Here is an 84,906-nt window from a genome sequence, read left to right on the forward strand (position 1 = left end):
CTGGGACCAGGACCGGTGGCTCAGCGAGGCGCAGGACTTCGTCAACCCGGTGATCGAGGGCCTCTGGGACGCGGAGCGGATGCGCGGGGCCGGGGATCCGGGCAAGACCGTCGCGACACAGGACGCCTCCGCCGAACGGGGTGTCAGCGACCCGGCCCCGGCGCCGGTCGAGGCCACGGCGGAGAAGACGCCGTACCACGAGCACGCCGGCCCGGTCGGGAAGATCTTCTTCGACTCCCCCGAGGGCGCGATGGTCTGTTCGGGGACGGTCGTCTCGGATGTGAACCATCCGGGCGAGTCCAACCTCGTGTGGACCGCAGGTCACTGTGTGCACGCCGGAAGCGGGGGCGGCTGGTACCGGAACATCGTCTTCGTCCCGGCCTACAACGACCTCGGCAGGTCCGAGGAAGAGCTGGCCGGGGGCGCTACCGCCGCCGAGGAGATCGCCCCGTTCGGCCAGTGGTGGGCGGACTGGGCCGCGACCTCGGACCAGTGGATCGCGGGCGGGTCGGAGGAGGGCGGTGCGGGCGCCCCGTACGACTACGCGGTGCTGCATGTACGGCCCGAGTCGGGCGCGATGTCCTTGGAGGAGACGGTCGGAGCGGCCCTGGACGTGGACTTCTCCGCGCCGTCCGTGTCCGAGGCCGCGACGATGGGTGCCTGGGGCTACCCGGCGGCGCCGCCGTACAACGGGCTCACCATGTTCCGGTGCATCGACAGGCCGGGGCGGTTGTCCCTCGACGCGTCGCTGCCGACGATGTACCGCATCGGCTGCACCATGACGGGCGGTTCGTCCGGCGGTGGTTGGTTCCGCATGGTCGGAGGCGAGCCCCGGCTCGTGTCGAACACGTCGATCGGCCCGGCCGACAACACCTGGCTCGCGGGACCGCAGCTGGGCGAGGCGGCCAGGGCGTTGTACGACGAGATGAGCAGCGCGTCCGGCGGTCGGTGAGCCCGTACGGCTGTGGATGAGCCCGTACGGCTGTGGATGAGCCCGTACGGCTGTGGATGAGCCCATACGGCGGTGGATGAGCCCATACGGCGGTGGGTGAGCCCGTACGCCGGTCGGTCGGGGCGCGTCCGGGGTGGCGGTCACGCTGCCGCGGTGTTCCGGCCGGCGGTCGGATCCCGCAGTCGGTCCGCATGGCCGACCAGTCGGTCGAGTGCCCGGGGCAGGTGTTCCTCGGCTCCGGGGCGGAGCATGGCCGTGTGCGGGATGATCACGGAGGCCTCGTGCAGCCGGGTGCTGTGCGGTAACCGGGCCCGGCGGGTGTCGATGGCCTCCCAGTACTCCTGGGAGAGGCGGTGCCGGGGTTTGCTGTGCGGCAGATACACGGGCGAGGAGTCGAGGGGGCGACAGCAGGCCTCGACGGGAACGCGTAGTTCGCCCGCGAGTACGCCACCGACCCGGACTTCTGGACCGACTTCGGGACCGTGTCCGGCCTCGACGGGGACCGACGCCCGCTGGATCTCACCGATCCGGACGACGCGAAGGTGTGGGAGGCACGGCGCAAGGAGTTCGTCCGCTTCTACACCGTGCGGGCGGGCGGCTCGTACAGCCTCGGCTGCCACGACGAGTGGAACATCTTCGTCCGGCTCAACCGGGCACGGGCCGACCATCCCGCCTACGGCCCCGGTGAACTGATCGCCGCCTACTACGGCGGACGCGCCCGCTCGATGGCCGAGAGCGAGCTGGAGACCTCCCCCGGCTACGAGGTCAAGGAGAAGACCGCGTAGCGCGGGGGACGGACGGGGGTGTGCGGGGGCACCAAGCGGCCGGTGCCCCCGCACATACCGAAGGCCCGCCCCTCGGCGGAAGGGGCGGGCCTTCGGGTACATCTACGCGAACCGGCGGTGGCCGGACAGTCAGCTCGACCACCGGACCGCCCGACCAGGCCCGACCGATCGCCGGCCTCTCGACCGTCCGACCAAACAGCGTCCCGACCGTTCGTCCCGGCCCGACCGTCAGGCCGTAGTCGTCGACGGCACGTACGGTGCCAGGTCGGCCGCCAGTTCCTCGTGCACCCGGGCCTTGAGCAGGGTGCCCTCCGGGGTGTGCTCCTCGGAGATCACCTCGCCCTCGGTGTGGGCACGGGCGACGAGCTTGCCGTGGGTGTACGGCACGAGCGCCTCGATCTCGACCGAGGGGCGCGGCAGTTCGTCGTCGATGAGGGCGAGCAGTTCCTCGATGCCCTGGCCGGAGCGGGCCGAGACCGCGATGGAGCGCTTCTCGATCCGCAGCAGCCGCTGGAGCGTCAGCGGGTCGGCCGCGTCCGCCTTGTTGATCACCACGATCTCGGGCACCTTCGTGGCGCCCACGTCACGGATGACCTCGCGCACGGCGGCCAGCTGCTCCTCCGGGTCGGGGTGCGAACCGTCGACCACGTGCAGGATCAGGTCGGAGTCGCCGACCTCCTCCATCGTGGAGCGGAACGCCTCGACCAGGTGGTGCGGCAGGTGGCGTACGAAGCCGACGGTGTCCGCCAGCGTGTACAGCCGCCCGCTCGGGGTCTCGGCCCGGCGCACGGTCGGGTCGAGGGTCGCGAACAGGGCGTTCTCGACCAGGACGCCCGCGCCCGTGAGCCGGTTGAGCAGGGAGGACTTGCCGGCGTTGGTGTATCCCGCGATGGCGACCGAGGGCACCTTGTTCCGGCGGCGCTCCTGGCGCTTGATCTCGCGGCCGGTCTTCATCTCCGCGATCTCCCGGCGCATCTTCGCCATCTTCTCGCGGATCCGGCGCCGGTCCGTCTCGATCTTGGTCTCACCGGGACCACGGGTGGCGAGGCCGCCGCCCTTGCCGCCGCCCATCTGACGGGACAGCGACTGACCCCAGCCTCGCAGCCTCGGCAACATGTACTGCATCTGCGCGAGCGCCACCTGCGCCTTGCCCTCCCGGGACTTGGCGTGCTGGGCGAAGATGTCGAGGATCAGGGCTGTACGGTCGATGACCTTGACCTTGACGACGTCTTCGAGATGGATGAGCTGGCCCGGGCTCAGCTCACCGTCGCAGATGACGGTGTCCGCACCCGACTCGATGACGATGTCCCGCAGCTCGTTGGCCTTGCCGGAGCCGATGTAGGTGGCCGCGTCCGGCTTGTCGCGGCGCTGGATCACGCCGTCGAGCACGAGCGCGCCCGCGGTCTCCGCGAGGGCGGCCAGCTCGGCCAGCGAGTTCTCCGCGTCCCGCGAGGTTCCCGTGGTCCAGACACCGACGAGCACGACGCGCTCCAGGCGGAGCTGTCGGTACTCGACCTCGGTGACGTCCTCGAGCTCGGTGGAGAGGCCCGCTACGCGGCGCAGGGCCGCGCGGTCGGAGCGGTCGAACTGGTCGCCGTCCCGCTCTCCGTCGATCTCGAAGCTCCAGGCGACGTCCTCTTCCATCAGGGCATCGGCCCGAAGACCTTCGGGGTTGTTCTGCGCGAAGGCGCGCTGCGCGGCCTGGGAAGGGGAAGAAGAGGAGGTCATTGGGTCCTTACGTCGATGGGGGATACCGAGGGCGACGGATCGTCACGGATCTCGAGCTGTTCGTCACAGATCCCGATCCGTCACCGGTGACAACGCCCGGGGCCGCCCGGGGATTCCCGGGGCCCGCCGTCGTCGACCCGATGATGGTCGCACGGTACGCCCCGTCTCGTCACCCGGGTTATTTCCATTCCGCACGGGGGGGCACACCCGTGCGGATTCCGGTCATCGCCGGGCCTGGACCTCCACCGGGGCCGACGTCCAGTCGGGGTGCCCCGGCATGGGCGGTGTCCGCACCTCGTAGAGCCAGGCGTGGAAGAAATCGCCCAGGTCGCGTCCGGCGATCCGGGAGGCGAGGTCCTGGAAGTCGGCGGTGGACGCGACGCCGTCCCGGTGGACGGTCACCCAGGCCCGCTGCAGCAGGGCGAAGGCGGGGGCGCCGATCTCCTGGCGCAGGGCGTAGAGGAAGAGGGCGGCGCCGTCGTAGACGTTCGCGCGGAAGATGCCGATCTTCTGACCGTTCTTGGGCTTCTTGGGCGCGGCCGGGGGGCCTCCGGCGGCGCGCCAGCGGTCGGAGGCCGCGTACGCGGCCTTCATGCGCGCCGCCATGGGACGGCCGGCGGTCTCCTCGGCGTACAGGGCCTCGTACCAGGTGGCGTGTCCCTCGTTCAGCCACAGGTCGGACCAGGTGCGGGGGCTGACGCTGTTGCCGAACCACTGGTGGGCCAGCTCATGGACCATGATCGACTCGACGTACCACCGGGGGTACTCGGGCCGGACGAACAGCGCCCGCTCGAAGAGCGACAGTGTCTGTGTCTCCAACTCGAACCCGGTCTGCGCCTCGGCGATCAGCACCCCGTACGTCTCGAACGGGTAGCGGCCGACCTTGCCCTCCATCCACTCGATCTGGGCGGGGGTCTTCGCGAGCCACGGTTCGAGCTTCTCGCGGTCCTTGGCGGGGACCACGTCGCGCACCGGCAGGCGGTGGGGTCCGGTCCGGCGCAGGACGGCGGAGCGGCCGATGGAGACCTGGGCCAGCTCGGTGGCCATGGGGTGCTGGGTGCGGTATGTCCAGGTGGTGGTGCCGGCGGCGCGGTCGGTGCCGGTGGCGAGGCCGTTGGCGACGGCCGTGTAGCCGTCGGGGACGGTGACGCGGACGGTGAACATGGCCTTGTCGGAGGGGTGGTCGTTGCAGGGGAAGACGACGTGCGCCGCGTCCGCCTGGTTGGCCATCGCCAGTCCGTCGGCGGTCCGTACCCAGCCGCCCTCCGTGTCGCCGGTGTAGACCGGGTCGCTGGTGTGCCGCACGGTGATGCGTGTCCGGCTCCCCTCGGGCAGCGGCTCCCGGGGCGTGATCACCAGGTCCTCGCCCGCGCCGGTGAAGGCGGCGGGCGCCCCGTCGACCTCGACGGAGTCGACCTTGCCGTGGGCGAAGTCGAGGTTGATCCGCTCCAGCGGGGAGGTCGTCAGGGCGTCGATGGTGGTGACGGCGGTGAGCGGCCGGCTGTTGCTGCCGGGGTAGGTGAGGTCGAGGTCGTACGACCGCACGTCGTACCCCGGGTTGCCGAGGTGCGGGAAGAGCCGGTCGCCGACGCCCAGGGGGACGGCGGGGGACGGGGCGCTCGCGGCGATCAGGCAGACGGAGACGGCGGAGGCGAGCAGCGCGGCCTGGACGCGGCGGCTCCGGGGGCGTGAGGTGAGCGGCATGGACCACCGCTACCAGCGCGCTCCCGCTCCGCGCGGCCGACGCGCAGCGGGCCCACCCGAACGAGCGGCTCACGGTCCTCCGAGCCGCCCGTCGAGCCGCCCGTCCGCCCAGCCGCCCCCGCCCCGTTGAGCGGCCCCCGTCCGTTGAGCCGCCCCCCGTGCGCCGAGCCGTCCCCGCCCGTCCAGCTCGGCTCAGTGGGCGGCCACCGTCTGGTGCTGGGCCCGGCCCACGTCGTACACGCCGGCCACGTTCCGCATGGCGCGCATCAGCGCGGGGAGGTGGGCGGCGTCCGGGAGTTGCAGCGTGTAGGTGTGGCGGACGCGCTGCTGGGTCGGGGGTTCGACGGTGGCGGTGACGATGTCGACGCCTTCGAGGGCGATGGCCTCGGTGAGGTCGGCGAGCAGATGGGGGCGCTGGAAGGACTCGGCGACGAGGGTGACCCGGAACTCGGTGGTGTCGCCCCAGCGCACGGCGATCTCGGGGCGCCCGAGCCCCTTCATCCGTGTCACGGCGGCGCATTCGACGCGGTGCACGGTCACCACTCCCCCGCGCACGGCGAACCCGGTGACCTCGTCGGGCGGTACGGGGGTGCAGCAGCCGGCGAGCCGGACGGTCGCCTCGGGCCGGTCGACGACGACCACGGCGCCGACGGAGTCGGAGTCGGAGGTGGCGGGCTCGTCGAGGGCGGGGCGCAGGGCGGGCGTCTCTTCCTTGCGGGCGCTCTCGCGCTCCTCGTGCTCGTCGGCGGCGGATGACGGGTGAGTGGCGAGCCAGCGCTGGATGGCGATGCGCGCGGCGGGCGTGTGGGCGTGCTCCAGCCACTCTCTGGAGGGCTCGGAGGCCGGGTCCTGGCCCATCAGGAGCTGGACGGTGTCGCCGTCCTTCAGGACCGTGCTGAGCGTCGCCAGACGGCCGTTGACGCGGGCGCCGATACAGGCGTGGGCGTCCTCGCCGTACTGCGCGTACGCCGCGTCCACGCAACTGGCGCCCTCGGGGAGCCCCAACGTGCCCCCGTCGGGCCGGAACACGGTGATCTCCCGGTCCTGGGCGAGGTCCTCGCGCAGGGTCGACCAGAACATGTCGGCGTCCGGGGCCGCCTCCTGCCAGTCGAGGAGCCGGGAGAGCCAGCCGGGGCGGGTGGGGTCGATGCGCTCCCCCTCGCCGTCGGTCCGCCGTCCCTCGGGCTGTTCCTCCGCGGGAGCGGCGTACGGATTGCCGAGCGCGACCACACCGGCCTCGGCGGCCTGGTGCATCCGATGGGTGCGGATGAGGACCTCGGCGACCTGGCCGTCGCCGCGTGCGACGGCGGTGTGCAGCGACTGGTACAGGTTGAACTTCGGTACGGCGATGAAGTCCTTGAACTCCGAGACCACGGGCGTGAGGCAGGTGTGCAGTTCGCCGAGGACGGCGTAGCAGTCGGCGTCCTCGCCGACGAGGACCAGGATCCGGCCGAAGTCGGTGCCGCGCAGCCGTCCGCGTTTCCGGGAGACGCGGTGCAGGGAGACGAAGTGGCGCGGCCTGATGAGGACTTCGGCCTGGATGCCCGCCTCGCGCAGGACGCCGCGGACCTCGTCGGCGATCTCGGCGAGCGGGTCGGTGTCCTGTGCGGCGTTGTCCGCGATGAGTTCGCGGGTGTGGGCGTACTCCTCGGGGTGCAGGATCGCGAAGACGAGGTCCTCCAGCTCCGTCTTGAGCGCCTGCACGCCGAGTCGTTCGGCGAGCGGGATCAGGACGTCCCGGGTGACCTTGGCGATGCGTTCCTGCTTCTCGGGGCGCATCACGCCGAGGGTGCGCATGTTGTGCAGCCGGTCGGCGAGTTTGATCGACATCACGCGGACGTCGTTGCCCGTGGCGACGAGCATCTTGCGGAAGGTCTCGGGCTCGGCGGCGGCGCCGTAGTCGACCTTCTCCAGCTTGGTGACGCCGTCGACGATGAAGCACACCTCCTCGCCGAACTCCTCGCGCACCTGATCGAGGGTCACATCGGTGTCCTCGACGGTGTCGTGGAGCAGAGAGGCCGTCAGGGTCGTGGTCTCCGCGCCCAGTTCGGCGAGGATCAGCGTCACGGCGAGCGGGTGGGTGATGTACGGCTCACCGCTCTTGCGCATCTGGCCGCGGTGCGAGGACTCGGCGAGGACGTACGCCCGGCGCAACGGCTCCAGGTCGGCGTCGGGATGGTGGGCGCGGTGCGCCTCGGCGACATGGCTGATCGCGTCGGGCAACCGGTCGCGGGTCGTCGGGCCCAGGAGTGCGGCGCGGCCCAGACGGCGCAGGTCGATTCGAGGTCGGCCCTTCCTGCGGTGCGCTGGTGGCGGCGCAGGGGCGGGCGATACGGCGGGGTTCGTGGCCTCCGCGCTCATGGGCACCTCCGGCTGCGTGGACCGGCGGACGGGTGCCCCAGGGCGTGCGGCGGCTCAGGGATCGTGTCGTTCCCCCGTCCGTGCCGGTGCTTGATGCTACCGAGCCCATCACGCCCGTCCGACCGCCTCTCGCCGAGCGTGAAACGGATCACCCATTCGAGCGAAGGTCCTGAGGTTTACGGTTTCGAGCCACCCCACTTGGGTGCGCCATGGATTCGCATCTCTGCACACATGGTGGGCTTGGATCCCTACGGCGCCAGCGCCCCAGACACCTCGATCTGAAGCCCTATCACATCTCAACGCACCGCGTTTTCCAGCCACTTGGCGTCGATCTCGCCCTCGGCGACGATCACCGCGGGGCCGGTCATCTCGATCTCGCCGTCGGGCCGTTCGGTGATCACCAGCGTGCCGCCGGGCACGTCGACGGTGTAGGTGGCCGGGGTTCCCGTGACCGCCGGGTCGGCGCCGTCGCGCCGGGCGGTGGCCACGGCGACGGCGCACGCGCCGGTGCCGCAGGAGCGGGTCTCGCCGGAGCCGCGCTCATGGACGCGCATCGCCACGTGACGGGGGCCCCGGTCGACCACGAACTCGACGTTGACGCCGTTCGGGTAGGCGGAGGCGGGGCTGAAGGGGGGCGCGGCGAGGAGATCGCCGGCGTCCGCGAGGTCGTCGACGAACGCCACCGCGTGCGGGTTGCCCATGTTGACGTTACGCGCGGGCCAGCTCTGCTCGCCGACGCTCACCGTCACGTCGCCCTCGGGGAGGCGGGCGCTGCCCATGCCGACGGTGACGTCGCCGTCCTTGTCGATGTGGACCTTCTTCAGGCCCCCGCGCGTGGCGACGGTGAGGTCGCCCTCGCTGATGTGCCCGGCGTGCAGGAGGTAGCGCGCGAAGACCCGGACGCCGTTGCCGCACATCTCCGCGATCGAGCCGTCGCCGTTGCGGTAGTCCATGAACCACTCCGCCTCGGCGGCCAGCGTCCGCGCCTCGGGGTGGGCGGCGGACCGGACGACGTGCAGCACGCCGTCGGCACCGATGCCCGCGCGGCGGTCGCACAGGGCGGCGACGGCGGCCGGGGAGAGGTCGATGGCGTTCTCGGGGTCCGGGACGATCACGAAGTCGTTCTCGGTCCCGTGCCCCTTGAGGAAGGCGATCCGCGTGCTCATGCCCCGATCGTACGGGAGCGCTCCGCTCGGAAGGCTGCGGGCCAGCTTGCGGTTGGGGGGTCCGCGCGGGTGGGTCGTGGCTGGTCGCGCCCACGCGGCGGAGCCGCATGTCGACACAGCCCCGCGCCCCTTGCGGGGCGCTCCGTACGCGGCGCTCTAGCGGAGTCGCGCCACTCGCCAGACGGCCAGGAAGGCGACCGCGGCGACGACCAGGGCGTAGGCGAGGACGAGGCGCCAGTCGGGGCGGCGGCCGGAGCCGCGGGCGGGCAGCCCGGGCCACGTGTAACCGACGCGACGGGCGGCCATCATGCCCCAGCCGGCCGCGGTGGCGCAGATCAGCAGGCCGAGCATGGCGACCACGGCGCCGCCGTCCCCGAACTCGAAGGCGAGCGGGAAGGCGAACATCAGGGAGCCGACCGCGCCGAGGCCCACGATCGGGGCGAGCTGCCAGAGCCGCAGCCTGCGCTGGGGGCGCAGCTCGACCTCGACCTCCGGCCCGGTCATCTCGTCCGGTTCCGGTCCGTCGTCGCTTACGCCGTCGGGACTCTCGTCCTCCGGCCCGTCAGGGCTCAGCGGATCACCTTCGGAATCCAGTGCGTACCCCTCGGTAACCAGCTGGTCCGCGTCCTGCGCGGCGCCCTGCTCCGTGCTTTGTGCGGTGTCGCGAGGGCCGGCCTCCATCGCCACGCGCCCTCCCAACTCGGACTCCACTTGGTCGATCGAAGCTCGATGATGGCACGCTCCCGCGAGCCCGGATGACCGCCGGGGCGACCCGATGCCATGACGTGATCAGGCTGTGACCGGTCGTTCGACCAACGCCAGTGCGAGCTGCGGGAGTTCCGTCAGGTCGGCGAGCCCCCCCTTGAGCCAATGCACCCGCGGGTCACGCCTGAACCATGAATCCTGGCGGCGCGCGAAGCGCTTGGTGGCACGCACGGTCTCGGCACGCGCCTCGTCCATGGTGCACTGTCCGGCGAGTGCCGCGAGGACCTGCTGGTAGCCGAGCGCGCGCGACGCCGTACGCCCCTCACGCAACCCCTGCGCCTCCAGCGCGCGCACTTCTTCGACCAGTCCGGCGTCCCACATGCGGTCGACGCGGCGGGCGATCCGCTCGTCGAGTTCGGGCCGTGCCACGTCGACGCCGATCTGGACGGTGTCGTAGACCGCGTCATGGCCCGGCAGGTTCGCCGTGAACGGCTTTCCGGTGATCTCGATCACTTCGAGAGCGCGGACGATGCGGCGGCCGTTGCTGGGCAGGATGGCGTGGGCGGCCTCGGGGTCGGCGGCGGCGAGCCGGGCGTGCAGCGCGCCGGAGCCGCGCAGGGTCAGCTCCTCCTCCAGCCGGGCGCGGATCTCGGGATCGGTCCCGGGGAACTCCAGGTTGTCGACGGCGCCCCGGACGTACAGCCCGGAGCCGCCCACCAGGATCGGCCAGCGGCCGTCGGCGAGCAGGGCGTCGATGCGGGCGCGGGCGAGCCGCTGGTACTCGGCGACGCTGGCGGCGGCCGTGACGTCCCAGATGTCCAGCAGATGGTGCGGGACTCCGCGACGCTCCTCGGGGGTCAGCTTGGCGGTGCCGATGTCCATCCCCCGGTAGAGCTGCATGGAGTCGGCGTTGACGACCTCGCCGCCGAGGCGCTGCGCCAGAAAGACGCCCAGATCGGACTTTCCGGCCGCGGTGGGTCCGACGACGGCGATGACCCGCGAAGGGGGAACTGCGTTGCTCACCGCCCCAGTCTCGCAAATCCCGGGGCCGGTTCTCGAACGAGCTACGTGACGCGGGAGGGCCGGAGTCGTTGCGTGTTGCGTGTTCGCAGCGCCGGTTTCGAGTACCGGCGACCCGGATGACGCAATCGGACGCTCCGGGAGAGGGCGGGAATTAGCCCGCATGATTAGCATTGAGGTTGATATGGGCGTTTTCTCACTGTTCCGTCGTAAGGCGAAGGACACGGACGAGGCCGCCGTGACGGCGCCCGAGCCGGACGCCGGGACGGAGGCGAAGGAGCCGGAGGAGGCGAAGGGAGCCACCGAGGCCGCCCGCCCGGAGGCCGGGAGCACGTCCGAGGCCGAGCCGAAGGACGACGCGGCCGAGCCGGCGGCGGAGACCGTCGACGCGGCGGACGACGTGGAGATCCCGAAGCAGCAGACGGCCGAGCAGGCGGCGGACAACGAGTCCAGTGAGAACGCCCGCAAGTGACTGCCCGCGCGGGAAGGTGAATCATGCACCTGCTGGATAACCTGAAGACCAAACTCTCCCCGGCCAGGGACAGGGTCGCGCACCTCGCACAGAAACACGAGGGCAAGATCCAGCACGGTCTCGACAAGGCCGCGCACACGGTCGACCGGAAGACCAAGGGCAAGTACAGCGACAGGATCCAGTCGGGCACGGGCAGGGCGAAGCACGCCATGGACCGACTCGCGCACCACGACGGCGATCACACCCCGCCGTCCCCGGGTGGCAGCACCACACCCCCGGCCCCGGGCGGCGGCACCGCACCCCCGCCGCCGCCCGCTTCTTGAACACACGTATCGTCGGACGGCCGCGGAGCCTCTCGCTCCCGGCCGTCCGCCCTGCGCGGCCCGCACCGACCGGTCCGCCGTTCCCCGGCTACGACCAGGCGGCCACCAGATAGCCCACGCCGTACGGCGCGTCGTCGTAGAGCAGGCTGCCGGCCAGGTCCGCGCCCGCCGCGGCGCCCGCGAGGATCTGCCAGGGGGCGCGACCGGAGGCCTGCAGTTCGCGGGCGAGCCCGGTGTCCAGCGCCCGCAGAGCCTCGATGTCGGCGTCGGCGAGCGCGCGAGCCACCTCCGCGTCGAAACCGGCCGCGCGGTCGTCCAGGTACCCCGGTGCCTTCAGCGTGCGGCACGCGCTCGCGTCGCCCATCACCAGCAGAGCCACCCGCCCGGCCGACGCGGCGATGTCCCCTCCGACTTGGACACACCGCTCGGCACTGATCGGTTCCGCCACCCCGAGCCCCTCCATGGGGGCGTCGGCCCAGCCCGTGCGGTCCAGCAGCCAGGCGGCGACGGCGAGGGAGGCCGGCAGCCGGACCCCCGTCCCGCCCCCGTGTCCCAGGCGGACGTCGAGGTCCACACCGAAGCCCCGGAACGAGCCCCCCGAACCTTCCGGACACGACGCGTCCTCCGCTGCGGGGCCGACCACCACCAGCCGGTCCGGCCGGGCGGCGGCGAGCACCCCGAGGGCGTCCGCGCACGCGTCCCGCGCGGCATCCAGCTCGGGCGCGGCCCCGGCGGCGACCTCGGGCACGAGCAGCGGCGGACAGGGGCAGACGGCGGCGGCGACAAGCATGGAGCGCAGGGTAACTTCCGCAGCCCGGGGGTGCCCCGTCAGGGGCGCGGGGAACTGTGCGAACAACCCCCACACACCGGCAGCCCGCGAACAACCGGACGGACCGAGCTCAACCCGCTACTCGCTACTGAGAAACCCCACACCCACCGGTGGTCGCCGGCAGCGGCTCCGGAGCCCCGATCTTCGGCAACCCCAGCATCACCCCGCCCGCCCTCTCCGCCGGAAGGGCCTGACGCTTCTCCCAGGCGTCGCCCGCCCGCGTCCGCCGTACGTCCAGGACCGCGCCCTCCGCCAGCAGGTGGTGCGGCGCGGCGTAGGTGATCTCGACGGTCACCACGTCGCCGGGGCGGACCTCCTGGTCCGGCTTGGTGAAGTGGACGAGGCGGTTGTCGGGGGCACGGCCGGAGAGGCGGTGGGTGGCGCCGTCCTTGCGGCCCTCGCCCTCGGCGACCATCAGCTCCAGGGTGCGGCCGACCTGCTTCTTGTTCTCCTCCCAGGAGATCTCCTCCTGGAGGGCTACGAGGCGCTCGTAGCGGGCCTGCACGACCGCCTTGGGGATCTGGTCCTCCATGGTGGCGGCGGGGGTGCCGGGGCGCTTGGAGTACTGGAAGGTGAACGCCTGCGTGAAGCGGGCCTCGCGGACCACGTGCATGGTCTGCTCGAAGTCCTCCTCGGTCTCGCCGGGGAAGCCCACGATGATGTCGGTGGTGATGGCCGCGTGCGGGATGGACGCGCGGACCTTCTCGATGATCCCGAGGTAGCGCTCCTGGCGGTACGAGCGGCGCATCGCCTTGAGGACCGTGTCCGAGCCGGACTGGAGCGGCATGTGCAGCTGCGGCATCACGTTCGGCGTCTCGGCCATGGCGGCGATCACGTCGTCGGTGAAGTCGCGCGGGTGGGGCGAGGTGAAGCGGACGCGCTCCAGGCCCTCGATCTGCCCGCAGGCCCGCAGCAGTTTGCTGAACGCCTCGCGGTCGCCGATGTCGGAGCCGTACGCGTTCACGTTCTGGCCGAGCAGGGTGATCTCGGAGACGCCCTCGCCGACCAGGGCCTCGATCTCGGCGAGGATGTCGCCGGTGCGGCGGTCCTTCTCCTTGCCGCGCAGGGCCGGGACGATGCAGAACGTGCAGGTGTTGTTGCAGCCGACGGAGATGGAGACCCAGGCGGCGTAGGCGCTCTCGCGGCGGGTCGGCAGTGTGGAGGGGAAGGCCTCCAGGGACTCGGCGATCTCGACCTGGGCCTCGTCCTGGACGCGGGCGCGCTCCAGCAGGACGGGCAGCTTGCCGATGTTGTGCGTGCCGAAGACGACGTCGACCCAGGGCGCCTTCTTGACGATGGTGTCCCGGTCCTTCTGGGCCAGGCAGCCGCCGACGGCGATCTGCATGCCGGGGCGGGCGGTCTTCATCGGGGCGAGGCGGCCGAGGTTGCCGTAGAGGCGGTTGTCGGCGTTCTCCCGTACGGCGCAGGTGTTGAAGACCACGACGTCCGCGTTGCCCTCGCCCGCGTCCTCGGGGGCGCGGACGTATCCGGCGTCCTCCAGGAGACCGGACAGACGTTCGGAGTCATGGACGTTCATCTGACATCCATACGTACGCACTTCGTATGTCTTGACGTCCACTGCCTGACTCCGGTCGCTGCTGTTGGTCACTCCGTAAGCCTAAGGCAGCGCCCGGGGGGCCCTCGTCCCCCGGGCGCCGCGGTCTCAGTGGTCCGTGTCGAGCACGGTCTCCGGGATCTGCACGTTGATCAGCTCGCCGGTGCGCTGGTCGACGGTGAGACCCCGGCCGGGCTTGCGGCCGCGCAGGTGGGCGTGGGCGAGGCGGGCGCCGACGAAATCGCCCTCCAGGATGCTCTGCGGGCCGAGGAGGACGCCCTTGCGGTGCCGTTTCAGGGCGCTGAGCCAGCCCATCGCGCCCGTCATGGTCTCGGCGGTGGCCGCGATGACGATGCCGATGCCTTGGTCCCGGCCGGACTGGGCCAGGGAGCGCAGGTTCTGGTCGATGTCCGGCAGGACGAACAGGTCGGCGTCATCCACCATGACCACCCGGGGCCCGCCGCCGGCCTCCAGGGCCTCGGTGAACTCCTCGACCGTGGGTTCCGTCGCGGTGATCAGCCGTACGCCGGGGTGGCTCCCCAGGGTGCGCAGCGGCGACTCGCGCGGGGCGAGGATCACCAGGCGGGTGCCGGCGGCCAGCAGGGAGACGGCGAGGGCGGCCAGGGTCGTGCTGCGGCCGGAGCCGGGCGGGCCGACCACCGAGAAGGTGGGCGAGGTGTCCGCGAAGTCGACGCCGACCGGGGAGACGTCGTCGCCGCCGAGGCCCAGCAGGCCCCACATCGGCCGGCGGAGCTCCTCCCCCACCTTCTCGTAGGCGTCGGTGAACGTGACCTTGACCGGCAGGGTGCCGATGCGGGCGGGGCGGCGGTCGGCCGGGAGTCCGGCGTCGCGCCGGGTGGCCTCGGCGCCGATCCGGCGCAGTGCCTCCGCCTGCTCCTGTCCGGAGGCGCCGGGGGCGAGCAGGGCGACCTGGATCTCGGTGCCGCCGTCGGAGGTGAAGCCGCGGCCGGGCAGGACGAGGTCGGGGATGTCGCGGGCCCGCTTGCCGACGGCGTGGTAGTCGGTGCGGTCGTTCAGGCGCAGCAGCAGTTTGTTGTCGTTGAGGGCGGTGGCCCGGCCGGACAGCAGGGCGCGCTCGGAGGTGGCGACGAGGTGGATGCCCGCCGCGGCGCCTTCCCTCAGGAGGCGGTTGAGCTGTTCGACCAGGCGTCCGCCGTTGTGGTCGGCGACGGCCTCGATCAGGGCGTCCCAGCCGTCGATGAACAGCATGACGTGGGCCGGGCGGTCCCCGGCGGCGACCAGTTCGCGCAGTTCGGTGAGGTTGCCGGCGTGGTGGCGGGTGAGCAGTTCCTGACGGCGCTCCAGATCCGTGTCGAGCCTGGCGAACAGCCGCTCCAGGCGCTCGATGTCACCGCGGGGGACCACGGCCCCGGTGTTCGGGAGCACGCCCAGCGCGGTGAGCGCGCCGCCGGCGTAGTCGACGCCGTAGAGGTGGACGTCGGCGCCGGAGTGGGCGCGGGCCAGTGCTCCGGCCATGGTGCGCAGCACCTGGGAGCGGCCCGAGCGCGGGACCCCGACGACGTACAGGTGTCCGAACTCGGCGAGGTCGAGCCGGACCGGCAGCTGTGCCTGGGCCTCGGGGATGTCCGAGAGCGCCCAGGAGACGGGGGCGGGCCGGGCGCCGCCGGACGTGTCCGGCTGGGGCAGGTCGTCGATCAGGACCTGCTGGCCGAGCGCGGGCAGCCAGGGGCTGGGCTGCGGGACGCAGTCGGCGAGCCGTGCGGCCTCGGACAGGGCCTCCACCAGGGCGTTGAGGTCGGTGGGCGCCTCCTCGGCCGTCAGGTCCACCGGGTCCGGGCCGTGCTCCCCCTCGGGGCCTCCGGGCCGGGAGACGGCTCGGCCGAGGCGCTGCCAGTGGAGCGCCGTGCCCCAGATCCGGGCCTCCTCGGCCGCCTGCCGTTCCTGGCGGGCCCGGGTCTCGGCGGACGGTTCGGCGACGGGCCTGGGGGTGCCGGCGTACGCGGTCTGGAAGGGGACGACGGTGCCGTGACCGAGCCGGGCCAGGGCGCGGCCGGGGGTCGCCGGGGAGATGCTGACGGCGTCCTTGGTGTCGATGACGTCCATGCTCTCCGAGGCGTCGGTGACCCGGAGCGCGATGCGCAGGTTGGTGTTGGCTCGGATGTCGGAGTTGACGACTCCGGCGGGGCGCTGGGTGGCCAGGATCAGATGGATGCCGAGGGAGCGGCCGCGCTGCGCGATGCCGACCAGGCCGGGGATGAAGTCGGGGATCTCCCGGTAGAGCGTGGCGAACTCGTCGATGACGATCACCAGTCGGGGCACGGGCGCCAGTTCGGGGGTCCGGCGGCGCATGCCCTGGTACTCGGGCAGGTCCTTGGCGCCGGCCTCGGCCAGGAGGTGCTCGCGGCGGGTGAGTTCGGCGGACAGCGAGGTGAGCGCGCGCTGCACGAGGTGGCTGTCGAGGTCGGTGACCATGCCGAGGGTGTGGGGCAGGTCGACGCAGTCCTTGAAGGCGCTGCCGCCCTTGTAGTCGACGAGCACGAAGGTGAGCTCGTCGGGGCGGTTCATCGCGGCGAGGGAGGCCACGAAGGTCTGCAGCAGTTCGGACTTGCCGGAGCCGGTGGTGCCGGCGACGAGTCCGTGCGGTCCGTCCTTGACCAGGTCGAAGGCGACCGGTCCGTCGTAGCCGGCGCCCAGCAGGACGCCGGTGGAGGCCGGGCGGTGCGCCCAGCGGGCGGTGATCAGCGCGGCGTCCGGCTGCGGCAGTCCGAGCAGGTCCAGCAGCCCCACCTCGCCGGGCAGGCCCTCGGAGGCGTCCGGGGTGACGTCACGGATCGGGGCGATGCCGCGGGCGGCGCGCTCGCACCAGTCGGGCTCGACCAGGTCGGGGCGGATGTCGGGGATGTCGGGCAGCCCGGTGCGGCGCAGGGTCAGCCGGTGGTCCTCGTGGCGGACGACGGCGGTGCACTCCTCCGGCAGGAGCCGTTCCTCCTGGTCCAGGCAGAGCGGGAAGATCCGCACGCCGGGGCCCTCCTTGAGGATCGACACCACGCCCGGCACATCGCGCAGTCGCCGGGCGCCGTCCATGACCACGAGGACGTCCGGCTCGCTCAGCAGCGCCTTGCTCATGGTGGACTCGGCGGCCCGCTGGCGGGTGCGCAGGGTGGAGACCAGCTCGGCGACACGGTTGGCGACCGTCTCGGGGTCGTTGCCGATGAGGGTGACGGCGCCGCCGCGGGTGCCGGGCAGGCCGTCGCGGGAGTGCGGCAGCCAGCGGGCCCAGTTCCAGGAGTCCTCGGAGCCCTTGTCGGTGAGGACGACGATCCGCAGGTCGCGCGGGGTGTGCAGGACGGCGGCCTGAGCCGTCATCCAGCGGGCCAGCGCCTGCACGGGTCCGGGCGCTCCGGCCAGTCCGACCACGCCGCTGTCGACCAGGCCGACGCTGACGGGGGCGTCCGGGATCGTCCAGTGGACGGCGGTGTGGTTGTCCTCGCGGGCCGTGTCGTCGATGCCGAGCAGCGACGGCTGGGGCGCGGTGCCGATGCGCAGGGCGAGGTGGTCCGGGTCGCCGCGCCGGCGCTCCCAGAGCCGTCGGCCGGGGCCGACCGCCCACAGTCCGGCGACCGCCGGGTCGGGCGCGCTCTCGGTGCGCAGCCGCCGTTCGGTGGCGACCTTCTCGCGGATGTCCTCCTCCAGGGAGGCCCGGCGCTGCCGGTAGACGCGGGACCGCTCCTCGTAGTCCCTGCGGGCCTGGCGCCGTCCGCTGAGGTAGTTCGCCGCCATCAGCATCGGCGAGAGGAACATGAAGATCAGATAGAAGTACGAGTTCCAGAACAGCATCATGGCCACGCCGAAGACCATCGGGGCGAGCGAGACCATCAGCGGGATCGGCCTGCGGGCCGGCGGGTCCGGCGGGCCGGGCAGCCGGAACCGCTCGGGTGCCAGGTGGGGCAGGATGCGCGGCGGCCGGTTGTAGTCGAGGCCGCCGCCGCCCTCGGAGGGCACCACGGCGGCGTCCCTGGGGGTCGGCTCGGTCAGCCGCAGCAGATACTCACCGACCGCCAGCTCGGCCCCGACGGCCCACGGCTGCCAGCCGTCGGGGAGCGCCGGGTTCTCGGTGTCCTCCTCGGGCCGGGCGTCCTCGCCCTCGTCCTCCTCGTCCTGTTCCGCCAGGGGCAGCAGCGGGGTGTCGGGCCGCCCCCGGTGCTCCGGCGGTTCCGGCAGGGACAGCCGGGCGGGCCCGCCCTCGCGGAGTTCCACGACGGCCGAACCGTCCGGGCGTACGGTCACCCGGATGCCCTCGGCGGGCAGGCCGCGGCCTTCGAGGGGCACGGCGGCGTCCTCCAGGGGGCCGATGCCGTGGGTGCCGAGGCCGAGGGCGTACACGCGCCCGGCGTCGGGGCCGCCCACCACCTGGAGTTCGACCACGGCCGCGTGGTCCGGCCGGTGCGGCTGCGGCATCGCGTCGCGCTCGGGGCCGTACGCGGTGACGGCCGGGGCCCGCGGGTGCCCCAGGGCGACGACGCTGCCGTCCATGAGCCGGGTGTCGGCGAGCCGGGTGCCCGGTGCGAGGGGCTCGTCGCCCAGGAAGCAGGCGGGGGCGGGGCCGGGCGCGGGGGACGGGCCGTCGGTCGCGTCCGTGTCCCCGGCGCGCAGCCTTGCCAGGTGGGCGGCGACGTCCTCGACGGGGGTGCTGCCGGACGCGGTGAGCAGAACGTCCTGGCTGCCGCGGGAATCGCCGCCGTCGACTGTGGTGATGAGGAGTTTCACTTCTCCCCTTGCGGGTGGTTCGGGGGGCGGGGGGACGGTGCGGGAGCGGGCCGGTCGGTCAGTCGTCCCTGGTGGTGGAGGAGGCCGCCGTGGGGCGTTCGCGGGCGGTGGCCGGTTCCGCGAGCAGGTCGGTGCCGGTGGCGGTGGGGACGACGGGTTCCGTCGGCTGTTCGCGGAGGGGCGTGGTCTCGTCAAGGAGGTGCGGACGGGGCTCCTCGGGGCGGCTCGGGCGTGGGCGGGCCGACGGCGGCTCCCGGCGCAGGCGGCGCCGGTCGGCGCGCACGGCGGCCACGACGGCGCGGCCCAGGGGGCCCGAGTCGGCGTCCAGGTCCAGCTCCGGCGCGGTCACCCGGCCCCGGCCGTCCACGCGGAGGGCCCAGGTGTGCCCCGCGACCCGGCCGTCGACCAGGCAGACGACGGCACCGGAGGCGGCCAGGGCGCCGAGCCTGCGGGCCTGGTCCGGGGTGGGGGCGGCGCAGACGACCACGGTGGTGGCGGTGCGTCCCGGCTCCCCGATGCCGTCGGGCTCCCGGGCTCCGGCTTCCTCGGCGGCGCTCCGACCGCCGGGGGCGGCGGCCGTCTCCAGCTCCGTCAGCAGCGCGTCGAGCCGTCGGCCCCGGTGCTGCGGATGGACCCCGTCGGCGACGACCGCCGAGGCTCCGCTGCCGGGCCGGTCCAGCTGGGCCGCGAGTGCCTGGAACAGCAGGCCGCGGGCGGCGGTGTCGCCCTCGACGGTGATCAGCCGCGGTCCGGCGGCCAGATCGACGTGGACACAGGAGTCGTCCGCCATGCCGACGGCGACCGGCAGCGGCCGCACCGCACCGGCGCGGGTGCGGCCCGGCGGCAACGCGTCCGCCTCGTCCAACGGCAGCTCCCAGCGCTGCGGGCCGGGTTCGACGGCGGTCTCCCACGGCGCGGGCGGTTCCGGCAGCCGGCGGGCGGCGATCTGTACGGAGGCCCAGCCGGGTTCGAGCCGCACGGTGTGCGCCACGGCGCCGGGGACGTCCGCGAGGGCGGCCGCCGCCGCGTCGAACAGCCGTCGTACGAGCAGTCCGCCCCGGGGGTCGGAGAGCTGGCGGGCGAGGGCCCGGACGCCTCGGCGGTGGCGGCGGTAGGCGCGCAGCGGCTCGCCGAAGGCCCGCCGGGTGAGGGTCAGCTCCCGGCCGACGCTCCGCCGGAACCGGCGCCAGCCGCCCCGCTTGCGGATCAGGTGCCGCAGCAGCAGCACGAGCAGGATCAGGACGACAACGGCGACGATGACGACGGTGAGGACCGAGTCGTCGGGCTTGCCGATCGCGACCAGCCGGCCGCCGTGTGCCGTCACGTCGGCGCCGGTCGCGACGGGCCCTCTCACGCCGCCGCCAGGGCGTGTTCGGGGTGCCGGCGGCGCAGTTCCCGTATCGCGTGGTGGGTGCGGGACTTGACGGTGCCCGGGGGGATGCCGAGGGCGTGGGCGGCGTCGGTCCCGGTGCAGCCGAGGACGTAGACGTAGAAGAGGACCTCGCGGTGGGGGTGCGAGAGCCGGGAGAGGGCGTGGACCATGAAGCGGCGCTGGACGGCCTGGCTCATCGGGTCCACCGGTTCGAGGTGCTTGTCCAGGGTGTGTTCGTGCGGGATGTCGGTGTGCACGCGCTCGCGGCGGGACCAGTCGATGACCAGGTTGTGCGCCACCCTCATCAGCCAGGCCCGGGACGGTGACCAGCCGGGGGGTTGGGTCGCGGTGCTCAACCAGGCGCGGACCAGGGTCTCCTGGACGAAGTCCTCGGCCCGCTGGCGGTCACCCCGGATGAGACCCGACACATAGCGCAGCAGGGGGCCGTGGTGCTCTTCGTAGAGTTTGCGGACGGAACCGTCGTGGGAGGAGGGCGTGGCCTCGCCGGTATCCGGCGTGCTCGCGGACATGGCGGTACTGGGTCTGGGCGTTCTCATGGATTCCCCCAGGGCCGGCGTGGATCTCTGGGCCGGTCCGGTCGGGCGCCGCGGCGGCGGCGTTGGCTGGCTAAGGAGCTGAGCACGGGTACCCGGGTGACCTCACGGTTCATGGGTGGAAGGTGAGGTTCCGCTGGGAGTCTATGAGCGCTTCCGGATGTTTCAAGGGTTCCTGAGAAGAACCTGAGGTTACTGACGGGAAGGAAACGTTCCTGGCGGATGGTCCGGAGAACCGGCGGCGGCCGAGGGGTTCGATTCGTCGAACAACGGGGTGAAAAGCGACAAGGGCGCCGGTCCGGGGGAAGGACCGGCGCCCCTGCCCAACGGGTGCCGACGGAGGGGGAGTTGAGGGGCCGGCACCCTGTCTCGGGGGTGGATCAGGCGGGGATGCCGCCCGCGATCTGCGAGTCGAGATTGTTCACCGCGTTGCAGATGTCACGGAACTGCTTGGAGAACTGCGTGATGTTGTTCACTGCCTCCGTCAACGACTTGTTGAAGTTGGCGTAGGAGGCCTGCATCTTCGGGCTGGTGGCCGTCAGCAGCAGGCCGCCCTGGAGCAGGCTCTCGACGTCGGCCTGCAGCGAGGACAGCTGGGGGACCAGGGTGTCGCTGACGGCGGAGTCGAGCTTCTTGGCGGTCCGCTCGACTTCCTCGTCGTCGATGACGTTCTTCGGCATGGTGCACCTCGTTCTCTGTTGATGGACCCGGCAGCGCGGGAAGAGCGCGCGGGGAGCTTCGGGGCGGGCGCCGCGGCGCCCGCGGGGGTCAGCGCCAGTTCTCGCCGAGCGTCCCCAGGGGAGGTTCGTCGCCGTAGCGCTCGTGCTGGGTGACGGATTCCTTCAGGTACCAGGTCCCGTCCTCGCGCCGCTGCCAGATCTCCTGGATCTCGTCGTTCGCGCCGGCCACGAAGCGCTGTCCCGTGTTCTCGTTGGTGACGACCTTCAGGACGGAGCCGTCCGGTTCCGTGTAGTTCGTCCGCGTGACCCCGTCCTGCACCTGGGTCGTCGTCCCCGGGGCGGACGAGTTCTGGGACGGGCGGCCGTCGGCGTCGACCACCGGGTTCTCCACCGTCAGGTAGGCGGGAGGGCGGTCCAGGAACTGCTGGTCGTCCTCCTTGCCGGCCTCGGAGTCGAGGTATGTCTCCTTGTCCATCCGCAGCACCCAGTCGCCGTCGGCCGTCTTGCTCCAGATCTGCTGGGTGTCCCGGCCGGTCGCGTCGGTGACGTAACGCGTCGCGGACCCGTCGGCGTCGACGTCCGTGTAGACCTTGGTGACGGTGCCGTCGGAGCTGCGGATCGTCGTCACGGAGTCGCCCTCGCCGGAGAGCGGGTGGTAGGTCTCCGAGTACGACAGGCCCGTGTTCTTGTTGGTGACGGTGGTGGTCGTCTCCACGGGGTCACCGTTCGCGTCGACCTTGATCTCGCCGTTCTCGTCGAGCTGGAACGACACCGTGGTGGTGCTGTTCTCGTCCTCCATCGTGTAGCCCTTGGGCACGAAGGCCTCGGGCGGCAGATCGTCCAGCTCGCCGCGCATGCCCCGGAGCTGGCCGAGGTCCTCGTCCTTGTCGAAGTCCCGGTCGCGGATCTCGTCGTACGCCTTGCCGAAGCCCTCCTCGAGGTCCTGCTGCCGCTGCTGGAGGGGCTTCTCCTCCTCGGTCAGCCGGGTCTGCTCGTCCTCGGTGTCGGCCTGGTCGTCCCACAGCTCCTTCTGGCGGGTCTGGAGGTCGGCGGCCTCCTGGTCCAGGGGAGCCAGTCGCGACTGGAGGTCGGCGCGGTCGGCGTCGAGGGCGTCCTGCTTGCCCTTCATGGCGTCCTCGACCTCCTGCTGGGTGGACCGCTCCAGGGCCCAGAGGTCCTTCTGCTTGCGCTGCAACTCGTCCTGGCGCTCGGCGAGGGGCTTCTGGTCGGCGGCCAGCGCGTCGCGCTCGGCGTCGATCTCCTTCTGCCGCTCGTTCAGCGGGTCGAACGCCTTCTGCTGGTCGCGCTGCTCCTGCTCCAGCGCGTCCCAGCGCGCCTCCAGGCCCTTGCCCTGCGACTCCCACAGGGCCTCGCGCTCCTTGTCGAGGGCGTCCTGCTCGCGCTGCCAGGCGTCGAGGTCGGCCCGGGTGACGCCGTCCTCGGACAGCAGCGCCTCCCGCTTGCGCCAGAGGGCCTCCTGCCGCTCCTGGAGGGCGTCCTGCTTGGCGTCGTAGGCCTTCTGCTCCTGTTCGAGGGCGGTGACCTTCTTCTCCATCGCCGCCTCCTGCTCGGCGCGGAGGGCCTTCTCGTCCTCCCAGAGCTGCTGCTGCTTGCGCTGGAGCTCCTCCTGCCGCTTGACCAGGGGTTCCTGTTCCGCACGAAGGGCGTCGGACTCTTTCTGCAGTTCATCGCGCTTCGCCTGGAGCTTCTCCTCGCGCTGCCTGAGGAGTTCCTTCTCCTCCTGCCACAGCTGCCGCTGCCTGGCCTCGAGTTCGTCCTGCCGCTTGAGCAGGGGCTCCCGCTTCGCGGCGAGTTCCTCCTGCTCCCGGTTGAGCTCCTGCTGCCGCTTGTCCTGGGCCGCGATCCGCTCGTCGAGCTTGTTCCGCTTCTCGACGAGGGCCTCCTGCTCCTTCTTCAGACGGGCCCGCTCCCTCTGGTAGCCGGCCTCCAGTCGGCGGGCCAGCGACGCGCGCCGCTTGCTGTCCAGCGTCTGCTTGCGCACCTCGTTCTGCCGGGTCGCCTCGTCACGGACCTGGGAGGTGACCTGCTGGGCGGCGCCGGCGGCGTGGGCGGCGTCCTGGTCGTAGAAGGCCTTGCCCGCCCGGTCGAGGAGGTTGCCGAGGTCGGTCATGGCCTGCCAGCCCTCCTGGAACGACTTCTTCCAGGCCCCGTAGAAGTCCTCCAGCGCCTCGGCCGTCTCCCGGCGGGGGCCGATGTCCCCGGGGGCGAACGTCTTGTCCGTCTGCGAGGTGACGTCCAGCTCGTCACGGAGGTGCCACAGATGCCGCGCGAGGAGGGTCATCAGGTCGTAGTCGTAGGAGACGCGCACCATGTCCGCCGTCCTTTCCTCGAAGCGGTCGTGTGGCAGGGCGACCGGGCGCCGGGAACGATTCCGCGGCCCGTGCCGGGGTTCGGTGCCGAGCCGCCCTGTAGACGAGGCGCCGGGCCCGGATGGTTCAAAGAATTTTCGGCCGCACCGCTCTGACCGGGGGAAATGTGGCGTGCGCCACTTCATTGAACTCTCAAGCCACCCAGGTACGTCTGCTTTCGGTACGCCAGTCCCGGACCGCGTGGAGGATTCGTTGGCCACCTCCGACGAGTGGAGCAGAGTCGGTTTCACCGGCAATCCGGTGACCGGGAACCCGGGCGTCCTCGAAAACATCACCAAGGAGCTGCGCGACCTCGGCGATCTGGCCGGACGGGTCAGCGGCGGCCTCGACACCCTGTTGACCAAGGCCGAGGACGGCGGCTTCGAGGGGCGGACCGCGGACGCGCTGCGGACGTACGTCAAGGACGAGCTGAAGACGTACATGGCGAACATCAACCGCTCGTTCGAGATGGCCGCCGACGCCACCGCCCGCTACGCCCGTGCCCTCGGGGACGCGCAGGACCGGGCCGAGAACGCGGCGGACACCGTGGCCGCCCTGGAGCGGGTCGGCGGCTCGCCGCTGGCCGACAACGATCCGGAGATGTCCCGCGCCCGCGGCGAGGTCGACGCGGAGCAGGACGCCGTCCAGGCCGAGGCGAAGATCCTGGAGGACGCCCTGCACGAGGCGTCCCGGCTGGTGTCGAAGCCCGTGAAGAAGCCGAAGAAGAGCTTCTGGAAGCGGTTCGTGTCGACGTTCTTCAAGGTGCTGGAGATCGTCGCGCTGGTCATCACCCTCGTCGCGGCCGTCATCGGCGGCCCGCTGGGGCTGGTGGCCTTCGGACTGGGCGCGGTGCTCTTCGCCAAGGCCCTCGTCGACTACGCCACGGGCAACGGCAACGCCCTGAGCCTCGGCCTCGCGTTCCTGGGCATCCTGTTCCCCTCGACGAAGGGCCTGACGACGCTCGGCGGACTGCTCCGGCTGGGTTCCTCGGGCGGAAAGGCCCTCGGCGGCGCCCTTTCGGCGAGCGGACGGCTGCTGTTCCGCGGCGGCAGGGCGCTGATGTCCTCCCCCGGCCGCATGCTGTCACTGGCGGGGCAGGGGCTGGTCCGGTTCGGCGGAGCGCTGGCGGGTCGCGCGGGCAGCGGGCTGATGGCGCTGCCCCGGCTGCTGTCGAAGACGCCCGCGATGCTGGGGTCGGCCCTGCGATTCATGGGCGGCTTCGCGCGCGGCGCCGTCCGGCAGGGCTGGTCCGCGCTGAGCCGCGACTTCTACCAGTCGACCGCGTTCGTCACCGGCGGCCTGGGAAGCAAGCTGGGCGTCTTCACGGTCATGGGCCTCGGCCGGCTCACGACCTCGGCGCTGCTGCCGATGCGGTACTCCGAGATCGCCCGGTTCGGCTACCGGGGCGCGGCCCGGATGGGATTCGTCGACCGGGGTCTGCACTTCTCCGCCCGCGGCCCCGGCCTCCTCACCAGGGCGGGTTCCCTGACCGGCGACCTGCTGGACCTGCCGGGCCGCAACCTCGACCGGGGCGGCGCCCTGCGCCCGTTCGACCGCACCGGCTCCGACAGACTCGCCGTCCCCGGCACACCCGAGTTCAACGACACCCTCGACGAGCTGGCCGACATCTCGGTGACCCCGGTGACCGCGCCCCGCACCCCGGGCTTCAGCTCGCTGCCGGGCCCGGGCCCCGTCCGGATGCCGGGCCGCCTCGACGACATGGGCGTACGGCTCGGCGTCCTCGACAACCTCGACACGGTGGGCCTGCCGGTCGGCACGGTCCCCGGTGGGCAGCGCCTCGGCCTGCTCAGCCCCGTGAACGAGCGCCTCCGGCTCCTCGACCCGGTGACCGGCCGCGTCGGCGACGGCCTGCTGCCGCCGCCGACCGTGCTCGACGAACTGCGGGACCTCGACGCCCTCACCGGCATGGAGCGCACCCCGGCCGGTCTGCTGCGCCCCCTCGACGACCTGGCCGGACTGAGCCTCGACAGCCGGCTGGGCGGACTGACCGAGACGCAGGTGCGCCAGATCCTGGACGGCGAGATCGATCTGGTGCGAGTCACCCCCGACGGGGTGGTCCTGCGCATCGGGAAGACCGATCCGATCGACGTCCGCGTGGGGCTGAAGGACGGGGTGACGATCGAGGCCCTCGGACCGGCCGACCCCCGCGTCCCCACCTGGAACGCCACGAAGGGTGCCGAAGGCCTCGACGACCTCGGCATCAAGCTCGACGACCTCACCCGGCTGCTGCCCGACACCGGCGACGGCTCCCGCACCGCCCGCGACCTGCTCGGCCTGGGCCCGGTCCGCAACGACGTCACCGCTCCCCCGGCCACCAGGCCCTTCACCGCGCTGACCCTGCGGGACATCGTCACCGGCGGCGCCACCGGCAGACTCGCCACGGAACGCTTCCAGACCTGGCTGCGCGCCCAGGACGCCCAACTGCAGCTGGACACCGCCGGGCGCAGGCTCGGCGACCTCGACGGGCTGACCGACGTCCCGCCGCTCAGCCGCGCGCGGGCCGAGCTGGACCTGAGCGCCGCGCGACTCGGCCTCGACCGGGCCCGGATCGCGTTCGACCGGCTCGGGATGAACCTGGACACGGTCCGCCGGGACGTCGTGGTGATGACGGCCCGGACCGACGGCCTGGTCGCCGCCCTGCCCACCGGTGAACTGCGGCTCCTGGACGACCTCGGGACGCCCACCGGCAGCTGGATCACCATGGAACCGGGCCAGAACGTCACCTGGGTGCTCAGGACGGACGCCGGGATCGTCCCCGACGTCGAGGTGCGCATGGTCGACGGGGGCTTCACCGTCACCGGGCCCGAGGGTGCCGTCACCCGGTTCGGCGCCGACGGGCTCCCGGACCGGCTGGCCTTCGCCGCCGACCGGTCCGTCGACATCCGGGCCATCACCCCGGCCCCGGTCTGGCGTGCGACCGACGAGACACTGTGGCGCATCGGCGGCAGACGGCCCCTCGACCAGATCTTCCGCGAGGGGTTCACCGTCCGCGATCCGCTGGAGACCAACCTCGACGTCATGGTCAGGACCGGCCAGCCGTCCGCGTTCGTCAGCACGACGACCGACCGGAACCTCGTCTGGGACGGGATCTACAAGTTCGAGATCGAGGCGTCCGGCGGTATCGACGTCGGGCGGACCTTCGAGCGCTCCCTGGGCCCCGATGCCTGGCGCGCCTCGGGCTGGGCGTCGGAGAACGAGATCGCCTTCCCCGGAGGTATCGCCTCGGAGTTCATCCGGGGCGCGTACCGGATGGACGCCCAGCAGAACCTGCTGGAGTGGATCCCCAACCCCAACTTCCGAGGCAGCGATCCCCTGCCGACGCTGGCGGCGGATCTGCGCGTGCCCGGCGAGGGCACCCCGGGCATCACCGGCGGAGCGACGTCGGGCCCCAGCGCGCTCGACTTCCAGGGGCTGTCCCTCGACGACCAGCTCCGGCTGCTGGACCAGCTGGACCTGGGCGGGACCGGCGCCCTCGACGACCTCGGCTCACCGAACGGGCTCGGCTCGCCGAACGGCCTGGACTCCCCGACCGGGCTCGACTCGCTGAGCAGGGGCGACTCGCTGAACGACCTGGGCAGCCAACTGGATGACCTCGGACACCTCTCCGACGACTTCCGGTTCGACCGCTTCGACGCGCCCGCGCCCCGGACGGACACCGTGCTGGTGGACCCGGCCGACGTCACGGGCGTGACCGGCTTCCGGGCGGAGTGGCAGCGGACCCCGCTGGAGGACGGCGGCTTCCGCTTCACCGACCCGACCGGTGACCTCCGGCTGGTGTTCGACGCGAGCGAGGTACAGCGGTTCACCGACATCCGGCTGCCGGGCGCCGACGGCTTCGTACGCTTCGACGCCGACCCCGGGCCGGGATCGCTGCCCCGGATCGTCGGCGAGGACGGGGTGGCGCTGCCCGGCGGTGCGACCGTGGAACCGGTCAGGGGCGCGCTGGGCGTGGTCACCGGGGTGCGGGTGCAGTCGGTCGACGGCGCCTGGATCGGCCGCTTCGACCTCGACGGCACGCGGCTGTCGGAACAGCTGACCCTGTCCGGCCCCACCGGCGGCCCGCTGCCCGGGTCCCGGCTGACCACGACGTTCTCCCGGCTGCCGGACGGCACACCGTCGGCGACGTACCGGCTGGCGGTGCCGGGCGCGGGCGACGGCGCCTTCACCGTCGTACGGCTCGACGGCGATCCGGCGCGGCGGCTGCCGGGCGGCTTCGCGGTGACCGACACGGCGAACGGGACGCGGTTCGTGTTCGACCGGGGCGGCCGGTTCGTGGATCTTCCCGCGGACGGGGTGCCGACGACCGGGCTGGACACGTTCGGCACGACGGTGCCGGACACGGCGGCGCGTCCGGTGACGGCCCTCGACGATCTCGGCGGGCTCGACGGGCTCGACGACCTCGGCGGTCTCGGCGGCAACCCGCCCGGGCAGCTTCCTCGGCTGTCCGTCTCCGGAACCGGAGTCCTGGACGACGCGGCGAGCGAGGTCACGGGACCGCTCCCTACCGGCGAACGCCTGTCCCTGGAGGACCTGGCTGTTCCGGCGCCGCCCCACGTGGCTCCACCCCACGCCGCTCCGCCCCCGCCCGCCCCGCCCCGTGTCGCTCCGCCACCGGTTCCCGCCGCCGCTCCCCCGGCGCACCTGCCCGGGGCGCCGGGGGCGACCAGGGCCCCGCGAGCCGTGGCGCCGGGATTCGACACGTCCTTCCCCGCCCCCTCCATCGGCACCGAGAGCGAACTCAGCGGGTTCGTCGTCGCCCTCCCGGACAGCGCGGACCGGACCTTCGCCTTCGTGTCGAAGGCCGACACCGACGAGCCGCTGCTCATGGTCACCAAGGACATGAGCAAGGGCGGGTACGCCAACCCCGCGGACCTCTCGATGGCACAGCGCGGCAACTGGCAGACGCACACCGTGGAGCTGATCACCTACCCCTCCCGCCTGGGTGACCAGGGGGCGATCGGCGCCCGCGACGGCGCGACCCAGTGGCTGCTCGACGTCTTCAAGGAGCGGCTCGGCATCCACAACCACCGGCCGCTGGAGTCGATGGTCAGCCCCGACGGGCTCTACCGGTTGCAGGTGACGAGCGACCGCCATGTCATCGCGGCGGGCACGGGCCTGGAACTCGAGGGCATCCCCTCCGTCTCCATGCCGACCACCCAGCAGCAGGCCACGATCGGCATCAGGGCCGTGGACTTCGGCTCCCGCGCCACGCCCGAGCTGAGACTGCTGGCGGACCACGCCCACTGGTACAAGCCCGCCTTCCGCGACGACGACGCCCTGCGGACGGCGCTGACCCGGGAGACGCTCGACGCGCCCGAGCAGGTCGAGAACGCGTACACCTATGTGAAGTCCGTCATCGACTTCACCGCCGACCTGGTCCGCAGGCACGGCATCCCCATGGAGGACTGGGCCGGCGCACCGCCGTACCTCGGTCTGACCCACCCGGCGGTGAAGAACGAGTGGTCCGTACTGCCCAGGACCAGACCGAGCCTGGTCCTGGACTCCCTGTCGCCCGGTGACCGCGCCGTGACGCTGAGACTCCTGCGCGAGGCCCCCGCCCTCGGGCACGAGCCGGTGTGGAAGGCCGCGCGGCAGTACATCCTGAACGGCAACGAGGTGGCCGGACGTGGCATCAACAACGCCACGGTCGGCGGGGAACGAGCCCTGTTGTTCGAGTTCCGCTCCCTCCCCGACGAGCTGAAGGGCGCCGTACCGCACGAGAAGGCACCTGTCGCCGTGGTGACCGACCCGTTGGCGGAGCTGGGCGGGAACCGGGCCGTCGGCGTCCAGAGGATCAACGACTTCGTCTCGGGGCCGGAGAACAGGGACGCCTTCGCGGACTGGTACCGCACGGAGTTCCCGAGGGATCCGGACGCCGGGCGGATCCATCAGAACAAGAGCACCGACGCGATCCTGAGGATGGCGGCGGCCCGTCACAAGGCCGAGTGGATCAACCTGCGGCACCCGCAGGCCTGGCAGGACATCACCACCAGGCCGGTGGCACCCGTCAGGCCGCCGGTCTCGGCCGTCCCCTCCGTCCCGCCGGTGCCCCCACGTGCCGACGGGGTGCCGCTGCCGGGCGGGACGAACCGTCCGCCGACCAACCTCGACGAGCCGCACATCCCCGCAGCCGACGTGCCCCGGCCCGCACAGCCGACGGGGGTCGACCTGCCCCGGATCACCCGGACGCCGCACGTCGACCTGCCCCTGACCACGCGCACCCCGCACGTCGACCTGCAACGGATCGCCCAGGCCCCGGAGCCGGACCTGCCGCGCATCACCGACGGGCCGGACGTCACCCTCCGCCCCACGGCCGCCCCCGAGCTGAGCGGCTCCCCCCTGGTGGGGCAGTCGCTCGACTCCACGCTCCCGCCCGTGCCCTCGGTGCGCGAGGTTCCGCTGTCCGGGCTGGACGACGTGGCCGGGCTGCGGCTGCGCGTCACGGAGGTGCCCGCGACCGACGCCGCCCCGGCGTCCGTCCGCGTCGAGGTGCTGGACCTCACCGCCCAGGGCGGGCCGGCGCGGCTGCCGGACGCCTCGGTCACCGTGCGGGAGGGCGGTGGATTCACGGCCACCGGCCCGCAGGGCGGCGTGCGCTGGCAGTTCGACGCCGCGGGGCGCCTGGAGCACCGGGAACTGCCGCTGACCGGCACCGACTTCTCGCTGCGCTTCACCGACGACGCGCTCCGCCCGATCCAGGTGACCGGCCCGGACGGAGTCCCCGTCCCCGGCGCCACGGTCAGGCCGGTGCGGGACGCGTCCGGCACGCCGAGCGAGCTCACCGTGCGCGTGCCGATGCCGGGCCCCGACGGCCCCGCCGCGGTCTGGCGCTTCGAACCCGGCGGCCTGACGCACTCGCGGGAGCTGCCGCTCACGTTGCCCGGCCCGAACGGCCCCTCCGGTCTGGGGCTCCGGACGACGACCGCACCCGGCGCGGGCGGCACCACGACGAGGGTGCTGGAGCTGACCGGTCCGCCGGCCCTCACCGCTTCCTTCCGGCTCGACCCGGTGGGCGGAACGCTCGCCGGACGGCTGCCGCACGGCTTCACGGTCACCGACACGAGTACGGGTGCCCGCTTCCACTTCGACGCCGACGGCCGCCTGGCGCTGCGCGACGGGCCCGCCCAGGACGGCTCCGCCTTCCTCCGCATCACGGAGGGGGCCGGGCCGGACACCCCACCCGTACGCCTCGACGACCTCGGAGACCTCCACGGCCTCGGGGACGACCTGAGCCCGCGGGAACGAGCGCTCACGGACGACCTCTGGAACGACCTGTCCCAGGACGTACGGCCCCTCTCCCTCGACGAACTCAACCGCGTCCTGGGCCCCGACTCACCGCGCATCGACGCGTTGTCCGACGTCAGCGACCTCTCGGACACCGAGTGGGCGAACCTCCAGGCACGCCTGGACGGCGTTCTACGGATGGACGACGGCCCGTCCGGCACCGACGAGCCGTTCCACATCCCGCTGACCGGCGTGGACGACCTGGCGGACTTCGACCTACGGGTGTCGCGCCTCCCGGCGACCGACGAGGCGCCCCAGGGCACGTACCGTCTCGAACTCACCGACCGCACCCCCGGCGGGACCGGACCGGTGCGCGCGTCGGACTTCACGGTCGAACGGCTGGACGACAGCGGCCGGTTCGCGGTCGTCGATCCGACCGGCGGCACCCGCTTCGAGTTCGCGCCGGACGGCACCTTCCTCGGGCGGCAGGCCGCGCTCCCCCACGACGGGTTGCCGCAGGGCCTGCGACTCCATGTGACACACACCCCCTTGGGCGACGGCACCAAGAGGCTCTGGGTCGATGTGACCGGCGCCACCGGTTCGATCCGGTTCACCGAGCTCGACGCCACGCTGTCCGCACGGCTGCCCGGCGGCTTCACCCTCACCGACACCGTCACCGGCTCGCGCTTCCACTTCGACAACACCGGCGGACTCGCCTTCCGCGACCTGCCCGACCCGGAGGGCCCCGGCTTCCTCCGCTTCACCGAGGGGGCCGGCCCGGACACCCCACCCGTACAGCTGGACGAACTCGGCGCGCTCGACGACGTCGGCGCCCTCGGCGACACCCTGGGCGAACGCTTCCCGCTCGGCTCCCTCCCGGAGCACGAGACCCTGGACGACGCGCTGGGCAACGCCGAACTCGCCCGCGTCTTCGAGCGCACGCTCGACGAGGCCTCCGGCCTGCGCACGGTCCCGGAGGGCGATCCGGTCGACCTGTCCGGCGTCGCCGGCGCCCTGGACTTCCTGCACACCGCCCCCGACGGACACGCGTTCCAGGCGCTGGACCTGCCCGGCGTACAGCGGCTGGCGGACGATGCGGCGGCCTCGCTCGACCGGCTCGGGCTGCGCCCCGACCTGCTCGGCGAGCACCTGCGGGAGCTGACCGAACGGGCCCGGCTGGGCCTGCGGCGCGGTGCCGTGGGCGCCCTGGACGAGTACCTCGACCTGCCGCTCGCGACCCGCCTCGAAGACCTGCGGGCCACCACCCCGACGGGCCGCGCCCTCGGCGACTTCACGGTCACGCCGACCCCGCACGGCGGCCCCGGCGGCACCCGCTACACCGTGCGCCACCACCCGTCCGACCTGACCCTGGGCTTCGACGCGAACCGCTCGCTGGTCCACCAGGAGGTCTTCCTGCGGGGCGGCCCGGCCGAACTCGACGGGCTGAAGGTGGGGATCACCGGCCGCTCGGTCGACGGCGGGCCCTGGACCCCGACGGCGGCCGACTTCGCCGGCGCCCGCCCCGCCGACGACCTCTTCACCCTCTCCCCCGGCACCGAGCCGCGCGGCGGCCTCGTCCTCACCGACGCGGCCGGCACCACCCGCTGGCACTACGGCCCCGAGGGTGTGCACGCCTTCCGTGACGTCGACCTGCCCGGCGACCGGGGTGTCCTGCGCTTCGAGGCCGGCGGCGCACCCCAGGTGCTGGACGTGTCGGGACATCCCCGGCCCGGTTTCCGTGCGGAGGCGCTCGACCACGGCAAGGTCGCCCTCGTCCCCACCGCCAAGGGCACCCAGCCGCTGGAGCGGGCGGTGTTCGACCCGGCCGGCACGCTGCTGGAGGAGACCGTCGCCGTACGGGTCAAGGGCGGCAGGGTCAACGGTCAGCTGTGGAAGATCGACCACGCGGGCGGCACGGCCGTACGGCTCGACGACACGGGGACCCCGCTCACCGGACGCTTCGACACCGCGAAGCTGGAGAAGTCCGCCACCGGTCAGTACAAGCTGATCGGCGAGGGCAAGGTGACACTGTTCGAGCGCGAGGTGCTCGGCAACGGACATGTCCTCCACCTCGATCTGGACCGGTTCGGGCGGGCCCGCTGGACCGAGTTCGACGAGGCCGGCAACCGCTTGCGGGCCGGGGAGCGGATCTTCGACGGCGACCGCCGCACGTACCACGACACGCTTCCCTACCGCTGGGCCCCGGTGGACGTCCTCGACGTGCGCACCTACACCAAGGCCCTGGACGGGGGTCTGATCCGGGCGGAGAAGAACACCGAGGGCAGCTGGGCCTGGACGCGGTTCGACAAGGAGGGCGCCGAGGTGCTGCACGGCACCCGCGACTGGTCCTGGACGCGGATCGGCTACAAGGACACCTATCTCGACCCGGCCACCGGGGAACGGGCCGTGGCCCAGCGGCGGGGCGACTTCTGGCCGTTGAACGGCTACCACGGCTCCCGCCAGTACCTGGAGCATCCGCTGCTGTCCGGCCCCGCGCCCGGCGGCATGCGGACCAACCCGGTGCTGCACACCGCCGTCGGCCCCAACAACAAGCCGATCGACTTCATCGACGAACTCACCGAGGAAATGGCCCAGTTGGCGGACGGCGGCACCCTGCACGTCGCCCGGATCTCCGACCAGCGCCTGCCGGCCGCCGTCTGGTACCCGCGCGCCGGCCACGGCCGGTTCGACGGGTTCTTCCGCAACTTCGTCACCGGCGACTCCATGTTCCAGGTGTCCACCTGGACGGAGACCGCCGCCGACGGCGCCAAGCTGCGGGGGGTCCGGCTGACCGCGCACGCCGGCCGCGGCTGGCAGGACATCGACCAGTTCGGCCGGGTCGTCCGCGAGACCCGCACCCTGGAGAACGGCAGTGTCGTCGAGGTGGGCCGCAGCGCCACCGACCCCAAGCAGTGGGCCCCGGCCCCGAAGTGGAACGGCTCGGCGGACGCCTACGAGCTGCCCTGGCTGGACACGAAGAGCGGCAGGACCGGCACCCGGTACGTCTCCGCCGACGGCGGCTTCGTGGACGTCTTCAAGAACGCGGCCGGCGACGAACTGCTGTCCCTGCGTTCCCAGGGCACCGGGGTCCGCGAGTACCTCGCCGAGAACCCGGCGCGCGGCATCGGCGCCGACGACGTGTCCGGGGTGTGGGTGGACAAGAACACCCAGCTGCAGATCACGGGGCGCCGCGACCACTGGGGCGATCTGTTCGTCGAGGCCCATGGCGACCCCCGCAAGGACCACTGGACCTGGACGGCCACCGGGCCTGACGGGGAGGTCACGGAAGGCGTCCGCATCCAGAACCGCGGCTCCCTGGTGCACACCCGTACCTGGGACGACTCCTTCGTCGACTTCGAGCGGTTGCCCGGCGGCCGACGGGGCGACGCCGTCCGCGAGCGCGACGCCACCGGCGACGGCTCCCTCTGGGTCGACGCCACCCGTGATCCCGACGGCACCTGGTCCTGGCGGAAGATCAACGCGGACGGGACGGTCGAGTCCCGGGGCATCCGCACCTACCAGGACCTCGCGGGGGGCCGCTGGACCGACCACATCGGCACCGACGCCGTACGGTTCCGCAACGGCGGCCGGGTCCGCGAGTACGCGTACACGGTGAACGAGCGGCTCGCTCCGCCGCCCGTGGCGTCCGGGCGGATCTCCCTGTCGGACCTCCTCTCGCGCTCCGCGCGGCACTTCGAGACGGATGTGTCGGCCACCGTGAACCGGGAGGTCTGGCAGGAGTTCGACATGGGCAAGGTGATCCGCCGCCGGGATCCGGTGGAGGGGTTCGAGGGCCGCTTCCGGGAGTCGGAGTCGCTGTGGAACCAGTGGCGCGAGTACCAGGACGGGCGGCTGGTGGCCCAGCGCACCATCACCGGACGGGTCTGGGTCACCGACGCCTTCGGCCGCTGGTCGAACTTCGACATCGCCAAGCTGCCCGAGATCAGCAGCCTGCCCAGGGTCGGCGGCGAGGTGGGCCTCGACGGACACCGCAGCTGGCGGCTGGTCGGACGCGAGGTCGACTTCCGCGGCTACACCACCGAACTGCGCGGCTACAACCGGGAGTTCCGCGATGTGTTCCACGAGATCTGGACCGGGGCCGAGGACGGTTCCTCGGCCGCCATGCCGATGTGGCGGCACCAGCTCCGCAAGGCCGTCACCGACTTCACCATGGGCTATCTCATCGAGTTCGGCACCAGCTTCGCCGTGTCCGCGATCGTCGCCGACCTCGACAACAAGAAGTTCGACCTGACCACGGCCCTGCAGCGGGCGGCGCTCAACGGCGCGATCGGCGGCGGCATCCGCGTCGGCGTCAACGTCGCCTACGACACCACCCGCCTCGGCTACCTCAAGTACGGCCTGACCAACCTCGACCAGGGACAGGACTGGCACCGCCACCCGCTCGCCTCCAACGACGACTGGGACGGCGAGTGGACCGTGTTCGAGAACCCCGTCCGCTGGCGCTCCGGCACCTACGACTTCTTCAACAACCTGGGCGTCGGTGTCCTCACCGGTTTCGTCAACGGCGCCGTCAACGCGGCCGTGTTCGGGGTCGACGGCCACAAGCGCACCGGCGTCGACGCGCTCGAAGCGGGCGCGTGGGGCGCGGCGGCGAGCGCCTTCGCGGGGGTCACCAGCGGTCTGCTGCGCTACGGCGTGCACGCCGTAGCGGGCTCCCGGCTCTTCCACCGCGGCGGCCCCGGCGAGCTGATCTGGCAGATCGCCGAGGCACTGGGCGCGGGCACCCTCAACTACGGGCTCAACAACAAGAACGCCGACATCCAGCCGTCGCGCGCCTTCCCGCCCCCGGCGAGCACCACAACCTCGGCAACCACCCCGGCCGCCCTCACCGCGCCGATACGGCCACCCACACCCCCGCAGCCGCCGCTCACCATCGACCCGGCCGCCCTGCCCGACGGAACGGAGCTCCTGTGACCCCCACCGCCACCGTGCACCGGGTCGCCCCGAAGGGACGCGGCGCCCATCGCAGTATCGCCTCCGCCCTGCGCGCCGCCCGCGACGGCGACGAGATCCATGTCTCCCCCGGCGAGTACGTCGAACACCTGCTGATCGACCGTGCGGTGCTCCTGGTGCCGGAGGAGGGCGCGCGGCACGCCGTACGTCTGCTGGCGGCCTCCCCCGGCCGCCCGGTGCTGGAGGTCGCCGCGCGGGACGTACGCGTCGAGGACCTCGTCCTGGTCGGCCAGGACCCGGGGCTGCCGGCCGTGCTGGTGGCCGCCGGGGAACTGGAGCTGGACTGCTGCGACGTGTCCGGCGGCCGGGTGGAGGCGGGCGGGGAGGCGTCGCTCGTCCTGACGGACTGCCGTGTCGCGGGGGCCGAGCTGGCGGCCGTGCACCTGAACACCACCGGATCGGCGCGGCTGACCCGGGTCGTCGTCGAGGACGTCGAGGGGACCGGTGTCGTCGTCGGCTCCCGGGCCACCGCCGAGGCCGAGGAGCTGACGGTACGACGAGTCACCGGGTCCGGTGTCCGGGTCCGGGGCGGCGCCCGTGTGACCCTGCGGGAGTGCCGGATCTCCGGCCCCGGCCGCAGCGGGCTGCTGGTGGAGGACGGCGCCTCCCTCACCGCCCGGGACTGCCGGGTGGAGGAGACGGCCGCCGAGGGCGTCCGCGTGCTGGGCAGCGCGGCACGGTCCGCCCCGCCCGCCGGGGACGGGGAGCCCGGCGAGGGCGGGGTGGTCCTCACCCGCTGCGAGGTGCTGCGCGCCGACGGGGACGGGGTCGCCGTCTCCGGCGACGGCGACGTGCTGATGCTCAACTGCCGGCTGCGGGACGGTGCGGGGCCCGGGGTGAGCGTGGAGGACGAGGGCCGCGCCGAACTGGTCGACTGCCAGGTGGACGGGGCGCAGGGCTCGGGCCTGGTGGCCCGGGGCACCGCCCGGCTGTCGGCCGAGGGCACCTCGGTGACGGGCAGCCGGGCCAACGGGCTGCTGGCGGGCGGCCGCTCCGAGGTACGGATGGACAACGGCGACCTGACGGCGTGCTCGTTCAGCGCGGTGCACGCCTGCGACGACTCCCGGGTGACGCTCACCGCCTGCCGGATCGGCTCCTCCGCCGAGCACGGCGTCCGGGCCACCGACCGGGCCGGACTCACCGTGGAGGGCGGCCGGATCTCGGACTGCGGGCTGTCCGGGGTGCGGATCGACGGGGCCGCCGAGGCGCGGATGCGCGGGCTGTCCGTGGTGCGCGGCCGGGCCGGGATCACCACCGAGTCGTCCGGGACCGTGGTCCTGGAGGAGTGCGATGTCGTCGGCGCCGAACGGTCCGGGATCTCCTGCGGCACTCGGACCGCGCCGGTGCTGCGGGACTGCCGGATCAGCGGGACCGGCACGGCCGGCCTGGTCATCGGCGAGGGCGCCACGCCGAGCGTCGAGGGCTGCACGGTCCGGGACGCGGCCGGCTCCGGCGTCGTGGTGGGGCCGCGCGCCGAGCCCCGGCTCCGGGCCGTGACGGTGGCCAGGACCGGCAAGAACAGCCTGTTCGTGGGCGAGAAGGCCCGCGGCACCGTCGAGGACTGCGTCTTCGGCGGCGCGGGCACCGAGGGCTCGGCCTTCCCCGCCCTGCACGTCGCGACGGGCGCGGCGCCCGTCCTGCGCGGCTGTCTGGTCCGGGACTGCGAGGAGGACGTGGCGCTGGAGAAGGGCGCTCGCCCGGTGTTCGACGACTGCGTCTCGCGGGACGTGAAGAACCCGTCCCTGCCGACCGGCGCCGAACAGGCCCTGTCGGCGGCCGGCGGTCCGGAGGCGGCGGGTGCCGGGACCACCGCGCGGGAGACCGAGGCCCCCGCCGAGGACACCCTGGACGACCTGCTCGCCGAGCTCCAGGGCCTCGCTGGTCTGGAGCGCGTCAAGAACGACGTCTCGTCCCTGGTCAAGCTGATGCAGATGGTCCGCCGCCGCGAGGAGATGGGCCTGGTCCCGCCCCCGCTCAGCCGCCACCTCGTCTTCACCGGCAACCCGGGCACCGGCAAGACCACCATCGCCCGCCTCTACGGCCGTATCCTCGCCGCCGTCGGACTGCTGGAGCGCGGCCACCTGGTCGAGGCCGACCGCTCCGCCCTGGTCGGCGAGTACGTCGGCCACACCGGGCCGAAGACCGCGCGGGTCTTCCAACAGGCCCGGGGCGGCGTGCTGTTCATCGACGAGGCGTACTCCCTCACGCAGTACGCCGGGTCCAACGACTTCGGCCAGGAGGCCATCGCCACGCTGCTGAAGCTGATGGAGGACCACCGCGACGACGTGGTGGTCATCGTCGCCGGATACCTCAAGGAGATGGAGGCCTTCGTCCGCTCCAACCCCGGCCTCGCCTCCCGCTTCAACCGCACCCTGCTCTTCGACGACTACAGCGGTGCCGAACTGGTGAGCATCGTCGAGCACCAGGCCGCCCAGCACCAGTACGAACTGACCCAGGACGCCCTCGCGGCGCTCACCACGCGCTTCGACGCCATGCCCCGCGACCGGGGCTTCGGCAACGGCCGCACGGCCCGCCAGTTGTTCCAGGCCATGACGGAACGCCAGGCCTACCGGGTCGCCGAGCTGCCGGAGGCCTCGGAGGCGGACGTGATGACCCTCAGACCGGAGGACATCCCCCAGACCCTGTGAGCCGGGCCGCCCGGCACACGCCCGAGGCCGGCCCACCGACCGTCACCGGCCCCCGGAACGTTCCGGCGCCCCGACCGTTCCGGTGCCCTGAGCGCCCACCGTCCGCCCCCCTCCCACCCCGCCGTCCCCGCGCCCACCGCGCGGACCCACCCACCTAAGGACCACCCCCATGCCGCACACACCCGACCGAAGCGACCGCAGGGACGGCGAGTTCGCCGATCTCTTCGCCCGCAGGACCCGCATCCCGCTCCGCGGCTTCCTGCCCGGCCGCCGGGTATGGAAGGCGATCGGCGGCTCCGCCGCCGCGGTCCTGGTGATCGCCGGCACCGTCACGGCCGTGGCCGCCGTCGACTGGGGCGGCGGCGCGTCCGGGAAGGTGACCACGGCGGCCGACAAACCGGCCGACGAGCAGTCCGTCCCCGGCGACACCAAGAAGGCGGCGGTCGACCCGTCGCCGACGGACCGGGCGGGGCACGGGGCCAAGGACAAGGGCAAGGACGACCCCGATGTCGTCTACGTGCCGGTCAGCGGCGGAGCCGGAGCGGGCACCGGCGGCACGGAGAAGTCGGCGTCGGACACCGACGACCGGTCCGACTCGGGCGGCACCACGGGCGGCACCTCCGGTTCGACCGGCTCGACCGGCACCGAGGAGAAGAAGTCCACGACCACCCAGAGCACCGATTCCGGGTCGACGTCCGGCTACCTGTGGGCCGACGGGAGCGTGGAGGCCGACACGAACGACTTCTGGGACGAGAGCACGGTCACCGTCAAGTCCACCGAGCCGATCACCTCGCTCAAGGTCGTCGTCCGGATCATCCAGACCGGCGGCGTGAAGAGCACCGGGACCTGGACCTCCCTCGGTGACAAGGCAGCCGTCGGTCAGAACGCCAGCAGCGACCAGATCGGGTACGTCATCACCCTGAAGTCGGGTGTCACCCTCGCCCCCGGCACCTATGTCTTCAAGGTCCAGTACGACCACGCCCAGGGCCGGCGCGACGCGGGCCGCGACCTCTACACGGTCACCGCCGTCGCGAACGGTTCGGACGACGAGTCCCTGTCCGGCCGCTTCTGAGCGCTCAGCCCGCCCAGCCCTGCTTCCGCAGCACCGAGGACACGTCGGGCGCCTCGTAGTGGTCCCCCTTGAGCACCTTGCCGTCGGCCCGGCGGGCGACCCGCCCGCCGGGGCCCAGCTTGGTCATGTTCGAGCGGTGGATCTCGGCGATCACCGCGTCCAGGTCGATGCCGTGGACGAGAGCGGTGCCGTACGCCACGTACACCACGTCGGCCAGTTCGTGGGCCAGCCGGTCGAGCGGCCCGTCGACCGCCACCTCGGCGACCTCGGCGGCCTCCTCGGCCAGCAGCTCCCCCCGGTGGGCGGCCAGCTCGGGCGAGACCTCGGTGGGGATGGTTCGGGCGTCGAGGCCGAAGGCCCGGTGGAACTCGCGGACCAGGCGAGCGGGAGAAGAACTCATCCGCCGACCCTACCGACCGGCCGCGCCGCCCCGGCCGCCCTGCTCCGCCCAGCCGCCTTGCCGCGCCCCGCGCCGACAGTTCTGTCCTCCTAGTACGGTCATGACGACCAAGTCCCGTGATGTCACTGCCCCTTGACGCCATGTCAGCACAAGGGGGGCGATGCCGGAACCGCTGCCTCCACTCCGTACGCTCCGTTGTGTCTTCACGTACCACCCCGAGCATTGAGGACCCAACGTGAGCGTTCCCCCCACCTCCCCCAGCCATCGGGCCACGTCCCGGGTGACCCGCCGTACGGTGATCGGCGCGGCCGGCGCGGTCGCCGCCGGCGCCGTGATCACGCCCACCGTGATGGCCACGACCGGCGACTCCGGCACCACGACCTCCTCGGACCCCGGCGCCGGGGGTTCGACGGCCGGCACGACGACCGAGACCTTCCCGAAGACCCGCAGCGAGGCCGCCACCGGCGAGGCACCCGTCGAGGCGGCCTTCCCCATCGGCTACGTGGGCGTGCGCTGGGGCGGCACCGACGAGACCACCGGCGGCGGCATCCGGCTGCGGGACGCCGACGGAGCGCAGGGCGAATGGCGCTCCCTCGGCGACGGCGGCTGTTCGGTGGCCAACGGCGGCGGTGTACTGATCGCCGCCGACCAGGCCGCCGCCTACGAGCTGAAGGCGCCCGACGGCGCCACCGGGCTGCGTTCGCTGGCGCTCGACTGCAAGCACGGGCCGGACCGGAAGGTGAAGGTTCCGAGCGACCCCACGCGCGTCAGAGGTGTCCAGTACCTGACCCGGGCCGCCTGGGGCGCCGACGAGTCGCTGCGGTTCAAGGCGGACGGCACCGAGAACACCCCGACCGCGTTCTACCCGTTCCAGACGATCACCGTGCACCACACGGCCATGGCCAACGACGACCCGGACCCGGCCGCCACGGTCCGCGCGATCTACCAGCTGCACGCCGTCACCAACGACTGGGGCGACATCGGCTACCACTTCCTCATCGACGAGGAGGGCCGCATCTACGAGGGCCGCTACTCCGGCGACGACGGCCTGCCCGCGCACGACGCCGACGGCAAGGTGGTCACCGCCTTCCACGTCGGCGGGTTCAACTCCGGCAACCTCGGCATCGCCCTGCTGGGCACCTTCACCGAGCAGGGCCCCAAGGAGGCCGCCCGCGCCTCCCTGACCCGGCTCGTGAAGGTCCTGGTCCGCCAGCACGGCGTCGACCCGCAGGCCCGCGTGACCTACACCAACCCGGTCAACGGCACCCAGAAGGAGGTCGCGGAGATCAGCGGCCACCGGGACTGGATGGCGACGGAGTGCCCGGGCGAGGCCATGTACGGGGAGCTGGAGCGCCTGCGCACGGCGGTGGCCACCGGCCGCTGACCACGCTCTCCGCCCTCGGCCGCCGGACCCCGCCCCCGCAGGGGTCCGGCGCCGCCGAGGTCACGAGCTCGCACCGGATGGGGCCGACCCTGGCCGCCCGCCCGGTGACCTGGCAGGATCTCGTCGCATGGTCCAGGTACTCCCCCGCATCGGCAGGCGGCACGCGCTGCTGGGCTCGGTGGCTTCGTTGGTGGTCCTCGGGCTGCTCGCGTGGTGGCTGTGGCCGAGCGAGGAGCCCCCGAGCGGGACGATCACGGTGACCACGGGAGCCGAGCGGGGCGTCTACCAGGAGTACGGCAGCCGGCTGCGGAACGCGATCGCCGGGGACATGCCGAAGCTGCGGGTCCAGCTCATGCCGAGCAACGGCTCCCAGACGAACGTCCGCCGGGTGGCCACCGGGCAGGCCGACTTCGCCATCGCCGCCGCCGACGCCGTCCAGACCTATATCGACGAGGACCAGCCCGGCGCCGACAAGCTGCGGGGCGTGGCCCGGCTCTACGACGACTACGTGCAGCTGGTGGTCCCGGCCGACTCCACCATCCAGAACGTGGCGGAGCTGAAGGGCAAGCGGGTCGCCGTCGGCCCCGAGGGCTCCGGTGTACGGCTGATCGCCGAACGCCTGCTGGCGGCGGACGGGCTCGACATCGACAAGGACATAGACGCGCGGCGCGACACCATCGGCACCAGCCCCGAGGCCCTGCGCACCGGCAGGATCGACGCCTTCTTCTGGTCGGGCGGCCTGCCCACGAAGGGGCTGACGGACCTCGCGGAGAAGGAGAAGTACGCCTTCCGGTTCGTCCCGATCCGCAGCGACCTGGTGGCTGCGCTGCACGACCAGGGCGGCGTCTTCAGCCACTACCGGGCGTCCGTGATGCCCGCCGACGCCTACCCGACCATCCTCACGGCCCCGGTGCCCACCCTCACCGTGGCGAACCTGCTCATCACCCGCGCGGACATGGACCCCCGGCTCACCGAGTGGCTCACCCGCGTCGTCCTCAAGAGCCGGGACAACATCGGCCAGCACGTCCACGCGGCCCAGGTGGTGGATCTGCGCACCGCGATCTACACGGACCCGCTACGACTGCACCAGGGCGCGAGGGCGTACTACCGCTCGGTGAAGCCCTAGCCCGCGGCGGGCCTTCGCGCCGCCCCGGGCAGCCGCCTGCCGCGGCTCCCAGCCACCCACCGAACGCCCCCGCGGGGCCATCTCAGACCGGCGGCCTCGACCGCGGCACCGTCACCGTGACCCGCAGCCCGTGCGGCTCGTGGTGCGCGTACGCGATGGAGCCGCCGCCCGCCGCGATGAGCGCCCTGGAGATGGAGAGCCCGAGGCCCGAGCCCTTGATGTTCTGGTGGGCGGTGCTGCGCCAGAAGCGGTCGCCGACCCGTTCCAGCTCCTCGTCGCTGAGGCCGGGCCCCCCGTCGATGACGACGACCCGCGAGGTCTCGCCGTTCGAGGTGACCCGGACCTCCACGCGCTCCCCGGCGGGCGTGAACTTCAGCGCGTTGTCGATCACCGCGTCCAGGGCGCTGGACAGGGCGATGGGGTCGGCCCAGGCGGTGGTGGCCGGACAGGTGCCGACCAGCGACACGCCCTTGTCGTCGGCCAGCGGCGACCAGGACGCGACGCGCTCGGCCGTCAGCTCCCCCACGTCGATGAGCCGCAGATCGGACTCCGCGTGCTCGGCGAGCGCCAGGTCGAGCAGATCGTCGAGGACCGAGGCGAGCCGTTTGCCCTCCGTGCGCACGGAGGCGATCTCCTCGTTGCCCTCGGGCAGTTCGAGGGCGAGCAGGTCGATGCGGAGCAGCAACGCGGCCAGCGGGTTGCGGAGTTGGTGCGAGGCGTCGGCGACGAAGGCGCGCTGCTGCTCCAGCACGTCCTCGACGTTGTCGGCCATCTCGTTGAACGACCGTGCCAGCCGCCGGAGTTCGGGCGGACCGCTGGCCACCGCGACCCGTGACTTCAGTCGCCCGGAGGCGATGGCGTGGGTGGTGACGTCGAGGACGCGTACGGGCTTGAGGACCCAGCCCGTCAGCCGCAGCGCGGCGCCGACGGCGAGGAGCATCGCGGCGATCTCGCCCGCGCCGATGATCAGCCAGCCGCGCAGGATCTTGGAGCGCATCTGGTCGGTGGGCGAGTCGGTGACGACGGCCGCGACGACGTCACCGTCGTGGATGACGGGGGACGCGACGACGAGCCGGCCCTCCTGCCAGGGCCACACCTGCTTCGGATCGTGCGGGCGCCGCCCCAGCAGCGCCTCCTCGAAGGCGGCGAGCCCCTCCCCCTCGGTGGGCCGGCCCCACTCCACGGGGGCGTTGGCCATGGAGGGCTGGCTCTTCTCGCGGTAGAAGACGCCGGCCTTGATGCCGTACACCCGGTAGTACTGCTCCAGCTCCCGCTGGAGGGTCTCGCCGCGGCCGTCCGTGGTGTCCACGCGGGATCCGCTCGGGCGTTCGGTGACGAACTGGGCGAGGGCCGCGAAGCGTGCCGTGTCGTCGATGCGGTCGACGACCACCTCCTGCTGCCGCGCCGCCGCGAGGCTCACCGCCAGCGGGACGCCGAGGGCCAACAGCACGGCGGCCATCAGGACGATGAGCAGCGGAAGAAGACGAGTGCGCACGCGGGCACGCTACGGCGTCGGGGCGACCAGCCGGTAGCCGACCCCGCGCACCGTCTCGATCAGGGCAGGCATCCGCAGCTTCGACCGCAGGGAGGCGACATGCACTTCCAGGGTGCGTCCGGTCCCCTCCCAACTGGTCCGCCACACCTCGCTGATGATCTGTTCCCGGCGGAAGACGACCCCGGGCCGCTGGGCCAGCAGCGCGAGCAGATCGAACTCCTTACGGGTCAGCTGGACGACCGAGCCGTCCACGCTGACCTGCCGGGTGGGCAGCTCGATGAGCACGGACCCGAGCCGCAGCCCGCTGTCGGCGGAGGCCGCGGCATCGTCGGGGGCCCGGCGGCGGGCGACGGCATGGATACGGGCGAGCAGCTCGCCGGTGTCGTAGGGCTTGACCACGTAGTCGTCGGCGCCGAGGTTGAGGCCGTGGATCCGGGACCGTACGTCCGAGCGGGCCGTCACCATGATCACCGGGGTGCTGGTGCGCTTGCGGATCTTGCCGCAGACCTCGTAGCCGTCCTGGTCGGGCAGGCCGAGGTCGAGCAGGACGACTCCGAAGCCGTTGCCCTCGGGGACGAGCGCCTGGAGCGCCTCCTCGCCGCTGCGGGCGTGGGTGACGTCGAAGCCGTGCCGGGCCAGGACCGCGGACAGGGCGGCGGCGACGTGGTTGTCGTCCTCGACGAGGAGCAGCCTCATTCCGGCCCCTTCCTGCTCGGTGGGTCATGCGTTTCGGTCATTTGTGCGTCTCGGCTGGCACACATTACGCGGATTCGCATCCCGGGCACGCGCGTATCGGCCCCTTCGCAGTCACACTGATGAGTGAGGACGCCGTCAAGGCCGGACGGGTTCCGAACGAGTTCCGTTATCCAGCCGAAACACCCCGCCCGGGCCCGTCACGTGCAGTGTCCGTCCGGCTACCAGATCGTTATGCTCAATTCTCGCTCAGATGTAATGACGCTGGTCGTCGCCGGTCACTACTGTCCTCCGAAACCGAGGAAGACGGAGCCCAAAGCGATGACCGAAGTTTCGGTGGTCAAGGACGCGGTGCCCGCGGCCGACGACCTGGTCGTCCTGAAGAGCGTCAACAAGCACTTCGGCGCGTTGCACGTACTCCAGGACATCGATCTGACGATCACCAGGGGCGAGGTCGTCGTGGTGATCGGACCCTCCGGGTCCGGTAAGTCCACCCTGTGCCGCACCATCAACCGGCTGGAGTCGATCGACTCCGGCGACATCTCGATCGACGGCAAGCCGCTGCCCGCGGAGGGCAAGGCGCTCGCACGACTGCGGGCGGACGTCGGCATGGTGTTCCAGTCGTTCAATCTCTTCGCGCACAAGACCGTGCTCGAGAACGTGATGCTGGGGCAGCTCAAGGTCCGCAAGACCGACAAGAAGCAGGCCGAGGAGAAGGCACGGAACCTGCTCGACCGGGTCGGCGTGGGCACCCAGGCGGACAAGTACCCCGCGCAGCTCTCCGGCGGTCAGCAGCAGCGTGTCGCGATCGCGCGGGCGCTGGCCATGGACCCCAAGGTCATGCTCTTCGACGAGCCGACCTCGGCGCTGGACCCCGAGATGATCAACGAGGTCCTGGAAGTCATGCAGCAGCTGGCCCGGGACGGCATGACGATGGTCGTGGTCACCCATGAGATGGGCTTCGCCCGTTCGGCCGCCAATCGGGTGGTGTTCATGGCGGACGGCCGCATCGTCGAAGAGGCTGTGCCGGACCAGTTCTTCAGCAACCCCCGCAGCGACCGGGCCAAGGACTTCCTGTCGAAGATCCTGCACCACTGACGGCCCTGCCGAGGCCTCTTCCGGCCCCTGGCACCCGCACCATGACGGTCCGCATCTCTTCACCACTCAAAGGATGTTCACCATGAAGCTCCGCAAGGCCTCCGCCGCAGCCGCCGCCGCCCTCGTCCTCGCCCTGACCGCCACCGCGTGCGGCGGCGACGACAGCAACGGCAACGACGGCGGCTCCGACTCCGGTTCCAGCGGCGGCGGCAAGATCAAGATCGGCATCAAGTACGACCAGCCCGGTCTCGGCCTGAAGAACCCCGACGGTTCCTTCTCCGGCTTCGACGTCGACGTGGCGACGTATGTGGCCAAGGAGCTCGGCTACGACGCCAAGCAGATCGAGTTCGTCGAGACCAAGAGCGCCGACCGTGAGAACGCGCTGGCCCGCGGCGACGTCAAGTTCATCGCGGCCACGTACTCGATCAACGACGAGCGCAAGAAGCTCGTCGACTTCGCCGGCCCCTACCTGCTGGCCCACCAGGACCTGCTGGTCAAGGCCGACTCGGACATCGCCAAGGGCACGGACCTCAACGGCAAGACCCTCTGCTCGGTGACCGGCTCCACCTCGGCGGAGAACGTCAAGAAGGACATCGCCCCGAAGGCCCAGCTGAAGGAGTACGGCGGCTACTCGGAGTGCATCGCCGGCCTGCAGAGCGGTGCCGTGGACGCCGTCACGACCGACGACTCGATCCTCGCGGGCTTCGCCGCGCAGGAGAACTACAAGGGTCAGTTCAAGCTCGCGGGCCTGAAGCTCAGCAACGAGAACTACGGCATCGGCGTCAAGAAGGGCGACACCGCGACCGTGGACAAGATCAACGCCGCCCTCGAGAAGATGGTCAGTGACGGCGCTTGGGAGACCGCGGTCAAGGAGAACTTCGGCCCGGCCGACTACAAGAACGAGCCCGCCCCGAAGATCGGCGTCATCGCCTAGTCAGCGGATATCCGCCACCAGCGCGGTTCTCGTTGTCGCGCCGCCGCCCGCCGCAAGGCGCGGTAAGGGCGGCGGCGCTCTGCGCCTGCCACGTATGCCACACACCCGGAAGCGCGGGAGACAGTGTTCGACTTCCTTTCAACTTACAACGACCCAACCTTCTTGGGTGCGTTCTGGATGACGGTCAAGCTCACCGTCTTCTCAGCCATCGGCTCCCTGATCTGGGGAACCCTGCTGGCCGCCATGCGCGTCAGCCCCGTGCCCCTCATGCGCGGCTTCGGCACCGTCTATGTGAACGTCGTGCGGAACATCCCGCTGACCGTCATCATCGTCTTCACCTCGCTCGGCCTCGCCGACATCTTCCGGGTGACGATGGGCGCGGGCAACGACGTCAAAACCACGGCGTTCCGACTCGCCGTTCTCGGTTTCGTGGCCTACACCGCGGCATTCGTCTGCGAGGCGCTGCGCTCCGGCATCAACACCGTGCCCGTCGGCCAGGCGGAGGCGGCGCGCGCCATCGGACTGAGCTTCACCCAGGTCCTCGGCCTCATCGTGCTGCCGCAGGCGTTCCGCGCCGTCATCGGACCGCTGGCCAACGTGCTGATCGCGCTGACCAAGAACACGACCGTGGCCGCGGCGATCGGTGTGTGGGAGGCCGCCTACCTCATGAAGGGCATGATCGAGAAGGAGGCGCAGACCCTGCTCATCGGCGCGATCTTCGCCTTCGGATTCGTTGTTCTGACCCTTCCCACCGGCCTGATCCTGGGCTGGCTGAGCAAGCGACTGGCGGTGAAGCGATGAGTTCCGTTCTCTACGACGCCCCCGGCCCCCGGGCCAAACGGCGCAACGTGATCCTCACGGTGGTCTTCGTCGTCCTGCTGGCCCTCCTCGCGTGGTGGCTCTGGGGAGCGCTGGACAGCAGGAACCAGCTGGAGTGGAAGCTCTGGAAGCCGTTCTTCACCTCCGAGGCCTGGACGACGTATCTGCTGCCCGGTCTCGTCAACACGCTCAAGGCCATGGCGCTCTCCATCGTGATCGCCCTGCCACTCGGTGCGCTCTTCGGCATCGCGCGCCTCTCCGACCACCTGTGGGTGCGCATCCCGGCCGGTGCGGTGGTCGAGTTCTTCCGGGCCATCCCGGTCCTGCTGCTGATGCTGTTCGCCAACGAGGTCATCGCCCGCTCGATGAACGTCACCACCGAGCAACGGCAGCTCTGGGCGGTCGTCACCGGTCTGGTGCTGTACAACGCCTCGGTCCTCGCCGAGGTCGTGCGCGCCGGTATCCTCGCCCTCCCCAAGGGCCAGACGGAGGCCGCCCAGGCGATCGGTCTGCGCAAGGGCCAGACGATGTCCTCCATCCTGCTGCCGCAGGCCGTCACCGTGATGCTGCCGGCCATCGTCAGCCAGCTCGTGGTCATCGTGAAGGACACCGCGCTCGGCGGCGTGATGATCGGGTTCACCGAACTGCTCAGCGGACGCGCGACGCTGGCGGCGGTGTACGCCAACGTCGTGCCCAGCTTCGTCGTCGTCGCGATCATCTACATCGTCCTGAACTTCATCATCACCAGCTTCGCGAGCTGGCTGGAGCAGCGGCTGCGGCGTGGCAAGAAGTCGACCGGAGCGGTCATCCCGGCTGCGGCGGTCGGGGGCACGACGGCCACCGGCGGGGAGGGCGGCGGTCTGCCCGGCCTCGGCACCTACGTCGACAAGAAAGACACCTGACGATCGATCAGGTGACATCCGCCCAGGATGTCCCCCGATTCGGTCCCCGGAGGGCAGTGGCATGATCGCCACTGCCCTCCGTCACTTGACGCAAGCACCGGCAATGGGTTGCATACGTTCTGTGATCGTGCACCCTGCTCCAACGTCCTGTTCACCCACGTCCGCCGGGACGTCACGTCGGGCAGGGGGCGCCGCGCCGTGGATCCGGTGATCATCGTGGGTGCGGGGCCCGTGGGGCTCACGCTCGCCCTCGCGCTGGCGCGCCAGGACGTGCCGTCCGTGGTCCTCGACGAGGGACCGGGCAAGGACGAACAGCGGCTCGCGCGCACGGTCGTCCTGAACGAGGACACGACCGCACTGCTGGAACGGTTGTCCGGCACCCCCCTCTCCCGGCTCGGCTTCCGCTGGGCCGGATGGCGGTCGATGCGGCGCAAGCAGGTGATGCGTCAGGTCCGTTTCGGCGAAGCCGACCTCGAGGACACGGGTCTCCCTCCCCGGGAGGGCGCGAAGGGCGCACGCGGTGACCACGACGCCGTCGTGGAGGGATCCGCCGACCTCCCTCCGCTGCACATCGCCCAGCACGTCCTGACCGCCGCCCTGCGCGACGCCATCGCCGGTGAGCGGCTCGTCAAGATCGCCGTGGAGAGCCGGCTCGACGCGCTCGAACAGGAGAAGTCCGGCGTCACGGCCCACACACGTGGCCCCAAGAGCACCTGGTGGCGCGGCAGTTACCTGGTGGGGTGCGACGGCCCCCGCTCGACGGTCCGCAAGCTCCAGGACATCCGGTTCCCCGGCCGTACGGCGGTGGAACGGCACGCGGTGGCGGCTCTGCGCGCCGAACTCCCCTGGCCGGGCGAAGCGTTGCTGCACCGCATGCCACCCTGGCGGACGGCGGGCCCGTCCGGCGGCGAGATCACCGCGCGGCCCCTCGACGACGGCCTGTGGCGCCTCGACTGGCTCCTGCCACCGGGCAAGGACCTCGTGACGCCCGACCTCCTCGTGGCTCACGTCCGCGAGACCCTCGCCGGCTGGACGGGCGGCTCCACACCGCCGTACGACCTGCTGGACACCGGCGTCCACACCGTGCACCACCGCCTCGCCCGGCGGTGGCGGGTCGGCCGGGTCTTCCTCGCCGGGGACGCCGCCCACCTGCTCGGGGCGCTCGGCACCCAGGGCCTGGACGAGGGACTGCGCGACGCGGACAACCTCGCCTGGAAACTGGCCCTGGCCTGGCACCACGACCCGCACGAGACCCTGCTCGACAGCTACCAGACGGAGCGGCGCGCGGTCGTCGCCGCCCGGCTGCGCGCCGCCGACCAGGTGCTGCCCCTGCTGCGCGGCGGCAAGGGGCTGCGGTCGTACGTCCCCGGCTCGGCCCGGGGCCATGACGCGCTGCTGGCCGACGGCCACCTGGGGCGCGGAGCACTGGGCGCGCCGGGGGCGTACACCGACTCGCCGCTCATGCCCCCGCACGCCGCCGCGGAGACCCCCGTCGACACCCTTCCGGGCACCCAGGTCGTGGATGTGGAGGTGACGGCGGAGGACGGCTCGTTCGTACCCCTGCGGGACCGGCTCGGGCGCGGGGCGCTGCTGGTCGTGCTGATCGCGCCGGGCACCGGGGTGTGGGAGCGCAAGCACTGGATGAGCGCCGGCATCATGCCCCGTCTGGCCGCGGCCGTCTCCGCCCTGCCGCGGCCCGCCGAGTTGCTGGTGGCCGAGGCCTACCCGGGCGCGGCCGCCCACACCGTCCTCCTCGTCCGCCCCGACGGCTATCTCGTCACCGCGCTGAGCGGCGTACGCCCCGCCGACCTGTACGCGGCCGCGGAAGCCACGCTGGGCGGGGCGAGGCAGCAGCCCGCCACCAGCGACGCGGCCCCGAGCGCGCCTTGAAAGGCTCTCGGTAGCGCCCCTGTTCGCCGACGGCCGTCACTGTGTGTCCACATAGTGACGGTGAGTTGACCGTCCTGCCCGGTCATGGTCTACTCCGGTCCGTGACCGACACCTCGACGCGCCTGTGGCGGAGGGTCCATATGGACCTCGTCCGCTACGCGGGCTGCGTGTGTCGTCCGTCCTGCTGACTTCGCATCCCTCTTCTTTCGCGCGCGCCACCCCTGGTGCGGCCGCGCGCTCCCGCGAACGCATTCAGGACGGTACCCGTGTCTGTGTCCCCCGTTGTTCCCCCTACCTCCGCTCCGGCCGTCTCCGCCCCCACACAGGCGGAACTGCTCGACTTCGCCCGCCGGACCGCCGCCGACGCCGAGCTGATCGCATCCCTCCCGCTCGACCCCGAGGGCCGCACCTGGGTGCGCCTCGAAGGTCCCGGCGGCAGCGAGGCCTGGCTGATCGGCTGGCCGCCCGGCACCGGGACCGGCTGGCACGACCACGCCGACTCGGTGGGCGCCTTCGTCACCGCGGCCGGCGAACTCAAGGAGTACTCGCTCGCCGCCCGGCTGCCCACCGACGGCTGGAAGACCCTCGAACTCACCGACGGCGTCGACCGCGAACGGCGGTTGCCCGCCGGCAAGGGCCGCTCCTTCGGACGCCACCATGTCCACGAGGTGCTCAACGAGTCCCCCGAGGAGCACGCGATCTCCGTCCACGCCTACTACCCGCCGCTCCCCCGCATCCGTCGCTTCAGCCGCACGGGACAGGTACTGCGCCTGGAGCACGTCGAACGCCCGTCCGACTGGCAGTAAGCCCCCTGGGGGGTGGCCGAGCAGCCTCGGCTACTCCCCCTCGCTCCGCCCCCTCCGCTCAGTACCCCGTCAGTACCCCTCGTCCTCCAACCCGTCCGTCTCCTCCCCTTCCTCCTCCAAGGCCTGCCGGACCACACGCAGGGCCAGGCCCTCGGGGTAACCCTTGCGGGCGAGCATTCCGGCCAAGCGGCGAAGGCGCTTGTCGCGCTCGAGGCCACGGGTGGAGCGCAGCTTGCGGGCGACGAGTTCGCGCGCGGTGCTCTCCTCCTGCTCCGAATCGAGCTGGGAGACGGCCTCATCGATCAGCGCCGAGTCGACCCCCTTGGTGCGCAGCTCCCTGGCGAGGGCCCGTCGTGCCAGGCCCCGGCCGTGGTGCCGGGACTCCACCCAGGCGTCGGCGAACGCGCTGTCGTTGATCAGTCCGACCTCCTCGAACCTCGACAGCACCTCCTCCGCCACGTCCTCGGGGATCTCGCGTTTGTGCAGGGCGTCCGCGAGTTGCTTACGGGTGCGCGGGGTCCCGGTGAGCAGGCGCAGACAGATCGCGCGCGCCCGCTCAGCCGGGTCCCCTGAGGACTCGCCTTTCTCGGCCCTCGACGAGAAAGACGAACCCCCGTCCTGTGCTCCCCCGTCGTCCGGGCCGTCGCCCGTTTCCCCGAAGCCGCGCCGCCGACCGCTTCGACCGCCGCGCCTCCCCCGCGCTTCGCCGCCGGTGCCGGGCGAGGAGCCGCCACCACGCCGACGGCCGCCCACGGCCGGGCCCACGCCGGAGCGCGAGCCGTCCTCCCGCTGTGCGACGTCGCCGTCACCGCCGTCGTCGTACGGTCGGAACCCCTCGTCCCCCTGCCCGTCCGCGCCGAATCCCCCGGTCTCCCAGCCGGTACCCCCGCGCCCCCGCTCCTCGGAAGCACTGGGATACCCGTACTCGCCCCAGTCCGTTCTGCGCGTCACGGACTAGCTCTTCGCCGCCGCGGCCTTGGTCTTGGTGGCCTTGGCAGCCGGAGCGGGCACCGACTTCGCGGCGTCGTCCCCGGTGGCCGGGTCCGAGACCGCCGCGTCCGTACCCGGTTCGGCGGTGGGCTCCTCGGGCCGGACGCCGACGCCCAGCTTCTCCTTGATCTTCTTCTCGATCTCGTTGGCGAGGTCGGGGTTGTCCTTCAGGAAGTTACGGGCGTTCTCCTTGCCCTGACCGAGCTGGTCGCCCTCGTACGTGTACCAGGCGCCGGCCTTGCGGACGAAGCCGTGCTCCACGCCCATGTCGATCAGACCGCCCTCACGGCTGATGCCCTGGCCGTAGAGGATGTCGAACTCGGCCTGCTTGAAGGGCGGCGCGACCTTGTTCTTGACGACCTTGCAGCGGGTACGGTTTCCGACCGCCTCCGTGCCGTCCTTCAGGGTCTCGATGCGACGGATGTCGATACGCACCGAGGCGTAGAACTTCAGCGCCCGGCCACCGGTCGTGGTCTCCGGGGAGCCGAACATCACGCCGATCTTCTCGCGGAGCTGGTTGATGAAGATGGCGGTGGTCTTGGACTGGTTGAGCGCGCTGGTGATCTTCCGCAGGGCCTGGCTCATCAGACGGGCCTGCAGACCCACGTGGCTGTCGCCCATCTCGCCCTCGATCTCCGCACGCGGGACGAGCGCGGCGACGGAGTCGATGACGATGAGGTCGAGGGCGCCGGAGCGGACCAGCATGTCCACGATCTCCAGGGCCTGCTCGCCGTTGTCCGGCTGCGACAGGATCAGGTTGTCGATGTCGACACCGAGCTTCTTCGCGTACTCGGGGTCGAGGGCGTGCTCGGCGTCCACGAAGGCCACCTGGCCGCCGGCCTTCTGCGCGTTCGCCACCGCGTGCAGGGTCAGGGTCGTCTTTCCGGAGGACTCCGGGCCGTACACCTCCACCACGCGGCCGCGCGGCAGGCCACCGACGCCGAGGGCGACGTCCAGTGCGGTCGACCCGGTGGGGATGACCTCGATGGGCTCGTTCGGCCGCTCGCCGAGGCGCATCACCGCACCCTTGCCGAACTGCCGTTCAATTTGTGCGAGCGCGGCGTCGAGCGCCTTCTCGCGGTCGGTTCCTGCCATGGGTTCCACCCGGTTTGCTTGAGTCGATCGCTTCACGTGAAAGACGCTAACGCCTGCCACTGACAATGGGCCCCGACGCCCGCCCGGCCTGTGGATAACTCGGGCACTTCTCCACGAAAACCCTGCCGAACTCCCGTCGACAGCCGCGCCGGAGCCTCCATAAGAATGGATGTTCGATTTTAGTGTCAAGCGACACCCCGAGCCATCCGGAGGACTTCCCCATGACGTTCGCGACGTGCCACCGCGCGCGGGCGCGACGGCCCGGCGACACCTGGTGACGAGCGGGAACAGCGCGAGAGGGCCGGAAGGCCGCGCCCCTACGGAGTGCGGCCTTCCGGCCCGGCGCCGCCCCCGGCGCCGTCCGCCCGTCGGCCCGTCGACCGCCGGCGGTCCGCGTTCTCCATCAGCCGCCTGCGCAGACGGTCGAGGAGGTTGCGGGAGCCACGTCTGCGGTGGCCGTGCACCCGGGGGTCGTCCGTGACGTCGTACCGCTTCACGTACGCCCCGAGGAAGGCCTGCAGGGTGGCGATGGCGGGAATGGCGATGAGCGCGCCGACCGCACCGAGGAGGGCGGTGCCCGCGATGACCGACCCGAAGGCGACGGCCGGGTGGATGTCCACGGTCTTGGCGGTCAGCTTGGGCTGCAGCACGTAGTTCTCGAACTGCTGGTAGATGACCACGAAGACGAGGACCCACAGCGCGTACCACGGGTTGACCGTGAAGGCGATCAGCATCGGCAGGGCACCCGCGAGATAGGTGCCGATGGTGGGGATGAACTGCGAGACCAGGCCGACCCAGACCGCGAGCGCGGGCGCGTAGGGCACGTCGAGGTACTCCAGCAGGACGTAGTGCGCCGCGCCGGAGATCAGCGCCATCAGCCCGCGCGAGTAGAGATAACCGCCGGTCTTGTCCACGGCGATCTCCCACGCGCGGAGCACCTCGGCCTGCTTCGCGGGCGGCAGCACGGAGCACAGCGCCCTCCGCAGCCGCGGCCCGTCGGCGGCGAAGTAGAACGAGAACAGCGCGATCGTCAGCAGCTGGAAGAGGCCGCCCAGGACCTGCGCGGAGACGTCGAGGACGCCCGTGGCGCTGTTCTGCACGTACTTCTGCAGCCAGTCGGAGCGGAGCAGCCCCTCCTGGATGTCGACGCGCTTGAGCTCCGTGTGGAAGGTGGTGTTGATCCAGCTGATGACGGAGTCGAGGTACGCCGGGAAGTCCTCGACCATCTTGATGATCTGTCCGGCGAGCATCGAGCCGAGCAGGGTGACGAACCCCGCGACCCCGATCAGTGTGATCAGGAAGACCAGGAAGGTGGCGAAACCCCTGCGCAGCCCCTTCGAGGCCATCCAGCTCACCGCGGGCTCGATCGCGAGCGCCAGGAAGAACGCGATGAGGATGTTGACCAGCAGCCCGATCAGCTGGTGGAACGCCCAGCTGCCCAGCTGGAAGACGGCGACGAGGGAGAGCGCGAGCACCATCGCCCGCGGCAGCCAGCGCGGCATACGGCCGCTCGGCGCGGCACCGGGTCCCGGGCCGGCCGGAGGGCCGGTGGGGGGTGTCGTGCCGGACGGAGGTACCTGCTGCTGCGACCTCGCGGTCTCGTCTGTGGGGGCCACGCACCAAGTCTCGCCCACACCACCGACAATCGGTCGCCGCCCCCGGATCCTCCGGGGCAACGAGTGACGTCCGTGGGGTGAAGTCCTGGGCTTTTCAGCGGTTTTCGGCCGGAACGCCCATGGTCGCGCACACCACGCGCCACACGTCCTTGGCCTCCCAGCCCGCGTCCAGCGCCTCGTGGACCGTGCGTCCGCCGAGGTCTGACATCACATGATCGCGCGCGAAGGTTTCGGCGTACCCCGCACCGAAGTGCTCCGCCATCCGCTGCCAGAAGACCGTCAACCGCATGAGTCCAGTATCCCGCCCCAGGGGGTGGGCCTTCGCGGGACGGCCTTCCGATACCGCTTTCCGCCCTACGGTCGGATCCATGGCCGAAACCGGAGCATCCCCACTCCCCTCGTCGTCCCCGGCGCGCACCCCGCTGGCCCGAGCCGAGCAGTTCGTCTGGCTGACCGCGCGCGTGCTGGAGCAGCGCCGCTTCGCCTACCACTTCCTGGAGGGGAGCGCCGACGCGGTCGAGACCGCGCTGGCCGCCTATCGCAATGCCGACGAGGGGTACGGGCACGCGCTCGAACCCGATCTGCGCGGACCCGTGAGCCAGCCGCTGCACACCGGGCACGCGCTGCGTGTCCTGGACTCGATCGGGCGCTGCGGCGGACAGCGGGTGGAGCGCGTGTGCCGCTATCTGACCTCGGTGTCGACCCCGGACGGCGCGCTCCCCGCGGTGCACCCCAGCCAGCGCGGCTATCCGGCGGCCCCGTTCGTGCCGATCGTCGACGACCCGCCCAGTGATCTGCTGGCCACCGGGCCCGTGGTGGGCCTGCTGCACCGCAACCAGGTGTGGCACGCGTGGTTGTTCCGGGCCACCGACTTCTGCTGGCAGGCGGTCGAGTCCCTGGAGAAGTCGCACCCCTACGAGATCCATGCCGCCGTGGCGTTCCTGGAGTCCGTGCCGGACCGCTCGCGCGCCCGCGCGGCAGCCGACCGGCTCGGCCGCTTGGTGCGCGAGCACCGGCTCGCCGCGCTGGATCCGGAGCGGCCGCACGACTTCCCGGTGCCGGCCGGTTACGCACCGGGCGAGCACCACTACCCGCACGACTTCGCGCGCACCCCGGAGTCCCTCGCGCGCGCGTGGTTCACCGACGAGGAGATGTCCCGGTCCCTCGACTTCCTGGCGGGCGAGCAGGAGGAGGACGGCGGCTGGCCGATCCGCTGGCGTCAGTGGGCCCCGAGCACGGCCATGGAGAGCCGCCCGATCGTGACGATCGAGGCCCTGCGCACGCTGCGCGCGTACGGGCGTCCGCTCGGCTGAGGCGCGTACGGCTGGGGGCGGTCGGAACGGCGACCGGCACGCACGCGTGCCGTACGACAGCCCCCGGGCCCGTCAGCCCGTGATCGCCCGCGCCCCCGCCGTGACGAGCACCGCCGCGGCCACGACGACCAGGAAGGGCGCCCTCAGGAGGAGTGCCACGGCGGCCGCGGCGAGCCCCGCGGCTCTCGCGTCCACCACCAGGTCGTGGCCGTCGGCGAAGGTCTGCTGGGCCGTGAGCGCGGCGAGAAGGGCCACGGGCAGCAGCGCGGCGAGGCGCTGCACGAGTGGGCGTTCCAGGACGCCCTCCGGCACCAGCAGGCCGATCAGCTTGACCGCGTAGCAGCCGACGGCGGTGGCGACGACCGCGATCCAGATGTTCACCGGGCGTCCCCCTGCCTGTCGTCGCGCCGGCCGTCCTCGGCCCGTGCGCGCTGCTCATCGCCGCCCTCGCCCCGTGCCTCGCCCCTGGGGACGTCGGACTTGGGGACATCGGACTTGGGGACATCGGTCCTGCGGCGGCGCCCCTCCGCCCAGAGGACGATCGGGGCGGCCGTGGCGGCGACCAGGACCGGGACTCCGGCGGGCAGTACCGGCAGCAGCCCCAGCCCGAGGACGACGGCGATACCCGCGACGGCGCGCTCCCCGGTGGCCTTCAGCATCGGCGCGAGGAGGGCCAGGAAGACGGCCGGGCCGGCCGCGTCGAGCCCCCAGGCATCCGTGTCGCCGAGGGCCTCGGCGCCGAGCGCGCCGAGCAGCGTGGTGAGGTTCCACAGCACATAGAGGCTGAGCCCGGTGACGGTGAAGCCGATGCGGGCGGCGCGGCGCGTGGGCTGGGCGAGGGCCACGGCCGTGGTCTCGTCGATGACCCACTGGGCGGCGAACGGCCGCACCGCGCGCGGGAGGGCGAGCACCTGGGACAGACGCAGCCCGTAGAACGCGTTGCGCACGCCCAGGAAGAACGCCCCGGCGGCTGCCGTGAAGGGGTTGCCGCCGGCCGCGAGCGCGCCCACCAGCGCGAACTGGGAGGCCCCGGTGAACACCAGGAGGCTCAGCGCGCAGGTCTGCAGCAGGCTGAGTCCGCTGCCCGCCGAGGTCACCCCGAAGGCGAACCCGGACAGCCCGACGGCCACTCCCACTCCCAGGGCGTCCCGGACGACCGCCCTGTCGGTTTTCGTGCCGCCACCGTCGTCCTGTGTCTCCGCGAGACCTGTCTGTTCCGTCACCACGCACCGGACGGTACGAGCCGCCGGCGCTATCGGTCTTGTACGTTCTTGCGCCCCCGCGCTCCGTCCGTGTGTCCGGGCGTGCGCTCCGCCCGCTCCGGCCCGCCACCGGGAACACCGATGCGTTCGCGTTGGTAGGCCCCCGGAGGAACGCCCACGATCCGGCTGAAGTGACGGTTGAGGTGCGGCTGGTCCGTGAAGCCGACGGCGACGGCGGCGTCGACCGGAGCCGTGCCCGCGTCGAGCAGGTTCCGCGCCCGCCGCACGCGTGCGTCGGTCAGCCAGGCGTGCGGCGGCATGCCGTAGGCCGCGCGGAAGGCCCGCAGCAGCGCGAAGGGGCTGGTGCCCAGGTCGGAGGCGAGTCGCTCCAGGGTCGGCGGGTCGGCCATCCGCTCCGACAGCACGGCACGCGCGCGTGCCGCGACGGAGGTGCCCGCGGTACGGACGGGGCGTTGGGGCAGTGGCCCGCCGTTCAGGCGCAGCAGCCTCGTCACGGCGACCCGCAGCAGGGTGTCCGCGGCCAGCGCGTTGCCCTCGTCGACGGCCCGCAGCACCTGATGGACGAGCCCGGCGGCGTACGGATCGTCGAGCACCGGCTGTACGAAGGCGGGGGTACCGCGGATCGTGGTGGTCTCGGCGGCGATCTCGGCCACCACGTCGGGCGGCGGGTAGACGGCGCCGTACCGCCAGCCCTCGGGCACGCCGGCGCGACCGGTGTGCGGGGTGTCCGGGTTGACGAGGGCCAGGGTGCCCGGGCCCGCGTACTGATCGGCGCCACCGTGGTGGAACACCTCGAGGCCGTCGGCGATGGCCGCGATCACGAAGTTCTCGTGGGTGTGCCGCACGAACTTCTTCTCGACGTAGCTCGCCCGCAGGAGGTCGACCCCGGGCAGCTCCGCGTACCGCCAGTGCCTCGCCCGCTCCACCGAACCCGCCATACCTCCATTCTGCGGCCGCCCCGATCGGCGAACCCCACGGCCCCCGCCCGCCCCACGCAATCTCCGCCCAGCCCAGCCCCGCGGCACCCGAGCCCCGCCCGGCCGCATCCACCCTCATCCCGCCCCACTCCGAGCCGTTTGCCCAGGTCCGGGCCGTTGTCAGTGGTCGGGTGCAGGATGGGGGCATGGTCAGCTCCGCAGATCGAGCCCTCGACGGCTTCTCCCCCGCCACCCGTGGCTGGTTCACGGGGGCCTTCTCCGCGCCCACCGCGGCCCAGGCCGGGGCGTGGCGGGCGATCGGCGAGGGCTCGGACGTGCTGGTGGTCGCCCCGACCGGCTCCGGCAAGACGCTGGCCGCGTTCCTCGCCGCGCTGGACCAGCTGACGTCGAGCCCGCCCCCGGCCGACCCGAAGAAGCGCTGCCGGGTGCTGTACGTGTCACCGCTGAAGGCACTCGCGGTGGACGTGGAGCGGAACCTGCGCAGTCCGCTGACCGGCATCCGCCAGGAATCGGTGCGCCTCGGACTGCCCGAGCCGGAGGTCAAGGTGGGCATCCGCTCCGGGGACACCCCGGCCGCCGAGCGCCGGGCCCTGGCGACCCGCCCGCCGGACATCCTGATCACCACCCCCGAGTCGCTGTTCCTGATGCTGACATCGGCCACACGCGACGCGCTGACGGGCGTGGAGACGGTGATCCTGGACGAGGTGCACGCGGTCGCGGGCACCAAACGCGGCGCCCACCTGGCCCTCACCCTGGAGCGCCTCGACGAGCTGCTGCCCCGGCCGGCCCGCCGCATCGGCCTGTCCGCCACCGTGCGTCCCGTCGACGAGGTCGCGCGCTATCTGTCCCCCCGCCGCAGGGTGGAGATCGTCCAGCCACCGTCCGGCAAGGAGTTCGACCTGTCGGTGGTCGTGCCGGTGGAGGATCTGGGCGAGCTGGGCGGCTCCCCGGCCACCGACGCCAACGACGGCGCGGAGCGGCCGTCGATCTGGCCGCACGTGGAGGAGCGGATCGCCGACCTCGTCCAGGCGCACCGCTCCACGATCGTCTTCGCCAACTCCCGTCGCCTCGCGGAGCGCCTGTGCAACCGGCTCAACGAGATCGCGTACGAGCGGGCCACCGGCGAACCGCTGGACGAACACCATGCCCCGGCGGAGCTGATGGGCGGCTCGGGCGCGGCCCAGGGAGCGCCCCCGGTCCTCGCCCGCGCCCACCACGGCTCGGTCTCCAAGGAGCAGCGGGCCCTGGTCGAGGAGGATCTGAAGGCGGGCCGGCTGCCGGCGGTGGTCGCGACCTCCAGCCTCGAACTGGGCATCGACATGGGCGCGGTGGACCTCGTCGTCCAGGTGGAGTCACCCCCGTCGGTCGCCTCGGGCCTCCAGCGGGTGGGCCGCGCCGGGCACCAGGTCGGCGCGGTCTCCACGGGCGTGGTCTTCCCCAAGTACCGGGGCGACCTGGTCCAGTCGGCCGTGGTCACCGAGCGGATGCGCAGCGGCTCGATCGAGTCCATGAGGATCCCGGGCAACCCCCTGGACGTCCTGGCGCAGCAGATCGTCGCCATGACCTCGATGGACACCTGGCAGTTCGACGACCTCCTCGCCACCGTCCGCCGGGCGGCCCCCTTCGCCGCGCTCCCGGAATCCGCGTTCACGGCCGTCCTCGACATGCTCGCGGGCCGCTATCCGTCCGACGCCTTCGCGGAGTTGCGCCCGCGTGTGGTGTGGGACCGGGTCGCCGGCACGATCACGGGCCGCCCGGGCGCCCAGCGGCTCGCCGTCACCTCCGGGGGCACGATCCCGGACCGGGGCCTCTTCGGGGTCTTCCTCGCGGGCTCCGACCCCAAGAAGGGCGGCGGCCGGGTCGGTGAGCTGGACGAGGAGATGGTGTACGAGTCCCGGGTCGGGGACGTCTTCACCCTCGGCACCAGTTCCTGGCGGATCGAGGACATCACGCGCGACCGGGTGCTGGTCTCCCCCGCGCCGGGTGTCCCGGGCCGTCTGCCGTTCTGGAAGGGCGACCAGCTCGGCCGCCCGCTCGAACTGGGCCGCGCGGTCGGCGCGTTCCTGCGCGAGGTGGGGTCCCTGTCCGAGGAGGACGCCCGGCTGCGCCTGTTGACCGCCGGTCTCGACGCCTGGGCCGCGGACAACGTGCTCTCCTACCTGGCAGAGCAGCGCGAGGCCTGCGGCCACGTACCGGACGACCGCACCATCGTCGTCGAACGCTTCCGCGACGAGCTGGGCGACTGGCGGGTCGTCGTCCACTCCCCCTTCGGCGCCCAGGTCCACGCCCCCTGGGCCCTCGCCCTGGGCGCCAAGCTCTCCGAGCGGTACGGCATGGACGCCCAGGTGATGCACGCCGACGACGGCATCGTGCTGCGCCTGCCCGACGCCGACCTCATGGGCCTGGACCTGCTCGACATGGAGCCGGCGAGGGCGGGCACGGAGTACGACTCGGAGCAGGCCCCGCTCGGCGCGGCGGATGTCGCCTTCGACAAGGGCGAGGTCGACCAGATCGTCACCGACCAGGTCGGCGGTTCGGCCCTGTTCGCGTCCCGCTTCCGGGAGTGCGCCGCCCGCGCGCTCCTGCTGCCCCGCCGCAGTCCCGGCCGGCGCACACCCCTGTGGCAGCAGCGCCAGCGCGCGGCCCAACTGCTCCAGGTGGCAAGCGAGTTCGGTTCGTTCCCGATCGTCCTGGAGGCGGTCCGCGAATGCCTCCAGGACGTCTTCGACGTCCCCGGCCTCACCGAGCTGATGGGCGACATCGAGTCCCGCAAGGTCCGCCTCGTCGAGGTCACCACCCCGGAGCCCTCCCCCTTCGCCCGCTCCCTCCTCTTCGGCTACGTCGCCCAGTTCCTGTACGAGGGCGACTCCCCGCTCGCCGAGCGCCGCGCGGCCGCCCTGTCGCTGGACTCCCGGCTGCTCGCCGAGCTGTTGGGCCAGGCGGAGCTGCGGGAGCTGCTCGACGCCGAGGTGCTGACCGAGCTGGAGCGGGAGCTGCGGTGGCTCACCGAGGACCGACGGGTCAAGGACGCCGAGGGCGTCGCGGACCTGCTGCGCCTCCTCGGCCCCCTCACTGACGCCGAGCTGGCCGAGCGCGGCGCCGAGCCGCAGTGGGCGCAGGAGCTGGCCCGGTCCCGGCGCGCCATCCGGGTCCGTGTCGCAGGCACCGACCACTGGGCGGCGATCGAGGACGCGGGCCGCCTGCGGGACGCACTCGGCACAGCCCTGCCGGTCGGTGTCCCGGAGGCCTTCACCGAGCCGGTCAAGGACCCCCTCGGCGACCTCCTCGCCCGGTACGCGCGCACACACGGCCCGTTCACCTCGGCCATGGCAGCGGCCCGCTTCGGCCTGGGTGTGGCCGTCACGGACGGCGCGCTGCACCGCCTGGCGGCGAACGGCCGTGTCGTACAGGGCGAGTTCCACCCGGCGGGCATCGGCCAGGAGTGGTGCGACGCGGCCGTGCTGCGCCGCCTGCGCCGCCGCTCGCTGGCGGCCCTGCGCCATGAGGTGGAGCCCGTGCCGCCCGCCGCGCTCGCCCAGTTCCTGCCCCAGTGGCAGCATGTGGGCGGCGGCCACGGACTGCGCGGCGTCGACGGCCTGGTCCGCGCGATCGAACAGCTCCAGGGCGCCTCCGTGCCCGCCTCGGCGCTGGAGAAGCTGGTCCTGCCCTCCCGGGTGGCCAACTACAACCCGGCGATGCTCGACGAACTCACCGCGGCCGGAGAGGTCGTCTGGGCCGGTGCCGGAGCCCTCCCCGGCAAGGACGGCTGGGTCTCGCTGTACCTGGCGGACGCGGCCCCGCTCCTCCTCCCACCGCCCCACCCGCTGGAGCCGACCGCCCTCCACGACTCGATCCTGAGCGCCCTCTCCGGCGGCTACGGCCTCTTCTTCCGCCAGATCGCCGACCAGGTCCGCGCGACCACCCACCCCGACGCCACCGATCCCCAACTGGCGGACGCCGTCTGGGACCTGGCCTGGTCCGGCCGCCTCACCAACGACACGCTCACCCCCATGCGCTCTCTCCTGGGCTCGGGCCGCACCGCGGGCTCCACCGCCCACCGCGCCAAGCGCACGGTCCCGCGCGGCCGGTACGGCTCCCTGACGGCCGCAGCGCGCCCCCAGTCGCGTACAGGGCCGCCCACGGTCGCCGGCCGCTGGTCCCTCATCCCCGCCCATGAGCCCGACACCACCGTCCGCGCCCACGCTCTGGCCCGCACCCTCCTCGACCGCCACGGCGTCGTGACCCGGGGCGCGGTCGGCGCCGAGGGGGTCGAGGGCGGCTTCTCCGCGGTCTACCGCGTCCTCTCCGTCTTCGAGGAGAGCGGCCAGGCCCGCCGCGGTTATGTCGTCGAGGGCCTGGGCGCCGCTCAGTTCGCGATGGACGGCGCCGTGGACCGCCTCCGCGCCGTCTCCAACGCCCGCGAACGGAACGAGCCCGTCCCGAGCCCCGCCCCGTACACGGCCGCCGGCACCGCCGCCCACCTCACGGCACCCACGGCAGAGTCCCCGTCCCCGTGGGACACCTTCTCCGACGCATCCGGCACCCCGTTCCCCCCTGTCGACCCCAGCTCTCCCGACCTCCATCCCGGCGTCGACCCCCCGTACGCTCCGGACGGCACCCCGGACCAGGACGGACACCACGCGCCCGCCCGGACCAGCCCGTACAACCGCTCCGGCCGCCCCCCTCACCACCCCCGCACCACGCCCTCCCCGCGCGCCGTCGTCCTGGCCGCCGCCGACCCCGCGAACGCCTACGGCGCCGCCCTCCCCTGGCCCGAGCCACCCACCGAGGCCGGACACAAGCCGGGCCGCAAGGCGGGCTCCCTGGTCGTCCTGGTCGACGGCGAGCTGACCCTCTACATGGAGCGCGGCGGCAAGACCCTCCTGGCCTGGCCCGCCGACCCCGATGCCAGACCCCTGGACGACCCCCGTCTGCGCCCGGCCGCCGAAGCCCTCTCCGCGGCAGCACGCGCGGGCTCCCTGGGCACGGTCACGGTGGAACGCGTGAACGGCACCTCCGCCCTCACCTCCCCCCACGGCCCCCTCCTGGAAGGAGCCGGCTTCATCGCGACCCCCCGCGGCCTGCGCATCCGAGCGTGAGCGAAGAGCACCACCGTGAAGCACCCACGTCAGCAGAGCACCCACGTCAAAGGGACGAACCCGTGCGCCATGCGCCTGGCTGTCACGAAGGGGGCCGTCCAGCCACCGAGCACCCGCTCCCCCCGACATGCCACTCTTGACCCATGCCCGAAGGTGACACCGTCTGGCAGACGGCGAGACGGCTGCACACCGCCCTCGCCGGCAAGGTCCTGTCCCGCTCCGACCTGCGGGTACCGAGGTTCGCCACGGCCGATCTCACCGGCCGTACCGTCCTGGACGTCACCCCCCGGGGCAAGCACCTCCTCACCCGTATCGAAGGCGGCCTCACCCTCCACTCCCATCTGCGGATGGACGGCTCCTGGAAGGTGTACGCCCACGACGAGCGCTGGCGCGGCGGCCCGGCGCACCAGATCCGCGCCATCCTGGGCACCCTTGACCGCACGGCCGTCGGCTACCGCCTCCCCGTGCTGGAGCTGATCCTCACCGTCGACGAGTCCCGCGCCGTCGGCCACCTCGGCCCCGACCTGCTCGGCCCGGACTGGGACCCAGACCTGGCCCTCACCAACCTCCTGAGCGACCCCGCGCGCCCCCTCGGCGAGGCCCTGCTCGACCAGCGCAATCTCGCCGGCATCGGCAACGTCTACAAGAGCGAGCTGTGCTTCCTGCTCCGGGTCACCCCCTGGCTCCCCGTGGGCGCCTTCCCGGAGGACCTCGCCGCCCGGCTGCCGGGCCTCGCCAAGAAGCTCCTCGAAGCCAACCGCGAGCGTCCGATCCGCAGTACGACGGGCCTCCGCCGGCACGACCTGTTCGTGTACGGCCGGGCCCCCCGCCCATGCCTGCGCTGCCAGACCCCCGTCCGCGTGGCCGACCAGGGCGACGGCTCCCGGGAGCGCCCCACCTACTGGTGCCCCACCTGCCAGACCGGCCCCGTGCCGCCCGCCCGCGCCACCGGAGCACGCCGCCCGAGCCCCCGCACCTCCGGCGGAACCCGAGGCCGTACGACTAATTGACGGACCGTCAGAAACGCTCGTACCGTCGCTTCATGCCCATCCCGGCGTACGACCTCACCGGCCGCACCGCGTTCGTCACCGGCGCCGGCAGCGGTATCGGCCGCGCGTCGGCGGTCCTGCTCGCCGAGGCGGGCGCCGCCGTGCACTGCGCGGACCTGGACGCGCAGGGCCTGCACGAGACGGCGACCCTGATCAAGGCCGGGAACGGCACCGCCCATGTCCACCGGCTCGACGTCACCGACCGCGGCGGGCTCGCGCGGGCGGTGGCCGCCTGCGAGCGGCTCGATGTGATGGCGGCGATCGCCGGGATCATGCACCGCAGCCCCGTGCTGGAGACCCGTGACGAGGATCTGGAGCGGGTGTGGAGCGTCAACTTCAAGGGGGTGCTGTACGCCTGCCAGGAAGCGGCCCGCCGGATGATCGCCGACGAGACGTGGGGCAGCATCGTCACCATGGCCTCCGGCGCCGTCGACACCGGCGGTCCGGGACTCCTCTGCTACGGCGTGACCAAGGCGGCGGTGGTCCAGCTGACGAAGACCCTGGCGACCGAGGTCGGCCCGCACGGCATCCGCGTCAACGCCGTGGCGCCGGGGTGGATCCGCACCCCCATGACCGACCGCCACGACCGCGAGGCCCAGGCGCGGACCGAGTCGCTCATGGCCCGGCTGTCACCGCTGAACCGGGTCGGCGAGCCCGACGACATCGCCCACGCCGTGCTGCACCTCGCCTCCGACGCCTCGGCGTTCACGACGGGTCAGATCCTCCGCCCGAACGGCGGGGTGGCCATGCCCTGGTGACCGCGGCCCCCACCGCGCCCCCCGGAACAGGACCACCCCTCGCGCCCCCTGACGCGCCCCCCGACCGTTCCCTTGCCCGACCCTTCGGCACACAGTGGACAGGGAGGAGACTCAGCCCCCACCCCCCGGCCGCGACCGCCCCCTCCACCGCGCCGGCGTCCGGCACCAGCGCGAGTCGCAGCACACCCCACCACCACAGCGCACCGAGCCCCAGAGACGCCCCCCAGCGAGCTATTCGCATGGCCGCCACCTCCAAGGCCTTCGGGCCCCCAGAACGACGCTAGACGGCCCTCGTCACGGCCGGAGAGGGCGCACCACCGGCACAGGGACGCACGGCCCCCTCATGGGGACCGCGCCCCCACGACCCGATGCGCCCCGCAGCACCTCACCGCCGTCCTCACGCCCCCACCGGCCTCCCGCGCCGCGCTACCCGTTCTCCGCCTGGAACATCCAGTGGTGCTTCTCGAGATCGGCCGTGATCGTGATGAAGATGTCCTGGCTCACCGGATCCGCCTCCGCGGTGCTCTCGACCCGCGCCCGCATCCGGGTGATCACCGCGCCGAGCGCGTCCACCAAGGTCCCGACCGCGTCCGCGTCCTTGACCCAGCCGTTCGGCACCCGGCCGATACCGCTGCTCCCGGCCACCGTCCCGGCCCGCCCGTCCGGCGAGACCCCGAGGGTGGAGGCGCGTTCGGCGACGGTGTCGGAGTGCAGCCGGGCGGTGTCCACGACCTCGTCGAGCTGGAGATGGACCGAGCGGAATCGCGGTCCGACGACGTTCCAGTGGATCTGCTTGGCCACCAGGGAGAGGTCGACAAGATCGACGAGGGCGCCTTGCAGTGCCTCGGAGACGGTCTTGAGATCGGCCTCGGACAGCGGGCTTTTCACCACGTACATCAGCACGCTCCGGATTCTTGAGACGACCGTACGACCACCATGACCGCACACCGCCACCCCGGCAAACGGGAGCCCCAGGCAACACAAAAGCCCCGGTCGGCCACCCCCAGGTTTTCCCTGGCGGCCCCCGACCGGGGCTTCCGCTTCGTTCTACCGCTTCACCGGCGCGCGCCGGTGCTCATGCACCCGGTCGCGACAGGTCACGCCGCGACGACGTCCACCGCTTCGGCGGGCGCCTTGATCGTGACCCGCTCCGGCGGCACACCGGCCACCGAGACGGAGTTGAGCATCGGTCGACGCACTGGTGCTGGCACCGGCTCGGTGGCCGCTGCGGACTGGGCCAGCTCGGCTAGGGCGAGCTCGTCGCTCACTTCCCGCATGAGCTCGGACATCCGTACGTCCAGCGCGTCGCAAATGGCGGAGAGCAGCTCGGAGGAAGCCTCCTTCTGCCCCCGCTCCACCTCGGAGAGATAGCCGAGTGAGACTCGGGCGGACGAGGAGACTTCGCGCAGAGTACGGCCCTGGCGCTGGCGCTGCCGACGCAGCACGTCACCCAGCAGGCGACGGAGCAGAATCATCGGTGGCTCCCTCCTCGGACCGCGTAGCCGCATCCTTCACGCCCCACCGTACCGCCTTGCGCTGCGGCCGTGCGGGGAGCGCTGTTGTGTTCACTCAGGGCTGCAAACATCAAGTCCCCCCGTTCTGTTCCGTATCCTGTGCCCGCTCATTCCCGGTCTGTTCGCCCGCAAGCTCCTGAAGGAGCAGTGCGAGTACGCTCCGTACACTCTCCATACGGATTTCCGCCCGGCCGCCGTTCAACCGCAACGACGACACTTTCCCGCCACCTGATACGCCGGATCCGGCTGCGGACGGTCCGGCGACGGCCACATAGACCGTGCCGACGGGTCGGCCGTCCTGTGGTTCCGGGCCCGCGACTCCGGTGGTCGAAATCCCCCAGTCGGCGCCGAGCGCCGAGCGCACACCCTGCGCCATCTCCACCGCGACCTGCGGATCCACCGCTCCCCGCTGGTCCAGCAGGGTGGCGTCGACATCGAGCAACCGGTGCTTCAACTCGGTGGCGTACGCGGTGACCGAGCCCCGGAAGGCCTGGGAGGACCCGGGGGCCGCGGTGAGCGCGGCAGCGACCAGACCACCGGTCAGCGACTCCGCGACGGCGAGCGTCTCACCCCTCACGGTCAGTAGTCGCAGCACTTCGGCGGCCGTGGAAGTCACCGTTCCGCTCCCTCCGCCGCGGCTTCGCGCTCGGCGGTTCCGTGTCTGCGCAGCACAATGGCCTGTCTCACATAGTCGAGTCCGGTCACCACGGTCAGGATGACCGCCGCGGCCATCACCCACCACCTCAGGGTGGCCAGGGGACCCTCCAGTGCCAGCACGTACATCCCGACGGCGATGCCCTGCGTCAGGGTCTTCAGCTTGCCGCCGCGGCTCGCCGGGATGACTCCGTACCGGATGACGACGAAGCGCAGGAGGGTGATGCCGAGCTCACGGCCGAGGATGACGCCGGTCACCCACCACGGCAGATCGCCGAGGTAGGACAGACAGATCAGGGCCGCGCCCATGATCGCCTTGTCGGCGATGGGGTCGGCGATCTTGCCGAAGTCGGTGACGAGGTCGTACGTCCGGGCCAGATGGCCGTCGAAGACATCGGTGATCATGGCGACGGCGAAGGCGGCCCAGGCCCAGGCCCGCCAGACCGGGTCGTATCCGCCGTCCATGAGCATCAGCACGACGAAGCCCGGCACGAGGACGAGGCGGACCATGGTCAGGATGTTGGCGATGTTCCAGAGGCTGGCCTGGTTGACGGCGGCGGCTCCCAGCTTCCCGCCGCGGACGGGCCGTGCCTCCCCGGCATCGATGGGGGCGGCGGCGCTCGGGGCGCCGGGAACGCCGGAGGCGCTCGCCGCGCTCTTGGCGCCGGAGGTGCCGCCCGCCGCGGATGCCGGAACTCCCGTCATCTGGCCGCCTCCTCAGTACACGCGGGGGAGGCGAGCGCGCCCGGAAGCACCTCGGCCACCAGGTCGACGCCTTCCGTGCCGACCACCTTCGCCTCGACCATAAGGCCGACGCTCAGTTCCTCGCCGTTCGTGAACAGCACCTGGCCGTCGGTCTCGGGCGCCTGGTGCGCGGCCCGGCCGTACGCGCCCTCGTCGCCGTCGACCGACTCGACCAGGACGCGCACGGTCTGTCCGACGCGCTCCTCGGCGCGCTGCGAGACCAGCTCCTCGGCCAGCCGCGAGACCCGCGCGAGCCGCTCGGCGACGACGTCCTCGGCCAGCTTGTTCTCGTACGTCGCCGCTTCGGTGCCCTCCTCGTCGGAGTAACCGAAGACACCGATGGCGTCCAGTCTCGCGCCGTTCAGGAACCGCTCCAGCTCCGCGAGGTCGTCCTCGGTCTCACCGGGGAAGCCCACGATGAAGTTGGACCGGACGCCGGCCTCGGGGGCCTTGCCTCGGATGGTGTCCAGCAGCTCCAGGAACCGGTCGGTGTCGCCGAAGCGGCGCATCGACCGCAGCACCGCCGGGGCGGAGTGCTGGAAGGAGAGGTCGAAGTAGGGCGCGACCTTCGGTGTGGAGGTGAGCACGTCGATGAGGCCGGGCCGCATCTCGGCGGGCTGGAGGTAGCTGACGCGCACCCGCTCGATGCCGTCGACCTCGGCCAGCTCGGGCAGCAGGGACTCCAGCAGCCGGATGTCGCCCAGGTCCTTGCCGTACGAGGTGTTGTTCTCGGAGACCAGCATGACCTCCTTCACGCCCTGCTCGGCCAGCCACCGCGTCTCGTTCAGCACGTCCGACGGGCGGCGCGAGATGAAGGAGCCGCGGAAGGAGGGGATGGCGCAGAAGGAGCAGCGGCGGTCGCAGCCGGAGGCGAGCTTCACGGAGGCGACGGGTGAGCCGTCCAGCCGGCGGCGCAGCGGGGATCGCGGCCCCGAAGCCGGAGCGAGACCTTCCGGAAGATCGACGGGGGCGTGTCCGGGAAGCGCGACCTCGGCCGCGGACTCCTGGCGCTGGGCCGGGCTGATGGGCAGCAGCTTGCGCCGGTCGCGCGGGGTGTGCGAGGCGTGGATGCCGCCGTTCAGGATGGTCTGGAGGCGGTCGGAGATGTCGGCGTAGTCGTCGAAGCCGAGCACGCCGTCGGCCTCGGGCAGCGCCTCGGCCAGTTCCTTGCCGTACCGCTCGGCCATGCAGCCGACGGCGACGACGGCCTGGGTTCTGCCGTGCCCCTTGAGATCGTTGGCCTCCAGGAGGGCGTCGACGGAGTCCTTCTTGGCGGCCTCGACGAAGCCACAGGTGTTGACGACCGCGACGTCCGCTTCCTCGGCGTCCTCGACGAGCTCCCAGCCGTCCGCCTCCAAGCGGCCTGCGAGCTCCTCCGAGTCCACCTCGTTACGGGCGCAGCCAAGAGTGACGAGTGCGACGGTACGGCGTTCAGGCATGGGCTCAAGACTACTTCGTCCCAGTGACAGCCCACGTCGACGGGGTTGGCCGATCACGGCCAACCCCGTACTGGCGTTTCCCTTCGACCCGCCCCTGCGTCCGCCCCGGACGCGCGGACGGCTCAGCCGACCTCGGGGTCGCCCTTGGTGTACGTCAGACGTTCGACCTGGCCGGGCTGGAAGTCGTCCTTGATCTTCTTGCCGTTGACGTAGAGCTGGACGGCTCCGGCGTCCCCGAGGACGAGGTCGATCCTGGAGCTGTCCTGGAAGGTCTTGGACTGGCCCTGCTTGAGGAGGCCGTCCCACAGGAAACGGCCGTTGTGGTCCTTGGCGGAGATCCAGCTCCGGCCGTCGGAGGCGCTGACCTGCACGGTCACCTTGTCGCGGGGCGCGGCGGCGATGGCGCTGTCGGTCGGGTCGGGCTTCGGGTCGGCGTCGGGCTTGTCTGCCTTGGGCGTCGGCGAGGGAGACTTTCCGGTGGTCGGTGTGGAGCCCTCGGCGACCTGTGTGGTGTCGCCGTCGTCGTCCCCGCCGTTGAACGCGGTGAAGCCGACGAAGCCGATCACCGCGACGATCGCGGCGACCATGGCGGCGGTCCAGTTCGGGCCGCGTCGTTCGGGACGGATCCGCTCCGCCTCGAACAGCGGGGCCGCCGGGGTCGGCGCGGGCCGCCCGCCGTGCGCCTCCGCGAACTGTTCGAGGAGCGGGGCGGGGTCGATGCGCACCGCGCGCGCGAGGGAGCGAATGTGACCGCGCGCGTAGACGTCGCCACCGCAGGGGGCGAAGTCGTCCTGCTCGATCGCGTGCACGATGGCGATGCGGACCCGGGTGGCGTTGCTGACGTCGTCGACGGTCAGCCCGGCCGCGATGCGCGCCTGCTGGAGGGCACGACCGATCGAGGGGCGTTCCGCCGAGCGTTCGTCACGGTCGTCTTCGAACGGACGCTCGTCTTCGGGGAAGTTGCCGTCAGGGGAGTTGCCGATGGACACGGGGGCGCCTTTCGAGCGTGTAGCCACCTGTGCTGGAGGTTCAGTCTAGGGGGGGTACGAAAGGGTGGGGCAACCGGGCGGTACGACTTTGTACGCCATCAGAATGGCCGGTCATCCTGCTGGTGGTGAGGGTGAGGCACGGGGCTGTCCCCTCGTCCAACTTGACGTACGACGAAGGGAAACGGTTGCTCACCATTTCCTTACGGGTGAGTCACGTTCGAATACCCGGATGACGTAATCCCATCCGTGTTCCGCCCGCCGGACAACCGCTTTTCTCCTGCCGTGCGCCCCTGTCGCGCCCCTCCGCGATACCGCTGCGGCCCTTACGCCTCAGTCTCCCCCCGGATCACCGCGAGCACGCCGTCCAGCTCATCGGGTTTCACAAGAACGTCACGAGCCTTCGAGCCCTCGCTCGGCCCGACGACACCCCGGGACTCCATGAGGTCCATCAGCCGCCCGGCCTTGGCGAAGCCGACGCGCAGCTTGCGCTGGAGCATGGAGGTCGAGCCGAACTGCGTGGAGACGACGAGTTCGGCCGCCTGGCACAGCAGGTCGAGGTCGTCGCCGATCTCCTCGTCGATCTCCTTCTTCTGCTTGGTGCCCACGGTGACGTCGTCCCTGAAGACGGGCGCCATCTGGTCCTTGCAGTGCTGGACGATCGCCGCGACCTCGTCCTCGGTCACGAACGCGCCCTGCATACGGGTCGGTTTGTTCGCCCCCATCGGCAGGAACAGTCCATCGCCCTTGCCGATCAGCTTCTCGGCGCCGGGCTGGTCGAGGATGACGCGCGAGTCGGCGAGCGAGGAGGTCGCGAAGGCGAGCCGCGAGGGCACGTTCGCCTTGATCAGACCGGTGACCACGTCCACGGACGGCCGCTGGGTGGCGAGCACCAGATGGATGCCGGCCGCCCGCGCGAGCTGGGTGATCCGCACGATGGCGTCCTCGACGTCCCTCGGCGCCACCATCATCAGGTCGGCCAGCTCGTCCACGATGACCAGCAGGTAGGGGTACGGCTGGAGCTCGCGCTCACTGCCCTCCGGCAGCTTCACCTTGCCGTTCCTGATGGCCTCGTTGAAGTCGTCGATGTGCCGGTAGCCGAAGGCCGCGAGGTCGTCGTAGCGCAGGTCCATCTCGCGCACGACCCACTGGAGCGCCTCGGCGGCCCGCTTGGGGTTGGTGATGATCGGCGTGATGAGGTGCGGAATGCCCTCATAGGCCGTCAGCTCCACGCGCTTGGGGTCGACGAGGACCATGCGGACGTCCTCGGGGGTCGCGCGGACCATGATCGACGTGATCAGGCAGTTGATGCACGACGACTTGCCCGAGCCCGTCGCACCCGCGACGAGCACATGCGGCATCTTCGCCAGATTGGCCATCACATAGCCGCCCTCGACGTCCTTGCCGAGCGCCACCAGCATCGGATGGTCGTCCTCCGCCGCGTCCGCGAGGCGCAGGACGTCGCCGAGGTTGACCATCTCGCGGTCGGTGTTGGGGATCTCGATGCCGACGGCCGACTTGCCGGGGATCGGGCTGATGATCCGTACGTCCGGGCTGGCGACGGCGTAGGCGATGTTCTTGGTGAGGGCGGTGATCCGCTCGACCTTGACCGCGGGGCCCAGCTCGACCTCGTAGCGGGTGACCGTCGGCCCGCGGGTGAAGCCGGTGACCGAGGCGTCGACCTTGAACTCCGAGAACACGTTCGACAGGGAGGCCACTATGGCGTCGTTGGCGGCACTGCGCGTCTTGCCCGGCCCGCCCCGCTCCAGCAGGTCGAGCGAGGGCAGCGCGTAGGTGATGTCGCCGGAGAGCTGGAGCTGTTCGGCACGCGCCGGCAGCTCGCGTGGCGCGTCCGGTGCCTTCTTGGTCAGGTCCGGCACCAGGGCGTCCTGCCTGGCCCCCTTGGGCGGCTTGGCGGCCGGCGGCTCCTGCGGGGTCGCCTTGCTGCGCGCGGCCGGTACGGGAGTGGTCTCCTCCCGGTCCCCCGCGGTGACGCCCTGGGTGAGGTCGGCGACCACCGGCGAGGGCGGCATGCCGTGCAGCACGGCCCCGTCGAGCGCGGCGGCGGCCGCCGCCGCGACGTCCACGGCGTCCATCGGCCGGTCCGGGTCGGGCTGCCGCACGGCGGAGCGCCTCGGGCGGCGCCGGGTGAGGGCCTCCTGCTCTGCGCCGTCCGGGTCGTACGGCTCTGGCGCGGAGCCGCGCCGGCGGGAGCGCGCGGGCAGGGCGTCGCGCCACTGCTCCTCGTAGCCGGCTTCGTCCTCGGCGAACTCGTCGTCCTCGTCGTCCGCGATGATGCCGAGCTTCTGGCCGAGCAGCCGCAGGCGTTGCGGGATCGCGTTGACCGGCGTCGCGGTGACGACGAGCAGCCCGAAGACCGTGAGCAGCACGAGCATCGCCACGGCGAGGGCCTCGCCCATGGTGTACGTCAGCGGGGTGGCCGTGCCCCAGCCGATGAGTCCTCCGGCGTCCCTTATCGCCTGCATGCCGACGCTGCGGGCGGGCGAGCCGCAGGCGATGTGGACCTGGCCGAGGATGCCGATGACGAGCGCGGACAGGCCGATGACGATCCGGCCGTTGGCCTCGGGCTTCTCGGGGTGCCGGATGAACCGCACGGCGATGACCCCGAGCAGTATCGGCACCAGCAGGTCCAGCCGGCCGAAGGCACCGGTGACCAGCATCTCGACGAGATCGCCGACCGGGCCGCGCAGGTTCGACCAGGTGCCGGCGGCGACGATCAGGGCGAGCGCCAGCAGCAGCAGCGCGACCCCGTCCTTGCGGTGTGCCGGGTCGAGATTCCTCGCGCCCTGCCCTATGCCGCGGAACACCGCGCCGACGGCGTGCGCGACACCGAGCCAGACGGCGCGTACGAGTCGGTACACGCCTCCGGTCGGATTGGGCGCCGGCTTCGGAGGGGCCGTCTTCTTCGCCGTCGCCTTCTTGGCAGGTGCCTTCTTGGCGGCGGCTTTCTTCGCGGGGGCCTTCTTCGCCGGAGCCTTCGTCGGAGCGGCCGCCTTCTTCGCGGGCGGCTTCTTCGCTGCGGACTGACGTGAGGCCATGAGTGTGAGGTTACCGGTGGAGGCCACAGCCGACACGTGTGCCTACTGCTTCACCCGTTCGTGTCGCGTGCGGGCCGCCGCGAAGCTGACACGGCTGACAGGCCGTCAACCGATCCGGAACCGCCCGCACCGAGACGCGGGCCCGGGCCACTTGTGTGACCGGGCCCGCTTCCCGACATGCGCTCAGTTCTGCGACGGCATCGGCGAGGGTCCGCCCGTGCCCGGCTCCAACGCGTCCAGCGCCCTGCGCAGGCCCGTGAGTTTGCGTTCGAGATGGGCCGCGGTGGCCACCGCCGCGGCGTCCGCGGACTCGTCGTCGAGCTGTTTGGAGAGCGCCTCCGCCTGCTCCTCCACGGCCGCGAGCCGCGCGGAGAGCTCGGCGAGGATGCCGCCGGAGGGCTCCTTGGAACCGCCCGCCGTGCCCTTGCCGCCGCCCTCCAACTGGAGCCGCAGTAGCGCCGCCTGCTCCCTGAGCTGGCAGTTCTTCATATACAGCTCGACGAAGACCGAGACCTTGGCGCGCAGCACCCAGGGGTCGAACGGCTTCGAGATGTAGTCGACCGCACCCGCCGCGTACCCACGGAACGTGTGGTGCGGTCCGTGGTTGATGGCGGTGAGAAAAATGATCGGGATGTCCCGGGTCCGTTCGCGCCGCTTGATGTGCGCGGCCGTCTCGAAACCGTCCATGCCCGGCATCTGGACGTCCAGCAGAATGACCGCGAAGTCGTCCGTCAGCAGCGCCTTGAGCGCTTCCTCCCCGGACGATGCCCGCACCAGTGTCTGATCGAGCGCGGAGAGGATGGCCTCCAGCGCCAACAGATTCTCCGGCCGGTCATCGACCAGGAGGATCTTGGCCTTCTGCACCATGGCCCGCCCTCCTCGCCCCGGCTTGGGGCCTCCCCTGTCCGCAGGACTCGACGTGACACCAGTCGGCGTCACCCCAGGGGACGACTCCCTCGCGCCACCCGTCCTTGTGCCGGTCATCGTAGCCGCACCCCGCCCGTCGCCACACCCTGTCACCGTGATGTCACTGTGCTCGTAGCAGAAACGCAAGCGGGGACCAGAAGGTTCCCCGAATCCCGCGTTTCTACACGGCCTCGGCCACACTCAGTCAGCAACTCCGTGCGCCCCCCAACGCGTTGTGACCACGGGCCGCACCTCCTGTCACTCACGCCGCATCCACTGCTCCATGACCGCCAACAGATGATCCGGATCGACCGGCTTCGTCACATAGTCGGAAGCACCCGAGTCGATCGCCTTCTCCCGGTCGCCCTTCATCGCCTTGGCCGTCAGCGCGATGATCGGCAGCCCCGCGAACTGGGGCATCCGGCGGATCGCCGTCGTCGTGGCGTACCCGTCCATCTCGGGCATCATGATGTCCATCAGTACGACCGTCACATCGTCGTGCTGCTCCAGGACCTCGATGCCCTCACGGCCGTTCTCCGCGTACAGCACCGACAGACCGTGCTGCTCCAGCACGCTGGTGAGCGCGAAGACGTTACGGATGTCGTCGTCGACGATGAGCACCTTCTCACCGTCGAACCGGGCCGCCGTCCGGCGCGCCTGCGAGGCCGCCTCCTGAGCCGCCTGCTGCGCCCAGTGCTCCTGCGCCTGCCCGTTGCCCTGCGCGTGCGAGGCGGACGGGGAGCCCGTCGGCACGGACCGGCGACGCCGCCTGAAGAGCGCGGCGGCCCCGTTCTGGGTCTCGCGGTACGACTTCACCTCGGCCGGCGTCTCGGCGCGCCGCGCCAGCTCCTCCTCGGACGCCAGCAGCTCGCCCGCCTCCAGTGCGGCCGGCGTGTTGTGGGCGTAGCCCTGCGGCGGCAGTTCGCTCGGGTGCAGCGGCAGATACAGGGTGAAGGTGGAACCGCGTCCGGGCTCGCTCTGCGCATGGATCTCGCCGCCCAGCAGCCGGGCGATCTCCCGCGAGATGGACAGCCCCAGACCCGTACCGCCGTACTTGCGGCTCGTGGTGCCGTCCGCCTGCTTGAACGCCTCGAAGATGACCCGCATCTTGCTGGCCGCGATACCGATGCCCGTGTCGGTCACCGAGAACGCGATCATGTCCGCGTCCGCGTCCCGCAGCGAGCCCGCCTCCAGCAGCTGCTCCCGGATGGCCACCGGCACATCCGCGCCCGCCGGCCGGATGACCAGCTCCACGGCCCCCGAGTCGGTGAACTTCACCGCGTTGGACAACAGGTTCCGCAGCACCTGCAACAGCCGCTGCTCGTCCGTGTGCAGCGTGGCGGGCAGCTCCGGCGAGACCCGTACGGAGAAGTCGAGGCCCTTCTCCGCGGTCAGCGGCCGGAAGGTGGCCTCCACGTAGTCGACGAGCTGGACGAGGGCGATCCGGGTCGGTGAGACGTCCATCTTGCCCGCCTCGACCTTGGACAGGTCCAGGATGTCGTTGATGAGCTGGAGCAGGTCCGAGCCCGCCCCGTGGATCGTCTCGGCGAACTCGACCTGCTTGGGCGTCAGGTTCGACTCGGCGTTGTCGGCGAGCAGCTTGGCGAGGATCAGCAGCGAGTTCAGCGGCGTGCGCAGCTCGTGCGACATGTTCGCGAGGAACTCGCTCTTGTAGCGCATGGACACCGCGAGCTGCTCGGCACGCTCCTCCAGGACCTGCCGCGCCTCCTCGATCTCGGTGTTCTTCACCTCGATGTCGCGGTTCTGCCGGGCCAGCAGCTCGGCCTTCTCCTCCAGTTCGGCGTTGGACGCCTGGAGGGCCTTCTGCCGGTTCTCCAACTCGTCGGACCGCTCACGCAGTTGCTCGGTCAGCTCCTGCGACTGCTTCAGCAGCACCTCGGTCTTGGTGTTGACGGAGATGGTGTTCACGCTCGTCGCGATCATCTCCGCGATCTGGCTCAGGAAGTCCTTCTGGATCTGGGTGAACGGCGTGAACGACGCCAGCTCGATCACCCCGAGCACGGTCCCCTCGAAGAGCACCGGCAACACGATGACCTGTGCCGGCGGCGCCTCACCGAGACCGGAGGAGATCTTCAGATAACCACTCGGCGCGTTCTCCACCAGGATCGTGCGCTTCTCCTTGGCCGCCGTCCCCACCAGCGCCTCACCGGGCCGGAACGACGCCGGCATGGAGCCCATCGAGTAGCCGTACGAACCGAGCATGCGCAGCTCGTACTGGTCGTCGTTGTCCGGGGCCAGGTCCTTGCCGTCGAGGAACGGCAGCGCCAGGAAGAACGCTCCGTGCTGCGCGGACACCACCGGCGTCAGCTCGCTCATGATCAGCGAGGCCACGTCGTCGAGGTCCCGCCGGCCCTGCATCAGGGCGGAGATCCGGGCCAGGTTGCCCTTGAGCCAGTCCTGTTCCTGGTTCGCGATCGTGGTGTCCCGCAGGTTGGCGATCATCTTGTTGATGTAGTCCTGCAGCTCCTTGATCTCGCCGGACGCGTCGACGTCGATCTTGAGGTTCAGGTCGCCCCGGGTCACCGCGGTGGCCACGCGCGCGATGGCGCGGACCTGCCGGGTCAGGTTCCCGGCCATCTCGTTCACCGACTCGGTGAGGTCCCGCCAGGTGCCGTCGACGTCACGCACGCGCGCGAGGCCGCCCAGCTGCCCCTCGGTGCCCACCTCGCGGGCCACCCGGGTGACCTCCTCCGCGAACGACGACAGCTGGTCGACCATCGTGTTGATGGTGGTCTTCAGCTCCAGGATCTCGCCGCGCGCGTCGATGTCGATCTTCTTGGTCAGATCGCCCTTGGCGATGGCGGTCGTCACCATCGCGATGTTGCGCACCTGTCCGGTGAGGTTGGACGCCATCGAGTTCACCGACTCGGTGAGGTCCTTCCACGTACCCGCCACACCCGGCACATGCGCCTGGCCACCCAGGATGCCGTCCGTGCCCACCTCACGGGCCACCTTGGTGACCTGGTCGGCGAACGAACTCAGCGTCTTCACCATGCTGTTGAAGGTGTCGGCGAGCTGCGCGACCTCGCCGGCCGCCTCGATCGTCACCGTCCGTGTCAGATCGCCGTTGGCGACGGCCGCCGCGACCTGGGAGATGTTCCGCACCTGCATGGTCAGGTTCTTGGCCATCAGGTTCACATTGCCGCTGAGGTCCTTCCAGATGCCGGTGACGCCCGGCACGTGCGCCTGGCCGCCGAGGATGCCCTCGGTGCCCACCTCGCGGGCCACCCGGGTCACCTGCTCGGCGAACGACGACAGCTGGTCGACCATCGTGTTGACGGTGGTGACGAGTTCGAGGATCTCGCCCTTCGCGTCCACGGTGATCTTCTTCGACAGGTCGCCCTTGGCGACCGCGGTCGTGACCTCGGCGATCTGGCGCACCTGGATGGTCAGGTTGTTCGCCATGAAGTTCACCGACTGCGTGAGGTCCTTCCAGGTGCCGGAGACGCCCTGCACCTCGGCCTGACCGCCGAGCTGGCCCTCCGTGCCCACCTCACGGGCGACCCTGGTGACCTCCTCCGCGAACGACGACAGCTGGTCCACCATCGTGTTCAGCGTGTTCTTCAGCTCCAGGATCTCCCCGCGCGCGTCCACGGTGATCTTCTGCGACAGGTCGCCCCGGGCCACCGCCGTGGCGACCTGGGCGATGTTGCGCACCTGGCCGGTGAGGTTGCCCGCCATACCGTTCACGGACTCGGTGAGGTCGCGCCACACACCCGCCACACCGGGCACCTGCGCCTGACCACCGAGACGGCCCTCCGTACCCACATCCCGGGCGACCCGGGTCACCTGGTCGGCGAAGGACGACAGCTGGTCCACCATCGTGTTGATGGTGTTCTTCAGCTCCAAAATCTCGCCGCGCGCGTCCACGTCGATCTTCTGCGACAGGTCGCCGCGCGCCACGGCCGTCGTCACCTGCGCGATGTTGCGCACCTGCGAGGTGAGGTTGCCGGCCATCGAGTTGACGGAGTCGGTGAGTTCCTTCCAGGTGCCGGACACACCGTCGACGCGGGCCTGACCGCCGAGACGGCCCTCGGTGCCCACGTCCCGCGCCATCCGCGTCACCTGATCGGCGAACGACGACAGCTGGTCCACCATCGTGTTGACGGTGTTCTTCAGTTCGAGCATCTCGCCCGCGACGTCGACGGTGACCTTCTGCGAGAGATCACCGTTCGCCACGGCCGTCGTCACGGCCGCGATGTTCCTCACCTGTCCGGTGAGATTCCGGAACGCCGTGTTGACGGAGTCCGTCAGGTCCTTCCACGTACCGGCCGCGCCCGGCACCTGCGCCTGACCACCCAGCCGACCCTCGGCCCCCACCTCGTTGGCCACCCGCGTGACCTCGTCACCGAAGTACGAGAGCTGGTCGACCATGCCGTTGACGGTGTTCTTCAACTCCAGCATCTCGCCGGCCACGTCCACCGTGACCTTCTGCGAGAGGTCACCGTCGGCCACCGCCGTGGTCACCGCCGCGATGTCCCGCACCTGGATGGTGAGGTTCCGGAACACCGTGTTCACCGAATCGGTGAGGTCCTTCCACGTTCCCGCCGCGCCCGGCACCTGCGCCTGACCACCCAGCCGACCCTCGGCCCCCACCTCGTTGGCCACCCGCGTGACCTCGTCGGCGAAGATCCGCAGCGTCTCGGTCATCTGGTTGATGGTCTCGGCGAGCTTGGCCACCTCACCCCGTGTGGGCACGGTCACCTTCTGCGACAGATCGCCGTTGGCGACCGCCGTGGTGACCTGGGCGATCCCCCGCACCTGCGCGGTGAGATTGCCGGCCATGGTGTTCACCGAATCGGTGAGCTCCTTCCACACGCCCGCCACACCCGGCACCTCGGCCTGACCGCCGAGCTGCCCGTCGGTACCCACCTCACGGGCGACCCGCGTCACCTCGGAGGAGAACGCGGAGAGCTGGTCGACCATCGTGTTGACGGTCTCCTTCAGCTCCAGCATCTCGCCGGCCACGTGAACCGTGACCTTCCGGGACAGATCACCCTTCGCGACCGCGGTCGTCACCAGCGCGATGTCCCTCACCTGGGCGGTGAGCCGATACGCCATGGTGTTGACGGACTCCGTCAGGTCCTTCCACGAACCGGACATGCCGCGCACCTTGGCCTGACCGCCCAGCTTGCCCTCGGTGCCCACCTCGCTGGCCACCCGGGTGACCTCGTCGGTGAACGTGGACAACTGGTCCACCAGGTTGTTGACCGTACGCCCGACCTTCAGGAACTCCCCGCGCAACGGATGCCCGGTCCCGTCCGGCGCCTGCGTCCGCAGCTCCATGCGCGGCGACAGATCACCGTCCGCGACGGCCGACAGCACCCGGCTGACCTCGGAGACGGGCCGCACGAGGTCGTCGACCAGCGCGTTCGACGCGTCGATCGCCGCCGCCCAGGACCCCTCGGTGGCCCCCGTCTCCAGCCGCTCGGTCAGCTTGCCCTCACGCCCGACGACCCGCCGCACCCGCGACAGCTCGCCGGTCAGATGCAGATTCCGGTCCGCCACCTCGTTGAAGACCGCGGCGATCTCGGCCATGACGCCGTCACCCGAGACGGTCAGCCGCTTGCGGAAGTTGCCGTCCCGCATCGCCTCCAGAGCCGTGAGCAGCCGGGTCAGGGCGGCCGTGTCCACGGTCGTGGTTCCACTGCGTGGTTTGCGCGACTTGCGCTGGTCACTCAGGGACTGTCCGCCTTTCGCGCGCGCTTTAGTGCCCCGCGTCGCTGCGCCAGACTCCACTGTGTCCCTCCCGCAAGGGTCGACCGTTCCTGCTGGGCGTACTTCGCCGCATTCAGACGCTTTGTACTACTCACACTGCTCGTACCACTCGTGCCGCTTCGTACTCGGAGTCGCCCGACCTTCTCCTGGAAGCCTGCCCAGTGTTTCACCATGGCTGAACCAGGCCATAACAGTTCGGCAGCTTCGCACACGGTCCGCACACCTCCGGACGGAAACACAGACGACCGGCATCCGCATGGACGGCGAAGGTAAGTAACCTTGCATGCGGCTGTCCAGCCACGCCGGTTCCGACCCGGCCTGGGCGGTGGCGCACGAGCACGAGCGGGCAGGCATCGGAGGGGCGGCCTCACCATGACCACCGGACTGCATCCCGGGGAGACCCCCCAGGAACCCAGGCCGACGGAGAACCAGCCTCTGCCCCGGCAGGAGGCCGTCCACGCACCCCCGCACGTAGAGAACCGGACAAGGAGTTCTGTGATCACCGCGCGCGCGGCCGCCAGCTTCGCTGCCGTCTCACGATCCGTCGCGACCGCCCGCTCGTTCGTCCGCGACACCCTCCAGGGCTGGGGCTTCGCCGACATCGTCGACGACGCGGTGGTCCTCACCAGCGAACTCGTCACCAACGCGGTCATCCACGCCGGCACCTCCGCCGACGTCCTCTGTCTGCGCGCCGACGACGGCGTGCGCATCGAGGTCGCCGACAGATACCCCGAACGTGAGATCCCCCTCCAGGGCAGCCACATCAACATGGGCAGCCCGGACCGCGAGGGCGGCCGCGGCCTCCAGCTGTGCGCGGCGATGGCCACCCGCTGGGGCGTCGAGTACACGTCCACGCACAAGCAGGTCTGGTTCCAACTCGACCTCCCCGACCGCCCCGTGGGCACCCGCTCGGCCGGCCCGTCCCTGCCCGCCGACCTCCTCCCGCTCGCCGACGGCCGGGTCCGCGTCGCGGTCGTCCAGATCGACCGCACGGGCGCCATCAGCGCCTGGAACGAGGACGCCGAGGAACTCTTCGGCTACGCCACCGACCAGGTCGTCGGCAAGCCCCTCACCGACCTCGCCGCCTGGCCGCACACCCCCGGCACCAGCACGGGCGTCGCCGAGGCCCTCCGACTCTCCCGCTGGGAGGGCAGCTACGGCATCCGCGACGCCAACGGCCGCGTGCTTCCGGTCTACGCCTCCCACCTCCGGGTCCGCGACACGGCCGGCGACCCATCCACCGTCTGCCTCCTCGTGCGCGACCACGAGCGCGCCGTCCTCCAGACCCCGATCCGCATGCCGTCCGGCGACAGCTCCGGTTCGGGCGAGGGCCAGGCGACGGACCCCTTCGAGGTCTTCATCGGCTCCCCCGCCCCGGACGACCTCGACGGCCTCCTCCAGCGCACGGTCGAACGCGCCCGCGACATGCTCGACGGCGACTCCGCCTTCCTGCTGCTGGCCACCGACGACGAGACGGAGCTGGAGGTACGGGCCTCCACGGGCCTGCCCTCGGCCCGCCAGCGCTTCGCCCGCGTCCCCGTGGAGGCCGGCCCCGGCCGCTACGGCTCGGCCCGCATGCCGGCCGTCCACGACGACCTCACGGCCGTCCCCGGCGCCGTCCCCCTCCTCAACGGCACGGGCATGCGCTCGGTCGTCACGGTCCCCCTCAAGGTCGAGGGCCGCCTCACGGGCTCGCTGGGCGTCGCCGCCGAGGCCCAGGGCCGGTACTCCAACGAGGAGGCCCTGCGCCTTCAGTTCGCCGCCGACCGCATCGCGCTGGCCGTCGAGTCGGCCCGCCTGGGCGAGCTGGAACGCCTGCGCCGCGGCTCGTTGAGCTTCCTGGTGGAGGCCTCCGACCTCCTCGCGGGCACCCTGGACCGCGACCAGACCCTGGCCCTCATGGCCCAGATGACCATCCCGACCCTCGCGACGTGGTGCGCCGTCTACACGATCGCCGACCAGGCCTCGGAGCCCTACCTCAGCTACGTCCTGCACGAGGACGAGGACCTCATCGACGGCCTCAAGGCCCTCCTCGCCAAGATCCGCCCGCCGGAGCCGATCCCCACCCCGGGCGCCCGCGTCTGGACGGCTCCCGCCGAGGCGGCCCACCAGGCGGCCCTGCGCACCTCCATGCGCAGCCTCGGCCTGGGCGAACCCGCCACGGTCAGCTCCGGCATCGGCACCACCCTGGCGACGGCCTCGGCGGTGGGCGGCGAGACCGTCGTCCTCCCGCTCGTGGCCCGCAACCGCGTGATCGGCATGCTGACCCTCGGCAAGCCCACAGACGAGCACTTCCGCCAGGAGATCCTGGAACTCGCGGAGGACCTCTCCCGCCGGGCCGCCCTCGCCCTGGACAACGCCCGTCTGTACTCGGAGCGCGTGGCCATCAGCCAGTCCCTCCAGCGCAGCCTCCTGCCGCCCGAGCTCCCGCAGATCGACGGCGTCGAGGTCGAGGTCATCTACCGCGCGGCCGGCGAGGGCAACGAGGTCGGCGGTGACTTCTACGACCTCTTCCCCATCCGTGACGGCGCCTACGGCTTCGCCATCGGCGACGTCTGCGGTACGGGCCCGGAGGCCGCCGCGGTCACCGGCCTCGCCCGCCACGCCCTGCGCCTGCTCGCCCGCGAGGGCTACGCCGGCCCCGCGGTCCTGGAGCGCCTCAACTCCGCGATCATCGACGAGGGCGCCCGCAGCCGCTTCCTCACGCTCCTGTACGGCGAGTTGTGGCCCCAGGAGGACGGCAGCGCGGTCCTGAAGGTCGTCTGCGCCGGCCACCCGCTCCCGCTGCGCCTGCGCCAGGACGGCACCGTGGAACCGGCCGCCGAACCGCAGGCCCTGCTCGGCGTCATGGAGGACCTGGAGCTCTACGAGCAGACGGTCACCCTCGACCCCGGGGACGTCCTGCTCTGTGTCACGGACGGCGTGACCGAACGCCGAGAGGGCACCCGCATGTTGGGCGACGACGGCCTCACCGAGGTCCTCACCGCCTGCACGGGCCTCACGGCCGGCGCGGTCGCGGCCCGCGTGATGCGCGCGGTCGAACGCTTCGCCTCCGACGCGCCCTCCGACGACATGGCGATTCTGGCGATGCGCGTCCCGGGTCTCCAGCAGGACTGAGCGAGCACGAGAAAGGCCCCGCCCATTGGGCGGGGCCTTTCTTTCCGAGCCCCCAAACGGAATCGAACCGTTGACCTTCTCCTTACCATGGAGACGCTCTACCGACTGAGCTATAGGGGCCTGTCACCTGTTCGAGGTTTCCCTCGCGGCAACGAGATAGATCATACCCCGATTCGGCGGATGCTTCGAACCAGCAGCGCACCGGCCGGGCACAGGCGTTCCCGAGTGTTCCAAGCGCCGGAACTAGAAGGCCGGTTGCAGCAGCCCGCCGAGCGCATTGCAGGCCGACACCAACCGCTGCAGCTGCCGCTGGGACATCTCGCCGCCGATGTGCAGTGCCAGCGTCTCGTCGGCGGCCCGCTCGGTCTCCGGCAGACTGACGTCACGCCGGAACCCCGGCATCCGGTGCACCGGCGTCTTCACCGGCACACTGCACTCGACTCCCTTGGCCCGCACGGCCCGCGCGAAGGCGTCCCGGTCCGGCCGCCCGTTCCCGGGCACCCGCACGACGTACTGCTGGAAGGTGTGCCCGTCGCAGCCCTCGGGCGTCCGTACGCCCTTCAGCTTGGCGCTGAGATACGCGGCCCGCCGCCGACGCTCCCCGAGTTCGCTGTACGGCGTCTCCGACTCTCCCTGCTCCAGCACCAACAGCCCATGCCGCTGGCCGACTTGATGAAGCGCCGCGATGTCGGCGGACCTTCCGAAGCGGTGCACGGCGACGGCGGCCACCGTCCGCGACGTCACCGCGGCCTCGACGGCCGAGGCATCCAGGCAGTACGTCACCGGATCTATGTCGGCGAACACCGGCACGGCCCCCGCCAGGCTCACCGCCTGAGCGACCTCCGGGTTCCCGAACGCCGGCACAACGACCTCGTCACCTGCGCCGACACCTGCGGCCCTGAGCATTCCAACGGTACCCATGGCGCGGATCCTGGTCGCGCAACGTGAACTCCAAGTAAAGCGCAACAAAAAAGAGCTGGTCCCCGAACCGAAATTCGGGGACCAGCTCTATCAATATTTGTTCGGCGGCGTCCTACTCTCCCACAGGGTCCCCCCTGCAGTACCATCGGCGCTGTAAGGCTTAGCTTCCGGGTTCGGAATGTAACCGGGCGTTTCCCTCACGCTATGACCACCGAAACACTATGAAATCACTCAACCGCACCACACCGTGACCATGGCATGGGGTTGTTCGTGGTTTCAGAACCAACACAGTGGACGCGAGCAACTGAGGACAAGCCCTCGGCCTATTAGTACCAGTCAACTCCACCCGTTACCAGGCTTCCATATCTGGCCTATCAACCCAGTCGTCTACTGGGAGCCTTACCCCATCAAGTGGGTGGGAATACTCATCTCGAAGCAGGCTTCCCGCTTAGATGCTTTCAGCGGTTATCCCTCCCGAACGTAGCCAACCAGCCATGCCCTTGGCAGAACAACTGGCACACCAGAGGTTCGTCCGTCCCGGTCCTCTCGTACTAGGGACAGCCCTTCTCAATATTCCTGCGCGCGCAGCGGATAGGGACCGAACTGTCTCACGACGTTCTAAACCCAGCTCGCGTACCGCTTTAATGGGCGAACAGCCCAACCCTTGGGACCGACTCCAGCCCCAGGATGCGACGAGCCGACATCGAGGTGCCAAACCATCCCGTCGATATGGACTCTTGGGGAAGATCAGCCTGTTATCCCCGGGGTACCTTTTATCCGTTGAGCGACGGCGCTTCCACAAGCCACCGCCGGATCACTAGTCCCGACTTTCGTCCCTGCTCGACCCGTCGGTCTCACAGTCAAGCTCCCTTGTGCACTTACACTCACCACCTGATTGCCAACCAGGCTGAGGGAACCTTTGGGCGCCTCCGTTAC

56 protein-coding genes, 1 tRNA gene and 2 rRNA genes (1 of these 59 only partly in view) are annotated in these 84,906 nt (G+C 71.6%); 21 read left to right on the forward strand and 38 right to left on the reverse strand.

The features are described from left to right. Positions 1-952, forward strand: the 3' portion of a protein-coding gene (locus tag HW837_RS11415; RefSeq protein ID WP_193381284.1) for a trypsin-like serine peptidase. Its footprint begins 233 nt before the window's first position; only the last 952 of its 1,185 coding nucleotides appear in the window; the start codon falls outside the window, past its left edge; it ends in the stop codon at positions 950-952. Between the two features lie 140 nt (positions 953-1,092). Here the strand turns inward: HW837_RS11415 and HW837_RS11420 are convergent, their stop codons facing one another. Beyond that, complete coding sequence (locus tag HW837_RS11420) at positions 1,093-1,335, reverse strand: hypothetical protein (RefSeq protein ID WP_045561113.1); 243 nt, start codon at positions 1,333-1,335, stop codon at positions 1,093-1,095. Between the two features lie 99 nt (positions 1,336-1,434). Between HW837_RS11420 and HW837_RS11425 the strand changes: the two genes are divergently transcribed. Then, a complete protein-coding gene (locus HW837_RS11425) occupies positions 1,435-1,737 on the forward strand; it encodes a hypothetical protein (RefSeq protein WP_193381285.1) in 303 nt (100 codons plus the stop codon). Positions 1,738-1,965: 228 nt separating this feature from the next. Here HW837_RS11425 and hflX read toward each other — a convergent pair whose 3' ends face one another. The 6 genes from hflX to miaA form a co-directional block, all read right to left on the reverse strand. Continuing rightward, positions 1,966-3,465: a GTPase HflX gene (gene hflX, locus HW837_RS11430; protein ID WP_045561115.1), complete on the reverse strand. Its 1,500-nt coding sequence runs from the start codon at positions 3,463-3,465 to the stop codon at positions 1,966-1,968. 222 nt (positions 3,466-3,687) lie between these two features. Beyond that, positions 3,688-5,169 carry a M1 family metallopeptidase gene (locus HW837_RS11435; RefSeq protein WP_045561116.1) on the reverse strand — a complete coding sequence of 494 codons (1,482 nt, stop codon included), beginning with the start codon at positions 5,167-5,169 and terminating at the stop codon, positions 3,688-3,690. Between the two features lie 192 nt (positions 5,170-5,361). Next, positions 5,362-7,530, reverse strand: a complete 2,169-nt coding sequence (locus HW837_RS11440; RefSeq protein WP_193381286.1) for a RelA/SpoT family protein — start codon at positions 7,528-7,530, stop codon at positions 5,362-5,364. 296 nt (positions 7,531-7,826) lie between these two features. Beyond that, positions 7,827-8,696: a diaminopimelate epimerase gene (gene dapF, locus HW837_RS11445; RefSeq protein ID WP_193381287.1), complete on the reverse strand. Its 870-nt coding sequence runs from the start codon at positions 8,694-8,696 to the stop codon at positions 7,827-7,829. 156 nt (positions 8,697-8,852) lie between these two features. Next, entirely contained in the window at positions 8,853-9,383 is a 531-nt protein-coding gene (locus HW837_RS11450; RefSeq protein WP_371271452.1) for a hypothetical protein, read from the reverse strand. 102 nt (positions 9,384-9,485) lie between these two features. Further along, entirely contained in the window at positions 9,486-10,424 is a 939-nt protein-coding gene (gene miaA / locus HW837_RS11455) for a tRNA (adenosine(37)-N6)-dimethylallyltransferase MiaA (protein ID WP_045561120.1), read from the reverse strand. Between the two features lie 181 nt (positions 10,425-10,605). Between miaA and HW837_RS11460 the strand changes: the two genes are divergently transcribed. Continuing rightward, positions 10,606-10,893 (forward strand): hypothetical protein, encoded by a 288-nt coding sequence (locus HW837_RS11460; protein ID WP_045561121.1) that lies wholly within the window; start codon positions 10,606-10,608, stop codon positions 10,891-10,893. Between the two features lie 23 nt (positions 10,894-10,916). Beyond that, a complete protein-coding gene (locus HW837_RS11465) occupies positions 10,917-11,216 on the forward strand; it encodes an antitoxin (RefSeq protein WP_193381288.1) in 300 nt (99 codons plus the stop codon). A gap of 88 nt (positions 11,217-11,304) precedes the next feature. Here the strand turns inward: HW837_RS11465 and HW837_RS11470 are convergent, their stop codons facing one another. The 7 genes from HW837_RS11470 to HW837_RS11500 all read right to left on the reverse strand — a co-directional run bounded on the left by HW837_RS11470 (position 11,305) and on the right by HW837_RS11500 (position 23,287). Continuing rightward, positions 11,305-12,006 carry a class III extradiol dioxygenase subunit B-like domain-containing protein gene (locus HW837_RS11470; RefSeq protein WP_045561123.1) on the reverse strand — a complete coding sequence of 234 codons (702 nt, stop codon included), beginning with the start codon at positions 12,004-12,006 and terminating at the stop codon, positions 11,305-11,307. Between the two features lie 124 nt (positions 12,007-12,130). After that, positions 12,131-13,624, reverse strand: coding sequence for a tRNA (N6-isopentenyl adenosine(37)-C2)-methylthiotransferase MiaB (gene miaB, locus HW837_RS11475; RefSeq protein WP_256255080.1), 1,494 nt, complete (start codon positions 13,622-13,624; stop codon positions 12,131-12,133). An 84-nt stretch (positions 13,625-13,708) separates the two neighbouring features. Next, positions 13,709-18,349: an FtsK/SpoIIIE domain-containing protein gene (locus tag HW837_RS11480; RefSeq protein ID WP_193381289.1), complete on the reverse strand. Its 4,641-nt coding sequence runs from the start codon at positions 18,347-18,349 to the stop codon at positions 13,709-13,711. A gap of 58 nt (positions 18,350-18,407) precedes the next feature. Then, positions 18,408-19,703, reverse strand: a complete 1,296-nt coding sequence (locus HW837_RS11485) for a hypothetical protein (RefSeq protein ID WP_052683078.1) — start codon at positions 19,701-19,703, stop codon at positions 18,408-18,410. Continuing rightward, positions 19,700-20,251: a sigma-70 family RNA polymerase sigma factor gene (locus tag HW837_RS11490; RefSeq protein ID WP_045561126.1), complete on the reverse strand. Its 552-nt coding sequence runs from the start codon at positions 20,249-20,251 to the stop codon at positions 19,700-19,702. Before HW837_RS11490 ends, HW837_RS11485 begins: the two co-directional genes overlap by 4 nt. A 404-nt stretch (positions 20,252-20,655) precedes the next feature. After that, positions 20,656-20,955 (reverse strand): hypothetical protein, encoded by a 300-nt coding sequence (locus HW837_RS11495; protein WP_045561127.1) that lies wholly within the window; start codon positions 20,953-20,955, stop codon positions 20,656-20,658. Positions 20,956-21,043: 88 nt separating this feature from the next. Beyond that, complete coding sequence (locus HW837_RS11500) at positions 21,044-23,287, reverse strand: coiled-coil domain-containing protein (protein WP_093790451.1); 2,244 nt, start codon at positions 23,285-23,287, stop codon at positions 21,044-21,046. A 250-nt stretch (positions 23,288-23,537) separates the two neighbouring features. On the opposite strand from HW837_RS11500, the gene HW837_RS11505 reads away from it, so the two are divergent. The 3 genes from HW837_RS11505 to HW837_RS11515 all read left to right on the forward strand — a co-directional run bounded on the left by HW837_RS11505 (position 23,538) and on the right by HW837_RS11515 (position 39,263). Continuing rightward, positions 23,538-35,504 (forward strand): actin cross-linking domain-containing toxin, encoded by an 11,967-nt coding sequence (locus HW837_RS11505; RefSeq protein WP_193381291.1) that lies wholly within the window; start codon positions 23,538-23,540, stop codon positions 35,502-35,504. After that, positions 35,501-38,191: a right-handed parallel beta-helix repeat-containing protein gene (locus HW837_RS11510; protein WP_193381292.1), complete on the forward strand. Its 2,691-nt coding sequence runs from the start codon at positions 35,501-35,503 to the stop codon at positions 38,189-38,191. Before HW837_RS11505 ends, HW837_RS11510 begins: the two co-directional genes overlap by 4 nt. Positions 38,192-38,360: 169 nt before the next feature. Beyond that, complete coding sequence (locus tag HW837_RS11515) at positions 38,361-39,263, forward strand: hypothetical protein (protein ID WP_193381293.1); 903 nt, start codon at positions 38,361-38,363, stop codon at positions 39,261-39,263. Positions 39,264-39,267: 4 nt separating this feature from the next. On the opposite strand, the gene HW837_RS11520 is transcribed toward HW837_RS11515, so the two are convergent. Then, a complete protein-coding gene (locus HW837_RS11520; protein WP_193381294.1) occupies positions 39,268-39,663 on the reverse strand; it encodes a pyrophosphohydrolase domain-containing protein in 396 nt (131 codons plus the stop codon). A 235-nt stretch (positions 39,664-39,898) separates the two neighbouring features. Here HW837_RS11520 and HW837_RS11525 point away from each other — a divergent pair, with 235 nt between their 5' ends. Both HW837_RS11525 and HW837_RS11530 read left to right on the forward strand, forming a co-directional pair. Then, a complete protein-coding gene (locus HW837_RS11525; RefSeq protein ID WP_045561132.1) occupies positions 39,899-41,047 on the forward strand; it encodes a peptidoglycan recognition protein family protein in 1,149 nt (382 codons plus the stop codon). A gap of 127 nt (positions 41,048-41,174) precedes the next feature. Further along, entirely contained in the window at positions 41,175-42,173 is a 999-nt protein-coding gene (locus HW837_RS11530) for a TAXI family TRAP transporter solute-binding subunit (protein WP_045561133.1), read from the forward strand. An 82-nt stretch (positions 42,174-42,255) separates the two neighbouring features. Here HW837_RS11530 and HW837_RS11535 read toward each other — a convergent pair whose 3' ends face one another. After that, positions 42,256-43,668, reverse strand: coding sequence for a sensor histidine kinase (locus HW837_RS11535; protein WP_045561134.1), 1,413 nt, complete (start codon positions 43,666-43,668; stop codon positions 42,256-42,258). A 9-nt stretch (positions 43,669-43,677) separates the two neighbouring features. After that, the gene (locus HW837_RS11540) at positions 43,678-44,364 is read right to left on the reverse strand and encodes a response regulator transcription factor (RefSeq protein ID WP_045561135.1); all 687 of its coding nucleotides are present in this window, start codon (positions 44,362-44,364) and stop codon (positions 43,678-43,680) included. Between the two features lie 318 nt (positions 44,365-44,682). On the opposite strand from HW837_RS11540, the gene HW837_RS11545 reads away from it, so the two are divergent. From HW837_RS11545 to HW837_RS11570, 7 genes are all read left to right on the forward strand, one after another. After that, positions 44,683-45,459, forward strand: coding sequence for an amino acid ABC transporter ATP-binding protein (locus tag HW837_RS11545; RefSeq protein ID WP_045561136.1), 777 nt, complete (start codon positions 44,683-44,685; stop codon positions 45,457-45,459). Between the two features lie 82 nt (positions 45,460-45,541). Next, positions 45,542-46,393 (forward strand): glutamate ABC transporter substrate-binding protein, encoded by an 852-nt coding sequence (locus HW837_RS11550; RefSeq protein WP_177261954.1) that lies wholly within the window; start codon positions 45,542-45,544, stop codon positions 46,391-46,393. A gap of 123 nt (positions 46,394-46,516) precedes the next feature. Next, on the forward strand, positions 46,517-47,194 hold the full coding sequence (locus tag HW837_RS11555; RefSeq protein ID WP_045561138.1) for an amino acid ABC transporter permease: 678 nt from the start codon (positions 46,517-46,519) through the stop codon (positions 47,192-47,194). After that, positions 47,191-48,114 carry an amino acid ABC transporter permease gene (locus tag HW837_RS11560; RefSeq protein WP_045561139.1) on the forward strand — a complete coding sequence of 308 codons (924 nt, stop codon included), beginning with the start codon at positions 47,191-47,193 and terminating at the stop codon, positions 48,112-48,114. Before HW837_RS11555 ends, HW837_RS11560 begins: the two co-directional genes overlap by 4 nt. 198 nt (positions 48,115-48,312) lie before the next feature. Continuing rightward, entirely contained in the window at positions 48,313-50,004 is a 1,692-nt protein-coding gene (locus HW837_RS11565) for an FAD-dependent monooxygenase (RefSeq protein WP_093790449.1), read from the forward strand. A gap of 101 nt (positions 50,005-50,105) precedes the next feature. Continuing rightward, positions 50,106-50,192: a putative leader peptide gene (locus HW837_RS49980; protein ID WP_316731559.1), complete on the forward strand. Its 87-nt coding sequence runs from the start codon at positions 50,106-50,108 to the stop codon at positions 50,190-50,192. A gap of 78 nt (positions 50,193-50,270) precedes the next feature. After that, the gene (locus HW837_RS11570; protein ID WP_177261953.1) at positions 50,271-50,810 is read left to right on the forward strand and encodes a cupin domain-containing protein; all 540 of its coding nucleotides are present in this window, start codon (positions 50,271-50,273) and stop codon (positions 50,808-50,810) included. A 69-nt stretch (positions 50,811-50,879) separates the two neighbouring features. Here HW837_RS11570 and recX read toward each other — a convergent pair whose 3' ends face one another. From recX to HW837_RS11590, 4 genes are all read right to left on the reverse strand, one after another. Then, positions 50,880-51,761 carry a recombination regulator RecX gene (gene recX, locus HW837_RS11575; RefSeq protein WP_045561142.1) on the reverse strand — a complete coding sequence of 294 codons (882 nt, stop codon included), beginning with the start codon at positions 51,759-51,761 and terminating at the stop codon, positions 50,880-50,882. Positions 51,762-51,764: 3 nt separating this feature from the next. Next, entirely contained in the window at positions 51,765-52,895 is a 1,131-nt protein-coding gene (gene recA, locus HW837_RS11580) for a recombinase RecA (protein ID WP_045561143.1), read from the reverse strand. 317 nt (positions 52,896-53,212) lie between these two features. Continuing rightward, on the reverse strand, positions 53,213-54,511 hold the full coding sequence (locus tag HW837_RS11585) for an AI-2E family transporter (protein WP_078853777.1): 1,299 nt from the start codon (positions 54,509-54,511) through the stop codon (positions 53,213-53,215). A gap of 94 nt (positions 54,512-54,605) precedes the next feature. Then, positions 54,606-54,800 carry a DUF3046 domain-containing protein gene (locus HW837_RS11590; protein ID WP_045561144.1) on the reverse strand — a complete coding sequence of 65 codons (195 nt, stop codon included), beginning with the start codon at positions 54,798-54,800 and terminating at the stop codon, positions 54,606-54,608. Between the two features lie 79 nt (positions 54,801-54,879). Here HW837_RS11590 and HW837_RS11595 point away from each other — a divergent pair, with 79 nt between their 5' ends. Next, a complete protein-coding gene (locus tag HW837_RS11595) occupies positions 54,880-55,824 on the forward strand; it encodes a hypothetical protein (protein ID WP_045561145.1) in 945 nt (314 codons plus the stop codon). A gap of 72 nt (positions 55,825-55,896) precedes the next feature. Here HW837_RS11595 and HW837_RS11600 read toward each other — a convergent pair whose 3' ends face one another. The 3 genes from HW837_RS11600 to HW837_RS11610 are packed head-to-tail and all read right to left on the reverse strand — an operon-like array spanning position 55,897 to position 57,985. Beyond that, entirely contained in the window at positions 55,897-56,205 is a 309-nt protein-coding gene (locus HW837_RS11600) for an AzlD domain-containing protein (RefSeq protein WP_093790448.1), read from the reverse strand. Continuing rightward, positions 56,202-57,047, reverse strand: a complete 846-nt coding sequence (locus HW837_RS11605) for an AzlC family ABC transporter permease (RefSeq protein ID WP_193381295.1) — start codon at positions 57,045-57,047, stop codon at positions 56,202-56,204. The genes HW837_RS11600 and HW837_RS11605 overlap by 4 nt, the downstream gene beginning before the upstream one ends. A 29-nt stretch (positions 57,048-57,076) precedes the next feature. Then, positions 57,077-57,985: an AraC family transcriptional regulator gene (locus HW837_RS11610; RefSeq protein ID WP_093790446.1), complete on the reverse strand. Its 909-nt coding sequence runs from the start codon at positions 57,983-57,985 to the stop codon at positions 57,077-57,079. Between the two features lie 185 nt (positions 57,986-58,170). On the opposite strand from HW837_RS11610, the gene HW837_RS11615 reads away from it, so the two are divergent. The 3 genes from HW837_RS11615 (at position 58,171) to HW837_RS11625 (ending at position 64,891) form a co-directional block, all read left to right on the forward strand. Continuing rightward, positions 58,171-63,084 (forward strand): ATP-dependent helicase, encoded by a 4,914-nt coding sequence (locus HW837_RS11615; RefSeq protein ID WP_193381296.1) that lies wholly within the window; start codon positions 58,171-58,173, stop codon positions 63,082-63,084. Positions 63,085-63,227: 143 nt separating this feature from the next. Beyond that, positions 63,228-64,094, forward strand: coding sequence for an Fpg/Nei family DNA glycosylase (locus tag HW837_RS11620; RefSeq protein ID WP_193381297.1), 867 nt, complete (start codon positions 63,228-63,230; stop codon positions 64,092-64,094). Positions 64,095-64,126: 32 nt separating this feature from the next. Then, positions 64,127-64,891, forward strand: a complete 765-nt coding sequence (locus HW837_RS11625) for an SDR family NAD(P)-dependent oxidoreductase (RefSeq protein WP_045561150.1) — start codon at positions 64,127-64,129, stop codon at positions 64,889-64,891. On the opposite strand, the gene HW837_RS48535 is transcribed toward HW837_RS11625, so the two are convergent. The 10 genes from HW837_RS48535 to HW837_RS11670 form a co-directional block, all read right to left on the reverse strand. Continuing rightward, complete coding sequence (locus HW837_RS48535) at positions 64,839-65,132, reverse strand: hypothetical protein (protein ID WP_078853780.1); 294 nt, start codon at positions 65,130-65,132, stop codon at positions 64,839-64,841. The genes HW837_RS11625 and HW837_RS48535 overlap by 53 nt on opposite strands. A gap of 185 nt (positions 65,133-65,317) precedes the next feature. Then, the gene (locus HW837_RS11630) at positions 65,318-65,788 is read right to left on the reverse strand and encodes a Dps family protein (protein WP_045561184.1); all 471 of its coding nucleotides are present in this window, start codon (positions 65,786-65,788) and stop codon (positions 65,318-65,320) included. Positions 65,789-65,988: 200 nt separating this feature from the next. Next, positions 65,989-66,366, reverse strand: a complete 378-nt coding sequence (locus tag HW837_RS11635; protein ID WP_005481441.1) for a helix-turn-helix domain-containing protein — start codon at positions 66,364-66,366, stop codon at positions 65,989-65,991. A gap of 109 nt (positions 66,367-66,475) precedes the next feature. Further along, positions 66,476-67,021: a CinA family protein gene (locus HW837_RS11640; RefSeq protein WP_093790442.1), complete on the reverse strand. Its 546-nt coding sequence runs from the start codon at positions 67,019-67,021 to the stop codon at positions 66,476-66,478. After that, entirely contained in the window at positions 67,018-67,764 is a 747-nt protein-coding gene (pgsA, locus tag HW837_RS11645) for a CDP-diacylglycerol--glycerol-3-phosphate 3-phosphatidyltransferase (RefSeq protein ID WP_093790441.1), read from the reverse strand. The genes HW837_RS11640 and pgsA overlap by 4 nt, the downstream gene beginning before the upstream one ends. After that, complete coding sequence (gene rimO / locus HW837_RS11650; protein ID WP_193381298.1) at positions 67,761-69,242, reverse strand: 30S ribosomal protein S12 methylthiotransferase RimO; 1,482 nt, start codon at positions 69,240-69,242, stop codon at positions 67,761-67,763. The genes pgsA and rimO overlap by 4 nt, the downstream gene beginning before the upstream one ends. 122 nt (positions 69,243-69,364) lie before the next feature. Continuing rightward, complete coding sequence (locus HW837_RS11655) at positions 69,365-70,231, reverse strand: helix-turn-helix domain-containing protein (protein WP_045561154.1); 867 nt, start codon at positions 70,229-70,231, stop codon at positions 69,365-69,367. Between the two features lie 323 nt (positions 70,232-70,554). Continuing rightward, positions 70,555-73,287, reverse strand: a complete 2,733-nt coding sequence (locus tag HW837_RS11660) for an FtsK/SpoIIIE family DNA translocase (protein WP_196789774.1) — start codon at positions 73,285-73,287, stop codon at positions 70,555-70,557. 183 nt (positions 73,288-73,470) lie between these two features. Then, positions 73,471-74,154 (reverse strand): response regulator, encoded by a 684-nt coding sequence (locus tag HW837_RS11665; RefSeq protein ID WP_045561156.1) that lies wholly within the window; start codon positions 74,152-74,154, stop codon positions 73,471-73,473. 297 nt (positions 74,155-74,451) lie between these two features. Then, on the reverse strand, positions 74,452-79,848 hold the full coding sequence (locus tag HW837_RS11670) for a HAMP domain-containing protein (RefSeq protein ID WP_177261952.1): 5,397 nt from the start codon (positions 79,846-79,848) through the stop codon (positions 74,452-74,454). Positions 79,849-80,304: 456 nt separating this feature from the next. On the opposite strand from HW837_RS11670, the gene HW837_RS11675 reads away from it, so the two are divergent. Then, complete coding sequence (locus tag HW837_RS11675; RefSeq protein WP_045561158.1) at positions 80,305-83,049, forward strand: SpoIIE family protein phosphatase; 2,745 nt, start codon at positions 80,305-80,307, stop codon at positions 83,047-83,049. Positions 83,050-83,096: 47 nt separating this feature from the next. On the opposite strand, the gene HW837_RS11680 is transcribed toward HW837_RS11675, so the two are convergent. The 4 genes from HW837_RS11680 to HW837_RS11695 form a co-directional block, all read right to left on the reverse strand. Continuing rightward, a tRNA-Thr gene (locus tag HW837_RS11680) sits at positions 83,097-83,169 on the reverse strand. 123 nt (positions 83,170-83,292) lie between these two features. Beyond that, positions 83,293-83,955 carry a DegT/DnrJ/EryC1/StrS family aminotransferase gene (locus tag HW837_RS11685; RefSeq protein WP_193381301.1) on the reverse strand — a complete coding sequence of 221 codons (663 nt, stop codon included), beginning with the start codon at positions 83,953-83,955 and terminating at the stop codon, positions 83,293-83,295. 114 nt (positions 83,956-84,069) lie between these two features. Then, a 5S ribosomal RNA gene (rrf, locus tag HW837_RS11690) occupies positions 84,070-84,186 on the reverse strand. A 90-nt stretch (positions 84,187-84,276) separates the two neighbouring features. After that, positions 84,277-84,906, reverse strand: a 23S ribosomal RNA gene (locus tag HW837_RS11695); the annotation flags it as partial.

The organism is Streptomyces caniscabiei (genome assembly GCF_014930365.1).
GTDB classification, from domain to species: domain Bacteria; phylum Actinomycetota; class Actinomycetes; order Streptomycetales; family Streptomycetaceae; genus Streptomyces; species Streptomyces caniscabiei.

Excerpts from the sequence above, each read along its gene's own strand:
- hflX (WP_045561115.1), bottom strand. The coding sequence starts at position 3,465 with ATGACCTCCTCTTCTTCCCCTTCCCAGGCCGCGCAGCGCGCCTTCGCG.
- HW837_RS11435 (WP_045561116.1), bottom strand. The coding sequence starts at position 5,169 with ATGCCGCTCACCTCACGCCCCCGGAGCCGCCGCGTCCAGGCCGCGCTG.
- HW837_RS11440 (WP_193381286.1), bottom strand. The coding sequence starts at position 7,530 with ATGAGCGCGGAGGCCACGAACCCCGCCGTATCGCCCGCCCCTGCGCCG.
- dapF (WP_193381287.1), bottom strand. The coding sequence starts at position 8,696 with ATGAGCACGCGGATCGCCTTCCTCAAGGGGCACGGGACCGAGAACGAC.
- HW837_RS11460 (WP_045561121.1), top strand. The coding sequence starts at position 10,606 with ATGGGCGTTTTCTCACTGTTCCGTCGTAAGGCGAAGGACACGGACGAG.
- HW837_RS11465 (WP_193381288.1), top strand. The coding sequence starts at position 10,917 with ATGCACCTGCTGGATAACCTGAAGACCAAACTCTCCCCGGCCAGGGAC.
- HW837_RS11470 (WP_045561123.1), bottom strand. The coding sequence starts at position 12,006 with ATGCTTGTCGCCGCCGCCGTCTGCCCCTGTCCGCCGCTGCTCGTGCCC.
- HW837_RS11490 (WP_045561126.1), bottom strand. The coding sequence starts at position 20,251 with ATGTCCGCGAGCACGCCGGATACCGGCGAGGCCACGCCCTCCTCCCAC.
- HW837_RS11495 (WP_045561127.1), bottom strand. The coding sequence starts at position 20,955 with ATGCCGAAGAACGTCATCGACGACGAGGAAGTCGAGCGGACCGCCAAG.
- HW837_RS11500 (WP_093790451.1), bottom strand. The coding sequence starts at position 23,287 with ATGGTGCGCGTCTCCTACGACTACGACCTGATGACCCTCCTCGCGCGG.
- HW837_RS11515 (WP_193381293.1), top strand. The coding sequence starts at position 38,361 with ATGCCGCACACACCCGACCGAAGCGACCGCAGGGACGGCGAGTTCGCC.
- HW837_RS11520 (WP_193381294.1), bottom strand. The coding sequence starts at position 39,663 with ATGAGTTCTTCTCCCGCTCGCCTGGTCCGCGAGTTCCACCGGGCCTTC.
- HW837_RS11530 (WP_045561133.1), top strand. The coding sequence starts at position 41,175 with ATGGTCCAGGTACTCCCCCGCATCGGCAGGCGGCACGCGCTGCTGGGC.
- HW837_RS11540 (WP_045561135.1), bottom strand. The coding sequence starts at position 44,364 with ATGAGGCTGCTCCTCGTCGAGGACGACAACCACGTCGCCGCCGCCCTG.
- HW837_RS11545 (WP_045561136.1), top strand. The coding sequence starts at position 44,683 with ATGACCGAAGTTTCGGTGGTCAAGGACGCGGTGCCCGCGGCCGACGAC.
- HW837_RS11550 (WP_177261954.1), top strand. The coding sequence starts at position 45,542 with ATGAAGCTCCGCAAGGCCTCCGCCGCAGCCGCCGCCGCCCTCGTCCTC.
- HW837_RS11560 (WP_045561139.1), top strand. The coding sequence starts at position 47,191 with ATGAGTTCCGTTCTCTACGACGCCCCCGGCCCCCGGGCCAAACGGCGC.
- recA (WP_045561143.1), bottom strand. The coding sequence starts at position 52,895 with ATGGCAGGAACCGACCGCGAGAAGGCGCTCGACGCCGCGCTCGCACAA.
- HW837_RS11590 (WP_045561144.1), bottom strand. The coding sequence starts at position 54,800 with ATGCGGTTGACGGTCTTCTGGCAGCGGATGGCGGAGCACTTCGGTGCG.
- HW837_RS11595 (WP_045561145.1), top strand. The coding sequence starts at position 54,880 with ATGGCCGAAACCGGAGCATCCCCACTCCCCTCGTCGTCCCCGGCGCGC.
- HW837_RS11610 (WP_093790446.1), bottom strand. The coding sequence starts at position 57,985 with ATGGCGGGTTCGGTGGAGCGGGCGAGGCACTGGCGGTACGCGGAGCTG.
- HW837_RS11615 (WP_193381296.1), top strand. The coding sequence starts at position 58,171 with ATGGTCAGCTCCGCAGATCGAGCCCTCGACGGCTTCTCCCCCGCCACC.
- HW837_RS11620 (WP_193381297.1), top strand. The coding sequence starts at position 63,228 with ATGCCCGAAGGTGACACCGTCTGGCAGACGGCGAGACGGCTGCACACC.
- HW837_RS11625 (WP_045561150.1), top strand. The coding sequence starts at position 64,127 with ATGCCCATCCCGGCGTACGACCTCACCGGCCGCACCGCGTTCGTCACC.
- HW837_RS48535 (WP_078853780.1), bottom strand. The coding sequence starts at position 65,132 with ATGCGAATAGCTCGCTGGGGGGCGTCTCTGGGGCTCGGTGCGCTGTGG.
- HW837_RS11630 (WP_045561184.1), bottom strand. The coding sequence starts at position 65,788 with ATGTACGTGGTGAAAAGCCCGCTGTCCGAGGCCGATCTCAAGACCGTC.
- HW837_RS11635 (WP_005481441.1), bottom strand. The coding sequence starts at position 66,366 with ATGATTCTGCTCCGTCGCCTGCTGGGTGACGTGCTGCGTCGGCAGCGC.
- pgsA (WP_093790441.1), bottom strand. The coding sequence starts at position 67,764 with ATGACGGGAGTTCCGGCATCCGCGGCGGGCGGCACCTCCGGCGCCAAG.
- rimO (WP_193381298.1), bottom strand. The coding sequence starts at position 69,242 with ATGCCTGAACGCCGTACCGTCGCACTCGTCACTCTTGGCTGCGCCCGT.
- HW837_RS11660 (WP_196789774.1), bottom strand. The coding sequence starts at position 73,287 with ATGGCCTCACGTCAGTCCGCAGCGAAGAAGCCGCCCGCGAAGAAGGCG.
- HW837_RS11665 (WP_045561156.1), bottom strand. The coding sequence starts at position 74,154 with ATGGTGCAGAAGGCCAAGATCCTCCTGGTCGATGACCGGCCGGAGAAT.
- HW837_RS11675 (WP_045561158.1), top strand. The coding sequence starts at position 80,305 with ATGACCACCGGACTGCATCCCGGGGAGACCCCCCAGGAACCCAGGCCG.
- HW837_RS11685 (WP_193381301.1), bottom strand. The coding sequence starts at position 83,955 with ATGCTCAGGGCCGCAGGTGTCGGCGCAGGTGACGAGGTCGTTGTGCCG.